This window comes from Martelella sp. FLE1502, assembly GCF_053484255.1.
Genome location: NZ_JBAKFQ010000003.1, coordinates 172,836 through 284,096 on the forward strand (window position 1 = coordinate 172,836; position 111,261 = coordinate 284,096).

Consider the following 111,261-nt stretch of genomic DNA (forward strand, 5'->3'; position numbering starts at 1 on the left):
ACGGAGCCGTGTGCGAACACCCGTGCCGGCGCAGCGGAGATGGTCTTGCCGCTTCTGTTCTCGGGCGAGGACGCAGCGCAGACGGCAGGCCCGGTCGAACGATTTCTTCTCTGGCTGGAAGGCGCGCCCGCCGTGTCGCTCGCGGATATGGCCTATACGCTTGCCACAGGTCGCCCGGCGCGCCGGCATCGGCTGGCGATCATGGCGTCGACGCCCTCCGAGGCCGCGACCCGCTGCCGGGCATGGCTCGCATCCGACCGCGCGGAGAGCGTCGTCGGCGATCCGCCTGGCGACACCTTGCGCGACTGGCTCGCCGGCGGTGCTCCGGACTGGAAGCGGCGCCTTGCCGGATCGCGGGCCGGCATACCGCTCACCGTCTGGCGGCGCAGGCAGTATCCGCTGCCGCCCCTGAAAGGCGTCGGGCCCGGCGCAGGTTCGGCCTGACCGGGCGCGGCCGACTCTGTCGGTCGGCCTCAGACATGGGTCGCCCTCTGGCTTTCGATCTCCGCGGCCATGCTCTCGATGGTCGGGTGGCGGATAAACCAGCGCGGGGTTATCGCGACGCCGAACAGACGGTTGAGTTGCGAGGAAAGCTTGACGGCCATGATCGAATCCACCCCCATGCTTGCAAATCTCGCCGTCCGGTCGACCTCGTCTGAACGCAGCATGGACGCAATCTCGGCGGTCAGAATGTCGGCGACGGTTTCCGGCTGCGATCGAGCGTTCGGGCCGGCGTCAACCGCGCCGTCCTGCGCCATGAACGCCGCGAGTTCCGCAACGGACTGATGGCGCAGCAGTTCCTTCGGGGTCAGCCGCCGCCCGAGTGCCTTGTCGACCAGAACGATCAGCCGGACCGCCATCACGGAATCAAGACCGATCGCAGAGAAGCGGGTCTGTGGGTCGAGATCATCGATCTTCAGAAGGTCGCCGATGATGGCGGTCAGTGTGGTTTCCAGCGGGGCGGATCGTTCCGAAACCGAAATTACCGGACGCGCGCGAGGCGCATCGCCGGTATCCGGCTGTGCCGGTCTCTCGGCTTCTGCCGCAGGTCTCGTGGTCTCGGTTTCGGGCATGCTTGCCGGTGCGATGGCGGGGCCCCGGAGGAGCGCGTTTTCGCGGTCGAGCGCAGTCCAGATCTCGTTGCTCCGGCCGAAGAGCATGATCGTTTCCGGCGTGTCCTCAGCCATTGCAGACCGGAACGCCTGGAGGCCCACGTCAAGGTCGAGGAAGGCAAAGCCCAGTGAGGCAAACCATGTGTCGAATTCCGGAGTGACGTATTTGTCCCACTTCCAGCGCGACCAGCAGATTGCCTTGCTCAGGCCGCAACGGCGACCCGCCGCGACTTCGCCGGCGCGCCAGGCGGCGAAACTGTTCTGGAACGCGCAGCCATAGGCATAGTCCGATCCTCCGGCAAGTCCGAGCGAAGCCAGCGAGGAGAAGGCCACGAAGAAATCGAGATCGAGCGCCGCCGTCGCTTGGTCGAGATTGATCGTACCCTGAACCTTCGCGGCCGAAACCTCGGCGAAAGTGTCCCAGTCCTTGCGGAAAATATAGGCGTCGTCATGGGCGGTGACCAGATTGACGATTCCGTCGATCTTTCCATGTTCTTTCAGGATCTGCCCGATGAGCTCGTCCGTCCGGGCGCTGTCGGTGATGTCGCACTGCCGGTAGAGCGCGCGACCGCGTATCGCGGAGGAAAGGGGTGCGATCGCGGTGTTCTGGTCGGCTTCGGCCGGCGATCGGCCGCAGGCGATGAAGGTCGCGTCGATATCCTGGCCGAGCCTTGCTATGAGACGGCGTCCAAGCTCGCCGGCCCCGCCGGGCACAAGATAGATCCCGCCATCGCGGAACCAGATCGGGGCCGGTGTCCCTTCCGTTTCGCCCTCGCCGAGAACGCGGGTCGTCCGGTCCGGATTGAAGCGCAGACAGGCCGGTGCTGCAGGCGGTCGGGATGTGATCTCGGCAAGGGTCAGCGACTGCCAGTCGGACGCCGCCTCCGGCCCGAAGCATAGGGTATGAAACCGCAGATGCGCATTCTCGAGAAAGGCGGATTTCGCAAAGGCGGTGATCGCGTCTATGGCGGGCTGTCGCGCAAAGTCTTCGACGGCTACATGGAATATATCGATCTCGCGGCTGAACGCGGCTTCCATCAGCGTGCTGGCGAGGCGGAAGGCCAGTTCCGGCTCGGTGCGAAGCGTGTCCGCCGCGTCCGAGGCCGGAAGCACGATTACCGCCTCCGGTTCGGCGCCCGAGCATTGCCAGACATCGAGCGAAGGCCGGAAGCAATGTTCCTCTTCCGAGAAGACCGACGAGATGACCGTCGCCGTTCCAGCCAATGCTCTTTCGAAGGCGGGCATATGGGCGGCAATCTGTTCCTCGCTCCGGCCGACTACCCACAGGCATTTGCTGCTCCAGATGCGCGGCTCCGCCTGGGCGGGCCTCGCGCGCCAGCCGGGTTGCAGGCTGATGAGTTCGGGTTCGGAATCGCTGGCGACCTCTTCGAGGCGTGGCTCGAACCAGCAGCTTCGGCTCGGCCATGGCACGATTGGCAGGGAAACGCGGCGTGCCTGGTCGATCGCCGGCCAGCTTGCATGCCCGCCCTCAAGCCAGACGGCGACGTGGTCGGGAAGCGACAATCTTCGAGCGGTCGCCGCGTCGGCTATGATGGCGTCGTCTGCCGCGCCGCCCGATATGATGGCGTTGAGCCGTTCGATAAGGGTCTCGGTATCGGCAACCTTGATGACCACGCGCACCGGCCGGCTTTCTCCGCGCTGCTGCAGCGTGAAGGCGATGTCCTTCAGAAGGTGCGTCGGGCCGGTTTGCACCTTCAGTGCAGGAATGGCTTCGGCGATGGCTCCCGCATGGTTTAGAAGATCGGTCTCGGTGGAGGCCGTCAGCGGAATGAACACGGGATCGACGCTCGCCGGTGAACGGCCGGACGGCAGGTGTTGCGCCAGCGCGACCGATGCATTGGCGCCGCCGAAGCCGAACGAGTTCACGAGCGCGGCAAGCGGAGCATCGGGCGCCTGCCACGGCCCGGTCTCGGCCTGAAGGCTGAGCCCGTCCTCGAAAACGATATGGGGGTTGAGCGATTTGAAGTTAGAGAGGCCCGGCAGCCTGCGATCCCGCATCGCCATCGCCACGTTGATGACGCCCGCGACGCCCGCCGCCGGCTCCAGATGGCCGATATTGGTCTTGACCGATCCGACGGTGCAGGGGGAGGGCGGCAGATGCCGGTCCGCGCGAACCTGCCGGAAGGCGCTCTTGACCGCCTCGATCTCGATCGGGTCGCCGAGTTCCGTGCCGGTTCCGTGCATTTCGACGTAGGAAATATCGTTCGGCGTCAGCCCCGCATCTTCCATCGCGCTGATCATCAGTCTCGCCTGCGCGCGGCTGTTGGGCGCGGTGAGCGACGCAGCCTTGCCGCCGTGGTTGACGGCGCTGCCCTTGATCACGGCGTAGACGTGGTCTTGGTCGCGCTCAGCATCGGCGAGCGTCTTGAGCAGCAGCACGCCGACGCCTTCTCCCCGCACATAGCCGTCGGCCGCGGCATCGAAGGTGCGGCATTGGCCCGTTGGCGACAGGACGCCCAGCTGTCGGCCCATGATGAACATGTCGGGAGACAGCAGCAGGTTGACCCCGCCGGCCAGAGCCATGGTGCATTCGCCGCGGCGTATGGCCTGCACGGCGCTGTGAATGGCGACCAGGCTGCTGGAGCAGGCCGTGTCGATGGCCGCGCTCGGGCCATGGACGTCCAGCAAAAACGAGACGCGATTGGCAATCATGGCATGGGCATTGCCGGTGCAGGCCTGTGCGCTGGTCAGGCCGCGCTGATCGATAAGCCTCTGGTAATCCTGAAACTGGACGCCGGCGAAGACGCCGACCGATTGCCCGGCGAGCGCACGGGGATCGTGGCCGGCATCCCATATTGCTTCCCAGGCCCCGGTCAGAAACAGGCGGTGCTGGGGATCCATGAATTCCGCCTCGTATTGCGAAATTCCGAAGAAATCAGGCGCGAACTGGTCTTCGACCTCGATGAACGCCCCCCATTTGACATCCGTGCGACCGCTCTCGCTGAAAGGGTCGCCATCGATGCTCTTCCAGTTCCAGCGCCGACGCGGAATTTCCGTGATGGCGTTCCGTGCTGCGATCTGGTTTTGCCAGAACTGTTCCTTTGAGCGCGCGCCGGGCAAACGGCATGAAATCCCGACAATGGCAATATCGTCGCCTTCGTGGATGCCGTGATGCCGCGGGTCTTTTTCAGCAGGCGGGGTGGCCGACGGGCTATCGTTCGCCGCCCGGTGCTCGTCGAGATGTTCGGCAAGCTCGTTCAGGGTCGGGAAGGTAAACAGCGTTATGGTATCGACGGGGTGGCCGAAACTGTCGGAGAGCCGGGCGGCGAAGAGCTTGAGCGATGCCGAATCGAAGCCCAGATTGCCCATGGTCTCATCGGCATCGATTCCGGTTTCGCTGATTTCGAGGATTGAGGCGGCGAGACCCTTGAGGGTTGTGACGGTCGGGGTCGCGGAGCTCATGAGGGCTCTCCTGTTCCAGGTTGCACACCGTCGGATGGCACGGCTATCCCGTGCTGTGGTTCGGCTTCGCGGGCCATCCGCGCTTCGGGTGTCTCGAACCAGACGGGCTTGCGGGAAAACGGATAGACGGGCGCCGAAACGCGCCGGGCGCGGCTTTCGCCATAAAGCGCGGCGAAGTCGGGTTTTCCGTCCGTGATCCATTGTCTTGCGAAGGCGACCGCCAGCTCGGTCAGTTCATGGCCCGGTCTCGGCAAGGCCGCGTCCGCGCCCGATGAAAGGATGCGGGCGTCGCTGCGGCCTTCGAGCCAGTTGTCGAGGGTTTCCTTAAGCGAGGGCCAGCTCTCTGCAAGGAAGGCGATCCGTTGTGGCAGGCAGACGCGTCCGCACTGGAATGTGTAGAGGAAGTCCGAAAGTGCCGGGGCATCGCCGCTGCCGGCGAAGCCGGCGAGGGCGCGAACATAACGCTTAAGCCCCGATTGGGATCTGGCCGAGACCGGAAGGATGGGAAGCACGTGGTCGATTCCGATGCGGGCGAATGCCGCGCTCACCGGCGGCGGTTCCTCCAGTACGACATGGCCCAGGGCCCCGCCGAAGCCGAAGGCGCTGACGCCGGCGCGGCGCGGCAATAGCGCGCCGGAGTCATCCGTTGGCCTCGTCCAGGCTTGCGTCTGTCTTGCGAGGCGCAGCCGCGTACCGGCCGTCTTGCACATCGTGTTCGGGTTGATGAGTGTCGGGTGTCCGGGAATTTGGCCGTGGCGCATGGCCAGCAGTACCTTGATGACGCCGGCCAGCCCGGAAACCGCTTCGAGGTGGCCGATATTGGGCTTCAGCGAACCGACAAGGCAGGGCGGACCGCCTTCGCTCCCTCCGGCTTCCGCCGCCATCGCCTCGTCCGCCTTGCGCAAGGCATTGAATTCGATCGGATCACCGAGCGGCGTTCCCGTTCCGTGGGCCTCGATATAGGTTATCGACCGGGGGGCGATTTGGGCGCGTCGCCAGGCCTTGATGATCAGGTCCTTCTGCGCCGCAGGGTTCGGCGCGGTCAGCCAGTTGGCGCGGCCACCGTGACAGATTGCCGAACCAAGCATGAGGCCGTGGATGTGATCGCCATCGGCCTCTGCGCGCCGAAGCGGCTTCAACAGCAGGAAGGCCGCGCCTTCGCCGCGGGCATAGCCGTTTGCGGCGGAATCGAAGCTTCGGGTACATCCGTCCGGGCTGAGTGCGCCTTCTTCGGCCAGCCCCTCGGAAAGGGTCGAACTCAAGATGACATTGACTGCGCCGACCAGCGCTGCCTCGCAGTCGCCGGCGCGGATGGCCTGGGCGGCAAGGTGCAGTGCGGTCAGCCCACCGGAGCAAGCAGTATCGACCGCGATGCTGGGGCCCGTAAGGCCAAGGCTGAACGAGATCCGGTTGGCGACGAGCGCACTGGCGACGCCGGTCGGCAGATGGCCTGTGGGTGCCAGCTCGGCCTTCTGCATACACTCCTCATAGTCGGATTTTCCGGTAGCGACGAAGACGCCGGTCTCAAGTTTCGCAAGGTCAGCAGGCCGCCAGCCGGCTTCCTCGACGCAGTGCCAGGCCGATTCCAGCGCCAGCCGCTGGATCGGATCCATCAGGCGGGCTTCGTCTTCCGAGATCGCAAAGAAGTCGGCGTCGAAGCCTGAAACGTCCTCAAGATAGCCGGCGGGTCGCAGGCTGGACGGTTCCGGCCGGGTATCGGGCGGCGGGCCGACGCTCTCCTTACAGGCGGCCAGATTTTGCCAGAAATGCGCGAGGCTCTCTGCGCCTGGAACCCGCGCGTCGAGGCCGATGATCGCGATCGGCTCCGCGCGGCCTGCGCCAAAGCGGGACTGTCTGTCTTCGGTTGCGTCCGTCATGGCCATCAGCTCTGGCTTTCGCGGCTGTTCGCGCCGAGCGCGGCCTTTAGGTTCGCGATCATGTCCTGGCGCGATGTGCCGGCGGGCTGCGGTTGCGGCGGGGGCTCGGCGGCTGCTGCCAGATGGGTGGCGAGCCGGGCAGGGGTCGGATGTTCCCAGATGACGGTCGGATCGAGCGAGAGCGAAAACCTCCGGTTCAGCGCCGCGACGAACTGCGCCGCCAGAACCGAATCCAGGCCGATCGCGCCGAAACTGTCTTCAGCGCGCCGCGCCTTTTCTCCGACCAGCTTTTGCAACTCCTCCATCAGGCTTTGCTGGAGTTCACCCGCCTGCAGGTTGACGGGGCTTTCTGTCCGGGAGCGGCGCTGCGTCTCCAGCGGCTTGATATCGCCGGCCAGATAAAGGTCGCGGGTCAGGCGGCGCTGAACCTTTCCGCTTGTGGTCTTGGGAAGAGAGGCGGGCGGGATGAACACAACGTCCGCCAGGGTGATATCATGCTCCTGATAGACCGCTTCGCGAACGGTGCTTTCGAGTTCGGCGAAATCTGTCGAGTGGCGGGCGGTGCGCTCGACCTCGTGCACCACCACAACTGCATCGCCGTTTTCGGTGTCGATCGCGAAGGCCGCGCCGTTCACCGTGCGGAAGGCCGGGTGGCAATCCTTGGTGGTCAGTTCGATATCCTGCGGATAGATGTTGCGTCCCCGCAGGATGATGACATCCTTCAGCCGTCCGGCAATGAACAGCTCGCGGGCGTGCAGCACGCCGAGGTCGCCGGTGCGCAGGAAGCCGGAGCGGTTCGTACCGCTCGGGCTCTGGCCGAATGTCTTGCCGCTTTCTCCTGGCGCCTGCCAGTAGCCTGATGTGATGCTGCCGCCGCGAACCCAGACCTCGCCGATCTCGCCGTCGGCGCATGGTGAAAGGGTCTCGGGGTCGACGATCGCGATTTCCATGTCGTCGGCCGGGCGGCCCGAGCTCACCAGTTCGACGGCGTCGCCGCCTTGCTGCGCCCTGGCAAACCGGCCGGCAGCAAGGGCGCGCCTGTCGACGGACACGATGACGGGCGCCTCGCCGACCCGCGACGTGGTGCTGAGCAGTGTCGCTTCCGCCAGTCCATAGGCCGGGAAGAAGGCATCCGCGGCAAAGCCGTAGGGACCGAAGCGTTCCTGGAAGCTGCGCAACGTCGAGGCGTGGATCGGTTCGGCAGCATTGAGCGCATTGCGCCACGCCCGCAGATCAACGCCGTCCATCTGGTCGTCGCGGATCGCCTTGACGCAGAGCCTGTACCCGAAATCAGAGGACATGCTGGTTGTGGCGCGATAGCGGCTGATGGCCTGAAGCCAGAGCGCCGGATTGCCGCTGAATGAGGCCGGGCTCATCATATAGCAGGTGGCGCCGACAAAAAGGGTCTGGATGACGATACCGATCAGGCCGAGATCGTGAAACAGCGGCAGCCAACTCACGATCACGGTGTCTTCGTCATGGCCCATATGCCGGGCTGTGAGGTCTGCATTGTGCATCAGGTTGCCGTGGCTGACCATGACCCCCTTCGGGTTGCTGGTCGAACCGGAGGTATATTGCAGGAAGGCGATGTCGGTGGATTTCGGCAAGGCGGCGTTCCAGGCTTCCGCCGCGCCCTCCTCGATCAGGTCTTCGATGCAGAGGAATTCCAGCGCGCTGATCGAAGGGTATGGGCGGGACCAAGTCATGATCTTGTCGAAGAGCGCGCGACAGGTGAGGATCAGTTGCGGCCGGCAATCCGCCACGATCGCCTCGAATGTCATCCAACTGCGCTTGTTCGGCTTCGGCGTGTGCGCCGGAACGGCGATCGCGCCGCCGAACAGGGTCCCGAGAAAACCGATGACGAATTCGCTGCCCTGCGGGAACAGCAGCAGCACACGCTCGCCGCCGGCTTGCCGCCGCTGGAGCGCGCCGCCGATGCGCCTGCAGGCATCGTCAAGATGAGCGTAGCTGATGTGGCCTTGCTCTTCCGTCCCGTTCCGGAGGTTCACATAGGCGGTCTTCTCCCCCAGCCGTTGCGCGTTGTCTCGAACCACGTGAACGACGGATTCGGGTAGGGTGGCGGGCATGCGATCTCCTCCTGCGGCGCTTGCCGGTATCCCTCCTCCGGGCCGGCGGCCTCGCGACCATGCGCTCAGCAAATAACACTAATATAATAGTATTATTCTCGATGTTGTAAATGCGTAGCTTTCCACCAACAGGTGTCGCACCCATGATTCTGGTAGGTGACGGACGCGCGGCGCCGCGCGGGTGTACCTTTCACGCCGACAGGGCGGGGCCGCTCGGGGCGGGGATGGCTGGAAGGCCGTAGAAACGGACTGCATTGCCGCCAAAAATTCCTGGGTCGCGGGCGAGATGTGCGGGCAGGGCCGTCATGGTGGCGGCCAGCACGTCGGCGTAGTTTCCCGCCGGACGGCAGACAGGCCAGTCGCTGCCGAAGATGAGGCGTTGCGGGCCGAAAACGTCGAGCGCGTGATCGATGGCGGGACTGAGGTCGTCCACGTTCCACGCCCTGGGGTCGGCTTCGGTGATCAGTCCGGAAAGCTTGCAGAAGAGCGTGTCGTATTCCGCAAGACGGGCAAGGCCGTCCTTCCAGAAGCCGAGGTCACCGGAAGCGATCGGCGGCTTGGCCAAATGGTCGATTACCGCGCGCAGGCCCGGCACCAGGCGAAGAGCCTCCGCCACATGCGGAAGGTGGCGCGCGAGGACGAGGAAATCGAACGTAAGGTCCTTCTCCGCCAACTCATCCAGCGCGTTGAGGACGCGCGGGCGGACGATCCAGGCATCATCGGCGATATCCTGAAGCATCGGCCGCAGGCCCAGGAGTTTTGGACGTTTGGCGTATCTGGAAAGCGCGCTCGCAAACTGCGCGTCCTCCATATCAAGCCATCCGACAACCCCGGCCACGAAATCGGTCTTCTCGGCGATATCCAGCAGGTAGTCGGTCTCCGCCTGCGTCGGCGCCGCCTGGACCAGAACCGTGCGACGGATGCCGAACCGCGAAAGAAGCGGGGCGAGGTCGGAGACGAGGTAATCCCGTTGCAGGACTTCCGGAGCGTTGGACATCCAGGGATAGTCGCCGCGCGCACGGTTCCAGAGATGATGATGAGCATCGACAAGCATGATGTGTCCGCAAGGTTCGAAACGGGGCGTCCGGTCGCAAGGCTTATACGCCGGTCGCGCGCCTCAGGGCGTAAGACGTTGATCGGCGAGGGCGTCGTTGAGGTCGAAGGACTGAACGTCGATCAGCATTTCCGTCTCCATGCGCTGGAACTTGCCATGGAGATAGATCTTGTTCGGACGCGATGAGGCCGAATTGACCTCGTGGGATTTGCCGTGCGGGATATGGATCGAGCTTGCGTCCCGGCTGAGCTTGAACTCGACGCCCGACAGGTAAAGGGCGAGGGCGAAATCCAGATCCTCGGCGCCCCAGGTCGCGTAGTTCTCGTCATACAGGAACCGTTCGCCCAGCGTTTCGCGACGAACCGAAAGGTTGCAGCCCCATGAAATCGCCCAAGGCGCGGGCAGGTCCATCAGGTTTTCGCCGAATTTGCGATAGGTCCGTTCGCGCATGTCGGCGAACCGGTCTTCGGCCCGGAATAGCTCCAGCGTGGCTTCGACATTGTCGAGATCCAGAGTCTCCAATGCCCGACCGAGCGCTTCGTCGTCATTGCCGGTATTGCTGAAGCCAAAAACATAGCCGATGACGAGGGCGGACGGTGACGAATGCGCCTCGACATGCGCGCGCACGCAGCCTTGCGAAACGACCACCCCGCAGTCGAGAAGGATGCAGACCTCGCCTTCCGCCAGTTCGAGGCCGAGGTTGCGCGCCCGCGCCAGGCGATAGCCCTTGTCTTTTTGGTAGATATAGCGGATCTGGCAATCTGCGGTGTCAATGAAGGTGCGCACCAGTTCATAGGTGGCGTCCGACGAGCCGTCATCGACAATGATGATCTCAAACGCGTCTGCCGGCATGTCGCTAGCCACAAGGGACTGAAGGGTCTTGGCGAGCATCTTCTCCCGGTTGTAGGTCGGAACAATGACTGTCGCCTTGAACCTAGTGTTGTTGCGCATGACTTGTGCCCCTCCCCGAGCGGTATTCTATATCAAGACGACGCGTTGACCTTACTCAAGACAATCTTAAAAATCCTAATATATTAATGTAATGTAAGCTGTCAACGGCGGCTCTGCACCTCGGGCAGCTTGAGCATGGCCGGATTTTCAGTAGGCATTCCCTGCCACAATCCTGCGGCAACCATCGCGGAGACGCTGACCTCGGTTCTGGATCAGATCTTCTGCGACCTTCAAGCCATCGTCGTTGAGTGGTTTGCCAGACGCTGCCGGCGCATCCCGCGTCGTGCGGCAGGCGAATGGAGGCCCGAGCGCTGCCCGCAACCGCGCGGCCTTCGATCACGCCCAGGGCGAACCGCTCGCCTTCCTCGATGCCAATGACATCTGGTCCGCCGACCGGCCCGGCATTCTCGACCGCCGGTTTGCCCACCCCGCTCGAAATTCTACAGCCATCTGTCAGATCGGTACGGCTTACTTCAACATCCTCCAATCAGTCCGACCGAAAGCGAAGCGCGCTCGTTTTAGAACAGCCAGATCCTGACCCCGTTCTCGTGATCCACCAGAGCCAAGCTCATGGCCGTATGATTGAATTTCTACGAACATAAGCGGGTAGACTGTCATAAAGGCGGGGACGAGGTTCAAATCCCATCAAGCCCTTTGATTCTGTCTGGTCATTGTCAACGAGCAGAGGGCCGGCAGCACCTTTCGCTTTACGTCCGGCAAGCGAGGCCAAACGGTCAGGTCCAGCAAAAGGGCGGGCGCGTTACCCTGTATCACGCGCCCGCCCTCCGGGAGGATTTTGTTGGCCGGCGGCGACCCTTGGCGCCGACATCATGTCACTGTCGTCAGAACGTGACGCGCCAGTTGGCGGCGAGCCACGCATTCGACGATTCGCCGAGCGTGGTAACATTGCCCATTACCGACAATGTCGAGCCCGAAATGTCGACCTCGAAGCCGGCGCCGGCGCGCAGCCAGTCCTGCTGATAGGACGGGCCGGCGAAGTTGAAGCCGCTGAGCCCGATGACCTGCCCGGTCACGTTGGAGCCGTGGCTTTCAAAGCGGTGGACGCCTTCAAGCGTGCCGATCAGGCTGAATTTCTCATTGATAGGAACAGTGGTGTCGAAGCCGTAGCGCAGCTCCGTTGTATCGTCGCAGAGCTTGTCGAACGCGGCCGGGAAGGCGCCGCCGGTTTCGGTATAGGCGTTGAGGCAGGTATTGGCGAAGGCGACTTCGCCGTAGGGCGAGATGTAGGGCAGGGCGTTTTCCCACTCCAGACGTCCCCGGATGCCATAGCCTTCGGTGCCGGTATTGCCGGCGGAACTGTCGATGACCCCGCCATTGATAACGTAGTTCCGGGTGATATCCGCCTCGCCCCACAGACCCACGCCGGTGACGACGCCCCAGAGGCCGCTGATTTCGTCGCCGGCCAAAAGCCCCATGGCCTCGAGTTTCACATAGCCTGCGTTGACATCGGTGCCGCCGCCGAACATCGTGTTCTGGTTGAGGCCGGTATAGCCGACAATGCCGTTCAGCTGCACGGGTCCGAAATTATGGCCGAAGCCGAATTCGCCGAGCCCGAGCGTGCCGTCGCGGTTGCCGTGGTCGTCGCTGCCCCAGTCGCCGCTTGCCCAGGTGATCGACTTGCCGGCGGGTGCGCGCCGGTCGAGCGGGCGGGAACCGGCGCCGTTGACGATGATGCCGAGATTGTTGAGTGCTGCCGTTGCGACCGTGGCCGTGGTGCCAAGGCTTGCGGCGAGCGAGGTAACGGTGATGAGACCGACTCCCCCGCCTGTGCCGCCGCCGCCCGTGCTGCCGCCGGCCGTGCTGCCGCCAGAGCCGCCGCCGGCGCTACCGCCGCCCGTATTGCCACCTGAACCGCCACCGGTATTTCCGCCTGTGCCGCCGCCGGTATTGCCACCCGTGCCGCCGCCGGTATTACCACCTGTGCCGCCGCCGGTATTGCCGCTTGTCGGGCCGGTTCCCTCGCCGCGCGCGATGTAGGCTTCGTCGTCTTTCGTCACGCCGACCACAACCGAGCCGTCTTCATTGGTCGCTTCGGCTGTTTCGGTGATCGCACTCTTGGGCATATCGGCGCCGCTTGCCGTAAGCCAGTCTTCAACGGTCAACATGCCGCCGTCTTCCGTCCAGCGGAAACCGCTGTTGGGGGAGTAGAGCGTTCCGACCGCGACAGCCCCATTACCGGAAACGCCAAGGGCCGAAGACAGGGATACCTCTTCGCCATTGAGACCGCCGAGCGATTGAATTTCGCCATCAACCCAGCGAACGGCCTGATCATAATAACCCTTCCGGGATTTGCCTACGATAATGCTGCCGTCCCAGGAAATATCGTTGGCCTCGGTGAGTTTGTCGTCGAGCGTGGGCAGAGCCTGCATCCCGCTCTGTTCCGTCCAGCGGAAGGCGTTCCTTTTGTAGTCGCCGGTCATTGCGATGCCGACAACCACCGAGCCGTCATAATTGGTTGCGGTCGGCTGGTCGGTCTTTATGGTCTCTCCGCCCGGCAGAAAGCCGAGGCTCTGCATGCCGCCCGCCTCGGTCCAGCGGAAGCTTTCCCCGCTGAAAAAACCGTCGAAACCGACGACGACATTGCCATCTCCGGACACGGCCGTTGCGTTGGAGGAGATGCCGTCAGGAAGCGTGCCAAGCGACTGGAAGCCGCCCGCCTCGGTCCAGCGGTAGGCGCCGGCCAGACCGAAGACAGCGCCCGCAGCCTTGCCGACGATAACGCTGCCATCGGCGGAAATATCGGAAGACGTGTAGGATTCGGCCTGGATGAGCGGCGAACTGGCGGGCCGGTCGCCCACCGGTTGCACGCCGCCCGCCGCGGTCCAGATAAACCCGCTCTGGATACTCTGCGCATAGCTGCGATAAACCGAGCCCACAAATGTGCTGCCGTCAGCGGTAATGCCGCCGATCTCAGGCCTGTCGGTCAGGGCCGACGAGTAGTTCGGATCCTCGGGATCGCCGTAGTAGGAACGGATTTCCTGCGCGGCGTTGATGGTCAAAATGCCGGCGGTTTCCTGCGCGTGGCCGGGGTTTACTGCAAGAAGCGATAGCGAGGCCAACGCAGTCGACTGGAAAAACCTCTTGTATATCTTCGCCGTCATTGAAAAATTGCCCTTACGTTAGTCTATGTTGTCTAACGCAGAAGTAGCGGAGAGCAGGCTGGAGCGGCATCACCTGAACAGGTGAGGGGGAAGCTGTCTGGCAATGGTATAGAGATAAGTAAACCGGCCCCCGCGGAGAAGCCTCACTTGCTCAAGAACCCGACGCCATTTACCTTTCTCGTTCTTGCCGCGCTTTGCGGGCTCGTCATGGCCGCGGTCACGCTTCTGGCGGCGATTGACCGACCGTGGCTCGGCGTGACCTTTTCCGCCGAAGACTGGTCCGCCGTTGTCCGCATTGATTCGACGATATCCAGCGGGCCCGCCCGCATGCTGCCGCCAGGTGCGGCGGTGGCCACAATCGGCGACATGATGCCCGAACCGGGCGACCTGGTCGAGGAGCCGGACGTGGCCGAGAGCTACAAGGCGCTTTCCCGCTTCTTCGAAAGACAGTCGCTTTTGAACCGGATTATCGGCCGCGAGCTCGTCGCCATAACCACGGCGGAACCCGAGGCCTCGCAGGTTCTGGTGGAGCCCGCCGCGCATCGCCCGCTCACGAGCCTGCCCGGGGTCTTCTGGGTTCAACTCGTCACCGGACTGGCCACGCTTGTGATCGGCGCCTGGGTCTGGAGCCTGCGTCGTCACGATGCCGCTGCATGGCTGCTGGCGGTGGCAGGCCTGTCTATCCCCGTCTCAGCTTTTCCCGCAGCCATCTATTCCTCGCGCGAACTGGCCTTGCCGGGCGGTCTTTTCCGCGCGCTGACCGCCATCAACCATTTCGGAACCCTGCTTTTCGGCGTTGCCATGCTGGCGCTGTTCCTGATCTATCCGCGCCGGCTGGTTTCGAACCGCGTTCTCTGGTTGCTGCCGATCGTTGTCGGGGGCGTGTGGATACTGGACACCCTGCAGGTCGTTTTTCGCGGTCCGGTGGAGGCCTTGCATGTGCCGGTCGTCATTTTGATGGCCGCCATCATCATCAGTGCCGTGGCGCAGTATTTCTTCAGTCGCCGCGACCCCGCCGCGCGCGCCGCGATCCGCTGGTTTGCCCTGTCTGTCGGGCTTTGCGCGGGCACATTCGTTTCGGTCATTATTCTGCCAAATCTGTTCGGCGTGCGTCCCTCGATCTCGCAGGGTTACGCCTTCGTGCTGTTTGGCCTACTGTTCGTCGGCGTCGCCGTGGGCGTGGCCCGCCATCGGCTGTTCGAGCTGGAAGGCTGGGCCTTTTCGATCCTCTCCTATTTCGGGGCGTTTGTTCTGCTGCTGCTGCTTGATGCAGCCCTGATCTCGTTCATGGCGATGGACCGATCCGGCGCGTTTGCCGTTTCGCTGCTGGTGGTGGCGTTGGTCTATCTGCCGTTCCGCAACTGGATGGCAAGGCGACTGATGCCGCGCGGCGAACTCGATCGCGAGACGCTTTTCGGCCGCATCGTCGACGTGGCCCTGGCAAAGGATGCGGTGCAGGAAGAGCGCTGGCGGCAGATCCTGAGTGAGGCGTTCCAGCCGCTGCATCTGTCGGATGGTATTGCGGGCGAGGCCGACGAGCCGGCTATCGAGGAGGATGGACTGGCGCTTGCCATTCCCCGCATTGTCGGGCTCGCGCCGGTGAGGCTGTCCTATGCTTATCGCGGCCGGCGTCTGTTCAGTCCGCGCGACCGGCGCTTTGCCGCCGATATCTGCGCCATGCTCGCGCATGCGATCGCCAGCCGTGATGCCCGGGAGAAGGGCGCGCGGGAAGAGCGCATGCGGATTGCCCGGGACATGCACGACAATATGGGCGCGCAGCTTCTGTCGGCGCTTCACAGCGAGACCAATGAGCGCAAGAACACGCTGATCCGTGAAACGATCGCTGACCTGCGCGACATCGTCAACAATGCCGCGCGCGGCGGCAAGACGCTGGAAGAGGTTCTGGCCGATCTCCGGATCGAGGCGCTGGAGCGGCTGGCGGCGGCCGATATCGCGCTCGACTGGCGCGACAGCAACAAGGACGGCGACACAATGCTGGCGCCGAACATCGCCTATGCGCTGCGTTCCATTCTTCGCGAGATCGTCAGCAACGCCATTCGCCATTCCGGGGCAAGCAGCATAAGGCTGCGGTTTTCAACCGAGAACGGCATCGCCCTGCTCGATGTGAGTGACAATGGCAGCGGTCTTTCTCCCGGCTGCGAAACCAACGGCAACGGGCTTGCCAATCTTGAAGCGCGTGTCACCGCCCTTCATGGCACGCTGGTCATGGGCGATGCCAGGCCCGGCCTGGTCGTACGCGCCCGTTTTCCCCTTTCTGAAAGCAGGGCGACATGACCCGGATACTGATTGTCGAGGACCTGGCCGAGGCCAGAGCATGGCTGAGCGGCATTGCGAAGGCGGCCTTTGCGGCCCCGCATGAGATCGAGGCGGTGGCGACCATGAAGGCCGGCCTCACCGCTGCGGTGGCACGTGATTATGACGTGGCGCTGATCGATCTCAGCCTGCCGGACGGCACGGGCATCGAGGTCTTGCGTGCCCTGCGCGCCCGAAGCGCGGATACGCTCTGCGTCATCACCACCGCCATGGGGGATGACGCCCATATCGTGGCCGCGCTTTCAGCCGGGGCCAATGGCTATCTCCTGAAGGAACAGCCATCGGAACTGATCATACGGCAGCTCGGCCAGCTCGCCGAGGGGATCCCGGCTCTGTCACCGGCGATCGCGCGGCGCATCATGGAGCATTTCCAGTTGACCGGCCCGGCAGGCGCGCCGGAGGGCAGCCTGACCGAGCGTGAACGGGAAGTCCTTGCGCTTATCAGCCGCGGCCTGCGCAATGTCGATGTTTCCGAACAGCTCGGCCTCTCCGGCAATACTGTGGCGACCCATATCAAGTCGATCTATCGCAAGCTCGGCATCTCCTCGCGCGCCGAGGCGTCCTGGTACGCCGCCATGTTGGGCCTGTCGCCGGGCAAGGCGGAGTAGGCGTCTCCGTTGCAAAAATCATGTCTGACTGACCATGCGTCGCTAAGCCGGTGGCATAGGCGTTGACCGAGCTCATTTGATAATGCTGGCCCCTTCTGACATATGCGCCAGGGCGGCGCACGGTGGCCGGATCATTCTGTTCTCAACGGGACTTGTCGCTCCAATTGCAGATATTCGCGACCAAGCCAGTATCGGTCAGAACCTGTAGGTAAGACCCACAACCAGCCCGCTCAACTTCATATCATAGACATGGCCGTCTTTTTCGTAATCGGTGTCGACGATCTTATAGCCTGCGGAAAATGACAGGTACTCGGTGAAGGTATAGTTCGCCGTCGACAGGAGAAAGACCACGTCAGATCGGAATTGACGTCAAAGCCGCCGATATCGGCCTGGGCCTGAACCGATAACCGGTCCGTCAGGTTGAAAAACACGCGGGCGCCGACAACGGGATCAGCCCAGCCGAAGCTCTCGTCATAGCCGATTGATCTTGTGCCGGAAACCTGTATGTGTCCTCCTCGCTGGTATCCGTATACATCATGTCCGCGCCGGATGGTCTTCCAATGGCCCTGGCGGTCGCAATGTCCGGTCCCGCGTGCCGATTCCTGCAAGCGGCGTTCCCATAGCCTCCGGAAAAGTATGATGTTTTTGTCTTGACGTCATACTCTCCCGTACTAAACTGCTTACGCATTGAACCGGGGGCGTTTCATGACATTTTTCAGGGCGGGGGTGTTGATCGTGTCGGGCGTGCTCGCCGCAGCGGTCCCCGCCGCCGCCAAATCCGAGCTGATCCTCGCCATCGGCGGCGAGCCGGATACCGGCTATGATCCGCTGTTGGGCTGGGGGCGCTATGGCCATCCGCTGTTTCAGTCGACCCTGCTGAAGCGCGATGCGGCGCTTGAAACCGTTCCCGACCTCGCCAGCGCGTGGTCGCTTTCCGATGAGAGGCTGGTCTGGACCATCACGTTGCGACCGGGCGTGACCTTCAGCGATGGCACGCCGCTTTCGGCCGAGGACGTCGCCTTCACCTACAATGCGGCGGCCAAAGCAGGCGGCGCGCTCGATCTGACGGTGATGGACAGCGCCAGGGCTGTTGACGATCTCACGGTGGAAATCCGCCTTAAACGACCCTGGGTGACATTTTCCGAAAACTTCTATTCGCTGGGCATCGTGCCATCGGACGGCTATGGGCCCGGCTATGCCCGCAACCCGGTCGGCTCCGGCCCTTTCAAAATGGTCTCCTGGACGGAAGGGGAGCAGCTCATCGTCGAAGCCAATCCGGATTATTATGGCCGGAAGCCGGAATTCGAACGTCTGACCTTCGTGTTCTCGGGCGAGGACACCAGTCTCGCCGCCGCCCGCACCGGTCAGGTCGATATGGTCTCCGTGCCGGCGCTGCTGGCGGATGACGACATCGAAGGGTTCCACAAGGTCATCGTGCCCTCCGTCGACAATCGCGGTCTTTCCTTTCCCATGACCGCGCCCGGCGCGGTGAATGGCGAGACGGAGGGCAACGCCGTGACGTCCGATCTCGCCATCCGCCGCGCCGTCAATCTCGGCGTCGATCGGGAGCAGCTTGTCGAGGTGGCGCTGAACGGCTATGGTCGCCCGGCATATGGGCCGGCGGACGGTTTGCCTTGGTCCAATCCCGAGGCCGCCGTCGTCTATGATCCGGATGGCGCGCGCGCTTTGCTGGACGCGGCGGGGTGGACTGTCGGCGATGACGGCATCCGCGTTCGCGACGGCGTGAAGGCTGCGTTCGACATCTATTATCCGGCCTCCGATTCCGTGCGTCAGGCGCTTGCCGTCGTCACCGCCGCGCAGTTGAAATCGCTCGGGATCGCGGCCCGGCCGCTGGGCGCGACCTGGGAGCAGATCGGCCGCGTCGACCATCGAGAGCCGGTGATGTTCGGCTGGGGCAGCCACAGCCCGCTCGAGGTCTACAGCCTCTATAATTCCGCCTGGGGCGGCATTGAATTCTACAATCCCGGCTATTTTTCCGACGAAACCGTCGACGCCCATTTCGCCGATGCCCAGCAATCGGCAAGCCTTGAGGCGTCCTATCCCGACTGGCAGGCGGCGGAATGGGACGGCGAGACCGGATTCTCCGCCAAGGGCCTTGCCGGCTGGGCCTGGCTCGTCAATCTCGATCACGTCTATTTCGTCAATGAATGCCTCGAACTCGGCGAGACCCAGATCGAGCCGCACGGCCATGGATGGCCGATCACCGCGATGATCGAACAATGGACATGGACGTGTGAGTAGACTTGGCTCGAGCTCCGTCCCCAGGTTGTTGGCCACGCGTGTCGCGCGGCTCGCGGCCGTGCTTCTTGTCGTGGCCGTGGTCGCCTTCGCGCTCGCCAAAATCTCCCCGGTCGATCCGATCAATGCCTATCTTAGCATCGATATCGCCCGCGTCGGTCCGGAGCAGCGCGCCCTGATCGCGGCGCGCTGGGGGCTCGACCAGCCGCCTCTGGCACAGTTCACGCTGTGGGTGCGCAACCTGTTGCATGGCGATCTCGGTTACTCGATGATCTACAATGCGCCGGTTTCCGAGGTGATTGCCGCGCGGTTCTGGACCTCGCTTCCGCTTATCGGGCTGGCATGGCTGTTTTCCGGCCTGTTCGGTTTTGCGCTCGGCGTCGTCGCGGGCGCGCATTCGGGTTCCTGGGCCGATCGGGTGATCCGGCTTTACGCCTATTTCCTTTCCTCCGCGCCGACCTTCTGGATCGCGATCCTGCTCCTGATCGTATTCTCCGTCCAACTGGGCTGGGCGCCGGTCTGTTGCGCCGGGCCGCTCGGCGTCGTGCCCGCCGATGTCACCTTCGCCGAGCGGCTGCAGCATCTCGCCCTGCCGCTCGCGGCGCTCACCTTGCTCGGCGTGGCGCAGGTCGCGCTGCACACGCGCGCCAAGATCGCGGAGATCCTGCAGCTTGACGCCGCCCTTTACGCCCGCGCCCAGGGGGCCGGTAAATGGGACGTCGTGCTCCGCCACGGGGTGCGTAATGCGGCGCTGCCGGCGATCACCATCCTGTTCGCCTCGCTTGGGGAACTGTTTGGCGGTTCGATCCTTGCCGAGCAGGTCTTCGCCTATCCGGGTCTCGGGCAGGCCGCCGTGGCCGCAGGCGTGCGCGGCGACGTGCCGCTGCTGCTCGCCATTACCCTGTTCCTCACCTTGTTCGTCTCTATCGGCAACATGATCGCCGATATGCTCTATCACCGCGTCGATCCGAGGATACGGGAAGCGGAATTCACGGCGGGAGGCGCGCATGGCTGAAACCCTCCACGCGCCGGCGCCGGAACCGATGATCCTGCCGCGCATGGGCAACAGGGTCTGGACGCTGTCGGTCGCCGCGCTCGGGCTGGCCCTGATCCTGTTCGTTCCCCTTGCCGTGCAGATGGCGGGACCGGCGGGCGTTACCCCCGATTTCGCCGCCCGGCTGTCGCCGCCGGACTGGCGGCACTGGTTCGGAACCGACCAGATGGGCCACGACATGTTGGCGCGCACGTTGAAGGGCCTCAACACCAGCCTCTGGGTCGGGCTTGTGGCCTCGGCCTGTTCGGTGCTGATCGCCACGGTTCTGGCGATCGTCTCCATCGTCGGCGGCAAGTGGGCCGACGGGCTGGTATCGCTTCTGGTGGACGCCGCCATCGGCCTGCCGCATCTGGTGCTGCTGATCCTGATCTGCTTTGCGCTCGGCGGCGGTCCGGTTGCCGTGACGCTCGCGGTCGCGCTGACCCACTGGCCGCGCCTGACGCGGATCTTGCGGGCCGAAGTGCTGCAGATCCGGCAGGCGCCCTATGTCGTCGCGGCCCGCCATTTCGGCTGGTCCTGGGCGTCGATTGCCTTCGGCCACATCCTGCCGCATCTGTTGCCGCAGATGCTGGTCGGCCTGGTGCTGATGTTTCCGCACGCGATCCTGCACGAGGCGAGCCTGACCTTCCTCGGGTTCGGCCTTGATCCGACGCGACCGGCAATCGGCGTGATGCTGGCGGATTCGATGCGCTACCTGACCGCCGGAAAATGGTGGCTGGGCCTGTTTCCCGGGCTTTGCCTGCTGGCGCTGGTGCTCTGCTTCGATGCCGTGGGCAACGGCCTTCGTCTGATTCTCGATCCAAGGACGGCAGAGACATGACGCTTCTTTCCTTCCACGATTTCGGCATCGGCTTTCGCCGCTACAGCGGCCTGCTTTCGATGCGGGAGGTGCCGGTCGTCAGCGGCATCGGCTTTTCCGTGCGGCGCGGCGAGGTGGTTGCCCTGATCGGCGCTTCCGGCGGCGGCAAGAGCCTGATCGCCCATGCGCTGTTCGGCGTGCTGCCACCCAATGCCTGCACTTCGGGCGCGATCCGCTTCGAAGGCCGGGTGGTCGACGAGGGGAGCCGGCCGGCCCTGCTGGGACGGCGCATGGCGCTGATGCCGCAATCGGTGAGCCATCTCGATCCGATGGCGCGCTGCATCAGCCAGCTTCGCTGGGCGGCGCGGCGGTCGGGTGCCGCGGCGGATGATGCCCGCCTTGCCGCGACCCTCGCGCAGTTCGGGCTCGGCCGGGAGGCGGGTAACGCCTTTCCGCATCAGCTTTCCGGGGGTATGGCGCGGCGCATGCTGATGGCGATCGCGACCATCGGCGATCCGGACCTGATTGTCGCGGACGAGCCCACCAGCGGCCTCGACGACGACAATGCCGATATCGTGCTGGCGCGGCTTCGCAAGCTCGCCGGCGATGGCAAGGGCGTTCTGCTGGTCACCCATTCGCTCGCCTCGGCGCTTGCCTATGCCGATCGGGTCTGCCTTATCCGCGATGGCCGGCTTGAGGGCGAGGAAGACGCCGCCGGTTTTTCGGGCGGCGGCGGCGGGCTGCACACAGCCTATGCCCGCACCTTGTGGCAGGCCCTGCCGCAGAATGCGTTTCGAGGCGGCGACCATGCTTGAGGCGAGACGCGTTCGCTTCGGCTACGGCGTCAGTGCGCCGGTGGTTGACGGGGTCGACATTGCCATCCGACCGGGCGAGATCGTCGGCCTTACCGGCCGGTCGGGGGCGGGCAAGTCGACGCTGGGGCGGCTTCTTGCCGGCTACCACAGGCCGGCCTCCGGCGAGGTGCTGGTCGATGGCAAGGCCCATGCGAAGGGCTACAACGCGGTGCAATATCTCCACCAGTCGCCGATCTTCGCCGTCGACCCGCGCTGGACGGTGGGCCGGATCATCGCGGAGGGTTGGACGCCCGACGAGGAGACCCGGCAGGCGCTCGGCGTTTCGAAGAGCTGGTACGACCGCTTTCCGCACGAAATCTCGGGCGGGGAACTGCAGCGCGTCGCGGTGCTGCGCGCGCTTGGCCCCCGCACAAGATACCTCGTGGCCGACGAGATATCGGCGCCGCTCGATCCGCTGACCCAGGCCCAGATATGGGACGCCCTCATCGGCGCGGTGCGCAAACGCAATCTCGGCATGCTGGTCATCAGCCACGACCGCCACCTGCTCTCCCGCCTGTCCGGCCGCCTCGTCACGCTTTGATTCTCTCTGCCCGTTTGGCCGATGGGGCGGTTGGCGAAATATGAGAAGGCGGCTATCAAGGCGTGGCGGAGCAACGAAGGAAACCGAGCCATGCAGCGCGTCACCGTAACCCTCGACGACAATCTGATGGACGAGCTGGACAAGGTCGTTCGCGAGCGCGGCTATCAGAACCGCTCGGAGGCGATCCGCGACCTGACGCGCGCCGGCATGCAGCAGACCCTCGTCGACAGCGGCGCGGTCGAAGAATGCATCGGCGTGTTGAGCTATGTCTATGACCACGAGGCGCGCGATCTGGCGCGCCGGCTGACGAACACCTTCCACCACGATCACGACCTCTCGATCGTCAGCACCCATGTTCATCTCGACCATGATCGTTGTCTGGAGGTCTCGATCCTCAGGGGCGAGCCGCGCATGGTGAAGCACCTCGCCGACCACGTGATCACGGAGCGTCATGTGCTCCACGGCAAGCTGGTGTTGATCCCGGTGGAGGACAATGAGACGGGCGGCGAGGGCGCCTGAGCCTTTCCGCCGGACGGTTCAGGGTTTTCTGGCGTTTACCAGCAGCGGCAATATCAGTGCGGCAAGCGCGATCCCGCCGATGGTCAGCAGCACGCGGTTCGCCGTGATCGCGAGAACGCTGCCATCCGCCTGCAGATTGAAGGCCAGGGCGATCGCAGTCAGGCAGAAGGACCACGGCGCGTATTTCTTGGCGCCGATCATCAGCATGGCGAAGACGAGCCCGCCGACAAGCGCAGCATGGAGCCACGGGATGGGAGACAGGCCGAGGATCAGCCCGCCGGCTGCCGCGCCGAGCGTGGTGCCGAGGCCTCGTGCCTTCATTCGGTAGAGCGTCTGCTGCCGCGTCGGCTTCATTACCCTGAGGCCGGCCGCCGGAAGCCAGCACGGATGGGTGCCGGGCAGGACGCTGGCGATGCCGCTTCCCGCGAGCGCAACGCCGACCATGCCGGCGGCAAACCGCCGCTGGCCGGGATCCGCCGCAAGGGCGAGCCGGCCGGTTTCGGGCGGTGAGACGGCCAAGGGAATGACGAGACTGACGAAAATGCCGGCCCAGAGCGTTCCGGCGAGAAAGCTCAGCCCATAGGCGGGAACCCCTCCGGCGGGCACCTGACCGACCGAGAGAAAATAGGCGAGCGCGCCAAGGGCGATCGGCAGGCGGAAATAGCCGCCCTTCAATTCGCCGAGGCATTGCGCCAGCGCCGCGATCACCGCGCCGGCGAAAAACAGGCCGGATCCCAGCGAAACGGAAGCGCCCAGCGTTGCGAACAGACTGATGGCGACGGCCGAGCCGAGCAACAGCGGAACGCGGCCGGAAGGCGGAAGGCGGGGAAACGACACGCCAAGCAGATAGGCCCCGAAGGATGCCACCATGCCGTGCGCGGTTTCGCCCGCGGCAATGCCCGCGACCCAGGGCGCGATAATGGCCAGCGCCATCACGGCTGCGCTTCGACCTCTTCCGCCAAAATCAATGAAGTGCATTGCCGAACCTGGACTGCTTCGCAGCGTGCAACAGGGCCGTATTCAATGAGGCAGCCCGCAGGCTGCCGGAAAGGCCGAGTATCGTATTGGTCACTCAAATCTCCCAGTCGTACGATCTGTCAAAACGCGATTGCGGGTAGAGTATCGCACCGCCGTGTCGATTTGTCTCGGTCACCGGGTCGTTGGCGCCGGTACGGCAGCACGGCCTTCGCCACGCAGGCCGCGGGCTCGCCGTGCCTGGCCACATAGCGGGCGACTTCGCCGCCGCCGGTGGAGTGACCGATATGGATGGCATTCCTGGGGTCGAGCGCCTCGGCGACGGCGAAGGCATCGGCCGCATAATGATCAATGTCGTGTCCGCTATCCACCTGTTCGGACCGTCCGTGACCACAACGGTCATGGGCGACCATCCGGTAGCAATCGTCTCCCGATCCCGAAGTCGCGCTCTTGGACTTCCTTCAGACGACGTACGAGGCCGCTGCCGCTCTGGGCGGCTGGGATCGGGACGGGCTCGAATGCCAGCCCGGGCAAAAAGGCCAGCCCCGTCCGCACGAGGCAGCTCGCACCGTTTCGACCGCCGCCGCGGCAAGGTGGAGCGGCAGGATGCAGGATCGAAAGGGCGTTACGTGATCGTCATCGGCGGCATCGAGGCCGAAATGACCTACAGTCGGGTGAACGGGCGAGGCGGGCCGATATCTTGCGGTTATCACGCTCCAACGAACATTCATTATCATTTCATGAACAGCTCGGTCATATTCCTGCGGGAAGGAGCATCCATGAGAACCATTTTCGTCCTGTTTGACAGTCTGAACCGTGCCGCGCTCGGCGCTTACGGCGGAACCGAGGTAAAGACGCCTAACTTTGATCGATTCGCCGCGCGCGCGGTGACGTTCGACAGTCACTATGTCGGCTCGCTGCCCTGCATGCCCGCTCGCCGCGATATGCATTCGGGGCGCCTCAATTTCCCCCACCGCTCATGGGGGCCTCTGGAGCCATTCGACAATTCCTTTGCCGAGATCATGAAGGGGAGCGGCGTCTATACCCATCTGATCACGGACCATCTGCATTATTTCGAAGATGGCGGACATGGGTTTCACACGCGTTTTTCGAGCTACGATTTCATTCGCGGGCAGGAATACGATCCCTGGGTCGCCATGGTCGATCCACCGCTTGATCGGATCCGGGAAAAGTTCGATGCCCGCCATTACAATACGGAAAAGCCTGACAAGCGGCTGCAGCACGCGATCAATCGCGAGATAATCGTGGCGGAGGAGGACTTTCCGGGTCCGCGCTGCTTCGCCTCCGCCTTCGCGTTTCTAGACCGCAACCGCGCGGCCGATGACTGGTTCCTGATGCTGGAGTGCTTCGATCCCCATGAACCGTTTCACGCTCCGGATCGCTTCAAGGCGGCCTGCGAGACGGGCTACAATGGCGGCGTGCTTGACTGGCCGCATTATGACCGGGTGACCGAAAGCCCCGAGGAAATCGCGGAGATTCGCGCGAGCTACGCGGCGCTCGTCGCCATGTGCGACGCGTATTTCGGCAAGTTGATCGACTATATGGACGAACACGATATGTGGAAGGACACATGCGTCGTGCTCACCACAGACCACGGGTTCCTGCTTTCCGAGCATGACTGGTGGGGCAAGTGCCGCATGCCCTACTACGAGGAGGTCTCTCACATTCCGCTGATGATCCATCATCCGGGTTATGGACATCTTGCCGGGACGCGCCGCAAACAACTGACGCAGACGACCGATCTGATGCCGACCTTCATGGATATCCACGGGTTGGACACGCCGCCGGAGGTGACCGCACAAAGCATCATGCCGCTCCTGGCGCGCGAGGAAGCCATTCGCGATGCAGCCGTCTTCGGGGTTTTCTCGGGCCCGATCGGCGTGACCGACGGCGAGCACGTGCTCTATCATTATCCGCCGGACCTTTCCCGCGAGGGGCTCAGTGAGTACACGCTCGTTGCGAACCACATGACGGCGCCGTTTACGATCGAGGAGCTGCGCACCGCCCAGCTTCATCCAGGTTTCGATTTCACAAAGGGCGTACCGGTGCTCAAGATCGACGCGCGTCGGGATGCCAAGCGCGTGCCACATAATGACGGCAAGGGCTTCGCCGACCCCGGCACCCGACTTTACGATCTTAAGGCAGATCCGCAGCAGCGGTCGCCGATTGAGGACGTCTCCATAGCCGAAAGCCTGTACCGGCTGATGATCGCTGAACTCAAGGTCCACGATACGCCGGCGGAGGTCTACCGCTGGTATCAACTCGAAGCCGGTTGAGGAAGAGGAATCCGCGTTGCGGCAGGCAAGCGTTGCGGTGGGTGCCTCGCCATGTTGCTGCAAGAACCCTTCAAGTTGAAGCGGATGCGGTTCGGTTTGTTCAAACCGATACCTGCGATATCCTCTGGTTATCTTTGCCGCCCCAATCTATCTTCGCGGCAAGAGAAGGAGTGAGGAGCGGTAATGCACGACATCTGGCGGTTTCAGCATTTTCTCGGCGTGGTGGATGCCGGCAGTTTTCATGGCGCCGCGCGGGCAATGAACATTAGCCAGCCGGCGCTGACGAAATCGATCCGGCTTCTGGAGGAGGCGTTCGGGACGGAACTGTTCCTGCGCCTGCCGCGCGGCGTCCGGCTTACGGAAGCAGGGGAAATGATGCACATCCGCGCGCGCGAGGTCGAGGCCGCATGGAACGCTGCGATCGTCGAGGTCGGCGCGCAGTCCAAGGGCCTTGGCGGGACGATGCGCATCGGCGGCGGGCCCGTCTATTCTTCCGTTCACTTCCCCAACATGCTCGCCGATCTCCGCCGGCGTTTCCCGCATCTGAAGGTGCAGGTATCAACTGGTGTCGGCAGCGAATTGCTGCCGTTGCTGAAAACGGGCGATATCCGCGTTTACGCGGGCGGCCTTCCGCGCACGGAGGGCGGCACGCTCAATCTCGGCGCCGAGTTTAAGACCATCGAACTCTACCAGCAGCAGAATGCGATCTTCGCCTCCAGCCAGCATCCGCTGTTCCTCAAGGATCGCGTCGAGCCGGCTGACACGCTCGACTATCCATGGCTTTGCCTTTTCAGCGGCCAGCAGGCAAACATCCAGATCCGTAACTATTTCGAAGCCCGCGGCCTGCCCGAGCCTCGCGTTGCGCTGGAATCCCATTCCTTGCAGATCGCCTTCAAGATGATTGCGGAGCATCAGTTCATCGGCTGCATGCCGGTGCCTCTCAGCGCAACCTCTGAAGGGAGCGACCTGAAGGAAGTCGCGCTTGACGGCTTCCGCTGGAGCATCCCGACCGGCATCACCTTTCACCGGAGTTCCGCAGAGTTCGCGCCGATCGCGCAGATGATCCGGTCTCTGAATGCGGGGACGGAACCGCTGCGTGAGGGAGAGGAATTGCCCGCTTCAGTGGCCCGCGCAAAGCCCTGAAATCATCAAAAGCCTCATTGCCGGAATAGTCCCGTTCCTCCGACGGAGACAGTGGTTGCGCGCGCCTGCGATATCTCAGGGTTATCGCTATTCGCTCCGAATGTATTTTTCAAGAATTGGCAAATGTCTAGTATCGCGGCAGGGAGACCATACATGAAGCTTGTTTTTGTCCTGTTCGACACGCTGAACCGGCGCGCGCTGGGTGCCTATGGCGGTCGCGAGGTCGCGACGCCGAATTTCGATCGCTTCGCGGCGCGCGCGATGACCTTCGACAACCATTATGTCGGCAGTCTCCCCTGCATGCCGGCCCGCCGGGACATGCACACCGGCAGGCTCAATTTCATGCATCGCTCGTGGGGGCCGCTCGAACCCTTCGACAATTCGCTTCCCGCGATCCTGAACAAGGCGAATGTCTACACGCATCTCGTCACCGACCACTTTCACTATTTCGAGGATGGCGGCGCAACCTACCACAACCGCTACCGCACCTGGGACCTGGTGCGCGGCCAGGAATTCGACCCGTGGAAAGCGGTGGTCGAGCCGCCGCTCGAACGCTTCGCCCGGGACTATTCCGATCTCCACTACAACAAGCCGGGCGAACGGAACCGGCTGCAGCACCAGATCAACCGCTCCTTTATCCGCGACGAGGCGGATTTCCCGGGCCCGCAATGCATTACGAAGGGCCTGGAGTTCCTTGATAGCAATCGCGATGCCGACAACTGGATGCTGCAGATCGAGTGCTTCGATCCGCACGAGCCGTTTCACGTCCCGGAGAAATACCGCAAGGCGCTGCCGACCGATTACGACGGCCCAATCCTGGATTGGCCGCGCTACGGGCCTTGCACCAACACGCCTGAAGAGATCGCCGAGATCAGGGCGAACTACAGCGCCCTCGTTGCCATGTGCGACCATCATTTCGGCCGGCTGCTCGACTATTTCGACGAACACGATCTCTGGAAGGACACCTGCCTGGTTCTGTCGACGGATCACGGATTCCTGCTGTCCGAGCATGAATGGTGGGGCAAGAACATTCCGCCCTATTTCGACGAGATTTCGCACATCCCACTGATCATGCACCATCCGGACCATGCCGAGCGTGCCGGAACCCGCATCGATGCCCTGACGCAGACGCCGGACCTGATGCCGACCATGCTCGACATTTTTGGCCTTGAGGCGCCGAAGGAGACGCGCGGCCGCCCGATCCTTGATCGTCTGGACGAGGATGACGAGGAGCGTATCATTGCCTTTGGCATGCATGGCGGTCCGGTTGGCGTGACCGACGGGCGGCACACCTATTTCCGCTATCCGCCGGATCGCGACGGCCCGGCGCCCGCAGAATACACGCTGATGCCGACCCATCTGAAATCGCTGTTCTCGGTGGAGGAACTCGCGGAGGCGACCCTTCATCCGCCGCTCGATTTCACCAAGGGCGTCCCCGTGCTGCGCGTTCCGGGCCTCGTGCCCGAAAAACGCGGGCCGGGCCTTTACAGGGATCCTTACAGCCGGTTCGGGACATCGCTTTATGACCTGACCAACGATCCGGGGCAGTCGACGCCTGTCGATGATCCGGCTGTCGTGGCGCGTCTCGAGGATGGCTTGAGGGGCATATTGAAAGAACACGACGCCACCGATGATTTCTACGCGTGGCTGGGGCTTGAGGCGCCGGCGCGTTCGTTCGCAACTAAAACGGGAGGAGAATGACAATGGATACAGTTCAACGCATACGCAAACGCATGCTGACGCTTTCGGCAACGGCTGCAATGACGCTCACAATGGCGGCAACCGCCCACGCGCAGGAGGGAACGACGCTGCGGGTGCTGATCAACCAGTCGCCCTGGCTCGATGGTTTCATTGCCATGGTGGATGCCTATGAAGAGGAGACCGGCACGCAATTCGACCTCGACGTTACGCCGTTCGGGGGTATGCTGGAGAAGACCCGCAACTCGTTGCGCGCCGGCGAGGGCGATTATGACATCCTCAACCTGAATGCCAGCGGCATGGCCGAGATCTACGCCGGCGGCTTTCTGAAGCCGCTCAAGGAGATCGACCCGGACTTCAGCCTGCCCGAAAGCGTGCTGACCTTCGGCAACTCGACCTACTGGAATGCCGAAACCCACAGCTTCGATCCGGATGGAACGCTGCTGTCCGTCCCGACCAACGGCAATGTCCAGATATTCTACTATCGCAAGGACCTCTATGAGGAGGCCGGCCTCAAGGTGCCCGAGACCTGGGACGATCTTCTGGCCAATGCCAAGGCCCTGAACGATCCGCCGAACATCTATGGCTTCGTGCCGCGCGCCGCGCGCGATTCGATCCTCTACAACTTCACGCCCTACCTGTTCAGCTACGGGGCGACGTTCTTCGCCGATGCGGCCAAGGGCGATTTCACGCCGACCATTGCAAGCGAAGAGGGCCTCGCAGCGCTTGAGGAATACATTGCCCTCGGCAACGAAGCGGGGCCGCCCAATCCGGGCGCGATCGCACAGGCCGAACTGATCCAGCTGATGGCAACCGGCAAGGCGGCGCAGGCGATCGCGGTGGTGGCCGCCTATTCCTCGCTCACCGACCCCAACAGCTCGATCGTCGCCGACAAGATCGCAACCGCCCTCATTCCGGCGGGCCCCGGCGGCATTCATTCGTCGGCCGCCGGTCAGTGGGTCGGCGGGATCGCCAAGAATGTACCGGAAAGCCAGCAGAAGGCGGCCCTGGACTTCTTCAAATGGTTCCTGGAGAAGGAAAACCAGGTCAACTACGTGCTCGACGGCGGCGTTCCGGTTCGTGACGATCTTGGCGACGCCGAACAAGCGAGCGACCCGGCCTTCGCCTTCATTCCGGCCTTCTCCGAAAATGCGGCCAATGCTCAGATGAACATGCCGCTGGTCGAGGGCACGCAGATCAAGGATGCGATCTCCGTCCATCTCAACCGTGCCGTCATCGGCGAGATCACGCCGACCGAGGCGCTTAACGCTTCGGCCGATGACATGTACAAGATCCTGACGGACGCCGGTTACGACGTCAAAGAGCCCAACCATCTGTAATTGAGCTGCTCCGGCCTGTGCTCCTTGGCGCAGGCCGGACCTTCGGGGCATTGTCATGCAGAAACGCACGTCTGAAATCGGCCGCGCCGGAAAGGCCAACCGCATCTGGAAGGTGTCATCGCTCGCGCCGGCGGTGGTCCTGCTGGTCGTGCTCACGATCTATCCGGTGTTCAACCTCGCCGGCCTCAGCCTGTCGAGCGTTGACTGGAGCGGCGGCCAGCCGGACATCAGCTTCATCGGCCTGAAGAATTTCCGCGAGCTCTTCACCGGCGAACCCGTCTACTGGGCGGGCGTGAAGAACACGATCATCTTCGCGGTTTTCGCGGTCGGGATCCAGATGATCATCGGGTTCTCCATGGCGCTTGCCGTCAGGCGATCCTCGGGCGTCGGCCGCGGGCTGCTGACCGCAATTTTCCTGTTGCCCATCGTCATTCCGCCGATCGTGATCGGCGCCATGTGGCGGCTGATGCTCGGTCGCGACTTCGGCATCGTCAATGCGGTTCTCGGCATCTTCGGCCTGGGTCCGGTCGATTTTCTTGGCGACCAACGTTTCGCGCTCGCCTCGGTCATCGGGGTCGACATCTGGCACTGGACGCCCTTCGTCTTTCTGTTGTTGCTGACCGGGCTCGAAACCCTCGACGACGAGATTCTCGAGGCCGCGCGGCTGGACGTGAAATCGAAGTGGCAGGAACTCGTCCACATCATCATCCCGATGATGATGCCGACCATCCTGATCACGCTCGGGCTCAGACTGGTTCTGTCATTCAAGGTTTTCGACGAGATCTTTCTGCTGACCGGCGGCGGGCCGGGCACCTCGACCGAAGTCATCAACTTCTCGATCTATCGCACCTTCTTCGGTCAGGACCGGGTCGGCATGGGGTCGGCGATGTCTCTGCTCACCCTGTTGGCCGTCGCGGTGCTGACGGTTGTGGTCAACCTCGTCATCCGCAGCCGCCGCATGCGCAGGAGCAAGACATGAAAACGAGAACCAGAAGGTTTACCGGCGGCGACATGGTCGCCTGGGGATATGCGCTGCTGATCGTGGCGCCGATGGTGTGGATCCTGTCGAACTCGTTCAAACGACCGATCGACATCCTGATGGGCAAGATGGTCGCACCGGTGACCGACGCCAACTACGTCTCGATCCTGTTCTCGCGGCAGTCGGACTTCCTCGCCAACCTGCTCAACAGCGCGATCGTCGCCGTTTCCGCGACGGCGCTCACCCTGCTGATCGCCACGGTCGCGGCCTTCACGATCGTCAGGCTTAACCCGCCGCGCTGGGTCACGTTCCTGGTGCTCGGCTGGGCGCTGGTCTTCCACATGCTGCCGACGCTGACATTCGTGGGGTCGTGGTATGTCATGGCCACCCAGGCCGGTCTGCACGGCAGCTACCTGGCGCTGGTGCTAACCCACACGGTGCATATGCTGCCGCAGACGATGTTCCTGATGATCGGCTTCATGCTGGCGATCCCGCGCGAACTCGTGGAAGCCGCCCGGCTTGACGGCTGCAACTACGGCCAGATCTTCCGGCGCATCATCCTGCCGCTTTCCTTCGGCGGAATGGCGGCTGCGGGCGCGCTCGCCTTCATTCAGTCCTGGAGCGATTTCGCGATTTCGCTCAACCTCTCCGACCAGAATACGATGACGGCGCCGGTGGCGATCGCCACCTTCGCGCAGGAGCATCAGATTCGCTACGGCGAAATGGCGGCGGCTTCGGTCATCTCGATGCTGCCGGCGCTTGTCCTCATCATGTTCGGTCAACGTTTCGTCGTGCGCGGTCTTCTGGCCGGCGCGGTCAAGTAGGTGAATTATGGCACAAGTCGAACTTCAGAACGTCCGCAAGAGCTACGGCAACCTTACCGTCATCCCCGATCTCGACCTCACCATTCCCTCCGGCGAGTTTGTCTGCCTCGTCGGCCCGTCGGGCAGCGGAAAGTCGACGCTGTTGCGGATGATCGCCGGCCTTGAGGATATCACTGGCGGCACAATCAAGGTCGATGGCGAGGACATCACCAATACCGACCCCTCCGACCGCGATATGGCGATGGTGTTCCAGACCTATGCGCTCTATCCGCATATGACGGTGGAGCAGAACATGTCCTTCGCGCTGCGCATGCGGGGCGAGGACCGGGCGCTGATCGACCGTCGCGTGGGCGAAGCCGTGAGCATGCTCGGCCTTGAGGGCCTGGAAAAGCGCAAGCCCGGACAGCTTTCCGGCGGCCAGCGCCAGCGCGTCGCGATGGGGCGCTGCATCGTGCGCAATCCCAAGCTTTTCCTCTTCGATGAGCCGCTGTCGAACCTCGATGCCAAGCTGCGCGCACAGACGCGGCTGGAAATCCGCCGCCTCCACGGCAAGCTCGGCGCGACCTCGATTTTCGTGACCCACGATCAGGTCGAGGCGATGACGATGGCCGATCGCATCGCGCTGCTGGACCATGGCAGAATCCAGCAGGTCGGCTCGCCGAAGGACCTCTACCTCAATCCCGCAAACCGCTTCGTGGCCGGCTTTCTCGGCACCCCGGAAATGAGCATTTTCCGAGGGACGGTTTCGGTTGTGGACGGAAAGGTGGCGTTCGACGGTCCGCAGGCGATGACGCTGCCGGCCTCGCCTGAACGCATCGCTCTGCTGGCCGAGCGGATCGGCGCCGGACAGACTGTCGATCTTGGCATCCGTCCCGAGCATTTCCAGATCGTCCCGGCAGGCGGCGACATCGGCAGCAATATCGTCGTCGACGTGATCGAGTGGCTGGGCCACGAAATTTTCGTGTTCGGCGAGCTTGGCGGAACCGGGATTGCAGTGCGCGCGGCCGAAGGCGATGCCGGCGGCCAGCGCCTGCCGCAGCAGGGCGAGACCATTGCCATTCTGCCCGCCCGCGATGCCTGGCATCTCTTCGACGCCGAAGATGGACGCAACCTGCTGAACTGAGGCGAGCATGAAACTCTACGGCAGGAACTGGAAGCGCGAGGAGCTCGCCGCGTTGATCCCGGACATCGCCAAGGTGGCGGGCATCAGGCAGTTTGCGGAAACCGATGGCCCGGCGAGCGGCGCCCGCCTGATCCAGATCGACAGCGGCGGCGGCCTGCGTGTGGAACTCCTGCCCGACCGGTGCTGCGGTATCGGCCAGGTCTGGTGCAATGACGTGCCCTTCGGCTGGACCGGGCCGATCGGCATGAGCGGAACCCACTCCGTCGGCGAGAACACGACGCTCTCCGGTCTGATGTCGACCTGCGGCTTCGACCACATCCGCCAGCCCGATACGGATGAGGGGCGCTCCTATCCTCTGCATGGCCGGATGGCGCGCATGCCCGCGAAGATCGTCTCTTGCGTCTCCGACTGGGATGGCGATGATTGCAATTTCCGTGTGGCGGCGGAGGCGACCCAGTTCGTGCTCGGGCAGGCGACCGTCAGGCTGGAGCGTGAGATCGTTGTTCCCCTCGGCGGCCGGACACTCACGCTCACCGACCGCGTGACAGTGCTTGCGGGATCGCTGCCGCTGATGGCAATGTACCACATCAATTTCGGCTTTCCGCTGGCGGGCCCCGGTTCGCGCCTGACGCTTGCCGGCAAGGATGTCCCCGATGCGTTGTCGCCCGATGGCATCCGCACCCGACCCTCCGGTTCGGGGCCAGTCCAGGTCGTTCTTTCAGGCGATGGCGAGGCGCCGCCGCGCTACACACTTGAATATGACGGCGATGCGCTTCCCTGTCTCCAGACGCTGCGCAACGCGACGGACGGCACAAATCTCTTCTGCATCGAGCCGGCGACCCACGAGAAGCAGCCGCGCGCCGCCCTGCGCGAGGCCGGCCTCCTGGAACCCTCCAGCCGCAGCGCGACGCGTGTCTTCAGCCTGCACATGTCCTTCGATCCCGGCGGACACACGGCGGGCTACGCGTGAAACCGCCTCGATCCGAAAAGATGGTTGGTCCTCAGCGCTCCTAAGGCCGTGCCGGAAGATGACGGAACGCGAAGTGTTTTTCTCTTTCCCACATAAAGGCAATCCCGGGCGGCTTTCACCACGTCGCCCGGCATCGGACCCCACGAACAATGTCGAGTGAAACCATGGCCCGCCCCAACATCATCTTCATCATGTCCGACGATCATGCCTCGCGGGCCATTTCGGCCTATGGCGCGGGCATCAACAACACGCCGAACCTCGACCGGCTGGCCGATGAAGGCGTGCGGAGCGATGCGACCTATGTGACCAACTCGATCTGCACGCCGTCGCGCGCGGCAATCCTGACGGGAACGCATAACCATGCGAACGGGGTGACGACGCTTTCGACCCATATCGACAACCGCCTGCCGAATGTCGCCAAGGCCTTGAAGGCCGGTGGCTATGGGACCGCGATCTTCGGCTGTTCGACCGAAGCGAATGCGCTGCATGGCGGGCCTCTCTTTTTCTATGACAAGAAATCATAAGACAAGCCCTTCAGGCTCAAGTCGCGCACGGTGGTATCACACGATCCCGCCGTCGGCGCGGATGGTTCTGCCGGTTACCCATCGGGCGTCCTCGGATACCAGCATGGCGATCACGCGGGCGATGTCCTCGGGCTGGCCGACGCGGCCGAGCGGGGTCTGGGCGGCGACCGCGTGGCCCCGTTCGGCAATCGCCTGCCGTGTCATGTCGGTCTCGGTCAGGCCGGGGGCGACCGAGTTGACGCGGATGCCGCGCCCGCCCAGTTCCTTGGCGAACCCTTCGGTCAACGCGATCACCGCCGCCTTCGAGGCCGCATAGAGCGCGACGCCCGGCTGAACATTCTGCGCGAACCGCGACGAGAGCGTGACGATCGAACCGCCGTCAGTCATCCTGGCGGCGGCGGCGCGGATCGCCTGCAAGGTCCCGCCGACATTGACGTCCATCACCGCCGTCACGTCCTCGCCGCTGATGCCCTCGAGCTTCGACCAGTGGTTGACCCCGGCGGCCGTCACCAGAATGTCGAGCCTGCCGAAATTGTCGATCGCCGCGCTGACGGCCGCATCCGCGGTCTCGCTCTTGCGGACATCGCCGCCCGATATCACGGCCCGCCCGCCCGCGCGCGTGATTGCATCGGCCACGGCCTCGGCTTCGTCGCGCGCATTGCCGTAGCCGACGACCACCGAAGCGCCCCGTCGGGCGAGGAGCTTCGCCGTTTCGGCACCTATTCCGCGCGAGCCGCCGGTGACCCATGCGACCTTGCCTTCTAGCGTTTCCATCGTCATTGCCTCCTACCTGTTGGCGGTAATTGCGCTGTCGGGCACACGCGACAGCGGATCGGTGATGCCTTGTCCGCGATCGACCGGCCGCGCCGCGGCTTCGAGCAGGCGGTCGGCGAATGCTTCGAGATAGGCGGCGCGTTGGTCGGCATCGACGCGGGGCGCGCCGTAGGCGACGAAGGGCCGCTCGAGCGTGTAGCCCATATATTCAAGAACCAGATGCTGGAGCTGCCAGAGAACCTGGTCCTCGAGCTCGCCATAGGCCGCGCCGCGCCCGAAACGCTGCGGCAGGCCGCCGGTGGTCATCGACACCATGGCCCGGCGTCCGCGAAAGACGCCTTTCTCGTAGCGCAGCCCGTCCGCATAGGCGAAACCATAGGCCAGAACGCGCTCGATCCAGCCTTTCACCACCGCCGGTACGCCTCCCCACCAGAGCGGAAACTGGAACACCAGCAGGTCGGCCTCCATTACCCGCGCCTGTTCGCGGGCGATCTCGTCGCAAAACCCTCCGGTGCGCACCGCATGGGCCTGTTCGCGCTGGTAGTGGAAGCGCGTCGCATCCGCCGCGCCGGTAAAATCGTGCCGCTCGGCGCGGGGATCGAAATCCTGCGCGACGAGATCGGAGATCGTCACCGCGTGACCCGCGTCGCGAAGGGCCGCGGCGCCATGGGCGGCAAGCGCCGCGTTGAACGAGGTTGGTTCTGGATGTGCGAGGATGATCAGGACCTTCATGGGATCAAAACGCCACCCGGTCGGCGCCCTTCAGTTCCAGGATTTCACGCGCCTCATCCGGCGTCGCAACCTCCATTCCAAGCGACTCCACCATCTGCCGGGCGAGGGCGACCTGCTCGGCGTTGGACTTGGCCAGGCGCCCTGGGCCGATCCACAGCGAATCCTCAAGCCCCACCCGCAGGTTGCCGCCCATCAGCACCGAGTGCATGGCTATCGGCATCTGGTTGCGGCCCGCCCCCAGCACGGACCACTGATAGTCATCTCCGAACAGGCGATCGGCGGTTCGCTTCATGTGGATGACATCTTCGGGATGCCCGCCGATACCGCCCAGGATGCCGAAGACGCTCTGGATGAACACCGGCGGCTTGATCAGCCCGCGCTCGACGAAATGGGCGCAGGTATAGAGGTGTCCGATATCGTAGCACTCCACCTCGAAGCGGGTCCCGTGCTCGGCGCAGGTGGTCAGGATATTCTCGATGTCGCTGAACGTGTTGCGGAAGATGCGGTCGCGCGAGCCTTCGAGATAGTCGCGTTCCCAATCGTGCTGGAACTCGGTGAAGCGCTCCAGCATCGGGTAGAGCCCGAAATTCATCGAGCCCATGTTCAGGGAGGCGATCTCCGGCTTGAATTGGGCGACCGGACGCAGACGTTCCTCGACCGACATGGTGGGCGCCCCGCCCGTGGTGATGTTGATGACGCAATCGGTGCGTTGCTTTATCACCTGCAGAAACTCGGAATAGCGTTCGGGCGACTGATCGGGCGCGCCGGTTTTCGGGTCGCGTGCATGTAGATGGACGACGGAGGCGCCGGCTTCCGCCGCCCCGATTGCGGCATCGGCGATTTCCTGCGGCGTGACCGGAAGATGCGGCGACATCGAGGGCGTGTGGATCGACCCGGTGACCGCGCAGGTCACGATTACTTTGCGGCGCTTTGCCATGGTGGCTTAACTTCCTTCTCGTGGACTGGCTTCTAATGGACTGGGATGAGCGCGTTCGGCAGCGAAAGCGTCAGGGCCGGGATGAAGGCGACCAGCATCAGCACGACCAGGCAGATCGCGATGAGCGGCAGCGCCTCGCGGATGATCCGCGGCAATGGTTCTCCCGAAACCCCCGCGACGATGAACAACTGGATCCCGACCGGTGGCGTGGCCATGCCGATGACAACATTGAGGACAACCATCGCGCCGAACTGAACCGGCTCCATGCCGACCAGACCGCTCATTTTCAACAGGATGGGCATTGTCAGGATCAGGATGGAAATCGGTTCGAGGAACATGCCGAGCAGCAGCAGGAACAGGTTCAACAGAAGCAGGATCGCGATCTTGTTGTCGGTGATCGCAAGAATGGATTCGGTGATCCGCGTCGGCACCTGTTCCAGCGTGAAGACGAAGGCGACGATCGAGGCCATCGAAGTGATGAACAGGATCGAGGCGGAGATGATCGCAGTCGACACCAGCGCGTTCCAGATCCGTGAAGGCGTGAGATCGCGATAGGCGAGGCCGACCACCAGCGCATAGGCGACCGCAACGGCGGCGGCTTCCGTCGGGGTGAAGATGCCGGCCTTGATGCCGACGATGATGATCAGAGGCAGGAACAGCGCGGGCAGGGCGCGGAAGACGGCGACGCCGCGTTCGGCCATCGGCACGCGGTCGGAAACCGGGAAATCGTCCCGCGCGGCGCGCCATGTCGCATAGGCCAGGAAGCCGCAGATCAGCAACACGCCCGGCACCACGCCGGCCATGAAAAGCTGTCCGATCGACGTTCCCGACAAGACGCCGTAGATGATCATGGTGATCGAGGGTGGGATGATCGGCCCGACGATCGAGCACACCCCGACCAGCGCCGCGGCATAGGCCGCCGGGATGCCCTGCTTCTTCATCGTCGGGATGAGGATCGACCCAAGCGCGGCCGCCTCGGCGTTGGCGCTGCCGGAAATCCCGGCGAAGAAACCTGCCGAAAGCACCGTGACATTCGACATGCCGCCCCGGCGGTGGCCAACGCAAACCTTGGCGAATGTCACGATGCGGTCGGTAATGCCGCCGACATTCATCAAAGCGCCGGCCAGCAGGAACAGCGGGATGGTCAGCAACACGAACTGATCGACCCCGGCCATCATCCGCTGCGGCAGCGACAGCATCATCGCGCCATTGCCGGACAGCCAGAGAAAGGCCATGCCGCCGATCCCGAGCGCCAGCGCGATCGGCACGCCCGTCACCAGAAGCAGGGCGAATATTCCAAAAAATCCGGTCATTTAAAGCTGTTCCCCCATGTCGACGGCGGGCGGCGGGTCATCGATGCCCCGGCGATGGCGAAGAGTCGACACCACAAGATCGGCGACGACGTGCAAGGCAAGAAGCGCCGCCCCGATCGGCACGCAGATATAGACCCATTTCACCGAAACCCCGGCGTTTGCGCCGGTGAGCGACGACCAGATGAAATCGAGCGCCGGAATCTTCTGACGCTCGAAGCGCGAGGCGTAATCGAACCCCTCCACGACGATCACGGCGAGAAATATCAGCACCGGGATGGCCGTCGCACATTTGAGGACAAGCCTTGCCCGCGAACTCAGCATGTAGGGCAGGAGGTCCAGCATCACGAATTCGCCGCGCTGGTAGGCGACGCCGAGCAGGAGAAAGGTCTGCCACAACAGGAGATAGCGACAGGCCTCCTCCGCCCAGATGATGGAGCCGGAGAAAAGGTAGCGCGCAGCCACCTGAACGATCATGATAACGAGGATAATGGCCATGCTGACCCCCGCGACGCCCTCGATGGTGCGGGTATATATCCCGAACCATCGAAACCAGCGCGGGAGGTCCGAAGGACCAGCGGTTGACTGCGCTTGCATTTTCCCTCCCCTTCTCGCAACGGCCTAGGACGGCTGCTGCGCGACGCTCACGAAGTCGGCGATCAGAGGCGATTTCCCGCTCCATTGCTCGACGATCGGAGCAACCTTGGACTTCATCTGATCGAGCCCCTCCAGCTGGAGGATCTCCACGCCCTTGGCCTCCAGCTCCGCGCGGCCATCCAGGTCCTGCTTGGCGGTGTATTCGAGGGTCGGTATCACCGAGTCCCGACCGGCCGTGCGGACCGCCTCCTGCAGTTCGGGCGACAGGCTTTCGAAGAAGGCGGCGTTCACGCAGGTGACATTGTGCCAGGGGTAGTGCCCCGTCAGCGTGAAATGCTTGGCCACTTCCCAGAGGTTTTCGCCCAGCATCGACGACACATTGATTTCGCAGGCGTCGATGGTGCCGGTCTCGAGCGCGCCGTAGACTTCCCCGTAAGGCAGGCCGACGGGATTGACGCCAACGGTTTCCCAAATGACCTTGTGCAATTCGAGCGGAACGATGCGGGTTTTCAGCCCTGCGAAATCGGCGAGCGTTCTGACCGGCTTACTCACGGTCGCAAAGTGGCGCTGACCGATATCGGCGGTCTGCAGACCGAGTATGCCCCCCACCATCAGGCTCTCGTTGATCGCCTCGCCTTCCGGGCTGAGCGCCATGCGCGCGAAGTGGTCGTAATCCCTGATCAGGAACGGCAGCTGGTAGGCGTCCAGCGCCACCTGGCCGGTAACGATCGAGATCGTCGAACCGCTGCCGCCGCAAAATTCCAGCGTGCCGGCAACACAGCTTTCGACGTTCTGCCGGTCGTCGCCCAATTGCCGGTTGGGAAAGATCTGCAGGTCGAAGGCGCCGGGGACAAGGGTGTCCAGCGACTTCTTGAATTCGAGCGAGGCAATGTGCCCGGGGTGAATTTCATTGGCGGCATGGCCAAGGCGCACCGTCATAGGCTGCGCCCGCGCCAGGTTCGGGGCCGCCAGCGTCGCCGCAACGGCGGCGCCGGTCTTCATCAGTGTACGTCGTGTAATCATGTCTTCCTCCCAGTGGTTGATTGCCTGCGCCTCCCACAGGCGTCAGGTCAGGTTCAACAGTTTCGCGGCGTTGTGTCCGATCAGTGTGCGGATGTCGTCGTGCGAAAACTGCAGGTCCAGCAGCATCCGGACTATGGTGCGGTACCCCTCGATGGGACGCGGCGAGCCGCGCAGGCCGAGATCGGAAGACAGCACGGTGTGATCCACACCGGCCACCGCGATGTAATGGGCCAACTCCTCCGGCCCGAAAATCTTGCCCGACCCCTCGCTCCACATCGCGATCGAATGTTCCATGTAGGCGCCGAGCTCCACCATGGCGCGCATGTCGTCATCGGTCGCGCCGACGATATAGGTCGGGTGGTTGACCAGCATCTTGGTGACGCCGCGCTTGCCCGCCTCCTCGAAGATCATGATCAGTTCGCTGGCAGGCAGATGCCCGCCGGCCAGGATGATGTCGCCCTCCGCGATCAGGTCCAGCACCTGCTTGACGGAATCGAGCAGTTGCCCCGATCCATCCAGTGCCGAAAGCCCTTCGGGCGGCAGCATCCGCTTCGCCGTCTTGGGAAAGGTCTTGCCCTGTCCTTCCTGCTGGTCGAGGTGGTTTTGCGCCGACAGCGTCGGCAGCCAGACGATCTTCGCGCCGATATTGATGGCGTGGTTGACCGCATGCGGGTTGATGCCGCCGCTGGCATTGTTGAGCGCGATGCCGGAATAGAGCTTCACATCGGTCGGGACAAGTTTCTCCAGCATCGCGCAGTGGGAGACGCCGAGATAGAAATGGTCCTTGTAGAGCAGGGCGCGGAAGCCGGCTTCAGCGGCATCCAGCAGGGCCTCGTGATGGTCGAGGATGCGCGGCATCGCCGCGGGTCCCGAGTGGCAGTGCAGGTCAATGGCGCCTTTCAGCAATTCGGCGATTTCGGCGTCGCGGTTGTCTTGAATTTCGTCTTGCATGGTATTCCTCCCTACGCGCCCTCAGGCATCGGATAGTCCTCGGCGTTCAGCACCCAGCCCGGCTTTTCGGAAAAGTCCGTGCGGGGCGGGCAGAAGATGTCCACGAGCTGGTTGCGCCCGGCCTCCATCGCGCGGGTGGTGTGAATGACCGGAGGCGGGATAACGTAGGCCGAGGGCGATTGGACGTGATCGGCCCGGTCTTCGCGCCAGTCGTCCATGTCGATGGTCCAGGTCCAGCGCAGATAGTGGATGAAGGACCCCGATATCGCCAGCGAACACTGTTCGAAGTCGTCGTGGTGATGCGGCGACAGGTTGTGCGGATCGCGCGGCCCGTCATTCGGCTCCAAATAGTTCACCATGAAGGTGGTGCAGCGGAAAATCCGCCCGAAACGGCCCTCCTGCTTCGGCACGTCGAGCGAGTAGTGCCGCACCTTCCAGCCCGCCGGCGGCTCCGGCCAAGGCTTGAATTCCGGAATATGGGTGCGCGGGCGCGCATAAGCGTCGCGATTGGTGCAAAGAGGAACGAGATCCCGGGAATTGATCGAGAGCAGCCGGCAGAGTTTTCCGCCTTCGGGCAGTTCCACCCGGCTGTCGCCGTGCGGCACGAAGGCAATCGAGAAGCCCGGAACATCGACTGTCTCTCCGTTCCAGGTGATCCTTGCTCCGGCTTCGGGCAGCAGAACCACATATTCGTCCGGCTGGTTCTTGCGTTCGAAGACGGCACCCGCCTCGGCTTCGCTCCAGGACAGCACGAAGTTGTGCCCGCGCGTGTACCAGCTCTTGCTGTCCGGGCCCGTTTCGGCGGGTTTTTCCTGGTAAAAGAGACCCAGCTGAGGCTCGGCGACCAGGCCCTTGGGCGCCGGCCCGGCTCCCGATTTCTGCGCCAGCGCTGAGCGCGGATCATTCTTGTCGTACATTGTGTTACTCTCCCGAAAATCAGTTCAGAACGCCGGCAAAACGGGCCAGCGTTTCCCTGGCGCCCTGGCGCAGGAAGCCCTGGTCGGATGCCATGATGAAACCGGTCGCGCCCCGGTCCGAAAGCGCTCTGGCGTCGTCGGGATCGCTGGACATCACGAAAACCTTGCGCCCCGCGCGCGTTGCCGCGGCGGTGATCGCCTCCACCGCCCCGACCACGTCGGCGGCGGCCTGGCTCTCGGCCTCGAAGGCAACCGTCAGGTCGCCGCGGCCGATGAAGAATGCATCGACGCCTTCCACCGTAGCGATCGCGTCAAGCCGGCCGATGGCCGCGCGGTCTTCGATCATCGCGATCACCGCAACGCCGTTATCCTGGGCCGCGATATGATCGCCCATTGCGACCGAACCGTAGCGGCCGGCCCGCGTGGTATTGGAGAAGCCCCGCGCGCCGCCCCGGTAACGCGCGGCGGCGACGACCGCCTTCGCCCGCTCGGCGCTGTCGACATGCGGCACGAGAACGCCGTCGGCGCCGCTGTCGAGAACCCGGAGAATGTCTGCGATCCGCGAGACGCGCACCACACCCGCGATGCCGGCGTGGCGGCAGGCCATCAGAATGCGATCCGTTGTTTCCGGATTGAAGGGCGCGTGCTCCTCATCGATGACGACGAAGTCGTAGCCCTCCTGCGCGAGTATTTCGGCGGCGTGGGTCGTCGGCGTCTTCAGGAAGGTGCCGAACAGCTTGCCTCCGCCCAATACGCGATTGCGAAATCCCCTGGCCAAGTCCTGAGCCACCTCCACCTCCCATTTTTTTCTTGCGTATCACTGACCGCAACAGTATATTGCTTACCGAAACACGGTTACTGCGCTCAACCCCGCTTGTCAAGCGGGCGAGTTTGAGGCGCCTCGAAGGATGAATTTGCACGATGCCCAAGATCAGCGGTGAAGGAAGCGACGGGATTCAGGGCGTGGTGCTCACTTTGCGAACGCTGGAAGCGCTTGCGCGCGCAAAGGGGCCGATCGGCGTTACCGAACTGGCCGAAAAGCTCGGCACCACGAAAACGCGTGCTCACCGCCATCTTCGCACCCTCGTGCAGGAGGGCTATGCAAGCCAGCACGACGAAACCGGACGATACCGGGCGGGCGGGCGCCTGATATCGCTCGGACGCCTTATGACCGAAGCGTCCAATCTGGTCGATCTTGCGCAAAACGACCTGCGACAGTTGCGCGACACGTTGGGCCAATCCTGTGTGCTATCCCAGTTCGAACACAGCGGCGCGCGGATCGTGATGGCGCTTTCTGGCCGTTCGCCGATCGAAATCGGCGTCAAGCCGGGCTCGCTTCTCCAGTTCCACAACTCCGCCCAGGGGCGGGTCATGCTAGCCCATGCCGACCCCGAGTTTCGGGAGGCGATACTGGCCCGTCCGATGTCTGCGCCGACCGCGGAGACGATCACCACGGTCGCAGGCGTCAACGCCGAACTCGAAAAGATCCGCAGACAGGGTTGGGCGACGGCTGCAAACCAGACCGCGATCGGGCTGAATACCCTGGCGGCCCCGCTGTTCGACGCCACGGGCGGCGTTGTGGGCGCCGTCGGCATCGTGGATCTCATCCAGTTCCTGCCGCCTGAACCCGACCAGACAAAAATCGACGCCGTCATGCGCGCCGCCCGCCAGATTTCCAGGAAGCTCGGTTATGAGGGCGACTGCGAAGAAACCGACGCTTCGGACGCTTCCCCGTCATCCACGCTCTGACAATGCACACTGCAGAAGCTTTGGTTTCATAATGTTCGGCGGGACCGAAAAGATGCATGTGGCTGTCGATCGCGTCCGCCGGAAGCCCGAGCGACGGTGCGTGTGGACTATGCAAAGGCGGCGACGTTCTGGACTTTACTTCAGTATTTTCCTGGCTGTAGTTGAGAACCGCCTCGGACGAGCTGTCCGGCAGCGGAACTCATTCGAATTTGACATCCTCGCAGTCCTTAACACGCCTCTTGATCTTTTGTATGAACAGGTGTTTATATGTTCATATATAGTGAGTGCTTGCGGGAAGGTCGCTCCCTCCCGCGGCGAAGCAGATTCTCTACACGGAGAGCAGGAATGGCAGAAGGCGACAAGAGTGGCGGGCATCATCGCGCCCATGATGAAGGCCATCAGCACCACAGCCACGGCGGTCACGACCACGCGCATGGCCACGGCGATGGACACCACAGCCATGCGCCTTCCGTGTCGCGCAACAATGAGCGCGTGGTGCTGATCGGCCTGTGCCTGACGGCCGGTTTCATGGTGGCGGAATTTGTCGGCGGCTGGCTGTCGGGGTCGCTGGCGCTGATCGCCGATGCCGGGCATATGCTGACGGATACGGCGGCGCTGGGGCTTGCCTGGGCCTCGTTCCGCTTCGGTCGCCGGGGCGGCGATGAGAAGCGCACCTTCGGCTATATGCGCTCCGAGGTGCTGGCCGGGTTCGTCAATGCGCTGGCGCTGTTCCTGCTCACCATCTGGATCGCCTATGAGGCGGTCGAACGCCTGATCACGCCGGAGCCGGTGCTGGCGGGGCCGATGCTCGTCGTCGCCATTCTGGGGCTGTTCGTCAATATCGGCGTGTTCCTGCTGCTGATGCGGGGCGACCGCGACCATGTCACCATCAAGGGCGCGTTGCTACACGTTCTCGGCGATCTCCTGGGGTCCGTCGGCGCGATCACCGCGGCGGTGATCATCTATTACACCAACTGGACGCCGGCCGATCCGATCCTGTCGGTGCTGATGTCGGTCCTCATCCTCCGGGCCGCCTGGGCTTTGCTGCGCAGCGCGGCGCAGATCCTGATGGAGGGAACGCCGAGCAATATCGAGATCGAGGAACTCCGCCGCTACGTGCTGAATGAAGTCGCCGGCGTCAGCGATGTCGCCCATGTCCATGTCTGGTCGATCACCTCGGGCCGGCCGGCGGCAACCATGGAAATCAGCCTTGCGGAAAATGGCAATGCCGCCACCGCCGTTGATCGCGTGAAGGCGGTGCTGGCAAGGCGCTACGATATCCGCCACGCCACGATCGAGATCAACTGGGGCCAGCACCCGGCGGATTGCCCGCTGGAGGCCCCGGCATGAGCGTCTGTCCGGACGATGATCCGGTGCATTTCGAGGAGGCGCTCGCCGACAGGCAGGCGCAGATTGCGGTCGTCGCCGAGACTTTCAAGCTGCTCGGTGACCCCACCCGTCTCAAGATCCTGATCGCCTGCCTGAGCGAGCCGGTGGCCGTCGGCGATATCGCGAGCAAGGTGGAGGCCTCGCCCTCGCTCGTCAGCCACCATTTGCGCCTGTTGCGGGGCGCCCGGCTGGTGCGGCGCACCCGAAAGGCGCGGCAGATGTATTACGAGGCCGCCGATCACCACATCGAACACATCGTCTCCGACATGATCGCCCATGCCGGAGAGCACGATGTGATGGACGATCCCGACCCGTAAAGGCATTGCGCCCGGGTCAGGCCAGCGCCGGCCGGGTTTCGGCCATCAGCGCCACGGCATCCGCGCCGGCCGGTATGCGCATCGGCGTCGAGGGGTCGGTCGCCGCGCGATAGACGGCCTCGGCGACATCCTGTGGATGCGTTACGAGATCCGCCGGGGCTTCGGCCCATTGTTTGAAGACGCCGTCGGCAATCTCCTTGTAGGCTTCGGGAATGCTCATGCCATCGGGCGCAAGCGAAGCCGCGTTCTTGCCGAAATCCGTGGCGGGTGCACGTCCGGGAAGAACGAGGCGGACACCGATATTGAAGGGCTGAAGCTCCAGCGCCAGGCATTCGCTGAATGCGTTGATCGCCGCCTTGCTGGCGGTATAGACCGACAGGAGATGAAGTGGGCTGACCGTAACCGTCGAGGTGACATTGACGATCATGCCGGCGCGGCGGGCGCGAAACTGCGGAAGGAAGGCCTGGGTCAGCGCCATCACGCCGATCGTGTTGGTCTCGAAAACCTTGCGGATGACGTCGACCGGCGAGCCTTCCAGTGCGTTCAGCCAGCCGACGCCGGCATTGTTGACGAGAATGTCGACCGGGCCGGCGGCCTCCACGACGCGGGCGATGCTGTCGGAATCGGTGACGTCGAGCGGCAGCAGTTCGAGGGTGTCGGAGGCGGGAAACAGGCTGGCGTCCGGTTTGCGCATCGTGGCGATGACCCTGAAGCCGCGATCGAGAAAGGTTTTCGCGGTTTCAAGGCCGAATCCGGACGAGCAGCCGGTGATGAGAACGGTTTTCATGGGAACTCCTTCGCGCGGCACGAGGGGCGCGGATGCGCCCGCTGCCGGCTGAACTGAACGGGTGAAAACGACAGGCGCGAAACGCCGTGCCGACAATGCCAATATAGACAGCCGCATCCGGACGCACCATAATGGAGCATCGCGTTCACATCATTGAAAGTCCGGTTTTGACAGATCCGCTCGCTGATATCGTCTCATTCCTGCAGCCGCGCGCACCCTATTCCAAATGGGTCACTGGCGCCGGTCCGTGGCGCATTCGCCGGGACCAGACCGGCCAGGTGTTCTATGCGCTCGTGCTGGAGGGTGCGATCCGGTTTCAGGCGGACGGACGGGACGAGGTGGAGCTCGCCCAGGGCGATTTCGTGCTGGTGCCGTCCTCATTCGGCTTCACCACCACCAGCGCCACCGAGAGGCCGGAAGCCGGGATCGTGACGACGCCGGTTCATCTTGGCAATGGCGCGCTCAGGGTCGGGCGCGCGGAGGGGCCGGCCGACTGCCAGTATCTCGTCGGCCATTGCGTCTTCGGATCGCCGGATGCGGCACTGCTGGTTGCGCTGCTGCCGGAAACCGTGGTCGCGCGCCGCGACGAACGGCTCGCCGCGCTCGCCAGGCTGGTGCGCGACGAAACGCTGTCGAGACGCGCGGCGCGCGATGTCGTGCTCGAACGCTTGCTGGAAGTGCTGTTCATCGAGGCGTTGAGGTCAACGGCGGCGTCCGATTCCGCGCCCGGCCTTTTGCGCGGTCTTGCCGACCAGAGGCTCGCCGAGCCGATCCGGGCGATGCATCGCGAACCCGCCCGCGCCTGGACGGTGGACGCGCTTGCCGCTCTCGCCGCCCTGTCGCGCTCGTCCTTCTTCGCCCGCTTCAGCCGCACCATCGGCGTGCCGCCGATGGAATATCTCTACCGCTGGCGGATGATCCTCGCAAAGGACATGCTCAAGCGCGGCCAGTTGCCGGTGGCCGCCATCGCGGAACGGGTGGGCTATGGCTCGTCCAGCGCCTTCAGCCTCGCCTTCACCCGCCATACCGGCCTCGCCCCCGCCCATTTCGCGCGGGCGGAGATCAAGGCGGCGGCGGAGTGAAACCGCCTCAGCCCTGCGCCGTCGGCCGGATGACGATATCGCCGATATCGACATCGGACGGCTGGGCGATCGCGAACAGGATCGACCGGGCGATGGCTTCCGGCGAAATTGCCATATCCATGCCGCTTGCGACCTGTTCTCTCAGCTTCTCGTCGGGAATGGCATCGCCGAATTCGGTGCGGACATAGCCGGGCGAGATGCCGGTGACGCGCAAATTGGGTCCCGCCTCCTGCCGCAGGCCTTCATGCAGGGTGCGTACGGCATTCTTTGTGGCGGCGTAGACCGCCATTCCGGGCACCACCCGCAGGCCGGCAACGGATATCACGCTGATGAAGTGCCCGGCCGACTGGCGCCGGAAGACGGGAAGCGTTGCCGCGATGCCATAAAGCGCGCCCTTGAAATTGACGTCCACCATCGCCTCCCAGTCGGCGACGCGCAGATCGTCGAGGCCGGAGATCGGCCCGACGCCGGCATTGCCGATGAACACGTCGAGCCGGCCGAAGGTCTCCGTCGCGCGATCAACGAGACGCTGCACGGAGGCGCGGTCGGTCACGTCGGTTTCGTGCGCAATGGCGGTTCCGCCGGCGGCCTCGATTTCGGCGGCAAGCGTCTCCAGTCGCTCGGCGCGGCGGGCGCCGAGAACCAGACGGGCGCCGGCTTCCGCCAGCATTAGGGCCGTGGCACGGCCGATGCCGCTGCTGGCGCCGGTGATCGCAATGACCTTGTCCTTCACATTTTCCATGGGTGATCTCCTTTTTCTGCTGAAGGAGATATCGCGCGGCATCTGTTCGTTCTATAGTGTTTCGTCCATATTGTTGTAGCAAACGTTCAGCCCATGACCGATACCCTCACGACACTCTTCAACCTGCTCGACCTGCGCAGCGCCCGCTGCACCCGCTTTGAGGCGGGCGGCGAATGGTCGCTGCGATTTCCTGAAAAGAGCGCGATCAAGTTTGCTGCCGTTCTCAAGGGCACCTGCTTCATGCTGCATGGCGACAGGCCGCCGATACGCCTGCGCGCCGGCGATGTGTTCCTGCTGTCGCAGTATCCGTCCTACGTGCTTGCAAGCGATCCGGCCCTTGCGCCGGAGGATGGCGCGCGCGTTATCGACTGGGCACAGTCCGATACCGGCCGATATGGCGGTGACGAGGTGGTGATGATCGGCGGCGCCTATCGCGCCAGCCCCCTGCACGCGCATCTGCTGGGCGACGCCCTGCCGCCGCTGATGCTGATCCCGGCGGAAGCGCCGTCCGCCGCCCAGATCAGCCGGACGCTGCAGAGCCTGGAGAGCGAATTCACCCGCACCGATATCGGCGCGGAGATGATGCGGCGGCATCTGACCGACATGTTGCTGGTGCAGATGCTGCGGGCGATCTCCGCCCGCGAGGGCGAGACCGCCGCGGCCCCTGGCCAGAGCAACTGGATCGGCGCGCTGGCAGACAGGCGTCTTGGCGCGGCGCTGGACGCGATCCACGCGAACCCCGAGCGGAACTGGACGGTCGCCGCGCTGGCGGGCATCGCCGGCATGTCGCGCACGGCGTTTTCGCAAGGGTTTCGCAAGGCGATCGGCCGCGCCCCGATCGATTATGTCCTGCGCTGGCGCATGCAGATTGCCGAAGACCTCATCCACCGCGGCAGAAGCGTCTCGGAGGTAGCTGGTCTCCTGGGCTACGGCTCGCAAAGCGCCTTCGGCGTCGCCTTCAAGCGCATCAAGGGCCGCTCGCCGCGCGCAACGCTGCGTGCGCAGGCTGAGCAGCGCGCATAAGAAAAGGCCGACACACTCAGCGTCGGCCTTTTATAGGTTTAAAGCCAGATCCTATTCAGCCGCATCCGGCGTTCCCGGCGTCGAGATCGCGTTGGCCTCATAGCCGTGGGCTTCCTTCAGCGCGGCGCGAACGCCCGCTTCGTAGTCCGGGTGGACCTGCTTGAACAGGGCGAGCTGGCGCTCGATGATCTCGCCCGGCACGCCGCCCATGGCGGCCGCCACATTGTCGAACAGGCGGGACTTCTGGCCATCGTCGAAGAGTTCGAACAGGGCGCGCGGCTGCGCGAAGTCGTCATTACCCTCGCGGTGATTGTAGCGCGCCATCGCCCCTTCGATCGCGAGCGGCGGCTCCATCGCCGACTTGTCCTCGACAGCGCCGCCCATGCTGTTGGGCTCATAATAGGCGTCCGTCGCCCCGGTCTTCTGGCCGAAGAAGTTCATCTGGCCATCCTTGTGGTAGTGATGGACCGGACATTTCGGCGCGTTGACCGGCAGCGCCTCGTAATGCGTGCCGAGACGGTAGCGATGGGCATCGGCATAGGAGAAGATGCGGGCCTGCAGCATCTTGTCCGGCGAATGCGAGATGCCGGGCACGATGTTCGAGGGCGAGAACGCCGCCTGCTCGATCTCGGCGAAGTAATTGTCGGCATTGCGGTTCAGCTCCATCACGCCGATATCGATCGGCGGATAGTCGCCATGCGGCCAGACCTTGGTAAGGTCGAAGGGGTTGTATGGCGTCTTGCCGGTATCGCTCTCCGGCATGATCTGCACCTGAACCTTCCAGCGCGGATAATTGCCGGTCTCGACCTTGTCGAACAACGCCTCCTGATAGGTCTCGCGGCTCTTGCCGATCAGCGTTTCGGCCTCGTCATTGGTATAGTGCTTGTGGCCCTGCTCGGTCTTGAAGTGGAACTTGACCCAGAAGCGTTCGCCGGCATCGTTCCAGAGCGAATAGGTGTGCGAGCCGTAGCCGTTCATGAAGGTCGGATCGACCGGGATGCCGCGGTCGGACATCAGGATCGTGACCTGGTGCAGGCTTTCCGGCGACAGCGACCAGAAGTCCCACATCGCCTTCGGCGAGCGCAGATTGGTGCGCGGATGGCGCTTCTGGGTGTGGATGAAATCCGGGAACTTGTAGGGGTCGCGGACGAAGAACACCGGCGTGTTGTTGCCGACCAGGTCCCAGTTGCCGTCCTCGGTGTAGAATTTCAGCGCGAAGCCGCGCACGTCGCGCTCGGCGTCGGCAGCGCCCAGTTCGCCGGCAACGGTCGAAAACCGGGCGAGCATCGGCGTTTCCGCGCCCGGCTGGAGACACTTGGCCTTGGTGTATTTCGAAATGTCGCCGGTGATTTTCAGCGTGCCGAACGCGCCCCAGCCCTTGGCGTGGACCACGCGCTCGGGGATACGCTCGCGGTTCTGATGCGCCAGCTTTTCAATGAGCTGGTAGTCCTGAATCATCACCCCGCCGCGCGGGCCGGCGGTGATCGAGTTCTGGTTGTCCGGGACGGCGGCGCCGGCGGTTGTTGTGAGGGTCGGTTTATCTGCCATGGTTTCCTCCATTGTATCTGGCAGTCATGGTCTCATGAACAAGTGATAGTTTCCAATTGCGATTTCCTGCAAATACGATAGGTTTTTCCTATCATGATAACACTCAAACAATTGCGCTATTTCGAGGCGCTGGCGCGCGAGCGCCATTTCGGCCGGGCGGCGGAGGCGGTGCATGTCAGCCAGCCGGCGCTTTCGGCCCAGATCATGGATATGGAGGCGACGCTTGGCGTGCGCCTCGTCGAGCGCACCCGCAAACAGGTGCTGCTGACGCGCGAGGGTGAGCGGGTGCTGGCCCATGCGGCACGCGTGCTGTCCGCCATGGCCGCGCTGGAACACGCCGCCCGACCGGCCGCGGGGCCGCTATCGGGGCCGGTGGCGATCGGCCTCATACCCACTGTGGCGCCCTACCTTATCCCGAAACTCGTCCCCTATCTGAAGCGTCACTATCCCGAAGCGGAAGTCGCCCTGAAGGAAGCCGTCACCGACCAGCTTCTCGACCATCTGGAGGAGGGGACGCTCGATGCGGTGGTGGCGGCGCTGCCGATCGAGCGCGACGGCATTCAGACGACGGACCTTTTCGCCGACCGGTTCTTCATGGCGGTCGCCCGCAATGACGAAACCGTGCTCGCCTCGCCGCTGACCGAGGCCGATCTGGAGGCCGATCGCCTGCTGCTGCTGGAGGAGGGCCATTGCCTGCGCGACCAGGCGCTTGCGCTATGCGAGCAGAAGCCGAAGCGCAATGTCGTCAATGTCGGTGCGACGTCCATGACAACGCTGCTGCAGATGGTAGCCAACGACATGGGCATGACGCTGATCCCGGAAATGGCGGTGGCGGCGGAGACCGCGCGTACGCCGCTGACCATCCTGCCCTTCGCCGAGCCTCAGCCGGCACGACGGATCGGGCTCTGTTGGCGGCGTTCGGACAGGCGGCGTGACAGCATGGAGGCACTGGCAGCAGCGGTGCTCGGCTGCCGCGCGGGTTGAGACCAGTTTTGGCCTTTACGAAAGCCCTTACACGCGGGATAGTATCGGCAGCGAAGAATACCGGCTGACGGGCGAGAGGGGCTTTGGTCATGAACGGAATAGCACGCATTCTGGCGACGGCATTCGCGGTTCTGGCGCTTGGCAGCGCTGCGGCCATGGCGGACGACGACAAGATCATGGTCTTCGGCGGCGACACCTATGCCAGCGGCACGACCACCGTGCTCAACCAGGACAGCCCGCGCAGCGCCTTCGTCTCCGGTCTCACCGCGCGGCTTGATGGCGCGGTCGGGCGCGACGCGCTTCTGGCGGGCGCCAGGGTCCGTTCCAACGCTTCCGTCAACGGCGACCTTTATGCGGCCGGCTTTTCCGTGCGGATTGACGGCACGGTTGCCGGCGATCTTTCGGCCGCCGGCGCGGATATCGAGGTCGGCCCAAATGCGGCCGTCAGCGGCAATGCGCGGCTGGCCGGCGGCTCGGTGGCGATCAACGCGCCGATCGCGGGCAGTCTCCTGGTTGGCAGCGGCGACCTGACGCTGAACGCGGCGGTTTCCGGCGATGTCAGGATCATGGGCGATGATATTGCCTTCGGCCCGGACGCCACGATCGGCGGCACGCTGACCTATTATGCGCCGGATGAAGTCGACATACCGGAATCGGTGATTGCCGCCGACAAGGTGACGTTCCACGAGCTGACGCACGAGGCAGCCCCGGAGGAAGAACCCGAGCCGGACGTGGTCTCCGACACGACCGTGGTCGCGAGCTTCATTTCCATGCTGGTCTTCATGCTGGCGCTGGCGACGGTGTTCCTGGTGCTGGCCCCGCAGCGGACGGAAACGGCGCGGGCGCGGCTGATCACCCGGCCTTTCGCCTCGCTCGGCTATGGCTTCGTTGCGCTTTCCACGCTGTTCGGCGCGGTGCCGCTGGCGCTGATGACGATCATCGCCATTCCGCTGATCCCGTTCATCATTCTGGCGACGGTGGTCCTGTGGACCTTCGCCTATCTGCTCGCGGTCTACGCCCTGTCCTGGTGGGTGGTCACCAGCATCAAGCCGCTCAAGCCCAGCCTCGTCAACCGGCTGCTGGCGATCGCGGCCGGGCTGGTGCTGATGTCGCTGCTGCACTATCTGCCGTTCTTCGGCTGGATTGCGAACATCGTCGTCGTGCTTCTGGGCTTCGGCGCGATGGCCGCGCTTTGCGGCCACGGCATGATGGCGCGGCGCGAGCGCCGGAAGGCCGATGTGATCGAAACTCCGCCGCCGCACCCGCCCGCAGCCGCGACGCCAGATCCGACCGACCCGCCGGACGAGCCGCCGCGGGCCTAGGCGATCTCAGAACCGGAAGCCGATGCCGACATTGACGGCGTTGGTGAGAATTCCGGTCTTCATCCGGTCGCCGCTGTCGATCTTGACGTCGATCCAGGAATAGTTGGCCTTGTATTCGACGAAGGCATCCCAGTTCTTGGCGAAGCTGTAGGAAACGCCGGCCTGGGCCTGCACGGTCGGGCCGCCGAACTGGTAGCCATAGGTGCGGCCCGACGGCCGGGTGACCTCGACATGGGGCACGTTGATGCCGGCCCCAAGGCCGACATAGGGCGTCCACTTGCTGTCTTTTATCGGGAAGCGGTAGAGCGCGTTCAGCGTCAGCAGATTGAGCCCGTCGGTGAACTCGAAATGGCTCCAGCCCGATTTTGCGAGCGTCGCGTCATCGGCATAGACCTTGGCATGGCTGAAATCGAGCGCGATGCCGAGATTGGGCTGCTTGTAGCGGTCGAGCCAGTAGGTTGCGCGCGCGCCCCAATAGGCCGGCCAGCTGAATGATCGGCCCTCCCAACCCGCGGTGAAAGCGTCAGCGCCATTGATCTCGACCGACGAATGCGGCGCGGTCTGATAGCCGCCATAGACGGAGAAGGCGGTTTCGGCGGAAGCGCTATCGGCGGAAGCGACAAATGACGCGGCAAGCAGGAGCAGGCCCGCTGAGGCGGTGAGGCGAAGCATGGAGACTCTCTGGTGCGGCCTAATATTAACTTTAAATAAAGTATAAATTGGTTAAGGCTTCGTGAATCGTCACGCCCGCGACAGCGGCGTTTCATGTTGGCCCGAGCGCTCGGCCCTTGCCGTATCGTCGAAATCATGTTTCCTTTTTGTTCCATTGAGAATCAGGAGGCACATGTGAGCGAAACGGCGGGGTTGATAACGGGTGACGACGGCAAGGTCCGCTGTTTCTGGCATGGCAATCTGCCGGATTATCTCAGATATCACGATGAGGAATGGGGGCGGCCGGTCACCGACGATTTCCGTCTGTTCGAGAAACTTTGCCTGGAAGGGTTCCAGTCGGGGCTTTCATGGCTGACGATCCTGCGCAAGCGCGAGAATTTCCGCGCCGGCTTCGACGGTTTCGATTTTCACAAGGTTGCGCATTTCGATCAAACGGATGTCGCGCGGCTGCTGGCCGATGCCGGCATCATCCGCCATCGCGGCAAGATCGAGGCGGCGATCAACAATGCCGCCCGCGCCATCGAGATGGAGGCCGAATTCGGTTCGCTGGCCGCGTATTTCTGGGCGCACGAGCCGGGACCGGAGGACCGGCCGGCGGTTGTCGATCTTGAGACGCTGAGGGCAAACCCCACCACGCCGGTTTCGATCAAAATTTCCAAAGACCTGAAGAAGCGCGGCTGGAAGTTCGTCGGCCCCACCACCGTCTATGCCTTCATGCAGGCGATGGGGCTGGTCAACGACCACTTGGAAGGCTGCTGCTGCCGCGATGAGGTGGAGCGGCTGAGGGCCGCGCTGAAACGGCCCGTGGCATCCTGATCAGCCGATCTGCAGCGCGAAGATCAGCGCCAGCGCAATCGCCGTCAGCGCCGCGATCGAAAGCACGGCGGTGGCGACCACCCGGCCGCCGGCGCGGCAAAGCGAGCGGATGTCGACCGAAAGGCCGAGCGCGGCCATCGCCAGCACGGTGAGCGCGTTGGAGGTGTGGGCGAGCGGCTCGATGAATTCTTCGGGAAAGGCGCCGGCCGAGCGCAGCGCCATCATCAGCGCGAAGCCGATGATGAACCAGGGGGCGATATGCTTGAGCTTGACCTGCGCGCCGCCTGAGCCGCTGCGAGCCGCCATGCCGAGTGCGAACAGCACCGGGCCGAGCATCATCACCCGGATCAGCTTCACCAGCGTGCCGGTCTGCACCGCGATCATGCCACCGGGCTGGGCGGCGGCCAGAACCTGGGGAACGGCATAGACGGTGAGGCCGGAAAGCACGCCATATTGCGCGCCGCTCATGCCGAGGCCGACAAGCGCCAGCGGCAGCGCCAGCACCATGATGACGCCGAGCACGGCGGTGAACGCGATCGCCGAGGCGATGTCGCGCGGTTCGGCATCGATCACCGGAGCGGCGGCGGCAATCGCGGAATTGCCGCAGATCGAGTTGCCGCAGGCCACCAGCGTGGCGAGTTTTTTGTTGAGCCCGAGCGCGCGACCAATGCCATAGGAAACCGCGATCGCCACCACCACCGTGCCGATAATGCCGAGCACCAGCGCTGGCCCCGCCGCCTTCAGCGCCTGAACGCTGATCGACGCGCCGAGCAGAACGATCGCCACTTCGAGGATGAATTTCTCGCAGAAGCGGATGCCGGGCTTGAACACCTCCGACAGCGACACGAGCGAGCGGATCAGCGTGCCGATGAGGATTGCCAGCACCAGATTTTCGATGAAGCGATGGCCGGAAAGCCGCACTTCCACCGCCTCCAGCCCGAATGCGGCAAGCGCCACCAGACAGGACAGGATGATGCCCGGCGCAAGCGACATGATCGGCGCGGTCCAGGAGCGGTCGGGATTGTGGGTAACGGCAATGCGCATGCGGGTCTTTCCTCGTTTGCGCAATACATGGTCTTCTTGAATGTCGCGTTCCATCGAATAATAATTGACGTTTCATTCGATTTTGGAGAATGTTTTTCCATGATGACCGTGGAACAACTCGTCGTGTTCGTGGCCGTGGCCGAGCGCGAACACCTGACCCGGGCGGCCGAGGCGCTGCGCCTGACGCCGTCGGCGGTGTCGAGCGCGCTGCGTAAGCTCGAGGACTTCTATCAGGTGGCGCTGTTCGACCGCGTCGGCCGGGGGCTGGTGCTGACGGCGGAGGGAAGAGTGTTCCTGGAAGAGGCGCGCGCGGCCCTTGCCCGCATCCGTTCCGCCGAGCAGGTGCTGGGCGAACTCGGCGGGCTGGAGCGCGGCCAGCTTTCCGTCTATGCCAGCCAGACGATTGCCAGCTACTGGCTACCGGAAGTGCTGATGCGGTTTCACGCGCGCTATCCCGGCATCGAGCTGAGGCTTGCCATCGGCAACACCACCACGGTGGCGGATGCGGTGGCCAAGGGCGAGGCGGAGCTCGGCTATATCGAAGGCACGCTCGACAATCCGCGGCTGAGAAAACGGCACCTGACCGACGATGCGCTGATGGTGGTGGTCGGCCCCGGCCATAAGCTCGCCGATGGCCGGACGGTGACGGCGGAGGAGCTGGTCGCATCGACCGGCTTCGTGCTGCGCGAGGAAGGTTCCGGCACGCGCTTCGAGTTCGAGCATGCAATGGCCGGCTTCGGCATAGCGGCTTCCGACCTCGACGTGGTGATGGTGCTGCCCTCCAACGAGGCGGTGCTTTCGGCGGTGCGCTCGGGCCGCGCGGCAACGGCGGTTTCCGGCGCGGTCGCTGCGCCATGGCTGGCGTCGGGCGGGTTGAAGCGGGTCGCATTCGATCTGCCCTCGCGCGCGTTCCAGTTGCTCAGCCACAAGGAGCGGCATCTGAGCAAGGCGGCGGCCGCGCTGGTGGCCTTCAGCATCGAGGCTCAGCCCGATGCGCTGCCGCCAAGGGCCAGCGGTTCCGGCGCGATCTCCAGATAAAGCTCGTGCGGCGTATCGGGCAGGCCACGCCGGTAGCCGAAATCGAGTTTCAGGGCGCCGGCCGTCATGCCCGCCGCTTCGGCATGAGCGTGCAGGCGCGCGAAACCCCCGGCGATATCCGCAAGCGGTCCGTCATGGCGAAGGCGAAGATAGCGCCCGGGCGCAACCACGTGGCGTTCCAGGCCGTCCGGTATCTCGGTTTTGCCGGCGGCCAGAAAGCCGAGAAACTCGGCATAGGTCCCATCCCCCTGCCTGCGGGAAACCTCCAGAAAGTTCTCGGCCTCCGGGGCGGCGGCGAACAGCCGCTCCCAGCCCGCGGGAACCGCTTTCGGCAATTCCTGCCATGTTCCGTTGACGGTCAGACCGATGCAGACGAGTTCAGGCAGGGATGTGGTTGCGATCATGATCGGTCCTCCTTTTCGCCGCCGCGTTCCGCCGCGCCGCGCCGGTTGCGGCCTTGGCGCTTGCCGGACTTCCGGCGATCCGTTAATCAGGGCCGGAAAATGAAGCTGTGTTCCGGATAGGTCAACCATGAGCGAGAAGAAGAAGAAACCGCAGAAGCTGAAGGCCCGCCTGCCGCGCGGCTTTGGCGACCGCTCCGCCGCCGATATCCGCGCGACCGAGGAAATGGTGGCGAAGATCAAGGCGGTCTACGAGAATTACGGCTTCGACCCGGTGGAAACGCCGATGTTCGAATATACCGATGCGCTGGGCAAATTCCTGCCGGATAGCGACCGCCCGAACGAGGGCGTATTCTCGCTGCAGGATGATGACGACCAGTGGCTGAGCCTGCGCTACGACCTGACCGCGCCGCTCGCCCGCCATGTCGCCGAAAACTTCAACGAGATCCAGCTTCCCTACCGTACCTATCGCGCCGGCTACGTGTTCCGCAACGAAAAGCCCGGCCCCGGCCGCTTCCGCCAGTTCATGCAGTTCGACGCCGACGTCGTCGGCGCCCCCGGCGTCCAGACCGATGCTGAAATGTGCATGATGATGGCCGACACGATGGAAGCGCTCGGCCTGAAGGGTGAGTATGTTATTCGCGTGAATAACCGCAAGGTGCTGGATGGGGTTCTGGAGGCGATTGGCCTCGGCGGTGAGGAGAATGCGGCGCAGCGGCTGACGGTGCTGAGGGCGTTGGATAAGTTCGACAAGTTTGGTCTTACGGGAGTATTCCAGCTTCTCACAAAAGGAAGACAAGACGAAAGTGGTGACTTTACGAAAGGAGCTGGCCTCGAACGCGAGTCATCTGAGCTGCTCTGCGATGTCCTAGAGGCCGCATCCGACTCGTTTGATGTTGAGCAGTTTCGTGAGCGCCTTCCAAGCAGTATTGTGGAGAGCCAAGTTTGTATTCTTGGACTGGATGAACTGCAGTTAATTGAGGATTTGTGTCGCGCGGCAGGCTACACAAGGGACCGCATCAAGATCGACCCTTCAGTCGTCCGTGGCCTCGAATATTACACCGGCCCGGTCTACGAAGCCGAGCTCACCTTCGACGTCACCAATGAAAAAGGTGAAAAGGTCGTGTTCGGCTCGGTCGGCGGCGGCGGGCGGTATGATGGGCTGGTGTCGCGCTTCATGGGCCAGCCGGTGCCGGCGACGGGCTTTTCGATCGGCGTGTCGCGGCTGATGACGGCGCTGAAGAACCTCGGCAAGCTCGGCGCATCCGAGATCATCGAGCCGGTGCTGGTCACCGTCATGGATGGCGATGCCGAGGCGATGGGGCGCTACCAGAAGATGACGCAGGAATTGCGCAAGGCCGGCATCCGCGCCGAGATGTATCAGGGCAACTGGAAGAAATTCGGCAACCAGCTCAAATATGCCGACCGCAGAGGTTGTCCGATCGCGATCATCCAGGGTGGCGACGAGCGCGCGGCGGGCACCGTCCAGATCAAGGACCTGATCGAGGGCAAGCGGCTCTCCGGCGAGATCGAGGACAATGCCGAATGGCGCGAGGCCCGCGTCGCCCAGAAGACCGTGCCGGAAGACGCCTTGGTCGAAGAGGTTCGCGCCATGCTGGCCGCGCAGGCGGAAGATCGGAAGCGCGGGGGCTGAGGGGCAAGTCTCTCAGTTTCTCTCGGCCTTTGTGATGGGCATAAGCCCCGCAGCCCATAATCTCCCCCCTTGAGGGGGAGATGTCGCGAAAGCGACAGAGAGGGGTAAAGGGCGCAAGCCCTAAAGGCCGCATACTCCGTGCTCTCGGAGAGGTTTCACCCCTTGTAACCTCTGCCCTGCAACACCTGGGATATTTGCGGTTGCGGCGCAGGCCGAGGAACGGACGGGCGGGGGCTGAAAGGTCCTCGGTCTGCAACGTCTGCTCAGGCCACAGGCCAACTACCGCCCGCTCTATCACCCCGGCGTATAAAGCTTCTCCAGCGGATAATCCCGCAGATCCTCAATCAGCTCGATAAAGCCCGCCGCCTGATGCCGGGCGATGGCCTTGCCTTTTTCGGCGGTGCCGGCCGCCGCATTGCCGACGGCGCCCTTGGGGTTGAGGTCGTGGGCGATCCAGGCGAGCGAATTGGGCGGGATCGGCTGCAGGTGGCGGGTGTTTTCTTTCTGCCATTTGGCGAGCGACGCGAAGTTTTCCGCATGCTCCATCTTTACGAGTTCCGGGCGGAAATGCAGCATCAGCGAGGTTTCGACCTCGCCGGCATGGATGCCATAGGTGCGCTCCTCGTCGCTGATCATGCCTTCGGGATGGCCGAACCGGCCCCATTGGGTGGAAACCACCGCCATGTTGAAGCGCACCCGCATTTCGCGTGCGACGATGTGCATGATGTCGAGATTGCCGCCATGGCTGTTGACGATGATCATCTTGCGAAGACCGGCCTCCGCGACCTTCTCGCCGATCGCGGTCCATGCCGGGATCAGGATATCGGCCCCGAAGGAGAGCGTGCCGGGGCCGTAGACATGTTCGTTGGCCTTGCCGATTTCCTGCACCGGCAGCACCAGAACGTCGAGATCGTCGGGAAGCATGGCCTGAACCGTGTCCAGCATGCCGCGCGCGATTGCGACATCGGTCGCGACCGGCAGATGAGGGCCGTGCTGCTCGGTGGAGGCGATCGGCAGGATCGCGATCGTCTTTTCGGCGTCAAGCGCGGCAAAATCCGGGCTCGTCAGTTCATTCCAGTAAAAGCGCTTGGCCATGTCTCACCTGTCTGATGTTCCCCGCCGCTTTTTTGCTGCGGCGTCTCAGACAGGTTTAGGCAAAGGACGTGATCGGCAAAAGCATCGTTTTGCGTCCCGTCCGCTCTCTTTTTGCGCGCAGTCTCAGGCCGGCTTCGGTTTGCCCCACTGGGCAAGCGCGATCCCGCCGACCACGAGCACAAGGGCGATCGCGTGGAATCCCGCAAGCTGTTCGTTCAGCACCAGCACGGCGATGATCGTGCCGAACACCGGGATCAGGTTGATGAAGATGCCGGCGCGGTTGGGGCCGATCACATCGACGCCGCGGATGAAGAAGACCTGGGAAATGAGCGATGGAAAAAGACCCGCATAGAGCACCACGCCGAAACCGATGGCGTCATGCGGGAAGATCGCGGAACCTACGGCGATTTCGGCCGCCACCAGCGGTATCGAGGCGATCACCGCGCCACAGCAGAACGATACCACCATCACCCGCCAGTCGAGCGGCGGCTTCCAGCGCAGCGCCACGGTGTAGCCGGAATAGCTGAGCGCTGCGGCAAGCGCGAGCAGGTCGCCGAGATTGAGGTCGAGGTGCAGCAGCTTGCGCATCTCGCCCTGCGATACGACGGTTGCGACCCCCGCAAGCGTCAGCATGAAGCCGGTCATCTGCACCACGGTCGAGCGGGTGCGAAACAGCGCGAAATTGATGGCGAGGATGCAAAACGGCAGGCTTGCCTGGATCATCGACACGTTGATCGCCGAGGTGAGCTGGAGCCCGGAATAGAGAAAGGCGTTATAGGCGGTGTAGCCGACCGCGCCGAAGGCAAGGACTGCCGGCCAGTTGCGTCTGACCACCGGCCACTCGCTGCGCAGCTGCGGCAGTGAAAACAGCCCGAGAACGATGGCGGCCAGGGTCCAGCGCAGGGAATTGAGAACCATGGGGGAAACGTGCCCCACGGCCAGCTTGCCCGCGGTCATGTTTCCGCCCCAAAGAAATGCCGTGATGGTGAGAAGCAGATAGGCCTGCCATTCGCTGGCGTTTGCGCCTGATTTCATGTCATTCGCCGATCCATTCGAGGGTAAGGACGCAATAGTCCGTCTGCCATGGGGCTGTCACGAGAAAATTTTGCGCTTGCGAGCGTGGGGGATCGCAATATGACAGCGAGATGGTTATAGATGCTGCGGCTTAACCGTGACTTAGGACTTCCAGGTAGGTGATATGACAAATGTTGTAGTGGTCGGCTCGCAATGGGGCGACGAGGGCAAGGGCAAGATCGTTGACTGGCTTTCCGAGCGCGCCGATATCGTGGTGCGCTATCAGGGCGGTCACAATGCCGGCCACACGCTGGTGATCGACGGCGTGAGCTACAAACTGTCGCTGCTGCCCTCCGGCGTCGTGCGCGAAGGCAAGCTTGCCGTCATCGGCAACGGCGTCGTCGTCGACCCGCATGCGCTGATCGCCGAGATCGGCCGGCTGGAAGCGCAAGGGGTGAAGATCAGCCCCGAAAATCTCCGTATCGCGGACAATGCGACGCTGATCCTGTCGCTCCACCGCGAGCTGGACGGCATGCGCGAGGATGCGGCCTCCAATTCCGGCACCAAGATCGGCACCACGCGCCGCGGCATCGGCCCGGCCTATGAGGACAAGGTCGGCCGCCGCGCGATCCGGCTGATGGACCTTGCCAATCTGGAAACCCTGCCGGCCAAGGTCGACCGGTTGCTGACCCATCACAATGCGCTGCGCCGCGGTTTCGGCGCGCCCGAGATTTCCCATGATGCCATCATGGAGGAACTCACCTCTGTCGCCGATCAGATCCTGCCTTACCGCGAAACCGTCTGGCTGCTGCTCGACAAGAAGCGCCGCGCCGGCCAGCGCATCCTGTTCGAGGGCGCGCAGGGCACGCTGCTCGATATCGATCACGGCACCTATCCCTTCGTCACCTCGTCGAACACGGTGGCGGGGCAGGCGGCGGCCGGCTCCGGCATGGGCCCGGGCTCGCTCGGTTATATTCTCGGCATCACCAAGGCCTATACCACCCGTGTCGGCGAAGGCCCTTTCCCGACCGAGCTCAATGACGAGGTCGGCAATTTCCTTGGCGAGCGCGGCCATGAATTCGGCACGGTCACCGGGCGCAAGCGCCGCTGCGGCTGGTTCGACGCCGTGCTGGTGCGTCAGGCCGTCGCCACCAACGGCATCACCGGCATCGCGCTGACCAAGCTCGATGTGCTGGACGGGCTGGACGAGCTGAAGATCTGCGTCGCCTATGAGCTGGATGGCGAGCGCATCGAGGCGCTGCCGGCAAGCCAGGGCGCGCAGGCGCGCGTCAAGCCGGTCTATGTCACGCTGGAAGGCTGGAAGGAATCGACCGTCGGCGCGCGCAAATGGGCGGACCTGCCGGCCCAGGCGATCAAGTATGTACGCCAGGTTGAGGAGCTGATCGGGGCTCCCGTTGCGCTTCTATCCACAAGTCCTGAGCGCGATGATACCATTCTCGTGACCGATCCATTTGAAGATTAAGAAAAAATCGTAGTATTGTCGCGGCACTGTCCCGCACAATAGGGGTGATTCATGGCGGATTTCACAGCAGTCATTCGGCGCGCGGTCGAAGGCCTTCCGGAACAATCTCCGGAATTGCGCGCCCGCGTCTATGAAAAGGCGCGCTCTGCTGTCATCCGGCAGATGGAAAACATGAACCCCCCGCCGCCGGAAGCGATGATCAAGCGGCAGATCGACAAGATCGATGCCGCGATCGCCGAGGTCGAAAGCGATTTCGCCGTGGCCCTGCCGCCCGATGAGGAGATTGTCGAGGACGGGTTTGCCGATGAAGCCCCGGTCGAGGAGGACATTGCCCCGGAACCGCCGGTGGAAGAGCCTTATCGCGACGAAGAACCTCATCGCGACGAAGAGCCGTATGAAGAGCCGCTGGAAGACGAGGTTGCGCCGGAACCGGAGCATCATTTCGAGCCCGAACCCGAACCCGAGCCGGAACCTGAACCCGAGCCTGCGCAGCCACGCCAAGCCACAGGCTTCCTGCAAGGCGCCACCTTCGAGGCGGTCAACCGGCCCGACAGGGTCGTCTATGAGCGCGCGCCCGATCCCGAGGAGTCCTATTCCTTCGACACACCGGAGGACGAAGAGGAAAGCGATGCCGGATCGGTGGTGGTCGAACCGGATGAGGATGAGCGCCGTGCCGCTGACGATTGGCGCTACGAGGCGGCGCCCGCCGCCGTGCCAACCGAACCGGCCGCGCCTGCGGGCGGACGGCCTGTTTCGGAAAAAGACTGGGCCCATGTGGACAGTCTTCTGGGGCTTGAGCCGGAAGAGCCGGGTTACGATGATGACGAGCGGTCTTCGGGTTACGGTCGCGATGACACCGAGCGTGGAGGACGCGGCGCGGCGAAACGTATTGTGATTGCGGTTGCCGCCGTCGTCATTCTGGCGGCGGTCGCGGTCGGCGGCTATTTCGCCTGGCAGAGCCGCGACACGGTGACCGCGCTGGTCGATCCGGGACAGGAGCAGGCTGCCGAAACGCCGTCAGAGACTGCGACAACGCCGGCGACAGAACCGGAGGCTGAAACCGCTCAGGCGCCGGCCGATGACGCTGCGGACGAGGGCGAGGCGGCAGGCGAAAAGCAGTTCACCCAGCGGCTGCTGCCGGATGGCACCGAAGTCGAGGAAGGCCTGCCCGCCGCCGGCGCCAGTGCCGGACCGGCGCGCACCGTCGCCAACCAGACATCCGGCGCGCCGGCGACTTCCGGCTCCACGCAGGAAGCGGCCGAGCCCGCGCCGCCGGTCGGCTCCGCGCAGAAGATGTTCCTTTACGAGGAGCAGCTTGGCCAGTCGGTGCCGTCGGCCTATCAGGGCACGGTGACCTGGGAGCTGAAACAGGAGAACACCGGCACGGCGGTGTCCGAACCGGTGATCGAGGGCGTTATGAACGTGCCCGATGCCGGGCTTTCCGGCGTGATCACCTTCCGCCGCAACGACGATTCCTCGCTGCCGGCGAGCCATCTCATCGACATTTCGTTCACGCTCGGCGATAATTTCCAGGGCGGCGCGGTTGACAATGTCCAGCGGATATCGCTGAAGAACACCGAAGCTGCCAGGGGCGATCCGCTGATCGCGGTCTCCGCCAAGATCACCGACGATCTCTATATGCTGGCGCTCAATGATTTCGATCAGGCGCGCGGACAGAACCTGGCCCTGCTCGCCGAGCGCAACTGGATCGATATCCCGATCACCTACCGCAACGGCCGCCGGGCGCTGCTGACGCTGGAAAAGGGCACGACCGGCATGGCAATCTTCGACCGCGCCGTCCAGGAATGGCAGGCGCTGGGCGATATCGGCGACAATTGAAGGCTTTCCGATAATGCCTGCACGCTTGCCGAGGTGAAGCGAGGCTGGACAGATGGATATAACGCTTGCTCAGGCGCTCAGCCGGCGTCGCTCTGTCCGCGCATTCGCAAAGCATGCGATACCGCTTCGCTCGCTGGAAAAAATCCTGTGGGCGGGCCAGGGCAAGTCGGGAGAGGATGACGGAAAGACCGTTCCTTCAGCCCACGCGCTCTACCCACTCCGGCTGTTTGTCATGGCAAGCAGGGTCGAAGGCCTTGAGAGCGGATTGTATGCCGCTGAACCGGGCGGGCTTGACCTGAGGAGCATCAATCATGCCGATTTGCGGCCGGCTCTGTGCGAGGCGGCGATTGGTCATCCGGAGTGGATTGCGAATGCGGCGTGCATTATTGCCATATGCGCTGACATGCTGACGCCGGTGCGGGCATTCGTTGAACAGCACCCCTATGGCGCGCGCGGCGAGCGCTACATCTTTCTGGAGGCGGGCGCGGCGGCGCAAAATATCCAGCTCATGGCGGTGGCGGAGGGGCTCGGAAGCGTTCTGGTTGGTGGTTTCAATGATGAAGCCACGGCCAGTGTTCTCGCGCTGGCGCCACCCCTCGTGCCTCTCGCGCTGATGTGCCTCGGGGCTCCGGTCCCGGAGCGCTGAGGAAGCACGTCGACATCGCCGTCACGCAACGAGAACGCCCTCACGCGATGATGCATGAGGGCGTTCTCGTTTGCATATGGCTTGTTCCCAGGCGGATTGACCGCTCAGGAACGCGGCGGTGCCGCTATTGCGAATCGTCTGTGCCTTCGCGCACGGCGCGGACCGCCTTGGCGTTGGCGGTGACCTGTTTCTGCACGGCGTCCTGCACCTTTTCGAAGGCGCGGACCTCGATCTGGCGGACGCGTTCGCGCGAGATGTTGAATTCGCCGGACAGCGATTCCAGCGTTTCCGGGTCTTCGGACAGGCGACGGGCCACGAAGATGCGCTTTTCGCGGTCGTTCAACACATCCATTGCGGAAGACAGCATGTCGCGGCGGTTTTCGAGCTCGTCCTGGTTGACGAGCATCTCTTCCTGGCTGTCATGCTCGTCGACGAGCCAGTCCTGCCACTGCCCGGATTCGCCTTCCGTTGCGCGGATCGGCGCGTTCAGTGAGGCATCGCCGGAAAGCCTCCGGTTCATCGAAATCACTTCTTCCTCGCTGACATTCAGCTTGGTCGCGATTTCGGTGACCTGTTCGGGTTTCAGGTCGCCATCCTCGATCGCCTGGATCTTGCCCTTGAGGCGGCGCAGATTGAAGAACAGCCGCTTCTGGTTGGCGGTGGTGCCCATTTTGACGAGCGACCACGAGCGCAGGATATATTCCTGGATCGAGGCCTTGATCCACCACATCGCATAGGTCGCCAGACGGAAACCCCGTTCGGGATCGAATTTCTTGACGGCCTGCATCAGGCCGACATTGCCTTCGGACACGACTTCGCCGATCGGAAGCCCGTAACCGCGATAGCCCATCGCGATCTTGGCGACAAGACGCAGATGGCTGGTGACGAGCTGATGGGCCGCGTTGCGGTCGTCATGCTCCTGATACCGCTTGGCGAGCATGTATTCCTGCTGCGGCTCGAGCATGGGGAATTTGCGGATTTCTTCGAGATAACGGTTGAGACCGTTTTCTCCGGCACGGATGCTGGGAAGCGTATTGGCCATGCTTTCACCCCCTTGGTGTTGCAATCCTCATCAGGTCAACGGCGACTACCGGGACAAAGCCCGCAATCCGACCATCGATTTTCTGGAGGGAAAACCCGATTTAAGTATGGCAGGCAAGGCTTTCAAGGGAATGAGGCCAAAAACTTTCCATTGACTGGAATGTTGTTGAGCGTGACCGAGCTCAGCCCTCGAAGGCTTCGCAAAGCGCGACCATATCGGCGGGCAGGGGCGCTTCGAAACGCATCTCCTCGCCGGTCGTCGGGTGCTCGATTACAAGCAGGGCCGCATGGAGCGCCTGACGGGGGAAGCCGCGCACCAGCGAGGCGGCGGGCTCCTCCAGCAAATTGACCTTGGTCTTGAAGCCCCCGCCATACATGTTGTCGCCGATCAGCGGGTGGCCGATATGGGCCATGTGGACGCGGATCTGGTGGGTCCGGCCCGTCTCCAGCCGGCATTCCACGAGGCTTGCCAGCGCGCTGCCATCCGGCTTTTCGCCGAAGCGGCGTTCGACCGTGTAGTGGGTGATGGCGAAATCGGCATCGGCGCTGTCGGCCCGTTTAACGGCGCGGCGAATGCGGTCCGGCGCGCGCCCGAGCGGTGCGTCGATCGTGCCGTGCAGCATTTTCGGCCGGCCCCAGATCAGCGCCTTGTAGGCGCGCTGCAGCGGCCCGGTGCGGCCGTGATCGGCGAATTGCGCGGCGAGCGACTGGTGGGCGGCGTCGTTCTTGGCCACCACCATCACGCCGGTCGTATCCTTGTCGAGGCGGTGGACAATGCCGGGGCGCTTTACCCCGCCAATGCCCGAAAGCGTGTCGCCGCAATGGAAGATCAGCGCATTGACCAGCGTTCCCGTCCAATTGCCCGCGCCCGGATGCACCACAAGGCCCGCCTGCTTGTTGATGACGATGATGTCGTCGTCCTCATGCAGGATCTCGAGCGGGATATCCTCGCCTTCGGGTTCGGCATCCTCCGCCTCGGGCATGATCAGGCTGATCGCCTCGCCCGGCTTCACCTTGCGGCTCGGCTCGGTCACCGGCTTGCCGTCGATCGATACCGCGCCGGTATTGATCAGCGACTTGACGCGGGTGCGCGACACGCCGTCGCCCATCGCGCGCGCAATGAAAGCGTCCAGACGCTCTTTCGTGCCCTCGGGGACGAGAAAGTCTTTTCTATCGGCCTGGGTTTGTTTAAACGGGTCGTCTGTCATCTGAACTTTGCAAGTGCGGTTCGCGCTTGTTAAGCGAAACCGGCCCCCGGAGCAATGGACAATGTCGCAACACCGCATTGAAGACGAAGAAGAGGAAAAGCCGCTCGACCCCGCAGTCGAGCTGGTTCGGCGGCGGATGCTGCGCCTGCAGGTCGTTTCCGCGCTGATCATGATTGTCTCCCTGATGGCGGTGTTCGGCGCGATCCTCTACAAGGTGATGAGCCGTTCGGATGAGACGCCGGTCGCCGAGCGGGGCGGCGCGATCGTGCCTGCGGATGCGCCAAGGGCGCTGACGGCCACCCTGCCGCGCGGCTTCGAGATTGCCGATATCAGCTATGGCGACGGTCAGGCGCTGATCTACGGCACCAAGGAAAACGGCGAGCAGACGCTCTATCTCTTCGATATCAATACCGGCCGCATGGCCGCCGATGTCGAAATCCGCTTCGACTGATATGGCCGCACCGGCAATCGCGATCACCGATCCCGACGATCCGCGGGTCGCGCCATTCCGCGCGATCCGGGAAAAGGATCTGGTCGGGCGGCAGGGCCTGTTCATCGCCGAGGGCACGGTGGTGCTCAGGGTGCTGGCCGAGGCGGATGCCGCACTGTTCGAGGCCGACCGCATCCTCGTGCTGGAAAACCGTCTGGCGGGCATCGCGGGCGTGCTGGAGGCATATCCGCCCAGCGTGCCAGTCTTCACCTGCAACGCCGCGGTGATGAACGCGATTGCCGGGTTCGACATGCATCGCGGGGTTCTGGCGCTGGGGCGTATCGCCAGCCGGCCAACGGCGGAGGAACTGGTCGCGACGCTGCCTGACGACGCGCTGGTGGTCGTCTGCATCGGTCTCTCCAATCATGACAATGCCGGCGCGATTTTCCGCAACGCGACCGCGCTCGGCGCCGATGCGGTGCTGCTTGATGAAACCTGTTGCGATCCGCTTTACCGCAAGGCGCTGCGCGTTTCGGTGGGCTCCGTGCTGAAGATGCCGTGGATCCGAAACGGCAAGGGACCGGCGATCCTGTCCGCGCTGGCGCGGGCCGGCTTCGACGTCGTCGCGCTCTCGCCCGCTGGCGGTGAGGCCCTGCAACATCTTTCGCCGGGACGACGCGTCGCGCTCGTGCTGGGAACGGAAGGCGAAGGACTGCCGGCCGAGATCATGAAGGCCTTCCGCACCGTGCGGATCCCGCAGGCCCCCGGGCTCGACAGCCTCAATGTCGGCAATGCGGCGGCGGTCGCGCTCTATCAGCTTGCGCTTGCCAAGGGGCGGATCGGATAAATGCGCCCTTTTACTTGTTGTCGGCAAGCAGGGCGCGGGCGCGCTCGGCAAGGCTGATCCGGTGGGCGCTGCGGGCCTGATCGCGCGAAAGCGCGGCTTCCAGCGCATCGCGCGCGCCCTCATTGCCCTCATGGTAGCGGTAGGCGATCATCATCGCGGCCAACTCGGCAAGAGCCGCGCGCAGGGCCTCGTCCTCGCGATCCGAGCCGGCGGCTTCGTCCACCTGGCTGCAGATCGCGGCATAGCGCGCTTCGATGTCGGCTTTGAGGTCGCCCAATCTAGCGCTCCGCTCAGAAGGGGTTCCAGGTCGGCCGCTCGGTCAGCTTCAGATAGCCGACATTGACGCCGAGACGCGCGCCGATGCCGGAGCGCACCGGAACCAGAATGATATTGCGGTATTTGTAGACCTGCATCGAGAAGCCGGCGACGATATAGGCCGAGCCCGAAACACCGCCATAGCGATGGTAGAGTTCGGGCACCGAAGGCAGGTTGTAGACCAGCATCATCACCCGGGAGCCGTCGCCGCCATAATCGATGCCGAGCGAGGGGCCTTGCCAGAACACCTTGTGGGAGCCGACATTCTTGGTGTTGAGGGTGCCTTCGCCATAGGTCAGGCCGGCGATGAAGGCGCCGGAGCCTTCCGCGCCGAGAATATAGCCGTTGGGCAGGCCGTATTTGGAAAACGCGTTCTGCAGGGTCTGGGCAAGGCCAGAACTTGCCTCGCCGAAGAAATTGTTGCCGGCGTCGACAATCTCATCGGGCGAGAATGTACCGGATTGCTGCGCTTGCTGCTGGGTCTGCTGTTGCGCGCCGGCCGGCACGATGGCGAAAGCCACCATCCAGAGGGCGAAGACAAATGCCTTGATGAACCTTACGGCGTTTCTGGCAAACATGGCGGTTCCATTCCTGTTGCTTTTTGGTCTGGTCCGCAAGCGCCGCCGGTTTGGTTGGCGGCAATCCGGCGGACGGCGGACTTTTGCCGGACATTGTGGGCCATACCCCTTAACAATGGATTTACCAAATGGGAGGATTTTGCCGGAAGCCGATTATCGCTTGCCATGGCGCGGCGATACCAGCAAAAGACAGGGGCGGCCGCTGGCCGCCTGATCCGAAGGATGGTGGACGCGATGAAGAACCCGAACCTGACCCTGAGCGGCGCAGATCTTGCGGCCCTGCTTGCAAGCCGCATCTGCCACGATGTCGTCAATCCGATCGGGGCCGCCGGAAACGGGCTGGAATTGCTGGACGAGGGCGGCATGGACGAGGACGCGCTGCAGCTTATCCGCCAGAGCACGCTTTCGGCCACCATCCACCTGAAATTCGCCCGCATCGCCTTCGGCGCTTCCGGCACGCTGGACACGCCGCTTGATACCGGCGAGGCGGAGACGGCGGCGCGCGACCTGGTCGGGCTTGGCAAACGGGTGACGCTCAACTGGAACGGCCCGCGCATCAACGCGCCGAAAAACCGGGTCAAGCTGCTTTTGAACCTGTTCCTTGTTGCCCTCACCACGATCCCGCGCGGCGGCACCATCGATGTCGGTCTTGATGCCGCGGGCGACATCTTCGCCTTCATCATCCGCACCCGCGGCAACTACGTTCAGATGCCGGCCGATTTCGCCCGCATCTATGGCGGGGTCATGGACGACCCGATCACCTCGCATAACGTTCAGCCCTATTACACCGCGCTGCTGGCGGAGGAGTCCGGCATGGCCATCGAGTTCGTGGTCAATGAGGGCGAGGTCGTGTTCGAGGCCAAGCCCGCGACCTGAGCGCCGACGCCCGCTTTCTTTTGCGGTGCAGCAGACGCTATCCCATTTTTGCCAAGCTTTGCGGATAATATTCCGGCATTGAATCGCTCGCAGCACGTCTTACGGGAAACAATTTCCCGCCCGAGCCGTTTCTGCGAAGCCTGAACTTGCAATTTTCCCGTCAGTTTCTGAGGGAGAGCCCAGCCGTGAGATATCCGCAATTTCGCCCGGCCCTGCCGGCGGTCTTGAGCGTATTTGTGCCCAAACCCGACCGGTCCCCGGTCGCCATCCCGTCGTCGAACGAACCGATTGTTCGCAGTTGCACAAGGCGTAATGCCCGCACCGACGGCATGCCCTCCGGCCTCCAGCCGCATGATGCCGACCGTGTCTGATCGAAACGTGCGAAACAGAGGCGCCGCCAGGCTGGGCATGGGCGCGCTTGCGGGCGTCGGGCTCGCGCTTGCCGGCTGCGCCTCCCAGCAGCTGCAGCAGACCACCCAGCAGATCGACCTGATGGAGCAGGAACTCGGCGCGCAGCCGCCCGAGCCTCCGGCCGATGGAACGGTACTGGGCCCCACTGAGCTTCTGGCGAGCGCGGAAGGCGGCGGCAAGGATTTCATGCGCGCCCGCATCAGCCGCGCGCGGGCGATGCTCGAGCTCGACAAGGTCAAATCCGCGCGCTTGCCGCGCATCAGCGCCGAGGCGCGCCAGATCGCGACCTATACCGGCGATGATCTTGGCGATGTCACAGGAACCTCGAATATCGTGCTCGGCGTCAACTGGGACATCTCGAAGGCACTGCTCCGCCTCGATCAGCCCTCGGTCGATGTCGCAGGCCGGCTGATCCCGGTGCAATACCAGATCGCCCAGCGCACCGCGACGTCCAACCTGCTCAACACCTACAATGAATATACGACCCTCGATTTCAGGCATAAAAACGCCGTGTTGAAGGAAAAGGGGCTTGCCTGCCGGGCCGGCGATGTCGAGGCGGAGGTCGAAAACGAAGAGGCCACGCAACGAGAGTTGAAGGCGCTCAAGGCGCAGGTCGCCGCCGCCCGCCACGAAGCCGACGCCGTGTCGCGATTGCTTAACTCGAAACGCGACGAATTGCTGGGCCTGGCAGGCCTTGCCGAGGGCGGCTATCGCGTGGCGCCGGAGCGTTCCGTGCTGTCCTCGCTTTCCGGCTTCGAGGCCGTGAAGCTCAACGATGCCGAGGCCTGTTTCGCAAGCTCCGGCAAGAAGCGCCTGGAGGATCTGCTCGTCGAAGCCTCGGCCGCGCAGCTCGATCTCGCCCGGCAGTCGCGTTTCACCAAGCTGAAAACCTCGATCCCCAGTTTCATGACCCAGACCGGCGGCCTGAACCTCCAGTTCCTGGTGTCCTATGTCCTGCCGCTGATCGATGAAGGCGATGCGCTGCGCATGACGCAGAATGCCCGGCTAACGCTCATGGAGACGATCCTGAGCGCGCGCGACAACCGCCGCGACTTCATGAACGACTTCAACGCCCTGAAACTCGGCATCGCCGCCGCCGAAAGCGACCTCGCCGCGGCAAACGCTTCGCTGGTGCGCGCGGAAAACCAGTTGCAGAATGCCGATGAAGCGGCCCGGTGCGGAGAAACTGTCGATGTCGAGAAGGCGAAAACCGCCGTCGCGGCCGCGAAATTCAAGATCGACATGCTTAAGAGCCGCCTATTGCTGCTCTGCGCCCCGCTGGGCGAGAAGACAACAGATGAGACGGGCGCGGCACAGCTTGCCGGGATGCGAAGCGGGAAATGAGATTCTGCGGGCCTGCTCTGCCCGAACGGATGGCTGGGGAGCCCACCCAAACGAAAAGCGGCGCCGGGGCGCCGCGCTTTCTTAGAGCCTTGTGAACCGCATCAGGCGCGCTTCATTTCCTGCTGGTCCTGCTCGCGCAGCACATAGCCGCGACCCCAGACCGTTTCGATGAAATTGGTGCCGCCGGCCGCGTTGGCGAGCTTCTTCCTGAGCTTGCAGATGAAGACGTCGATGATCTTCAGTTCCGGCTCGTCCATGCCGCCATAGAGATGGTTGAGGAACATTTCCTTGGTGAGCGTCGTGCCCTTGCGCAGCGAGAGCAGCTCGAGCATCTGATATTCCTTGCCGGTCAGATGAACGCGCTGGCCGCCGACTTCGACGGTCTTGGCGTCGACATTGACGGCGAGATCGCCGGTCGAGATGATCGACTGCGCATGGCCCTTGGAGCGGCGCACGATGGCGTGGATGCGGGCGACCAACTCTTCCTTGTGGAAGGGCTTCGTCAGGTAGTCGTCGGCGCCGGAGCCGAAGCCGCGCACCTTGTCGTCCGTGCCGGACATGCCCGAGAGAATGAGGATTGGCGTTGCGATCTTCGAAACCCGAAGCGCCTTGAGCACTTCATAACCGGACATATCCGGCAGGTTGAGATCGAGAAGGATGATGTCGTAATCGTAGATCTTGCCGAGGTCGACGCCTTCCTCGCCCAGATCCGTGGTGTACACGTTGAAGTTTTCGCTCTTCAGCATCAGCTCGATGCTTTGTGCTGTGGCGCCGTCGTCTTCGATTAAAAGAACCCGCATGTCTTTCCCCTTGAACCGCCGCTGTGAAAGGTCTGTTGTCGCCCCCGACGCGATACGGACTCAGTGATGACCTGATTTGGAAGCTGCCATCTAATGGTTAACAAATTCTGATTCTTTTTGGCAAGACAGCCAGAAGATATTAATGAACATTAGAATGGCATTGATTTCATTGAATTTTTTTCATCTCAAAAGCCGATAAAAAAGATTAACCAAAACTGCTAAGTGACTCATCTGACTCGCTAGTTTTTGTTTGAATCCGCGATCGCGGTTTACCGACCCTTAAGCCCTGACGGCTATGATCGGACATGACTGTAAACGAAAGGTTACCGCGATTTCGATTTCGTTAATCATTTTTGGCGCGAATCAGAAACCGAGGGGGGACCGATCCGCTATGCGTTCGTCAGCCGGGGAGTTTTGCGTATGAAGGCACGAAACAGTCTGTTGCGTCTGAAGGCGTTTCAGGTGAAGGAAAAGAAGCGGCAGTTGCAGCAGTTGCAACTCATGATGGATGAGTTCGCCCGCATGTCCAGCGAACTGATGCAACAGATCGCCGCCGAGGAAAAGAAATCCGGGATCACCGACCCCGGTCATTTTGCATATTCGACATTCGCCAAATCGGCGCGCCAGCGGGCCGAAAATCTGGCTGTCTCGGTTGCCGATTTGCGCGAGCAGCGCGACAAGGCCGAGGCCGAACTGGCGGAGATGGAACTGGACTATGAGCGCGCCGCAGCCCTTGAGGAGCGCGACGCAGCCGGCCGCAAGCGCGCCTGACGGCTGCGCCAAGGGGAAGTGCTAAAACCAAAGGCCGCATCGCGATGATGCGGCCTTTGGTCTTTGGGGGGGCAAGGACGGGCGTGATTGATATCGTGGCGTTTCGGAAGGTTTGCGCTTGAAATCGCGAGGAACCGAAAAGCGGGGCGCTACCGTCGTCTTCTTTGGAGAATCAGCTTAGCGAAAGACCGATCTCCGCTCTTTCGATCGAGGCTTGGGCTATTTCGGAAAAAGCCGGCATTGATGCGGCGGCGCTCTGCCCTGCCGCGTCAAAATGCCTGCGTGATGAGACGGGCCGCAACGAAACATGTGGGTCGTTCGGTGTCAGCCTGGAGCCGCCAGACGGCGCGATGTCGCGCCGGTCAGTTGCGGTATTGCTGGATCCGCGTGGTGCGCAGGCCCGCAAGGCCGTGATCGTCGATCGAGGCCTGCCAGGAGAGGAATTCCTCCACCGTCAGGCAGTATCGCTCGCACGCCTCTTCCAGGCTCAGCAGGCCGCCGCGCACGGCCGCCACGACTTCCGCCTTGCGCCGGATCACCCAGCGCCGCGTATTGGAAGGGGGCAGGTCGGCAACGGTCAGCGGACTGCCGTCGGGACCTATGACATATTTTGCGCGAACGCGGGCTAGCTCGGTCATCGTACTCTCTACAAAACTCACAACCTACGCTCACAACCTAGCGCCACACTTTTAAAATTTGCCTAAGGCAAGTGTAACGCTCTGGTAACCAGCTTTTCCGGCTTCCATGCGTGCGATGTTGGAAAGGAGAATTTGCAAGGACGAGGGTGCGCGGATGCACCTATCGCGAGAGGCGGTGACGATATCCGGACGGAGCCAGGGCCGATAACGGACGACGAGCCAGACCAGCCGCCAGCCGGCGCGCTGATGTCGAAAATGGCGCGACAAAGCGGCTTTTCAACAGCCGAAAAGACCCGCGTCGGAGTTTTTAAGCTATTGATTTTCTTGGGAAAACTGGAGCGGGCGAAGGGATTCGAACCCTCGACCCCAACCTTGGCAAGGTTGTGCTCTACCCCTGAGCTACACCCGCTCATAAAACCCGGCCGGGGGTAGGTCTGAGGCCGGATATGTCGTCTCGCCGACGACGAAGGCGTATATGGCCCAAGCGGATTTCAAATGCAACAGAGAAATTACGGGAATGGCGCATTTTTTTGGATGAAGCGGAAAGGTTCTGTTTTTCAGTATTTTAGCTGAATTGCGGCGTGCCTGCCGTCATTGGCGGCGAGCTGTGGCCCGAATTGCGCCCGGCCGCGGCGGCGAAGCGGGCGGGCATGCCGGACTGCCTGACCCGCAGCCATTGCCGAGTCAACCGGCGCGACAGAGTTGCATTGGCCGGCGATTGGTGTTGAAACAGGCGTCAATTCGAAACCGGAACGGCCCTGATGACCAAGACCTCCGACGACGTGTTCGCCTTTCTCGACGAACTCGGCATCTCCTATCAGAATCACGAGCATCGGCCGGTGTTCACCGTGGCCGAAGGCGATGATCTGCGCGAGAAGATCCCCGGCGGCCACACCAAGAACCTTTTCGTGAAGGACAAGAAAAGCCGCTATTTCCTGCTGACGGTGGAGGAATATGCTACCGTAGATCTGAAGACGGTGCACACGCTGATCGGGGCGTCGGGGCGGGTCTCTTTCGGCAAGCCGGAGGCCTTGATGGATTATCTCGGCGTCGAGCCCGGCTCGGTGACGGCGCTGGGCGCCATCAATGACGATGAAGGCCAGGTCACTTTCATCCTCGATGAAAGCCTTATGGAAAACGAGATCATCAACTGCCACCCCTTGCGCAACACCGCCACGACCTCGATCGGGCGCGATGATCTGTTAAGCTTCATCAGGGCCACCGGGCATGAGCCGGTTGTCTTGAAAGTGACGGCGTGACACACGATCTTAAATCCAACAGAGACGGGGCCTATAGGCCATACGGAGAGAGTGATGAGCGGATTTGACAACCCCTATGGCGGTTCCTTCGGCGGCCAGATGAATGTTTCGGCCGATGGCGCCGTTAACGGTGCCACGCCGCCCGGCGGGCTGATCAAGGATACGACTACCGCCGAATTCGGCAAGGACGTTATCGAGGAATCGAAAGCCCAGCCGGTGCTCGTGGATTTCTGGGCGCCCTGGTGCGGCCCGTGCAAGCAGCTTGGACCTGTGCTGGAAAAGGCGGTGAACGCCGCCGGCGGCAAGGTGAAGCTGGTGAAGATGAATATCGACGAGCATCCGTCGATTGCCGGTCAGCTCGGCATCCAGTCGATCCCCGCCGTCATCGCCTTTTCCGCCGGCCAGCCGGTGGATGGCTTCATGGGCGCGGTGCCTGAAAGCCAGGTCAACGAGTTCATCGCCAAGCTTTCCCAGAACAGCCCGTCGGAAAAGGACCGCAAGGCCGAGATTGCCGAGGCGCTGGACCAGGCCGAACAGATGCTCGCCGACGGAAAGCTGCAGGAGGCCGGCCAGCTTTTCGCCGCCGTGATGCAGGCCGATCCGGAAAACCCCAAGGCGCTTGCCGGCATCGGGCGCTGCATGGTGGCCGCCGGCCAGCTCGACCGCGCCCGCCAGGTGCTGGAGCAGGTGCCGGAGGAACTGCGCGAGGATGACGCCATCAAGGCGCTCGCCACCAAGATCGAGCAGATCGAGGAGGCGCGCAAATTCGGCGATCCGGCAGCCCTTGAACATGCCCTTGCCCAGAACCCGGACGATCATGAAGCGCGCATGAAGCTCGCCAAGGTGCTGAATGCCGAGGGCAAGCGCGAGGAGGCTGCCGAACAGCTTCTGATCATCATGCGCCGGGACCGCGAATTTGACGATGACGGCGCGCGCCGGCAGCTGATTTCGTTTTTCGAGGCCTGGGGGCCGAAGGATCCGGCGACGATCGCCGCGCGCCGCAGGCTTTCGACCATTCTTTTCTCGTAAGGGACCAGACCGCCATGCAGGTTGGCAATGCCCGTTATCTGACCGCGAAGGATCTGCCGGAGAGCGCTCCGGTGTTTCCGCTGACGGGTGGGCTTTTGCTGCCGCACGGGCAATTGCCGCTCAATATTTTTGAGCCGCGCTACCTCGCCATGGTCGATCATGCGATCGCGGGCAATAGGCTGATCGTGATGGCCCAGCCCGCCCGCCACGACGAGACGCTTTCGGTCACCGACGATACGCCGGTTTCCAACATCGGATGTCTCGGCCGGATCACCTCGTTTGCCGAGACTGGCGACGGGCGCTACCTGGTGGCGCTCGCCGGCATCTGCCGGGTGCGGCTGATCGACGAGGTGAAGACGACGCACCCGTTCCGCAGCTTCTCCATTGCGCCGTTCCTCGGTGATCTCAAGACCGAGGGTCAGGATGAAGGCGTGGACCGGGCGGGTCTTATCCGGGCTTTTCGTGCCTATCTCGATTCCGAAGGGCTTGATACCGAGTGGGATCACATCGAGCAGGCCAGCAATCTCACCCTCGTCAATTCGCTGTCGATGATGGCGCCCTTCGGCCCGGCGGAAAAACAGGCCTTGCTGGAAGCGCCCGATCTCAGGGCGCGGGCGGCGCTGTTCATCGCGATCATTGAGTTCGCGCTTGCCGGCGATCCCGGCGACCGGCTGCAATAGGGACGGACGATGATTGCCAGGGAAGCCGGGATCGATCCCAGAATGCTCGAACTTCTGGTCTGCCCGCTGACCAAGGGCCGGCTTTCCTATGATGACGAGCGCCAGGAGCTTGTTTCGCAGAAGGCGAAGCTCGCCTATCCCATCCGCGATGGCGTGCCGATCATGCTGGCCTCCGAGGCCCGTCCGCTTGAGGATTGACGCCGGCTTTTTGTCCGCACTTGCTGGCGGCAAATCACTGTTCTAGTCTCCGCTTTATTAGCTGAATTTGCACGGTAAACCGGAAATGGTTTCATTCCGTAAAGGTTTGCGGATTAGAGCCCTTCAGGCTTAAATGGAATTCGTTCTGTTTGCCCAAACCGGTCATTCCACGCGAAGAAGCCCGCGCGTCATAGCCATAGCTATGGCGAAGGGCTTCGACAAAGTGGATGGCCGGTTTCGGCAAACCCGAAGGGCGGCATGAATTTGCGCCATTACCGGCGGTCTTCGGCTTGGACATAGCGACGGCTATGCCCTGCGCCAAAGCCCTTGGTCCTGGCGCAAATTCCTTGCCGCAGAACGCTTCCATTTAAGCCTGAAGGGCTCTAACGTGCATCAAAGACGCGGGCCGGCGCAGGCCTTGCGCGGGAACAGACAAGGAGCATGGCCGGGGTCCCGGACGATGCTTCGGAAGCATCGGGTTGCCCCCGTGGCGCGGCCGGGCGGGCGGTTCAGGACGGAGAACGGATGTCGCGTGTCATCATGCAATCGCCTGCCGGAGACGAATTTTATCCGGTCCGGGTGGAGCGAGCCTATTTCAAGCGCGGCGATGCCATCGTGGAGGGCGATCCGCTCTATGATCTGGCGACCGCCAATGGGCGGCAGTTGCGTATTCGCGCAACCCATGGCGGCCGCGCGGTTTCGCCGCCCTTCGAGGCCGGCGATTTCCTGAACGCGCCCGAAAGCCTTCTCGAGATCGAAACCGGCCTGCATCAGCGCGCGCGACCAGACCCGCAGCCGGTCAAGGCGCCCGCGGTCCCTGCGTGGGATGATGATGTCGACGATGAGGTGTGGGATGCCTCGGCAGCGCCTCAAAGGCCGAAGCGGGATCCGCGCAAGGTTCTGCTGTGGCTCAGCGGTGGCGTCATCGCCGTTCTGCTTGTCTGCGTGGCGGGCTGGTTCACGCTGTCCTATATGCCGCTTGCCACAGACAGCGCGGAGACCGGCGGCTATTACGGCGCGCGCGTCGGCCTTGAGCCGCTTGGCGGCAAGCGCCGGCTTTTCGTATCCGATGAACAGCAGGAAAGGTTCGAGCTATGGCTCGGTTCTTGACGTCGCTTCTCCTGGGATGGCTCGCGCTGTCTCTGTCGGCCGCTGTGGGCGCTGACGGCAACAGGCTGGTAGAGGCGCGGGGGCAGGCCTATAGCGCCAGCTTCACCCCGCCCGGTTTGCCGGCGGACGAGGCGTCATCAAGCGCGCTTCTGTGGGATGCCGACCTGCAGATGGCGCTGGAGGATGACGCGCCGGTGCTGACCGCGGGCTTTCGCTATGAAATCGAAGACTGGCGCTATCTGCTGCCGACATTCGGGCCGGGTGATGTGCAGGTCTGGTCGCCATCAGGTGAGGCCGGGGCGCGATTGCCCGAGGAGGCGCCGCGCATCCGGCCTTCGGATGTCGAGATGATGTTCCGGTTTTATGCGCCCGCGCAGAACTCCTATGTCGGCCTATCGCAGAAGATCGCGAGCCCCGGCGTGCCCGGCGAATGGGTCGAGAGCGCGCCGTCGCGGCCCGGCTGGGACCGGACTTTCATCTGGCTGAGCGGCATCAACAAGGATGCGTGGCTGTCGCCGGAAACGGCGCGCTCGGTCTGGGACGGCGAGCTTCGCCCCGAAGGGGTGGAGATCGTGCAAGCGGCATGGGCGGCGGACGAGCTGACGGCGTTTCTTGCGGAAAACAACATGCGCAACCGCGCCGTGGCCGCCGCAGAAGCCGTCAATCGGCTGCTTGACGGGGTCAAGCGCAGTTTCGGCTATGAGGTGGCGGCAATGCGCGAGGACCCGCAACGCTATCTGGAACCGGCCTTTCGTCGCGGCGTGCCGATCGCGCTTCTGCGCAAGCTCGAGCGGCTGCAAAACCTGCCGAACGGACTGAAGTACGGCGATGCCGCCGCCTATGAACAGGCCCGCCGGGAGGCCGGTGCGATCATGGCCGCCATGGAAAGGGCAACCGATGCGGGAGAGAGGCGGGGTGCAGAGCCGGGCGGAAACGGACAGCCGACCGGGGAGGGCGCCGATGAGTAGGCGGACATTGCGGCAACGCGGATTTCTGGTCCTGAACGCGCTTCTGGCAGCCTGTCTCCTTTCGTCTGCAGCCGCCGCCGCCACTCATGTCGAAGCGGTGGATGGCAGCGAGGGGCGGGACCGCAGCCTGGCGGCCATCGTCAGCGGTATAGATCAGGTGGTCTGTTCGGGCACGGTCATTGGTCCGCGCCATGTTCTGACGGCGGCGGCCTGTGTGATCGATCCCGAAACCGGCGCGCCGTTCGAGAACCGCCAGATCATGCCGCAGCTCGATCTTGATGACGGGTATATTCCCGCCGGGCGGCGCTTCGTTCAGCGCGTCTATCTGCCGTCCGCCGATGCGCCCTTCGGTCCGGGCGCTTCACTGAACGACCAGCTTGCCATCGTCGAAGTGAGGGAGGCGGACGGGCAGCCGGCCCTTTCCGAGGTCACCACTGAGGCGGGCTTTCACTATGGCCATGCCGGCAATGATGAGGGGCTGGGCGTGCAGTTTTATGACGCCGCGACCGGCGGCCAGATGACGAGCGCCGGCTGCGCGGCGCTTGCCATCAGGGCCGGCGACCTCATGCCGCTCTCCTGCGCCTTGCCGGACGGGGCTCAAGGCGCGGCCATCCGTTCAGCCTCGGGCATTGTCGGGGTCTATCTCGGCCCCGGGCGCGGCCGCTATATCGGCAAGGCGGAGCAGGAGGGGATCGGCCGGATCATGACGGGGCTTCAACCCGGCCAGTTTCGGGCGGCGGAGGCCGGCTACGCGCCGTTCATCTCGTTCGTGCTGGCGAATGGCTGCGATCAGCCGGTCAGCTATATCGCCCGGTATCGCCCGATCGCGGCCGGCAAGGACCAGCCATTCTCCACGGTTTCCGGAGAGATTGACGGGGGGCGAAGCGCGATCCTGCCGCTCAAAACCGAAAACGGCGTGATCTATCTGCGCGGAACGGCCGATGGCGGCAGGCTGGTCTGGGGCGGTGATCACCGGTTTGGCGGAGAAGGGTATTTCAAGGTGGCGATCGCCGCCTGGGGCGACCATTTCCACACGCTGAGCTGCGGCGAATAGGCGCCTTAGGCGTCGGGTTTGTCTTTGCTCGTGAAATAGTGCCGATCGGGCGAGAAGAAAAAGACATAGGCCATGTAGGCCGCGGCCGCGCCGAACGGGATCGCCCAGAAGGGCGAGCCGATGAACAGCTCGGCCACAGCCCAGCCGGCGGAGAGCGCCACGGCCAGGATGCGCACCCAGAGCGGTTTCAGCGAAGGGTGTTTGAGATCGAAACTCTTGCGCCAGTCCATACCCGCCATGATCGCCTTTCTCCTGCGGATGCCTTCCCCGCACAAGGGGGCACCGCTTTGTTTGTCTGTCTCGCGCATGTCGCGGCGATTTCACCCCGCTACATGCGGGTCCACAATGGATAGCCCTGATTGCGGCACGCATTCAAGCCGTTCGCCGAAATCAGGTCAGAACCGCGATCACCTCGGTGGCGCCATATCCCAGATTGTAGGTCGCAGCTCCGGTGAAGGAAAGCTGCGCATCGTCGCCGGCCGCAAAATAGGCAATGGCGGTGGTTGAGAGCGTGACTTCGTCTCCCCCCGTCGCGCCGCCGCGCACGATCACCACGTTTTCCGAGCCGTTCTTTTGCAGAGTGACCGTAAACGGGCCGCTCGCGGTTGCCGAGATGTTGAGGCTAACGCCGTAAAAGCCGCTGACCGGGAAGGCCAGCGTTTCGCCGCCGCCGGCAACCGCCGTGCCGAGAGAGAACCCGCCCTCGCCGGTGTAAAGCGTATCGAAGCCGAGCGCGGTTGGCGTGTCGATCAGCGTGGCGCCGGAGGCAAGCGCGGCACGCGCGAGCGGGCGTTCCGGCGTGACGACCGCGCCGGAGGGGGAAACGCGCAGGGCCTCGAACCAGCTTGCGCCGTCCGGGCTGACCTTGATGGCAAAGCCATCGGTGCCGGCGAGACCCATTTCGGCGCGGCCGGACCAGCCGGTCTGGAACAGCAGCGAGGCGGTATCGCCGGGCGTTGCCTTGTTGATCTTGAGCTGGTGGCCGGCGCCGGCATTGTTCAGCAGCGTTGCCGGAGAGGAGACAGAAAGGCGGTTGGTGGCATCCGCTGCGGCATTGATGCCGACCGTCGCGAAAGTCGCTTCATCCGGAACCGGCGGCGTGGCCCAGTCCGCGCCGTCGAAGACGCGCCATGTGGCATCAATGTCGAACCAGGCGGTCCAGCCGGCGGCGGGTGCGACGAACTGCCAGAGACCATCTTGATAGATCGCGATCTCCCCGGCATGGCCGGAGAACAGGCCGGTCGGGCTTTCGCCGACCAGATGGCAGTCGCCGTCCTCGGGCGTTTCCGGCGGCGCGTCGTCTTCGCCCGCCAGCGCGAGATGAACGACCGCGTCGAGACGCTGCAGCGCCTCGTTATGGGTAACGTGTTTTTGCGCCTGGGCGGGCAGGATAAAGGGAAGGCCCAGCTTCGATGTTGCGTCCGACATGAAAATCTCCTTCGCGGGCTGCGTTGCCACAAGCCTAGTCCCGTGCGGGAGGCCGGGGAAAATGGTTGGCGCAGAGGCGGGGTAGGGAGAATGCTTCTTGAGCCGGGAGCCGGGAGCCGGGAGCCGGGAGCCGAAAGGTAGCGTTTCGGTCTCGTCGCGCCACGAGCGATGCCGCTGCGGCCGCCGCCGGGCGGTGGCGTATCAGGCCGCCGCGCCGGTCCGCTCCGCCGTTGCGACTCGATAGGCGATGGCCTCGCCGATATGCATGCGGCCAACCTGGGCCTTGCCGTCGAGGTCGGCGATCGTGCGGGCGACCTTGAGGACGCGGTGATAGCCGCGGGCGGAAAACCGCATTTTCTCGGCCGCCTCGCGCAACAGCGCAAGCCCCGCGGCATCGGGTTCCGCGAGTTTCTCGATCAGGTTTGCCGCGCAGCGGGCGTTGACCGTGACCGCCTTCTCATCGAGCCTGGCAAAGCGTTCGCGCTGGGCATTGCGGGCGCGTTCCACCCTGCGCGCCACCGCGCTGCTGGCTTCGCCGGTCGATTTTGCACCGATCAGGTCGATCGCGCTGACGGCGGGCACATCGATGCGGATATCGATCCGGTCCATCAGCGGGCCGGAAATGCGGGCCTGATAATCGGCGGCGCAGCGCGGGCCGCGCGCGCAGGAATGGCCGGGCTCGCCCGCCATGCCGCAGCGGCAGGGGTTCATCGCGGCGACGAGCTGGAAGGCGGCGGGGTAGGAGACGCGGTGGTTGGCGCGGGCGATCACGCATTCGCCGGTCTCGAGCGGCTGGCGCAGCGCATCAAGCACCTGTGGTGTGAATTCCGGGAATTCGTCGAGGAACAGAACACCGTGATGGGCAAGCGAGGCTTCGCCCGGTCGCGCCTTGATGCCGCCGCCCACCAGCGAGGCCATGCTGGCCGAGTGATGCGGCGCGCGGAAGGGCCGGCGGTCCGACAAGCGGCCGCCGGCAAGCTTGCCCGCGATCGAGTGGACCATCGACATGTCGAGCAGTTCCTGCGGCAGAAGCGGCGGCAGGATGGAGGGAAGGCGCGCGGCAAGCATGGATTTCCCCGCTCCCGGAGGGCCGACCATCAGCAGGTTGTGCCCGCCGGCGGCCGCCACTTCGAGCGCGCGCTTGGCGCTTTCCTGTCCCTTGATATCCGCAAGGTCCGGCAGATCATGCGGCGCCGCGCGCACGGCTGGGTGCGGGCGGGATAGCACCTGCGTGCCCTTGAAATGATTGGCGATGCCGATCAGGCTCTTGGGCGCGAGAATGTCGATATCAGCACTGGCCCAGGCGGCTTCCGGGCCGCAATCGGCCGGGCAGATCAGGCCCTTGTCGAGCGCGTTGGCGGCGATGGCGGCCGGCAGTGCGCCGGCAACCGCCGCGATCGTGCCGTCAAGATTCAGTTCGCCGATCACCATGTAGCCGGAGAGCCCATCGGCTGGCACCGCCCCGAGCGCCGCCATCAGCCCGAGCGCGATCGCAAGGTCGAAATGCGAGCCCTCTTTCGGCAGGTCGGCCGGCGCGAGGTTGACCGTCACCCGCTTCGGCGGAAGTGCCAAGCCCGTGGCATGCAGCGCGGCCTGCACCCGTTCCCGGCTTTCCGCCACCGCCTTGTCCGGCAGGCCGACGATCTGCATGCCGATTTTGCCGGGCGCGACCATGACCTGTACATCGACCGGAACGCCCTCGATCCCCTGAAACGCAACCGTGTGAACGCGTGAAACCATGGCCATCCCGCCCGCTTTCCTGTGTCTTCAGGTTGCAAGGATTCCATAACTCGCCCTTACATTCAAGAACAAAAAGAGAACTTTTATTTCTCCTTCGTGTTCAACGGGATAGACAGATCGCCAGCGCCGCAGTAAACCTCGGGTCGAAAGCAGAGAGGGTGCCATGGGACTGACGACCGAAGAGCGGATATTGATCGAGCAGCACGTGACCAACAGCGCCAAATCGCCGGCGGCTGCCTATCTGCTGTGGTTTTTCCTGGGCTGGGCCGGCATCCACCGGTTTTATCTCGGCCGCATGGGGTCGGGCCTTGCCATGCTTCTGCTCAACGTCATCGGCGGCCTGACCGTCGTCTTCATCGTCGGCTTTTTTCTGCTTGGCATCTGGGCGCTATGGTGGATCGTCGATCTGTTCCTGATCTCGGGCATGATCGACGCCCAGAAGAACGAAATCCGCGCCCGCCTCACGCAGGAAGCGCTGGTCGCGCAGCGCTCATAGGCGCTTCTTCTCGATCGCATCCCACATCAGGCTGGCGATATCCGCGCCGCCGAATTTCTTGACCTCGCGGATGCCGGTGGGGGAGGTGACGTTGATTTCGGTCATATAGTCGCCGATCACGTCGATGCCGACCAGAATGAACCCGCGTTCCCTGAGTGCAGGGCCGATGCGGGCGCAGATTTCCTTCTCGCGTTCGGTCAACCCCGCCGCCTCGGCGCGGCCGCCGACATGCATGTTGGAGCGGCTGTCGGTTTCGGCCGGCACGCGGTTGATCGCCCCGGCGAATTCGCCATCGACGAGGATGATGCGCTTGTCGCCCTTGCGCACGGCCGGCAGATAGGCCTGGGCGATATAGGGTTCGCGGAACATCTGCGCGAACATTTCCAGCAGCGAGGTGAAATTGCGGTCGTCGCGGGTGGAATGGAACACGCCCGCGCCGCCATTGCCGTAAAGCGGCTTCAGGATGATGTCGCCCATTTCCTCGCGGAAGCGCTTGATTTCGTTTTCGTCCTTTGTGATCAGCGTCGGTGGCATCAGGTCGGCGAACTCGGTGACGAAGATCTTCTCCGGCGAATTGCGCACCCAGGCCGGATCATTGACCACCAGCGTCTTCGGATGGATGCGCTCCAGCAGGTGCGTGGAGGTGATATAGGCCATATCGAATGGCGGGTCCTGCCTGAGCAGCACCACATCCATGGTCGAGAGGTCGATCCGCTCCGCGGCACCCAGCGTGTAGTGATCGCCTTCCTTGTCGCGCAGCGTCATCGGCTCGACGGTCGCAAACACCTTGCCGTCGCGCAGGCTGAGGCGATCGGGCGTATAGTGGAACAGATTGTAGCCCCGGTTCTGTGCCTCGAGGCTCATGGCAAAGGTCGAATCGCCGCCGATCTTGACGGTGGAGATATGGTCCATCTGGACGGCGACGTTCTTGATTGCGGCCATGAAATGCGTGTCCCGGTTGGTTTGCGGCGACACGATATTTAGTCATCGCGCCGCCCCTTGGCAATCGCGGGCGTCGCTCAGGCGTGCGAAAGCCGTTTCCCGGTGGCGTGGTCGTAGAAATGCAGCTTTTCCGGCAGCACCGCGAAGGTGAGTTCGTCGGCAAGCGGTATTTCGGGGGAGAGGGCGGCCGTCAGCCGCTCGCCGCCGGTCAGGCAATGGGCAAGCCGTGTCGCGCCGAGTTCCTCGACATAGTCAAGCCGCGCCTTCAGTCCTGCGCCGGTGGTCGGCTGCAGGTCCTCCGGGCGGATGCCGACTGTAACCGGGCCATCGGCGGGCGGCGCGCTTGAAAATTGCATGCTGTTGTCGCCAATCGTGAGCTGGCCTTGCGTCAGCTTTCCCTCGACAAGGTTCATCGCCGGCGAGCCGATGAAATTGGCGACGAAGGTGGAGGCCGGCTTGTGGTAGACGTCGAGCGGCGTGCCGATCTGCTCGATCCTGCCGCCGTTCAGCACCACCAGCCGGTCGGCGAGCGTCATCGCCTCAAGCTGGTCGTGGGTCACGTAGATCGAGGTGGTGCCGAGCCGTTTCTGCAAATGCTTGATCTCGCCGCGCATCGAGACGCGCAGCTTGGCGTCGAGGTTCGACAGCGGCTCGTCAAAGAGGAAGGCGGCGGGCTTGCGCACGATCGCCCGGCCCATGGCCACGCGCTGGCGCTGGCCGCCGGAAAGCGCACGCGGCTTGCGTTCCAGATAGGGCTCAAGCTCCAGCATGCGCGCGGCCTCGGCAACCCGCTCGGCGATCTCGGCCTTGGGCGTGCCGCGGTTCTTCAGGCCGTAGGCGAGGTTGTTGTAGACCGTCATATGCGGATAGAGCGCGTAGTTCTGGAACACCATGGCGATATCGCGCTCGGCCGGGTCCATGTTGTTGACCACCTTGCCGGCGATCTTCACCTCACCCTCGGTGATGGTCTCGAGCCCCGCCACCATGCGCAGAAGCGTGGACTTGCCGCAGCCGGAGGGGCCGACCAGCACGATGAACTCGCCATCGGCAATCGCGATGTCGACGCTGTCGACCGCGCGCTGATCGCCGGAATAGATCTTGGAAACCTTCGAGATTTCGATTGCGGACATCGTTCTTGTTCCTATTTGTCGCTTTCGGTCAGGCCCTTGATGAACCAGCTCTGGAAAATCACCACCATCAGCACGGGCGGCAGCATGGCGAGCACGGCAAGGGCGAAGGCCTGATTGTATTCGGGGATCTGGGAGCCGACCCAGACGAGCAGGATCTGCTTGATGCCGCGCACCAGCGTGTAGAAGCTCTCGTCATTGGTCATGATCATCGGCCACAGATACTGGTTCCAGCCATAGACGAACATGATGATGAAGATCGCGGCGATCATCGTTTTCGACAGCGGCACCAGAATATCGATGAAGAACTTGAAAGGCCCGGCGCCGTCAATGCGGGCGGCCTCCAGCAGTTCGTCGGGCACCGACTTGAAGAACTGGCGGAAGAAGAACGTGCCGGTGGCCGATGCCAGAAGCGGCACGATCAGCCCGGTATAGGTGTTGATCAGCCCGAGCTTGGTCATCACGTCGTAGGAGGGCAGGATGCGCACTTCCAGCGGCAGAAGCAGCGTGGTGAAGATCATCCAGAAGAACAGCGTCGAAAACCGCGAACGGAAATAGACCAGCCCATAGGCGGCCAGCATCGACAGCACGATCTTGCCGACGGCGAAGCCGACGCCGAGAATGAAGGAATTCATCACCATGCGCGCACCGGTTACCTCGCCGGTGAAGCCGCCCTTGCGGGTGAGCAACTCCTCGTAGGTCGCGACGAAGTCGCCGCCCCAGCTCACCTGCAGGCCGTTGATATGGACATCGACCGCCGTGTGGGTGGAAGTCATGAACGCCACGAAGACCGGGCCGATCATGATGAACACGCCGATGAGCAGGATGATGTGATCGATCAGTTTTGTTCTGTGCATGGCGCTTTCCTCAATTGTAGTGGACGCGCCGCTCGATGAAGCGGAACTGGAAGAAGGTGAGCGCGAGCACGATGATCATCAGGATTACCGATTGCGCGGCCGAGCCGCCGATGTCATTGCCGCGGAACCCGTCCATATAGACCTTGTAGACCAGCGTGATCGGGTTGTTGGCGGCCTTGTCCTTCACGATCACGTCGATGATGCCGAACGTGTCGAACAGCGAATAGGTCATGTTGATGATCAGCAGGAAGAACGCCGTCGGGGCCAGAAGCGGCAGCGTCACGGTCCAGAACCGGCCGAGGCGCGAGCGATTGTCGATCGCCGCCGCCTCGCGCACGGAGACCGGGATCGATTGCAGCCCGGACAGGAAGAAGATGAAATTGTAGGGGATCTGCTTCCACACCGCGACGGTGATCATCGCAAAGGCGGTGTCGAAATAATTGATCCCGACCTTCATGTCCCAGCCAAGCCAGGACGCCATTTTGACGAACGGGCCGATATGCTGGTCGAAGAACATCATGCCGAGCAGGCCCGCGACCGGCGGTGCGATTGCGTAGACCGAGATCAGCAGCGTCTTGTAGCTGCTCGACCCGCGGATTACGTCATCGGCCTTGGAGGCGAGCAGCAGCCCGAGGGTGAGCGACAGGAAGGTGACGATAATGGTGAAGATCACCGTGAACTGGGCGACCTGCAGATAGTAGGAGGATGTCAACGCATCGACGTAATTGTCGAAGCCGACGAAGGTCTCGCCGAAGCCGAACGGGTCCTCCAGAAAGAAGGACGAGCGGATCGCCTGTGCCGATGGCCAGTAGAAGAAGATCACGATGATCGCCATCTGCGGCAGCACGAAGAGATACGGCAGCAGGGACGAATTGAACTGGACGCGCTTCATTTTCTGTTTCCTGTTGCGGTCGGGGCTGCGGCACACCTCCCCACCGGCGTCATCCTCGGGCTTGTCCCGAGGATCTAAGCACGCAACCCCGCGACAGGCGTGTGCGGGGTGAGCATGGCGCGCGAGGCAACGCTTTCCAACTCGCTAACTCCGCTCGCGACGGAGGTGGTTAGATGCTCGGGACAGGCCCGAGCATGACGAGTTGATAGACTGTCGCTCGTGTGAAGCCTTGAAGTCTGGCGCAGGTTCATGCGCGAAAATCGCGGGCTTCGTGCGGCTGCCCTTGCAAGCTTTCCGGATGCGCCAAAATCCGGGGGTGTTGACCCCCGGATCGGCAATTCTCGAACGCAGTGCCTTAGTTGCCGGCGGTCTTGGCGAAGCGGGCGAGGAGGGCGTTGCCTTCCTGCTCGATCGTCGCCATCGCGTCCTGAACCGAGGTCTCGCCCGCGAAGATCTTGTTGTATTCGCGTTCCATTACTTCGCGGATCTGCGGGTAGAAGCCCATGCGGTAACCCTTGGACCATTCGCCGCCCGGCAGCGAAAGCTGCTGGATGCCGACTTCGGCAACCGGCTGCTCTTCATACCAGCCATCTTCCTTGGCCAGTTCGTAGGCCGCGGTGGTGACCGGAACGTAGCCGGTGGATTTGTGATAGAAGTACTGGATTTCCGGCGAGGTCAGGAACTGGAAGAAGTCGGCCGTGCACTTGTTCTCGTCGTCGGACTTGCCGGAAAGCGCGAAGAGCGCCGCGCCGCCGATGAAGGAGTTGGTACCGGCACCGTCGATTTCGTCCCAATAGGGCAGGAAGGTCGCGGAGAAGGGCATCTGGGCCGTGCTCTGCAGGCCGCCGAACGAACCGGAAGAACCGATCCACAGCGCAACCTTGTTTTCCTCGAAAGGCTTCTGGTTATCGGACCAGCCGGCGCCGTAATAGCCGAAATAGCCGTTGTCGTACCAGTCCTTGAGCTTCTCATACATCATGACGTGCTCGGGCGTGTTGACGAGAATCTCGGTGCCTTCGACGCTGTCATAGCCGTTGTTGTTGGTCGCGAACTGGAGATTGTTGCGCGAGAAGAAGTTCTCGGTCATTTCCCAGGTGAGCTGCGACTGGACCAGCGGAACGTAACCGGCGTCCTTCAGGGCAGGCGCGATCTGCTCGAACTCTTCCCAGGTCTTCGGCGGCTCGACGCCGGCCTTTTCGAAGGCCTCGGTGTTGATGTACATGATCGGCGCCGACGAGTTGAACGGCATGCCGACGAACTTGCCTTCGCTGTCGGCGTAGAAGTAACGCACGCCCTCGATGAAGTCTTCGCGGTTGAAGGTGTAGCCGGCGTCGTTGATCAGGTCTTCGGCCGGAACGGCAGCGCCCTTGGCGTTGATGATGGTAGCGGCGCCCGCGTCGAACACCTGGAGAATGTTCGGCTGCTCGCCCGAACGGAAGGCGGCGATGCCGGCGGCGAGCGCTTCTTCATAAGTGCCCTTGGAAACCGGCGTCAGCGTGCAGGCGTCCTGCGAGGCGTTGAACTTCTCGGCGATCTGGTTGATGACTTCCTGGTTCTTGCCGCCCATGCCGTGCCACCAGGTGATGTCGGTGGCGGCGAAAGCGGTCGACGTGGAAAGGCCGGCGGCGAGCGCGGCCAGAACGAATTTCTTCATGGTCAAAGTCCCCGGTTCTGAAAATCATCGACTGCGATGATTACCGGGGAGGTAGCCTTGCTGCATGACGGGCAGACGACGGTTTTGTTGCAGAATTGTAAAAGCGCAAGCCTGGAGGTCAGAACGCGTCGGGAAAATGGCGCGGAAGGCGGAACGGCAGGCAGGCGACGATGTCGTAGCGCTGGGAGAGGCGGTGAAAATCGGGCTGGCGCGAAAGCCAGACATCCGAGGCCGCGCGGATGCGGCGCATGGCCGACGGCGTCACGGCGTCGATCGCGACCTGCGTTTCCCGGCGCGCCTTGACCTCGACGAAGATGGCGAGATTGCCCTTGCGGGCGATGATATCGATCTCGCCGGCATGGGTCTTGTAGCGGGTGGCGACGACGCGATAGCCCTTGAGGCGCAGAAAGAGCACGGCCAGCCATTCGGCGCGATGTCCGCGGCGTTCAGCCTTGCGGCGGGCCTTTGGCGCGTCAGCCATCCTTTAACGCCAGAAGCTGCTGATAGAGGTCCTTGCGGGGCAGGCCGGTCTCCTTCGCCGCCTGGGCCGCGGCCTTCGCCGCCGGCATTTCGGCCGCGAGCTTTCTCAGGAGCGCGGTCACATCGCCTGCATCCGGGGCGGGCTCCGCAAGTGGCGGGCCGATCAGCAGCACGATTTCGCCCTTGACCGTCTCGTCACGATATAGGTCAGCCAGTTCGGCAAGCGTGCCGCGGCGGAAGGTTTCGTGGGTCTTGGTCAGTTCACGGCAGACGGCGGCCGTTCGGTCGCCGCCGAGCACATCGGCAGCGGCCTCCAGCGTGGCGGCGATGCGATGCGGGGATTCGAAGAAGGCGAGGGTTGCCGGCACCTCCGCCAGTTCCGCCAGCCGGTCGCGCCGCCCCTTGTCCTTGGCTGGCAGGAAGCCGGCGAACAGAAAGGCATCGCTCGGCAGGCCGGCGCCGACGAGGGCCGCGAGCGGCGCGGACGCGCCGGGAATCGGCACGACATTGATATCGGCGGCAATCGCCTGCTGCGCCAGCCTGTAGCCGGGATCGGAGACCAGCGGCGTGCCGGCGTCGGAGACCAGCGCCACCGTCTTGCCTTCGGAAAGCGCCTCCATCAGCTTCTCACCCGCCTTTTCGGCATTGTGCTCGTGATAGGCATAGGGGCGTTTGCGGATCGCGAAACGATCGAGCAGCTTGCGGGTCACGCGGGTGTCCTCGCAGGCGAGAATATCGCAGCCGGCAATTGTCTCGAGCGCGCGGATGGTGATGTCGCCGAGATTGCCGATCGGCGTCGCCACCAGGTAAAGGCCCGGCGAAAGCGGCCGCGCCTCTATCGGATGGCCCGCGATTTCAAACCGATTGCTGTTGTCTTCCATCACCATTGTCCCGGTATTTTCATTGTCCGTTTGACCACGGCGTGGGAGCGCTCGCAAGGGGCGCGGGGGCGCAGCCTGTGATCATTGGGGAAGGAAGGAGCGAGGGCCCTTGCAATCGGGCTGGATTTGCTGTCATTTTGTCACCCCGCCTGCGGCGCATGCCCGTCGCCGTCCGCGCAATGTAAGAGTGAAAGCGAAAGTCATGCGTATCACGCTTGAGAGATCAAACCTGCTGAAGTCCCTGAACCATGTCCATCGCGTGGTCGAGCGGCGCAACACCATTCCGATTCTCTCCAATGTGCTGTTGAAGGCCGAAGGGAACGATCTCGAGATGAAGGCGACCGACCTCGATCTCGAAATCACCGAGAAGACGGCGTCGATGGTCGAGCAGGCGGGCGCGACCACGGTGCCGGCGCATCTGCTTTATGAAATCGTACGCAAGCTTGCCGATGGCGCGGAAGTGTCGCTGGCGACCGCCACCGACGGCCAGACCATTTCGGTTGCCTCGGGCAAATCCAAGTTCTCGCTGCAGTGCCTGCCGCAGGAAGACTTTCCCGATCTGACCGCAGGTTCCTTCAGCCACGCCTTCAAGCTGAAGGCGAGCGATCTGAAGATGCTGATCGACCGCACCCAGTTCGCGATTTCCACCGAGGAAACCCGTTATTACCTGAACGGCATCTATTTCCACGCCATGGCCGAGGGCAAGGCGTTGAAGTTGCGCGCGGTTGCCACCGATGGCCACCGCCTGGCGCGCGCCGAAATCGATGCGCCGTCCGGCTGCGAGAACATGCCGGGCGTCATCATTCCGCGCAAGACGGTCGGGGAGCTGCAGAAGCTGCTCGATGATCCGGAGATCGTCGTCGCCGTCGAGGTGTCGGACGCCAAGATCCGCTTCACCATCGGCTCGGTGGTGATCACCTCCAAGCTTATCGACGGCACCTTCCCGGATTACCAGCGCGTCATTCCCGCCAATAATGACCGCGAGATGCGGATCGATTGCGCCGATTTCACCAAGGCCGTCGATCGCGTGTCCACGGTCTCGTCGGAGCGCGGCCGCGCTGTCAAGCTGTCGCTTGCCGAAGGCCAGCTCACGCTCACCGTCAACAACCCCGATTCGGGCAGCGCCACGGACGAGCTTGCCGTCGGCTATGACAGCGAGCCGATGGATATCGGCTTCAACGCCAAATATCTGCTCGATATCACCGGCCAGCTCACCGGCGACGAGGCGATCTTCCTGTTCGCCGATGCCGGCTCGCCGACGCTGGTGCGTGACACCGACAGCGAAAACGCGCTCTATGTGCTGATGCCGATGCGGGTGTAACGGGGGCTCGGGTCCAGTAACGGGGCTTTTTCGCTTTTCGCGCGGGCGTTTTTATGCGAACTGCAACGCGGTGAAACGAGATGAAGGAGCCGATGACATGTCTGCACGCGACCGCCTGATTGTGGGTCTGGACGTTCCGACCGTGGCCGAAGCGGAAGCCATGGTCGAAACCCTCGGCGATACCGTTTCCTTCTACAAGATCGGCTATCAGCTCGTCTTCGCCGGCGGGCTTTCTCTTGCCCGCGAACTGGCGGAAGATGGCAAGCAGGTCTTCCTCGACATGAAGCTGCTCGATATCGACAACACGGTCGCCAAGGGCGTCGAAAACATCGCCAAGATGGGCGTGACCATGCTGACGCTGCATGCCTATCCGAAGGCGATGCGCGCGGCGGTCGCCGCGGCAACCGGCTCGCCGCTCTGCCTGCTCGGCGTCAGCGTGCTGACCTCGATGGATGATGCCGACCTGATCGAAGCCGGTTACGACGCAACCGCCGCTGAACTCGTGGAAAAGCGCGCCCGTCAGGCGGCCGAGGCCGGCATGGGCGGGGTCGTGTGTTCGGCGGCCGAGGCGCGGGTCGTGCGCGGGCTGATTGGCGCCGACATGGCGGTGGTGACGCCGGGCATTCGTCCGGCCGGCTCCGTCGCCGACGACCAGAAGCGGGTGATGACGCCGCGCGACGCCATTGCCGCCGGCGCCAGCCACCTCGTGGTCGGTCGTCCGATCGTCAAGGCCGACGACCCGAAAGCCGCCGCCCGGCGGATTGTCGATGACATCGAGGCGGAGATGCTTGGGGCCGTGAACGGCTGAGACGCCCGCGCGCCGCGTCCTGTGTCGCCGCTGCCACGCCGGTCCGCCGAGGCTGTGCGATATTAACCGCCGCGACCTCTTGTCCCTTCACCTTCGCGATGGATTGGGCTAAGGGGGAGCTATCATCCAAACGAGAGGCTTGTCATGACGCTATCGAACATTCCCCCGCTGGTTACGGTCTTCGGCGGTTCCGGTTTTGTCGGTCGCTATGTCGTTAGGGCTCTGGCCAAACGGGGATATCGCATCCGCGTCGCCGTTCGCCGTCCGGATCTCGCTCTGTTTCTGCAGCCGCTCGGCAATGTCGGTCAGATCACCTTCATGCAGGCCAATCTGCGTTATGAGGAATCGGTGCGCCGCGCCATCCACGGCGCCGACCATGTCGTCAATTGCGTCGGCATTCTGTTTGAAAGCGGCAAGAACGGCTTCGATGCGGTGCAGACCGAAGGCGCGCGGCTGGTGGCCGAAGTCACCCAGTCCGAAGGCGCAAAGCTCACCCATGTCTCGGCCATCGGGGCCGATGCCGACAGCCCGTCGCACTACGCCCGCTCCAAGGGCGTGGCCGAAGCCTCGATCCGGGAGATCTGTCCCGACGCCGTGATCGTGCGGCCCTCGATCATCTTCGGGCCGGAGGACGATTTCTTCAACAAGTTCGGCAAGATGTCGCTGCTCTCGCCGTTCCTGCCGCTGATCGGCGGCGGCGAGACCAAGTTCCAGCCGGTCTATGTCGGCGACGTCGCCGAGGTGATCGCGCGTTCCGTCGAAGGCAAGCTCGAGGGCGGCAAGGTCTACGAACTCGGCGGTCGCGACGTGCTGACTTTCCGCGAATGTCTCGAACTGCTGCTCTCGGTGACCGGCCGCAAGCGCGCGCTCCTCTCCATGCCGTTCGGCCTCGCCTCGCTGTTCGGCGGCATTGCCAGCCTCATTCCGTTCATCGCGCCGCCGTTGACCTCCGACCAGGTCAAGCTGTTGAAAACGGACAATGTTGTCTCCGAAGAAGCGCGGTCAGAGGGGCGTACGCTTGATGGCCTCGGCATCCGTCCGGCACAGCTTGAGGTAGTGTTGCGCACTTACCTCGTTCAGTACCGACAGCACGGCCAGTTCGGAAAAACCGCTTGACGGAATAAGGGGGCGGGTGCATATCCTGCCCACAATTTCGCAAAAATTTTGCCACATTCTGGAACCTGTCACAGTAGTTGCGCCTTTACTGTTTATTGGAAAGTCATCGCTAAGATGATCAAGCGGGTTCGTATCAAAAGGGTTTCTGGAACGATGGGTAAGTCTATCGCTGTTTTGTTCGCAGGCGCAGCATTGATGATCATGGCGGCCTCTCTGGCCGCTCCCGGCAGCATTGCTGCGGGCAAGCCCGGGTGTGCGCCCGCTTATGGGGTCGACCCCTGCGCGCTCGCCGCCGTCAACTGATTCCATTCGTTGAGCAATTTCCGTTCGGCCCGGCTCAAGCTTTCGTGAGGGCCTTGGTGACGGGCTGACGCTAATTTAATCTTGACAATCAGCCTCGCCTTTTGCAAAACAGCTCTCATCAGAGACTTATGTCAATGGTGGAAGCATGCTGGTTTGCAGTTGCAATTTCATTACCCAAAAGGAAATTGAACAGACCATCGTCGAATTGCTCGACGAGGACTGTTGGCAGCTTATTGTTCCCGCCAAGGTTTATCACCGCATGGCCAAGCGTGGCCGCTGCTGTGGTTGCTTCCCGAATGTCGCCGATATCATTGTTCGCACGACCGAGGCCTATCATAAAAATAGTGACTCGACCGAAGCTGAGATATGTGATTTTTTGAGCCGCCTCAAAGAGTTCCACCAAAAGAACAGGAGAGCGGACATTGAAAGGCGACAAAAAGGTTATCGAACGGCTGAACGAAGCTCTGTTTCTTGAGCTCGGCGCCGTCAATCAGTACTGGCTGCATTACCGTCTTACCAAGGACTGGGGTCTGACGAAGCTCGCCGAGAAAGAGCGGGCCGAATCGATCGAGGAAATGCATCACGCCGACAAGCTGATCGACCGCATCATTTTCCTCGAAGGCCATCCCAACCTTCAGACCGTGGCTCCGCTGCGCATCGGCCAGACCGTCAAGGAAGTGCTTGAATCCGATCTGGCCGGCGAATACGAAGCGCGCAATTCCTACAAGGAATCCCGTGACATCTGTCACGAGGCTGGCGATTACGTCAGCATGAAGCTCTTCGAAGAGCTGATGATCGACGAGGAAGGCCATATCGACTTTCTCGAAACCCAGCTCGAACTGCTGGATTCGATCGGCGAGCAGAAATATGCTCAGCTCAACGCCGCATCAAGCGAAAGTGCCGAATAACCGCTCCCTGGCATTTTCGTTGGTTTTTGAAGGCCCGGATTTTCCGGGCCTTTTTTTGTTGTTCAGACGCTCCAGAGCGCACCTCGGCCGGGCGGAGCATTCGTCTGCCGCGCCAGATGCCGGAACTCGTCGACGACCCTTTCATACACCGCGCGCTTGAAGGTGACGATCAGCCCGGGAAGGGTTTCGATATCGGCCCATTGCCAGGCGTCGAATTCGCGCTCGTGGCCGTCCGGCGGCGGATCGATCGCGATTTCGCTGTCGTCGCCGAGGAAGCGGAAGGCGAACCATTTCTGGGTCTGGCCGCGAAACCTGCCGCGCAGGCCGATACCGATCAGGTGGTCGGGCAGGTCGTAATTGATCCAGCCGGGGGTTTCGCCGATCAGTTCCACCGATCTTATCCCGGTTTCCTCGTAAAGCTCGCGGGTGGCGGCCTCGAGCGGCGTTTCGCCGGGATCGATGCCGCCTTGCGGCATCTGCCACAGCTGCGGCGAGCCGTCGGATTCCGAATTGTTTTCAGAAAGCCTTCGTCCCAGCCAGATCTTGCCTTCAGGGTTCAGGATCATCACGCCGACATTCGGTCTGTAGGGCAGTTCATGGGCTTTGCGCATGGTGAGCTCTCGATGCAGTTTTCGCTGGCGTATGCGTAAAGCAATTGGCGGCAAAGGTGAAACTCTTGCTGTTGCTTGATACCGGAATTGGTCCCACCTGTTGCTTGCCCGAAGCGCCAAAGCCTGCCATGGGTGGCTTGAGCATCCAACAGGGGGATAATCAGGATGATGGCTTTACCGTTTTTCATCGGCGCTGCGGCGCTTTACCTCGCCGCGCGCGACAGGCAGGGCGCGGCCGTCGCCGTGACCATTCTCGGCGTGGTCACTGTGCTGGTGCTGTACCGGTTCCATGCTACCGATACCCTTGATATCGGGCTGTGAGGAACGACATGAGCGAACGTCTTGCCTATCTCCTGAATACGCTGGCGCTCTTTGCGATCGCGGCCGTTCTGCTGTTTGCCTTCTACGCCCAGTTCGCTGAAGGGGAGCTTCCCTGCCCGCTATGCCTGCTGCAGCGGGCGGGCTTCGTGCTGGTCGGCGTCGGCCTGGCGCTGAACGTGATCCTCGGCGTCAAGCCGCGCCATTACGGGCTGATGATCCTCGGCGCGGTCGCGGGCGCTGTGGCGGCGCTCAGGCAGGTGGCGCTGCATGTGGTGCCGGGCACCGGCGCTTACGGCGATCCCTTCCTCGGAATGCATTTCTACACCTGGGCGTTCGTGCTGTTTTCGGTGGTCGTGCTCGGCTCGGGCGTGATGCTGCTTCTTGGCGGGTTCGCAACGGCGCCGCGGCGCAAGCTCTCCGGGCTTGGCCTCGCGGCAGTGGTGTTCTTCGCCGCGATGACGCTTGGCAACGGCGTCTCGACGCTGGCCGAATGCGGGCTCGGGCTCTGCCCGGACAATCCGACGAGCTACGAGGCGCTGGATTCGCTACTCGGGCGGTGAGGGTTTCGGGCGACCGCGGCACCGCTCTCGTACCAGCCCTTGCTGCGATTGACGATGTAAACCACCGACAGCATCACCGGCACCTCGATCAGCACGCCGACGACGGTGGCGAGCGCCGCTCCGGACTGAAACCCGAACAGGCTGATGGCGGCGGCGACGGCGAGTTCGAAGAAGTTCGACGCCCCGATCAGCGCCGAGGGTCCGGCGACGCAATGCTGCTCGCCCGCCGCTCGGTTGAGCAGATAGGCAAGGCCGGAATTGAAATAGACCTGGATCAGGATCGGCACGGCCAGCAGCGCGATGATCATCGGCTGGGCGATGATTTGTTCGCCCTGAAAGCCGAACAGCAGCACCAGAGTGGCCAGCAGCGCGACCAGCGAGGCCGGCTGTAGGCGCGCAAGAAGAGAATCCAGACGCGCCGTGGAACCGCCCGCCAGCAGCGAGCGGCGGATAAGCTGCGAAATGATCACCGGGATCACGATGTAGAGCGCGACCGACAGCACCAGCGTGTCCCACGGAACGGTAATCGCCGACAGGCCGAGGAGCAGCGCCACGATCGGCGCGAAGGCGACGATCATGATCGCGTCGTTGAGGGCGACCTGCGACAGCGTGAAATGCGGCTCGCCCCTCGTCAGGTTCGACCAGACGAACACCATGGCGGTGCAGGGCGCGGCCGCGAGAATGATCAGCCCGGCGATATAGGAGTCGATCTGGTCGGCGGGCAGATAGGGCCGGAACAGCCAGCCGATGAACAGCCAGCCGAGCAGTGCCATGGAGAACGGCTTCACCGCCCAGTTGACGAACAGCGTGACGGAGATGCCGCGCCAGTGGCGGCCGACTTGCGCCAGCGCGGCGAAATCGATCCGCAGCAGCATCGGTATGATCATCAGCCAGATCAGCACGGCGACGGGAAGGTTGACCCGCGCGATCTCGATGGCAGCAACGGCATGGAACGCCGCCGGGAAGAAATGGCCAAGCGCAACGCCCGCCACGATGCACAGAGCCACCCAGACGGTCAGGTAGCGTTCAAAGGTGGACATGTCAGATGGCCTTCGTGCTTTTTGCGGTTGCGCCGTCCATGGCGCCGATCTGCTTCATATGCGTGTCGATCCCGTGGGAATCGATGGTTTCCCGGGCCAGATCGAGGAAGGCCATGATCCGGCTTTTCAGGAATGTCGCGGTCTGGGCGAAGGCGCGCAGCTTCTGTTCTTCCGTGCCGGAAACGCCTGCCGGGTCTTCCACGCCCCAATGGGCGCGCCTGCCGCTGCCACGCATGATCGGGCAGCTCTCGCCGGCGGCGTTGTCGCAGACGGTGATGATGAAGTCGATCTCGGGGGCATCGGGGCCGGAAAATTCGTCCCAGCTTTTGGAGCGGAAGCCTTCCGTAGGGTAGCCCATGGTCTCAAGCGTCTTCAGGGCCAGCGGGTGAACCGCGCCCTTCGGCCGGCTGCCGGCGGAAAAGGCATGGAATCGACCGGCGCCTTCCGTGTTCAGGATCGCCTCCGCCATGATGGAACGGGCGGAATTTCCGGTGCAGAGAAACAGAACATTAATGGTTCGGTCGGTCATTGCGGGTGTCCTCGTGGGTGTGTTCGGCATTGGCGCAACACGGCTGAAGCCCTTCGATCAGCGGCGCGCAGAGATCCGCATTGCCGCCGCAGCAATCCTGCAGGAGATAGAGCATGACGGCGCGGAAGCCTTCCAGATCGGCCCGGTAGATGATCGAGCGCCCTTGCCGTTCGTTGCCGATGATGCCCGCGCGCGCCAGCGTCGAAAGATGCGCAGACATCGTATTCTGCGGAACGTCGAGCCTGCGGGCGAGTTCGCCGGCAGCAATGCCATCCGGTTCGCTTTCCACAAGCAGCCGGAAGGTCTGAAGCCGTGTCGGCTGCGCCAGTGCGGCCAGTGCCGCGATCGTCTGATTCTCATCCATATATCCAGAATAATGGATATATTATCTTTGTCAAGCGCCGACCTTGGCCTCCGCGATCGGGAAAGGTATGACGGGCCGGAAGTTTGCGGAGTGAGCGACATGACCAAGTGCCTGATGCTGGATGTCGACGGCGTCATCATCAGCGGTCCGGACGGCCAGTCCTGGGCCCGCGATATAAAGCGTGATCTCGGCATCGATCCGGACATGCTCGAAACCCATTTCTTCATTCCGCACTGGCCGGAAATCGTTGCTGGCAAAAAGGCGCTGCGCGACGTGCTGGAGGAATGCCTGCCGGTGCTGGCATCGCCGGTTACGCCGGACGATTTCATGGCCTACTGGTTCGAGCGCGATTCGGCGATCGACCACGATGTGCTTGCGGCCTGCGACCGGCTGCGCGCGCGGGGAACCCGAATCTTTCTCGCCACCAATCAGGAGCATCTGCGCGCCGAATACCTGATGGCGCAGCTCAAGCTTTCCGATTGCGTCGACGGGATCGTCTATTCGGCGGCGGTGGGTGTGAAGAAGCCGGCCCCGGCGTTTTTCGAAGCCGCAGAGGCGAAGAGCGGCTTTGCTAGGGCGGATCATATTCTGGTGGACGACCAGCTCAAGAATGTCGAGGCGGCAAGGGCATTCGGCTGGAGCGGGTTCCAGTGGACAGGCGGTGAAGACCTGGTTCAACTGGTGGAGTCCGCCGACCGGCAAAACAGGTAGGGACGCAGCGGCGAGGCCGGTTACAGGCTCGTCCGCGCCCGGAGCGCCGCAACCAGCGTGCCTTCATCGAGGTAGTCGAGTTCGCCGCCAACCGGCACCCCATGGGCAAGCCGGGTGACCTTGATGTCGAGGCCTTCGAGCTGATCGGTGATGTAGTGGGCGGTCGCCTGACCTTCGACGGTGGCGTTGACGGCGATGATCAGTTCGCGCAACTCGCCGGCCTTCACCCTATCGACAAGGGCGGCGATGGTGAGGTCGTCCGGCCCGATGCCATCGAGTGGCGACAGCGTGCCGCCGAGCACGTGATAGGCGGCGTTGAGGGCTGCCGCCCGCTCCAGCGCCCATAGGTCGCCGACATCCTCCACGACGATGACGAGGCCCTGATCGCGGGTCGGATCGGTGCAGATCGTGCAGGGATCGGCGGTGTCGACATTGCCGCAGGTGGAGCAGATCTTCACCTTGTCATAGGCATCCTGCATCGCGCCCGAAAGCGGCCCCATCAACTGGTCGCGCTTCTTGATAAGATGCAGCGCCGCCCGCCTTGCCGACCGCGGCCCCAGCCCCGGCACCTTCGCCAGAAGCTGGATCAGTTTTTCGATTTCGGGACCGGTGACTCGTTTTGCCATGGCTCTCCCTAGAGTAGGAGATCAAAAATTGAAAGATCGAAGTTACTCTTTCCGGAGGGCAGGAGCTGTCCGACGAGAACATGGTGCGACAGTTGTATGCTATAGTTGCCCTGATCGAACTTTGGCAGCTATGTCGGCTTTTACGTCTCTCCAGACCAAGAAAAGTTCGGGCGCACCGGCAAGAAGCCGTTGTTTGAGATAGGGTTTGTTCCAGTAAAGGTTGTGTGAAAAGGCCAATACTAGCAACTTAGTGTGCAAGAAACTTATCGGCCCAGGAGCCGACAACACGATTAACAGGATGCTGGCTGACTGGAAGGATGGCGCCTGGGAATCAGCACCGATAACATTCCAGTGCTCAAGCGACGGCAACACAAGGATATAAGCCACAATGCAGCCTTGAAGTGCGCAAGCAATCAGGCATATACGCCTCGTTATAAATCCGCGTTTCAGCGCATCTGACGTGCGCCGAAAAAGCTCTCTGCCGGGCCAAAGCTCAAATTCATCCATAAATTCAAGCTAGCCGGTATCGTCGGCATCGTCCAGTAATATGGCTCTCGTTTCAGTTGTAACTTGCAAGAGCCTCACCGCGTCGCGATCGCCACGGCTGCGCCGCCGATCATGCCGGCGCTGAGGCGGTTGGCGATCTTCATGGCGCGAGGGCTTTTCAGAAGCAGGCGGGCTCTGGCGGCCAGGAACACCCATGAGAGATCGACGACGGCGAGCACCATCAGCAGGGTGACGGTGAGTTCCAGCCAGCCGACGAGGGTGACGCTGGCAAGATCGAGGATCGTCGGCAGCAGCGCCACATAGAACATCATGATCTTCGGATTGCCGATGGTGACGCTCAATCCGGTGAGGAACATCTTCCAGCCCGAGGTCGCCGCCGGCAGGTCCTCGCTGTCCGTTTCCGTTCTGGCAAACCACACCTTCCAGGCGAGCCAGAGAAGATAGGCGACGCCCGCCCATTTGATCGCGACGAACACGCCGTGGAAAGCGGTGGCGACGGCCACCAGCCCGAAGACTGTCAGCGCGAGCCACAATGCTTCGCCGAACCACATGCCCGCCAGAAACGGCAAGACATCGCGATGCCCGCGCGACAAAACGCGGGCGACAAGCGCTGCCACGCTCGGCCCCGGAGAGCCGGCGGCGACGAACAGCGTGATGGCGAACAGGGCGAGCGCGCCGAGCGTCATAGGCCGGTCCTCAGAACGGCAGCTTCATGCCGGGTGGGATCGGCAGGCCGGCGGTCAGTTCCTTGGTCATTTCCTCCGCCTTCTCGCTGGCGCGGTCCTTGGCGTCGCGGTGAGCGGCGACGATCAGGTCTTCAAGCATCTCGGCCTCGTCGCCGGCAAGCAGGCTCGGATCGATCTTGATCGACAGCATGTCGCCCTTGCCGGTCATCTCGATCGTCACCATGCCGCCGCCGGAAACGCCTTCCACCCGGGCGGCCGCGATCTCTTCCTGCAACTGCTCCATCTTGGCCTGCATTTCCTTGACCTTGCCCATCATGCCCATCAGATCGCGCATGTCATCTCCTTGAATGTTGTTTCTATTCGTCGATATCGTCTTCCGGCAGCACGTCGCCGTCTTCGTTCATGGCGGCGTCGGGCGCGTCGCTCTCGGTCGTGTCGGCCGCTTCCGTTTCGGCGCGCACCCGCACGTCGCGAATTTCAGCGCCGGGGAAGAATTTCAGGATCGCGGCGATCTCAGGGTCCTCGCGGGCATCGCGGAAGCGCTGCTCGCGCTCGGCCTCCTCGACCTCCAGCAGCGTCGGCGCGCCGGCCTCCTTGCTGAGGCTGACGAACCAGCTCTCGCCGGTCCATTCGCGAAGCTTCGCGCCGAGATCGTTGAGGAACGTGGCCGACGTGCCGGGCAGAAGGTTGACCTCCAGCCGGCCGGGCTCAAGCCGCACCAGCCGCACGAAATTGCGGATTTCCGAGCGCATCTTGATCGCGCGGTTCTTCGAGCAGAGATCGGTGATGTCCTGCAGCGATTTGATCGCCGAGGTCTTCTGCGGTTCCGGCGCTGGCTCCGGCTCGGGTTCCACGGTCTCCGGCTGCGGCGCGATCTCCGGCTGGCGGGCCTCGGCGCTTTGCGGATGCAGCATGGTGACGGTGGCCGATTGCCGGGGCGCTTCGCCGGTCTGGCGGGCGGAAACGGCGTTCGTGCTGCCGGAGCCGCCAGCCTGGGGGCGACCGGCCGGCGGTGCGGATGCTGGGGCAGGGCCATCGGCAGCGCCACCTTCCTCCAGCGCCAGCAGCCTGCGCGCGGCATCTTCCGGCGAGGGCAGGCTTGCGGCGTGGGCAAGGCGGATCAGCACCATTTCGGCCGCGCCCAGCGGGCGGGCGGCGTTTTCGGTCTCGGGAATGCCCTTCAGCAGCATCTGCCAGATGCGCGACAGCGCGGAGACCGCAACCTTTTCGGCAAAGGCTGTGCCCTGGCTGCGTTCGATCTCGCTCAGCGAAACGTCTTCAGCGCCCTCCGGCACATATTTCAGCCGCGTCACAAGATGGGTGAAATCCGCCAGATCATTGAGCACGACCACCGGATTGGCCCCGGCCACATACTGCGACTGGAATTCGGCAAGGGCGGCGGCGACATCGCCGGTGACGATGTGTCCGAACAGATCGACGATCCGGGCGCGGTCGGCCAGGCCCAGCATGGCGCGCACGGCGGACGCTTCGACATGGCCGCTGCCATGCGAGATCGCCTGATCGAGCAGCGACAGCCCGTCGCGGGCCGAGCCTTCTGCGGCGCGGGCAATCATCTGCACCGCCTCGTCCTCGATCTCGACGCCTTCCTTGGCGGCGATCGTGGAAAACAGCCGCACCAGATCGGCGGCCGGGATCCGGCGCAGGTCAAAGCGCTGGCAGCGCGACAGCACCGTGATCGGAACCTTGCGGATTTCGGTGGTGGCGAAGATGAATTTCACATGCTCGGGCGGCTCTTCCAGCGTCTTCAGCAGGCCGTTGAAGGCCTGGTTGGAGAGCATGTGAACCTCGTCGATGATATAGACCTTATAGCGCGCGGTCGAAGGCCGGTAGCGCACCTGGTCGATGATCTCGCGGATATCGTCGATGCCGGTATGGGAGGCGGCGTCCATCTCGATCACGTCGACATGGCGGCCTTCCATGATCGCCTGGCAGTGCTCGCCGATCTCCTTCAGGTCGATGGTTGGCTTGTCGACGGTGTCGGTCTTGTAATTGAGGCCACGGGCGAGGATCCGGGCGGTGGTGGTCTTGCCGACCCCGCGCACCCCGGTCAGCATATAGGCCTGCGCGATCCGGCCGGTCTCGAAGGCGTTGGTCAGCGTGCGCACCATCGCCTCCTGACCCACCATCAGGTCGGAGAAGTCCTTGGGGCGGTATTTGCGCGCCAGAACGCGGTATCCGGCGTCTTTTTCGCGCTGCTGTTCGTTCTCGGCCATTGCCACCTTTCCTGTCCGGTTTGCGACCGGGTTTTCAACAATAGCCCATGCCGTGCGGCTCTGTCACAGAGTGCGGCTCAGTCTGGCAGAGCTTTCGGCGAAATGCACAGAATTTCTGAAGCCGATGTCAGGTCGCGGGCGCGGCGCAGACATCGACCCATTGGGCGCCGGTGATTTCGGCAAGCCTGTCTGGCGCAATCCGGATCGCGGCATTGCGCGCGCCTGCCGCCGGCACCACCTCGTCGAACGCCTTCAGGCTCTCGTCGCAGTAAACCCGGATCGGGCTTGCAAGGCCGAAGGGGCAGACGCCGCCGACCGGATGGCCGGTAATCGTCTCGACGTCTTCGAGCGGCAGCATTTTCACCTTGCCGCCAAAGGTCGCCTTGGCCTTCTTGTTGTCGATCCGCGCATCGCCGCGCGCGACCAGCAGAAACACGTCATCCTTCACGCTGAAGGACAGCGTCTTGGCAATCTGGGCGGGGGCGACGTTGTGGGCGTTTGCTGCCTCTTCGACCGTGGCGCTGGAGGCTTCGGTCTCGATGATGTCGATGTCGGGGGCTGCCGTGTCGAGATGGGCGCGCACGCTTTCGAGGCTCATGGCGTCTCCGGAACGATCCGTCGATAGGGTGGGAGGCCGGCACGATGACCCGTACACAACTCGTTGGGGCTGCTTCCTTCCGGACCTGACCCGGTTGGCGAGTGGCACGTCCACCACCAGCCTCCCGCCCGGACATATCGTCAATTCCGCCTGTGAATGCAAGCTTGGCGGCGAAAAAATCTGGCTGGGCAGATGCCGGATGCCGCCGGGCGGAGGATTCCCATTTGCCGTCGCCTTGCCATTTGATAGAAATGGAAGAAGTAATAGCGAAGGAACGACATGCAGGAATTTCAGATCGATCCGCGTCTTGAGCGCGACAGCATGGCGATCGCCGATCTGGGGCTTTGCCAGTTGCGGCTGATGCGCGACGCGCGCTGGCCCTGGCTGCTGGCGGTGCCGCAGCGCGCGGGGGCAGAGGAAATGTTCGATCTGGCGCCGCTCGACCAGACCATGCTGACCTTCGAGGTCAACGAGGCCGCCAAGGCGCTGAAAACCGTCACCGGCGCGACCAAGATCAATATCGCGGCGATCGGCAACATGGTGCGCCAGCTCCATGTCCATGTCGTCGCCCGGTTCGAGGGCGATGCCAACTGGCCGGGCCCGATCTGGGGCTATGGCACGCCGGAGCCGCGCTCCGAAGAGGACTGCGCGGCCCTGGCGCGCAAGATTGCAGAGGCAATGGCATGACATCACTGTTCTTCAAGGCCGGCCCGCACGAGGACCCGAGCGCGCTGACCGCCTTTGCCGGCTGCAAGATCATCCGCGACAGCGAGCACCGCGACGAGGAAACGCTGGAAAAGGCCGCCGCCGAACCCAATGCCCGCTTCTTCGGCTTTGCCGGCGGCAAGGGGATCGTCAAGCATGAACGTCAGGTGCTCGATCCCTATTTCGCCCGCTACGAGCTGGCAGAGTATTCTCCCGATCCCGAAAGCGCGATCCTGCTCGGCCGCGAGCCTTCCGGCGCACCGCTGATCTCGATCAGGCTCGGCCTCGATCCCGAAGCCCTGCCCGGTCATCTGAAGGCGCTCACCACACGGGCCGCCTACAGCGAAAGCATGCTCGACCGGGCCACGCTGGGCGCCTTCGCGCTCGCCGTCAGCCTCAACGCCTGGATCGACAATCATGCCTTTTGCGGTCGCTGCGGTTCGCCGTCGAAGTCGGCCGCCGGCGGCTTCCGCCGCGAATGCACGGCCTGCGGCAACATGATGTTCCCGCGCACCGATCCGGTGGTGATCATGCTGATCGTGGATGAGGCGGGCGATCGGGTTCTGCTCGGCCGCAGCCCGCATTTTCCCGCCGGCCGCTACTCCTGCCTCGCCGGCTTTCTGGAGCCTGGCGAAACCATCGAGGATGCGGTGCGGCGCGAGACGCTGGAGGAATCCGGCATCCGCGTCGGCGCGGTGCGCTATCACGCCTCGCAGCCCTGGCCGATGCCGCATTCGCTGATGCTCGGCTGCTATGGCAAGGCCGAAAGCTTCGATATCACGCCCGATGACGCCGAGCTTGAGGATTGTCGCTGGTTTTCGCGCGACGAGCTTGCCGCAATCGTTGACGGTACCCATCCCGATGGCATCAATGCGCCGCCGGAAGGCGCGATCGCCTATCGGCTGGTGCGCGATTTCCTCGACTGGAAATAGCGGTGGCCGGTTCGCGTTCGGAGCGGCTGCTGGCATTGCTGCAGGTTCTGCGCGGTCATCGCTATCCGGTTTCAGGCGGGCGTCTTGCCGGTGAACTCGGCATCAGCCTTCGAACGCTCTATCGCGATATCGCGAGCCTCAGGGCGCAGGGCGCTGCGATCGAGGGCGAGGCCGGTGTCGGCTATGTGCTGCGTCCGGGTTTCCTGTTGCCGCCGATGATGTTCTCGCAGGAGGAGATCGAGGCGCTGGTGCTCGGCAGCCGCTGGGTGGCGCGATCGACCGATGCCAAGCTTTCCGCCGCCGCGGAGGCGGCGCTAGCCAAGATCGCGGCCGTGCTGCCGCCCGATCTTTCCGACGCGGTGGATGAAACGGCGCTGATCATCGGCCCGCGCGCGATCGCAGAGGAGAAGGCCGATATCGCGGCGCTTCGAAGCGCGATCCGCCGCGAAAGGAAACTCGACATCGGCTACAGCGACGAGGCCGGCGCGGTCACCCGAAGGATCATCTGGCCGTTCGGCCTCGCCTATTTCGAGCGGGTGCGCGTCGTCGTTGGCTGGTGCGAGCTCAGGCAGGATTTCCGCCATTTCCGCACCGACCGGATCGCAAGCCTCACGGAGACCGGCGAACGCTATCCGAAGCGCCGCGCCGTGCTGCTCGCCGACTGGCGGCGGCAGATGAACTATCTCTGACGACTGCTGACGGAAGCTGTCACCGGCACGCCTTAAGGATCTCCTCGGTTTTGCAAACGAAGGAGAGACCCAATGACCGCACTGCCTCTCAACCTTGTCGTTCTCTATGTCGAAGACCCGAAGGCGAGCGCTCAGTTCTACGCCGATTTTCTCGGATTGACGCCGATGGCGCTTTCCGACGGCTTTTCATCGCTGACCACCGATACCGGGCTGACGCTTGGCCTGTGGCGCAAGGCGACGGCGCATCCGCCGGCGGAAGGCGGACCCGGCTCGGCCGAAATCGGCATCATGGCGGCCGGCGAGGGCGGCGTCGAAGCGCTCTACAGCCGCGTCAAGCAGGATGGCATGACGATCCTCCAGCCGCTGGTCACGGCGGCTTTCGGCCCGACCTTCGTGATCGCCGATCCAGACGGCCACCGCATCCGCGTTTGCCAGCCGGACGATTGAGGCCGAGACCCCGGGCGGCGAACCGCCCGGGGTTGTGCAATTACGCCATGTCGTCCAGCGACTGCAGGTGGCGGCGCATCGGGTGGCCTTCATAGACGCCGAGGATGCGCACCTTCTCGGTGAAGAATTCGAGTTCCTCCAGTGCCCGCGCCACCGCCGGGTCATCGGGATGCCCCTCGATATCGGCATAGAACTGGGTGGCGATGAACTTGCCGCCGATCTGGTAGCTTTCCAGCTTGGTCATGTTGATGCCGTTGGTGGCGAAGCCGCCAAGCGCCTTGTAGAGTGCTGCCGGAATATTGCGGACATTGAAGATGAAGGTGGTCACGATGGTGCGGTCTTCGCCGCCCGGCTCCGCCCGCTTCGCCTTGTCGGAAAGGATCACGAATCGCGTGATGTTGCTTTCGCTGTCCTCGACGTTCTCGGCGAGGATATCGAGACCGTAGAGCGAGGCGGCAAGGCGGGGGGCGAGCGCCGCCATGGTGCGGTCGCCCTTTTCCTGAACCAGCATGGCGGCGCCGGCGGTATCGCCGGCGATCACGGCGTTCCACTTGTTGCGGCGGATGATCTTGCGGCATTGGCCGAGTGCGTGGATGTGGCTGTGCACGGTCTTGATGTCGTCAAGCTTCACGCCCGGCAGCGCCATCAGCTGGAAGCGGATCGGCATGAAATATTCGCCGATGATCGACAGGTGCGAATCGGGAAGCTGGTAATGGATATCGGCGACGCGGCCGGCGAGCGTGTTCTCGATCGGGATCATCGCCAGATCGGCATCGCCGTTTTCCACCGCCAGAAACGCATCCTCGAAGGTCTTGCAGGGCAGCGGCTCCATGTCCGGATACATGTCGCGGCATGCCATGTCGGAATTGGCGCCGTATTCGCCCTGGAACGAGATGCGGTTGGTTTTCATGATCATGAGGTGACACCTTCCAGAATGCGGCGCGCCTTTGCGAGGTCTTCGGCGGTATCGACGCCGAGCGGCACGGTCTTGACGATCTCGGCATCGATGCGCATGCCGGCTTCAAGGGCGCGCAGCTGCTCGAGCTTCTCGCGCCCTTCGAGCGGAGAGACGGGCAGCGCGACGAAGCGTTCGAGAGCGGCGCGCCGATAGGTATAAAGTCCTATGTGGTGGTAGAGAGGCCCTTCGCCCCAGGGGGCGGTCGCGCGGGTGAAGTAAAGCGCGCGCAGCCTTGTCGGCCCGACCGGCGAGCCAACGAGCTTCACCACTTGTGAGGCGGTCTTTTCCGCCTCGTCGGTGATCTCGACGGTCAGCGTCGCGATATCGACGGCGGGATCGGAAAGCGGGGCCAGCGACGCCTGGATCAGCGCCGGATCAAGGGTCGGCAGGTCGCCCTGGACATTGACGACCAGCTGGGCGCGGCCGTCGGGATCGACCTTGCCGAGCGCCTCGTGGATACGGTCGGAGCCGGACTGGTGCTCCATGCCGGTCATCACCGCCTCGAAGCCTGCGGTCTCGACCGCCTTCAACACGGCTTCGTCATCAACGGCCACGACGACGCGGCCCATGCCTGATTCGCGCGCGCGCTCGGCGACATGGACGATCATCGGCCGGCCGGCGATATCGGCCAGCGGCTTGCCGGAAAGGCGGCTGGAGGCCATCCGGGCGGGAATAAGAATGATCGTTTCATCGGATTTGTCGATCGCCACTTGCAAGCTCTCCGTTAATTTGCCACTGACAGTCTGACGGGCCGGTGTGCATGCCGATGCGGCGTTGCATCGCGGCATCAAAAGACATAGGTTCTGCAAGAATGCAAGGTGTCCGGTAGAGAGGCTGGACGGAAGGGGAGCGGCAACGCAATGAAATTCAATCTCAATATGGTCCTCGCGGCCCTGTTGGGGACGGTCTTCGTCCTGATGACGGTTTCTTTCATCTCTGAAGCGATCTTCGACCCGCACCATCCCGAAAAGGAAGGTTTCGTGATCGAGGTTGCCGAGAGCCCGGGCGGCGGGGCTCCGGCCGTCGAGGAAGAAACGCCGATCGCCGTTCTGCTCGCCGATGCCAATGCCGAAGCCGGCGAGCGCGTTTTCAAGCGCTGTCAGGCCTGTCACACCGACACCGAAGGCGGGCCCAACAAGGTTGGCCCGAACCTTTGGGACGTCGTTGACCGCCCGATCGCCAGCCATGAGGGTTTCTCCTATTCCGCCGCCATGCAGGACTTTTCCGAGGGTGGCAGCAAACACTGGACCTATGAGAACCTGAACGAATTCATTAAGGCCCCGAAGAAGGATGTTCCGGGCACGGCCATGGGCTTTGCCGGCCTTTCCTCCGACAAGGACCGTGCAGACCTGATCGCCTATCTCAGCACGATGTCGAACGATCCGGTGCCGTTCCCCGAGCCGCCGGCCGAAGACGACGCTGCTGCGGCCGAAGATGGCGCGGCGACCGATGACGGTGCCGCAACCGGCGACGGATCAGCCGACGTGACCGAAGGCAACGAAGCGCCGCCGTCACAGGGTCACGAACCGGCCCCTGCGGCAACGGACGAGGCGGCGGGCGATGCCGATGCAGGCCCTGCCAATCCGCAGACCGAGACGGCCGAGCCCACCGACACCCCCGAGGCCACCCCGCCCGGCGCGGCTGAAGTCGAGCAGTCTCAGTAGAGAATAAACGAAACGGGGCTTCGGGCCCCGTTTTCAGTTTGGGGACAAACCTATCCTAATTCACCGGCGTCATCCTCGGGCTTGTCCCGAGGATCTAATCACGGTTCCGCACGAGCGGAGCTAGCGTTCCCCGAAGGGTTTTGTTTCAATGAATTTCTCCCCGATACGCTGATCGTTTTGATGCGTGCTTAGATGCTCGGGACAGGCCCGAGCATAACGGAGGAGAGGTGGGGCGCTTTGTCATCAGCCTGTCGAGCTTTGTCCCGCTTTCATCAAGGCAAATCAATACCCCAGCAGCAGCACCCAGAGGCTGACGGTCACCACGCCGAGGAGCGTGGTCAGCGTTATCGTGGAGGCTGCGATGTTGCGGCCGGCGCCGAACTGGTCGGCAAGCAGGAAGGCATTGACGCCGGCCGGGCAGGATGCGCCCAGCACCAGTCCCGCCATGATCGGCTGCGGCAGGCCGGCAGCGTGTGACAGGGCGAAAACGAGAGCCGGAAGCAGGGCGAGCTTGATGACGGTGATCGCGGAGAAAAGACCGGCATTGCCCGCCACCTTGTATTGCGCCAGCGTCATGCCGATCGAGACCAGGGCCACGGGCGCGGCGATGCCGGCGAGCATCGAGATGACGGTGGCAAGCGGTCCCGCCGGTTGCAGACCGCTGAGGTTCATTACCGCGCCGATGATGAGCCCGATCACCAGGGGGTTGGTCGCGAGGTTGTAGCCGACCGTGGCGGCGAGGCGGGCCGGGTCGCTGGTCGCGCCGCCCTCGCGGGCCTTGGCGCGTTCGGCCAGCACCGTGGCGGTCACCATCAGCACCGGCATGTGGATTGCCAGAACGATCGACAGCGCCACCAGCGCGGTTTCGCCCGCCACATGGCTGACAAGCGGGATGCCGAGCAGCGCCAGATTGGAAAACGTGCCCGACAGCCCGATGATCACGGCCGACACGCGGTCCCGGTCGAAGACGAAACGCGACACCATGGCGGCCGCGATCCAGGCGATCGCCACGCTGGCGAAATAAACGCCCCAGATCCGCAAGGGATCGGCGCCGGTGAAATCGGCGTTGGCGATCGTGCGCATCAGCAGCACCGGCAGGCCGATCCGGTAGACGAAGCCCGAAAGAACGCCGGCGCTTGCGGCAGGCAGATAGCGGACTTTGACGGCGACCCACCCGATCAGGATCAGGGCGAAGATCGGGATGACGCTGTTGAATATTTCTTGCATGGCGGGCTTTCAGGCGGGCGGCGCGGCTTGTGCCGCGTTTTCCGAAACTGTTCCCCGCCGCGACCGGTGTCAAGGCCGCCGGCCCGCCGGACGGCCCTCATTCGTTCCCGCGCGTCAGCTTTTGAGAGCCGCTGCCGGCGACTGGCGATAGGCAATCAGCGCGGGCAGCGCGGCAAGCACGGCCGCGACTGCCACCAGCACGGCGGCTGAACCGAGATCGGCACGCGTGAATTCGACCGGAAGCGATACGCCGCGCTCGGCCGTGATCGATCGCGCGATCGCGAGCGCCGCCGCAAGCCCGGCCGCGTAGCCAAGCGCGATGCCGAGTGCCACCAGCAGGAACAGCTCGCTCCAGACGATCGTGAACACCGCGCCGCGCGGCGCGCCGAAAGCGCGCAACGCCCCGATCTCGCGCCGGCGCTGGGACACATGAATGACGGTGACCAGCATCAGCGCCGCGGCCACCAGCACCTGCGCGCCCGCGGCGATCGCCGTCAGCACCTGTTTGGCGTCGCCGAGCGTGGCGTAGAGCTTCGTCAGCACCTCGGCCGGGAAGACGGCAAGCGTGTGGTCGCTCCGGTAGTCCTGCCGCAGCTTATAGGCGTCGGCGATCGATTTTGGCTTCACCAGGATCGCCGGCAGCCCGGGCGTTTCGCCTTCATGCCAGTGCTCGTCAACAGGTGCGGCGGGGTCGATATGATGATGGTCCTCGTCGTGCTCGTCTTCGTCATGATCATCATGGGCGGCATGTTCGTCATGGTCCGCTTCCGCGTGTTCAGCTTCATGGTCATGATCGTGAGCATCCGCTTCATACTCGTGTTCCTCTGCCTCATGCGCTTCCATGCCGTGGATTTTCCAGACGGCCTCGATCGGCACGAAGATGGCGCGGTCCCAGGGCGTGCCGGTCGGCTCGGCCCTGCCGGTAACGGTATAGGCGAGTTCGTCATGGGTGTGGCCGCCGGTCTCGACCGTGCCGTGCAGCGGTTTGA

The 111,261-nt window shown here is 63.4% G+C and carries 110 protein-coding genes, 1 tRNA gene, 1 other RNA gene and 3 pseudogenes (2 of these 115 running past the window's edge); 58 read left to right on the top strand and 57 right to left on the bottom strand.

From position 1 onward, the window contains the following. Positions 1-444, top strand: the final stretch of a protein-coding gene (locus tag V6767_RS04045; RefSeq protein WP_448472262.1) for a beta-ketoacyl synthase N-terminal-like domain-containing protein. It extends 1,236 nt beyond the left edge of the window; the window shows 444 of its 1,680 coding nt (coding positions 1,237-1,680); its start codon lies off the left edge, out of view; the stop codon is at positions 442-444. Positions 445-473: 29 nt separating this feature from the next. Here the strand turns inward: V6767_RS04045 and V6767_RS04050 are convergent, their stop codons facing one another. The 6 genes from V6767_RS04050 to V6767_RS04075 all read right to left on the bottom strand — a co-directional run bounded on the left by V6767_RS04050 (position 474) and on the right by V6767_RS04075 (position 13,626). Continuing rightward, positions 474-4,535, bottom strand: a complete 4,062-nt coding sequence (locus V6767_RS04050) for an SDR family NAD(P)-dependent oxidoreductase (RefSeq protein WP_448472263.1) — start codon at positions 4,533-4,535, stop codon at positions 474-476. After that, positions 4,532-6,412, bottom strand: coding sequence for a beta-ketoacyl synthase N-terminal-like domain-containing protein (locus V6767_RS04055; protein ID WP_448472264.1), 1,881 nt, complete (start codon positions 6,410-6,412; stop codon positions 4,532-4,534). Before V6767_RS04055 ends, V6767_RS04050 begins: the two co-directional genes overlap by 4 nt. Before the next feature lie 5 nt (positions 6,413-6,417). Beyond that, a complete protein-coding gene (locus tag V6767_RS04060; protein WP_448472265.1) occupies positions 6,418-8,499 on the bottom strand; it encodes an AMP-binding protein in 2,082 nt (693 codons plus the stop codon). A 190-nt stretch (positions 8,500-8,689) separates the two neighbouring features. Continuing rightward, positions 8,690-9,553, bottom strand: coding sequence for an amidohydrolase family protein (locus tag V6767_RS04065; protein ID WP_448472266.1), 864 nt, complete (start codon positions 9,551-9,553; stop codon positions 8,690-8,692). Between the two features lie 63 nt (positions 9,554-9,616). Continuing rightward, positions 9,617-10,504 carry a glycosyltransferase gene (locus tag V6767_RS04070; protein ID WP_448472267.1) on the bottom strand — a complete coding sequence of 296 codons (888 nt, stop codon included), beginning with the start codon at positions 10,502-10,504 and terminating at the stop codon, positions 9,617-9,619. A gap of 842 nt (positions 10,505-11,346) precedes the next feature. Continuing rightward, a complete protein-coding gene (locus tag V6767_RS04075) occupies positions 11,347-13,626 on the bottom strand; it encodes an autotransporter domain-containing protein (protein WP_448472268.1) in 2,280 nt (759 codons plus the stop codon). Positions 13,627-13,773: 147 nt separating this feature from the next. Here V6767_RS04075 and V6767_RS04080 point away from each other — a divergent pair, with 147 nt between their 5' ends. After that, on the top strand, positions 13,774-15,921 hold the full coding sequence (locus V6767_RS04080; protein WP_448472269.1) for an ATP-binding protein: 2,148 nt from the start codon (positions 13,774-13,776) through the stop codon (positions 15,919-15,921). Beyond that, entirely contained in the window at positions 15,918-16,568 is a 651-nt protein-coding gene (locus tag V6767_RS04085; protein WP_448472270.1) for a response regulator, read from the top strand. The genes V6767_RS04080 and V6767_RS04085 overlap by 4 nt, the downstream gene beginning before the upstream one ends. Before the next feature lie 195 nt (positions 16,569-16,763). On the opposite strand, the pseudogene V6767_RS04090 reads toward V6767_RS04085, so the two are convergent. Next, positions 16,764-17,044: pseudogene (locus V6767_RS04090) on the bottom strand (hypothetical protein); the annotation flags it as partial. Positions 17,045-17,273: 229 nt separating this feature from the next. Here V6767_RS04090 and V6767_RS04095 point away from each other — a divergent pair. From V6767_RS04095 to nikR, 6 genes are all read left to right on the top strand, one after another. Then, positions 17,274-18,830, top strand: a complete 1,557-nt coding sequence (locus V6767_RS04095) for an ABC transporter substrate-binding protein (RefSeq protein WP_448472271.1) — start codon at positions 17,274-17,276, stop codon at positions 18,828-18,830. Between the two features lie 28 nt (positions 18,831-18,858). Further along, the gene (locus V6767_RS04100) at positions 18,859-19,842 is read left to right on the top strand and encodes an ABC transporter permease (protein ID WP_448472272.1); all 984 of its coding nucleotides are present in this window, start codon (positions 18,859-18,861) and stop codon (positions 19,840-19,842) included. Continuing rightward, on the top strand, positions 19,835-20,701 hold the full coding sequence (locus tag V6767_RS04105) for an ABC transporter permease (protein WP_448472273.1): 867 nt from the start codon (positions 19,835-19,837) through the stop codon (positions 20,699-20,701). Before V6767_RS04100 ends, V6767_RS04105 begins: the two co-directional genes overlap by 8 nt. Then, complete coding sequence (locus V6767_RS04110) at positions 20,698-21,495, top strand: ATP-binding cassette domain-containing protein (RefSeq protein WP_448472274.1); 798 nt, start codon at positions 20,698-20,700, stop codon at positions 21,493-21,495. The genes V6767_RS04105 and V6767_RS04110 overlap by 4 nt, the downstream gene beginning before the upstream one ends. Beyond that, the gene (locus V6767_RS04115) at positions 21,488-22,075 is read left to right on the top strand and encodes an ABC transporter ATP-binding protein (RefSeq protein WP_448472275.1); all 588 of its coding nucleotides are present in this window, start codon (positions 21,488-21,490) and stop codon (positions 22,073-22,075) included. Before V6767_RS04110 ends, V6767_RS04115 begins: the two co-directional genes overlap by 8 nt. A 90-nt stretch (positions 22,076-22,165) precedes the next feature. Continuing rightward, positions 22,166-22,594 (top strand): nickel-responsive transcriptional regulator NikR, encoded by a 429-nt coding sequence (gene nikR / locus V6767_RS04120; protein WP_448472276.1) that lies wholly within the window; start codon positions 22,166-22,168, stop codon positions 22,592-22,594. An 18-nt stretch (positions 22,595-22,612) separates the two neighbouring features. Here the strand turns inward: nikR and V6767_RS04125 are convergent, their stop codons facing one another. Both V6767_RS04125 and V6767_RS04130 read right to left on the bottom strand, forming a co-directional pair. After that, positions 22,613-23,527, bottom strand: coding sequence for an FUSC family protein (locus tag V6767_RS04125; RefSeq protein WP_448472277.1), 915 nt, complete (start codon positions 23,525-23,527; stop codon positions 22,613-22,615). A gap of 242 nt (positions 23,528-23,769) precedes the next feature. Further along, positions 23,770-23,988, bottom strand: a pseudogene (locus V6767_RS04130) (alpha/beta fold hydrolase); the annotation flags it as partial. A gap of 31 nt (positions 23,989-24,019) precedes the next feature. On the opposite strand from V6767_RS04130, the gene V6767_RS04135 reads away from it, so the two are divergent. From V6767_RS04135 to V6767_RS04180, 10 genes and pseudogenes are all read left to right on the top strand, one after another. Then, a complete protein-coding gene (locus V6767_RS04135; protein WP_448472278.1) occupies positions 24,020-24,202 on the top strand; it encodes a hypothetical protein in 183 nt (60 codons plus the stop codon). Between the two features lie 146 nt (positions 24,203-24,348). Next, on the top strand, positions 24,349-25,866 hold the full coding sequence (locus V6767_RS04140; RefSeq protein ID WP_448472279.1) for a sulfatase: 1,518 nt from the start codon (positions 24,349-24,351) through the stop codon (positions 25,864-25,866). A 183-nt stretch (positions 25,867-26,049) separates the two neighbouring features. Continuing rightward, the gene (locus V6767_RS04145) at positions 26,050-27,009 is read left to right on the top strand and encodes a LysR family transcriptional regulator (protein WP_448472280.1); all 960 of its coding nucleotides are present in this window, start codon (positions 26,050-26,052) and stop codon (positions 27,007-27,009) included. A gap of 153 nt (positions 27,010-27,162) precedes the next feature. Continuing rightward, on the top strand, positions 27,163-28,710 hold the full coding sequence (locus V6767_RS04150) for a sulfatase (RefSeq protein WP_448472281.1): 1,548 nt from the start codon (positions 27,163-27,165) through the stop codon (positions 28,708-28,710). Positions 28,711-28,712: 2 nt separating this feature from the next. Beyond that, the gene (locus V6767_RS04155) at positions 28,713-30,047 is read left to right on the top strand and encodes an ABC transporter substrate-binding protein (RefSeq protein ID WP_448472282.1); all 1,335 of its coding nucleotides are present in this window, start codon (positions 28,713-28,715) and stop codon (positions 30,045-30,047) included. Between the two features lie 55 nt (positions 30,048-30,102). Further along, on the top strand, positions 30,103-31,026 hold the full coding sequence (locus V6767_RS04160; protein ID WP_448472283.1) for a carbohydrate ABC transporter permease: 924 nt from the start codon (positions 30,103-30,105) through the stop codon (positions 31,024-31,026). Next, positions 31,023-31,850, top strand: a complete 828-nt coding sequence (locus tag V6767_RS04165; protein WP_448472284.1) for a carbohydrate ABC transporter permease — start codon at positions 31,023-31,025, stop codon at positions 31,848-31,850. The genes V6767_RS04160 and V6767_RS04165 overlap by 4 nt, the downstream gene beginning before the upstream one ends. A gap of 7 nt (positions 31,851-31,857) precedes the next feature. Next, positions 31,858-32,973: an ABC transporter ATP-binding protein gene (locus tag V6767_RS04170; protein WP_448472285.1), complete on the top strand. Its 1,116-nt coding sequence runs from the start codon at positions 31,858-31,860 to the stop codon at positions 32,971-32,973. A 7-nt stretch (positions 32,974-32,980) separates the two neighbouring features. Then, entirely contained in the window at positions 32,981-33,943 is a 963-nt protein-coding gene (locus V6767_RS04175) for a DUF4432 family protein (RefSeq protein WP_448472286.1), read from the top strand. Between the two features lie 164 nt (positions 33,944-34,107). Further along, positions 34,108-34,404: pseudogene (locus V6767_RS04180) on the top strand (sulfatase-like hydrolase/transferase); the annotation flags it as partial. A gap of 99 nt (positions 34,405-34,503) precedes the next feature. Here the strand turns inward: V6767_RS04180 and V6767_RS04185 are convergent. The 9 genes from V6767_RS04185 to V6767_RS04225 are packed head-to-tail and all read right to left on the bottom strand — an operon-like array spanning position 34,504 to position 42,498. Further along, entirely contained in the window at positions 34,504-35,241 is a 738-nt protein-coding gene (locus V6767_RS04185; protein ID WP_448472287.1) for an SDR family NAD(P)-dependent oxidoreductase, read from the bottom strand. Between the two features lie 12 nt (positions 35,242-35,253). After that, positions 35,254-35,973, bottom strand: a complete 720-nt coding sequence (locus V6767_RS04190) for an NAD(P)H-dependent oxidoreductase (protein ID WP_448472288.1) — start codon at positions 35,971-35,973, stop codon at positions 35,254-35,256. A gap of 4 nt (positions 35,974-35,977) precedes the next feature. Beyond that, complete coding sequence (locus V6767_RS04195; RefSeq protein WP_448472289.1) at positions 35,978-36,910, bottom strand: 3-keto-5-aminohexanoate cleavage protein; 933 nt, start codon at positions 36,908-36,910, stop codon at positions 35,978-35,980. Between the two features lie 32 nt (positions 36,911-36,942). Beyond that, a complete protein-coding gene (locus tag V6767_RS04200) occupies positions 36,943-38,223 on the bottom strand; it encodes a TRAP transporter large permease (RefSeq protein WP_448472290.1) in 1,281 nt (426 codons plus the stop codon). Next, positions 38,224-38,817, bottom strand: a complete 594-nt coding sequence (locus V6767_RS04205) for a TRAP transporter small permease (RefSeq protein WP_448472291.1) — start codon at positions 38,815-38,817, stop codon at positions 38,224-38,226. 24 nt (positions 38,818-38,841) lie between these two features. Beyond that, positions 38,842-39,840: a TRAP transporter substrate-binding protein gene (locus V6767_RS04210; RefSeq protein WP_448472292.1), complete on the bottom strand. Its 999-nt coding sequence runs from the start codon at positions 39,838-39,840 to the stop codon at positions 38,842-38,844. Positions 39,841-39,882: 42 nt separating this feature from the next. Then, entirely contained in the window at positions 39,883-40,791 is a 909-nt protein-coding gene (locus V6767_RS04215) for a DUF6282 family protein (RefSeq protein ID WP_448472293.1), read from the bottom strand. Positions 40,792-40,802: 11 nt separating this feature from the next. Further along, entirely contained in the window at positions 40,803-41,708 is a 906-nt protein-coding gene (locus tag V6767_RS04220) for a hypothetical protein (protein WP_448472294.1), read from the bottom strand. Between the two features lie 19 nt (positions 41,709-41,727). Then, positions 41,728-42,498, bottom strand: a complete 771-nt coding sequence (locus V6767_RS04225) for an HpcH/HpaI aldolase family protein (protein WP_448472295.1) — start codon at positions 42,496-42,498, stop codon at positions 41,728-41,730. A gap of 131 nt (positions 42,499-42,629) precedes the next feature. On the opposite strand from V6767_RS04225, the gene V6767_RS04230 reads away from it, so the two are divergent. The 3 genes from V6767_RS04230 (at position 42,630) to V6767_RS04240 (ending at position 45,163) form a co-directional block, all read left to right on the top strand. Then, on the top strand, positions 42,630-43,457 hold the full coding sequence (locus V6767_RS04230; protein WP_448472296.1) for an IclR family transcriptional regulator: 828 nt from the start codon (positions 42,630-42,632) through the stop codon (positions 43,455-43,457). Between the two features lie 345 nt (positions 43,458-43,802). Continuing rightward, positions 43,803-44,807 (top strand): cation diffusion facilitator family transporter, encoded by a 1,005-nt coding sequence (locus V6767_RS04235; protein ID WP_448472297.1) that lies wholly within the window; start codon positions 43,803-43,805, stop codon positions 44,805-44,807. Beyond that, a complete protein-coding gene (locus tag V6767_RS04240; protein WP_448472298.1) occupies positions 44,804-45,163 on the top strand; it encodes an ArsR/SmtB family transcription factor in 360 nt (119 codons plus the stop codon). Before V6767_RS04235 ends, V6767_RS04240 begins: the two co-directional genes overlap by 4 nt. 16 nt (positions 45,164-45,179) lie before the next feature. Here the strand turns inward: V6767_RS04240 and V6767_RS04245 are convergent, their stop codons facing one another. Continuing rightward, complete coding sequence (locus V6767_RS04245; RefSeq protein WP_448472299.1) at positions 45,180-45,950, bottom strand: SDR family oxidoreductase; 771 nt, start codon at positions 45,948-45,950, stop codon at positions 45,180-45,182. Positions 45,951-46,117: 167 nt separating this feature from the next. Here V6767_RS04245 and V6767_RS04250 point away from each other — a divergent pair, with 167 nt between their 5' ends. Next, the gene (locus V6767_RS04250; RefSeq protein ID WP_448472300.1) at positions 46,118-47,032 is read left to right on the top strand and encodes an AraC family transcriptional regulator; all 915 of its coding nucleotides are present in this window, start codon (positions 46,118-46,120) and stop codon (positions 47,030-47,032) included. 7 nt (positions 47,033-47,039) lie between these two features. Here V6767_RS04250 and V6767_RS04255 read toward each other — a convergent pair whose 3' ends face one another. Then, positions 47,040-47,774 carry an SDR family oxidoreductase gene (locus V6767_RS04255; protein WP_448472301.1) on the bottom strand — a complete coding sequence of 245 codons (735 nt, stop codon included), beginning with the start codon at positions 47,772-47,774 and terminating at the stop codon, positions 47,040-47,042. Between the two features lie 93 nt (positions 47,775-47,867). Here V6767_RS04255 and V6767_RS04260 point away from each other — a divergent pair, with 93 nt between their 5' ends. Beyond that, positions 47,868-48,797: an AraC family transcriptional regulator gene (locus V6767_RS04260; RefSeq protein ID WP_448472302.1), complete on the top strand. Its 930-nt coding sequence runs from the start codon at positions 47,868-47,870 to the stop codon at positions 48,795-48,797. 51 nt (positions 48,798-48,848) lie between these two features. On the opposite strand, the gene katA is transcribed toward V6767_RS04260, so the two are convergent. Further along, on the bottom strand, positions 48,849-50,345 hold the full coding sequence (gene katA, locus V6767_RS04265) for a catalase KatA (protein ID WP_448472303.1): 1,497 nt from the start codon (positions 50,343-50,345) through the stop codon (positions 48,849-48,851). 93 nt (positions 50,346-50,438) lie between these two features. Here katA and V6767_RS04270 point away from each other — a divergent pair, with 93 nt between their 5' ends. Both V6767_RS04270 and V6767_RS04275 read left to right on the top strand, forming a co-directional pair. After that, positions 50,439-51,329, top strand: coding sequence for a LysR substrate-binding domain-containing protein (locus tag V6767_RS04270; protein ID WP_448472304.1), 891 nt, complete (start codon positions 50,439-50,441; stop codon positions 51,327-51,329). 89 nt (positions 51,330-51,418) lie between these two features. Beyond that, positions 51,419-52,651, top strand: a complete 1,233-nt coding sequence (locus tag V6767_RS04275; protein ID WP_448472305.1) for a bactofilin family protein — start codon at positions 51,419-51,421, stop codon at positions 52,649-52,651. A gap of 6 nt (positions 52,652-52,657) precedes the next feature. Here the strand turns inward: V6767_RS04275 and V6767_RS04280 are convergent, their stop codons facing one another. Beyond that, entirely contained in the window at positions 52,658-53,323 is a 666-nt protein-coding gene (locus V6767_RS04280; RefSeq protein WP_448472306.1) for an outer membrane protein, read from the bottom strand. 174 nt (positions 53,324-53,497) lie between these two features. Here V6767_RS04280 and V6767_RS04285 point away from each other — a divergent pair, with 174 nt between their 5' ends. Next, positions 53,498-54,139: a DNA-3-methyladenine glycosylase I gene (locus V6767_RS04285; protein ID WP_448472307.1), complete on the top strand. Its 642-nt coding sequence runs from the start codon at positions 53,498-53,500 to the stop codon at positions 54,137-54,139. Here the strand turns inward: V6767_RS04285 and V6767_RS04290 are convergent, their stop codons facing one another. Continuing rightward, positions 54,140-55,183, bottom strand: a complete 1,044-nt coding sequence (locus tag V6767_RS04290; protein WP_448472308.1) for a YeiH family protein — start codon at positions 55,181-55,183, stop codon at positions 54,140-54,142. It abuts the gene before it with no gap. Between the two features lie 102 nt (positions 55,184-55,285). Between V6767_RS04290 and V6767_RS04295 the strand changes: the two genes are divergently transcribed. Continuing rightward, positions 55,286-56,221 (top strand): LysR family transcriptional regulator, encoded by a 936-nt coding sequence (locus tag V6767_RS04295; protein ID WP_448472375.1) that lies wholly within the window; start codon positions 55,286-55,288, stop codon positions 56,219-56,221. Here V6767_RS04295 and V6767_RS04300 read toward each other — a convergent pair. Beyond that, entirely contained in the window at positions 56,167-56,625 is a 459-nt protein-coding gene (locus tag V6767_RS04300; RefSeq protein WP_448472309.1) for a hypothetical protein, read from the bottom strand. The genes V6767_RS04295 and V6767_RS04300 overlap by 55 nt on opposite strands. Before the next feature lie 127 nt (positions 56,626-56,752). On the opposite strand from V6767_RS04300, the gene hisS reads away from it, so the two are divergent. After that, positions 56,753-58,276, top strand: coding sequence for a histidine--tRNA ligase (gene hisS / locus V6767_RS04305; RefSeq protein WP_448472310.1), 1,524 nt, complete (start codon positions 56,753-56,755; stop codon positions 58,274-58,276). Positions 58,277-58,570: 294 nt separating this feature from the next. Here hisS and V6767_RS04310 read toward each other — a convergent pair whose 3' ends face one another. Next, a complete protein-coding gene (locus tag V6767_RS04310; protein WP_448472311.1) occupies positions 58,571-59,371 on the bottom strand; it encodes a creatininase family protein in 801 nt (266 codons plus the stop codon). Positions 59,372-59,494: 123 nt separating this feature from the next. Continuing rightward, positions 59,495-60,406 (bottom strand): DMT family transporter, encoded by a 912-nt coding sequence (locus tag V6767_RS04315; RefSeq protein ID WP_448472312.1) that lies wholly within the window; start codon positions 60,404-60,406, stop codon positions 59,495-59,497. A 163-nt stretch (positions 60,407-60,569) separates the two neighbouring features. On the opposite strand from V6767_RS04315, the gene V6767_RS04320 reads away from it, so the two are divergent. The 3 genes from V6767_RS04320 to V6767_RS04330 are packed head-to-tail and all read left to right on the top strand — an operon-like array spanning position 60,570 to position 64,353. Further along, the gene (locus V6767_RS04320) at positions 60,570-61,868 is read left to right on the top strand and encodes an adenylosuccinate synthase (protein ID WP_448468532.1); all 1,299 of its coding nucleotides are present in this window, start codon (positions 60,570-60,572) and stop codon (positions 61,866-61,868) included. 51 nt (positions 61,869-61,919) lie between these two features. Next, positions 61,920-63,707 (top strand): hypothetical protein, encoded by a 1,788-nt coding sequence (locus V6767_RS04325; RefSeq protein WP_448472313.1) that lies wholly within the window; start codon positions 61,920-61,922, stop codon positions 63,705-63,707. 52 nt (positions 63,708-63,759) lie between these two features. Then, positions 63,760-64,353 carry a SagB/ThcOx family dehydrogenase gene (locus V6767_RS04330; protein ID WP_448472314.1) on the top strand — a complete coding sequence of 198 codons (594 nt, stop codon included), beginning with the start codon at positions 63,760-63,762 and terminating at the stop codon, positions 64,351-64,353. 124 nt (positions 64,354-64,477) lie between these two features. On the opposite strand, the gene rpoH is transcribed toward V6767_RS04330, so the two are convergent. After that, positions 64,478-65,395, bottom strand: coding sequence for an RNA polymerase sigma factor RpoH (gene rpoH, locus V6767_RS04335; RefSeq protein ID WP_448472315.1), 918 nt, complete (start codon positions 65,393-65,395; stop codon positions 64,478-64,480). A 181-nt stretch (positions 65,396-65,576) separates the two neighbouring features. Continuing rightward, positions 65,577-66,602: an RluA family pseudouridine synthase gene (locus V6767_RS04340; RefSeq protein WP_448472316.1), complete on the bottom strand. Its 1,026-nt coding sequence runs from the start codon at positions 66,600-66,602 to the stop codon at positions 65,577-65,579. Positions 66,603-66,663: 61 nt separating this feature from the next. Between V6767_RS04340 and V6767_RS04345 the strand changes: the two genes are divergently transcribed. Both V6767_RS04345 and V6767_RS04350 read left to right on the top strand, forming a co-directional pair. After that, a complete protein-coding gene (locus V6767_RS04345; protein ID WP_448472317.1) occupies positions 66,664-67,053 on the top strand; it encodes a hypothetical protein in 390 nt (129 codons plus the stop codon). Next, positions 67,031-67,879, top strand: a complete 849-nt coding sequence (locus V6767_RS04350; protein ID WP_448472318.1) for a TrmH family RNA methyltransferase — start codon at positions 67,031-67,033, stop codon at positions 67,877-67,879. The genes V6767_RS04345 and V6767_RS04350 overlap by 23 nt, the downstream gene beginning before the upstream one ends. A 10-nt stretch (positions 67,880-67,889) precedes the next feature. Here V6767_RS04350 and V6767_RS04355 read toward each other — a convergent pair whose 3' ends face one another. Together V6767_RS04355 and V6767_RS04360 are read right to left on the bottom strand one after the other, a co-directional pair. Then, positions 67,890-68,156: a hypothetical protein gene (locus V6767_RS04355; protein ID WP_448472319.1), complete on the bottom strand. Its 267-nt coding sequence runs from the start codon at positions 68,154-68,156 to the stop codon at positions 67,890-67,892. Between the two features lie 13 nt (positions 68,157-68,169). Continuing rightward, the gene (locus tag V6767_RS04360; protein ID WP_448472320.1) at positions 68,170-68,772 is read right to left on the bottom strand and encodes a DUF1134 domain-containing protein; all 603 of its coding nucleotides are present in this window, start codon (positions 68,770-68,772) and stop codon (positions 68,170-68,172) included. A gap of 234 nt (positions 68,773-69,006) precedes the next feature. On the opposite strand from V6767_RS04360, the gene chpT reads away from it, so the two are divergent. Both chpT and V6767_RS04370 read left to right on the top strand, forming a co-directional pair. Then, positions 69,007-69,648 (top strand): histidine phosphotransferase ChpT, encoded by a 642-nt coding sequence (gene chpT, locus V6767_RS04365; RefSeq protein ID WP_448472321.1) that lies wholly within the window; start codon positions 69,007-69,009, stop codon positions 69,646-69,648. Positions 69,649-70,011: 363 nt separating this feature from the next. Then, a complete protein-coding gene (locus tag V6767_RS04370; protein ID WP_448472322.1) occupies positions 70,012-71,403 on the top strand; it encodes a hypothetical protein in 1,392 nt (463 codons plus the stop codon). A gap of 101 nt (positions 71,404-71,504) precedes the next feature. On the opposite strand, the gene ctrA is transcribed toward V6767_RS04370, so the two are convergent. Continuing rightward, on the bottom strand, positions 71,505-72,203 hold the full coding sequence (gene ctrA / locus V6767_RS04375) for a response regulator transcription factor CtrA (protein WP_018065059.1): 699 nt from the start codon (positions 72,201-72,203) through the stop codon (positions 71,505-71,507). 420 nt (positions 72,204-72,623) lie between these two features. Here ctrA and V6767_RS04380 point away from each other — a divergent pair, with 420 nt between their 5' ends. Continuing rightward, complete coding sequence (locus tag V6767_RS04380) at positions 72,624-72,974, top strand: flagellar export protein FliJ (protein WP_448472323.1); 351 nt, start codon at positions 72,624-72,626, stop codon at positions 72,972-72,974. Positions 72,975-73,336: 362 nt separating this feature from the next. Here the strand turns inward: V6767_RS04380 and sciP are convergent, their stop codons facing one another. Both sciP and V6767_RS04390 read right to left on the bottom strand, forming a co-directional pair. Beyond that, positions 73,337-73,612, bottom strand: a complete 276-nt coding sequence (gene sciP, locus V6767_RS04385) for a CtrA inhibitor SciP (RefSeq protein ID WP_018065061.1) — start codon at positions 73,610-73,612, stop codon at positions 73,337-73,339. A gap of 334 nt (positions 73,613-73,946) precedes the next feature. Next, positions 73,947-74,021 (bottom strand) — tRNA-Gly (locus tag V6767_RS04390). Between the two features lie 352 nt (positions 74,022-74,373). On the opposite strand from V6767_RS04390, the gene V6767_RS04395 reads away from it, so the two are divergent. The 7 genes from V6767_RS04395 to V6767_RS04425 all read left to right on the top strand — a co-directional run bounded on the left by V6767_RS04395 (position 74,374) and on the right by V6767_RS04425 (position 79,910). Next, positions 74,374-74,871: a prolyl-tRNA synthetase associated domain-containing protein gene (locus tag V6767_RS04395; RefSeq protein ID WP_448472324.1), complete on the top strand. Its 498-nt coding sequence runs from the start codon at positions 74,374-74,376 to the stop codon at positions 74,869-74,871. Positions 74,872-74,925: 54 nt separating this feature from the next. Next, complete coding sequence (gene trxA, locus V6767_RS04400) at positions 74,926-75,900, top strand: thioredoxin (RefSeq protein ID WP_448472325.1); 975 nt, start codon at positions 74,926-74,928, stop codon at positions 75,898-75,900. 14 nt (positions 75,901-75,914) lie between these two features. Further along, positions 75,915-76,580 carry an LON peptidase substrate-binding domain-containing protein gene (locus V6767_RS04405; RefSeq protein WP_448472326.1) on the top strand — a complete coding sequence of 222 codons (666 nt, stop codon included), beginning with the start codon at positions 75,915-75,917 and terminating at the stop codon, positions 76,578-76,580. Positions 76,581-76,589: 9 nt separating this feature from the next. Beyond that, positions 76,590-76,778, top strand: a complete 189-nt coding sequence (locus V6767_RS04410; RefSeq protein WP_448472327.1) for a Trm112 family protein — start codon at positions 76,590-76,592, stop codon at positions 76,776-76,778. Positions 76,779-77,303: 525 nt separating this feature from the next. After that, on the top strand, positions 77,304-77,888 hold the full coding sequence (locus tag V6767_RS04415) for a hypothetical protein (RefSeq protein WP_448472328.1): 585 nt from the start codon (positions 77,304-77,306) through the stop codon (positions 77,886-77,888). Continuing rightward, positions 77,873-78,856: a hypothetical protein gene (locus V6767_RS04420; RefSeq protein ID WP_448472329.1), complete on the top strand. Its 984-nt coding sequence runs from the start codon at positions 77,873-77,875 to the stop codon at positions 78,854-78,856. Before V6767_RS04415 ends, V6767_RS04420 begins: the two co-directional genes overlap by 16 nt. Continuing rightward, positions 78,849-79,910 (top strand): hypothetical protein, encoded by a 1,062-nt coding sequence (locus V6767_RS04425; RefSeq protein ID WP_448472330.1) that lies wholly within the window; start codon positions 78,849-78,851, stop codon positions 79,908-79,910. The genes V6767_RS04420 and V6767_RS04425 overlap by 8 nt, the downstream gene beginning before the upstream one ends. Positions 79,911-79,915: 5 nt before the next feature. Here the strand turns inward: V6767_RS04425 and V6767_RS04430 are convergent, their stop codons facing one another. The 3 genes from V6767_RS04430 to V6767_RS04440 form a co-directional block, all read right to left on the bottom strand. Continuing rightward, a complete protein-coding gene (locus V6767_RS04430) occupies positions 79,916-80,218 on the bottom strand; it encodes a hypothetical protein (RefSeq protein ID WP_448472331.1) in 303 nt (100 codons plus the stop codon). An 82-nt stretch (positions 80,219-80,300) separates the two neighbouring features. Then, positions 80,301-81,338: a DUF2793 domain-containing protein gene (locus tag V6767_RS04435; RefSeq protein WP_448472332.1), complete on the bottom strand. Its 1,038-nt coding sequence runs from the start codon at positions 81,336-81,338 to the stop codon at positions 80,301-80,303. Positions 81,339-81,539: 201 nt separating this feature from the next. Then, complete coding sequence (locus V6767_RS04440) at positions 81,540-83,078, bottom strand: YifB family Mg chelatase-like AAA ATPase (protein ID WP_448472376.1); 1,539 nt, start codon at positions 83,076-83,078, stop codon at positions 81,540-81,542. 163 nt (positions 83,079-83,241) lie between these two features. On the opposite strand from V6767_RS04440, the gene V6767_RS04445 reads away from it, so the two are divergent. Beyond that, the gene (locus V6767_RS04445) at positions 83,242-83,574 is read left to right on the top strand and encodes a TM2 domain-containing protein (RefSeq protein ID WP_448431926.1); all 333 of its coding nucleotides are present in this window, start codon (positions 83,242-83,244) and stop codon (positions 83,572-83,574) included. Here the strand turns inward: V6767_RS04445 and gshB are convergent. The 7 genes from gshB to rsmI form a co-directional block, all read right to left on the bottom strand. Beyond that, positions 83,569-84,516 (bottom strand): glutathione synthase, encoded by a 948-nt coding sequence (gene gshB, locus V6767_RS04450; protein ID WP_448472333.1) that lies wholly within the window; start codon positions 84,514-84,516, stop codon positions 83,569-83,571. The two genes, V6767_RS04445 and gshB, sit on opposite strands and share 6 nt — an antisense overlap. Positions 84,517-84,593: 77 nt before the next feature. Continuing rightward, positions 84,594-85,646 carry a sn-glycerol-3-phosphate import ATP-binding protein UgpC gene (locus V6767_RS04455; RefSeq protein ID WP_448472334.1) on the bottom strand — a complete coding sequence of 351 codons (1,053 nt, stop codon included), beginning with the start codon at positions 85,644-85,646 and terminating at the stop codon, positions 84,594-84,596. Positions 85,647-85,657: 11 nt separating this feature from the next. Continuing rightward, positions 85,658-86,500 carry an ABC transporter permease subunit gene (locus V6767_RS04460; RefSeq protein WP_448472335.1) on the bottom strand — a complete coding sequence of 281 codons (843 nt, stop codon included), beginning with the start codon at positions 86,498-86,500 and terminating at the stop codon, positions 85,658-85,660. Between the two features lie 10 nt (positions 86,501-86,510). Next, entirely contained in the window at positions 86,511-87,392 is an 882-nt protein-coding gene (locus tag V6767_RS04465) for an ABC transporter permease subunit (protein ID WP_448472336.1), read from the bottom strand. A gap of 355 nt (positions 87,393-87,747) precedes the next feature. Next, positions 87,748-89,046 (bottom strand): extracellular solute-binding protein, encoded by a 1,299-nt coding sequence (locus V6767_RS04470; protein ID WP_448472337.1) that lies wholly within the window; start codon positions 89,044-89,046, stop codon positions 87,748-87,750. 118 nt (positions 89,047-89,164) lie between these two features. Beyond that, entirely contained in the window at positions 89,165-89,527 is a 363-nt protein-coding gene (locus V6767_RS04475) for a YraN family protein (protein WP_448472338.1), read from the bottom strand. Continuing rightward, entirely contained in the window at positions 89,520-90,413 is an 894-nt protein-coding gene (rsmI, locus tag V6767_RS04480; protein ID WP_448472339.1) for a 16S rRNA (cytidine(1402)-2'-O)-methyltransferase, read from the bottom strand. The genes V6767_RS04475 and rsmI overlap by 8 nt, the downstream gene beginning before the upstream one ends. 196 nt (positions 90,414-90,609) lie before the next feature. Between rsmI and dnaN the strand changes: the two genes are divergently transcribed. The 5 genes from dnaN (at position 90,610) to bfr (ending at position 94,863) form a co-directional block, all read left to right on the top strand. Next, positions 90,610-91,728 (top strand): DNA polymerase III subunit beta, encoded by a 1,119-nt coding sequence (gene dnaN, locus V6767_RS04485; protein WP_448472340.1) that lies wholly within the window; start codon positions 90,610-90,612, stop codon positions 91,726-91,728. 97 nt (positions 91,729-91,825) lie between these two features. Then, entirely contained in the window at positions 91,826-92,536 is a 711-nt protein-coding gene (gene pyrF, locus V6767_RS04490; RefSeq protein WP_448472341.1) for an orotidine-5'-phosphate decarboxylase, read from the top strand. Positions 92,537-92,680: 144 nt separating this feature from the next. Further along, complete coding sequence (locus tag V6767_RS04495; RefSeq protein ID WP_448472342.1) at positions 92,681-93,652, top strand: complex I NDUFA9 subunit family protein; 972 nt, start codon at positions 92,681-92,683, stop codon at positions 93,650-93,652. 448 nt (positions 93,653-94,100) lie between these two features. Continuing rightward, entirely contained in the window at positions 94,101-94,430 is a 330-nt protein-coding gene (locus V6767_RS04500; protein ID WP_448472343.1) for a (2Fe-2S)-binding protein, read from the top strand. After that, on the top strand, positions 94,378-94,863 hold the full coding sequence (bfr, locus tag V6767_RS04505; RefSeq protein ID WP_230721575.1) for a bacterioferritin: 486 nt from the start codon (positions 94,378-94,380) through the stop codon (positions 94,861-94,863). Before V6767_RS04500 ends, bfr begins: the two co-directional genes overlap by 53 nt. A 62-nt stretch (positions 94,864-94,925) precedes the next feature. Here the strand turns inward: bfr and V6767_RS04510 are convergent, their stop codons facing one another. Further along, complete coding sequence (locus V6767_RS04510) at positions 94,926-95,474, bottom strand: RNA pyrophosphohydrolase (protein WP_448472344.1); 549 nt, start codon at positions 95,472-95,474, stop codon at positions 94,926-94,928. A 165-nt stretch (positions 95,475-95,639) separates the two neighbouring features. Here V6767_RS04510 and V6767_RS04515 point away from each other — a divergent pair, with 165 nt between their 5' ends. Together V6767_RS04515 and V6767_RS04520 are read left to right on the top strand one after the other, a co-directional pair. Further along, the gene (locus V6767_RS04515) at positions 95,640-95,795 is read left to right on the top strand and encodes a DUF5993 family protein (RefSeq protein ID WP_448472345.1); all 156 of its coding nucleotides are present in this window, start codon (positions 95,640-95,642) and stop codon (positions 95,793-95,795) included. Positions 95,796-95,803: 8 nt separating this feature from the next. Further along, a complete protein-coding gene (locus V6767_RS04520; RefSeq protein WP_448472346.1) occupies positions 95,804-96,355 on the top strand; it encodes a disulfide bond formation protein B in 552 nt (183 codons plus the stop codon). On the opposite strand, the gene arsB is transcribed toward V6767_RS04520, so the two are convergent. Genes arsB through V6767_RS04535 form a run of 3 tightly spaced genes read right to left on the bottom strand, consistent with a single transcriptional unit; the run spans position 96,322 to position 98,288 of the window. Further along, the gene (gene arsB, locus V6767_RS04525; RefSeq protein WP_448472347.1) at positions 96,322-97,395 is read right to left on the bottom strand and encodes an ACR3 family arsenite efflux transporter; all 1,074 of its coding nucleotides are present in this window, start codon (positions 97,393-97,395) and stop codon (positions 96,322-96,324) included. The two genes, V6767_RS04520 and arsB, sit on opposite strands and share 34 nt — an antisense overlap. 1 nt (position 97,396) lies before the next feature. Continuing rightward, positions 97,397-97,924, bottom strand: coding sequence for an arsenate reductase ArsC (locus V6767_RS04530; protein WP_448472348.1), 528 nt, complete (start codon positions 97,922-97,924; stop codon positions 97,397-97,399). Further along, positions 97,905-98,288 (bottom strand): ArsR/SmtB family transcription factor, encoded by a 384-nt coding sequence (locus tag V6767_RS04535; RefSeq protein ID WP_448472349.1) that lies wholly within the window; start codon positions 98,286-98,288, stop codon positions 97,905-97,907. The genes V6767_RS04530 and V6767_RS04535 overlap by 20 nt, the downstream gene beginning before the upstream one ends. Positions 98,289-98,387: 99 nt before the next feature. Here V6767_RS04535 and V6767_RS04540 point away from each other — a divergent pair, with 99 nt between their 5' ends. Further along, entirely contained in the window at positions 98,388-98,999 is a 612-nt protein-coding gene (locus V6767_RS04540) for an HAD-IA family hydrolase (RefSeq protein ID WP_448472377.1), read from the top strand. A gap of 20 nt (positions 99,000-99,019) precedes the next feature. Here the strand turns inward: V6767_RS04540 and recR are convergent, their stop codons facing one another. The 6 genes from recR to ffs all read right to left on the bottom strand — a co-directional run bounded on the left by recR (position 99,020) and on the right by ffs (position 103,775). Further along, positions 99,020-99,625 (bottom strand): recombination mediator RecR, encoded by a 606-nt coding sequence (recR, locus tag V6767_RS04545; RefSeq protein WP_448472350.1) that lies wholly within the window; start codon positions 99,623-99,625, stop codon positions 99,020-99,022. Positions 99,626-100,206: 581 nt separating this feature from the next. Next, positions 100,207-100,818 (bottom strand): LysE family translocator, encoded by a 612-nt coding sequence (locus tag V6767_RS04550; RefSeq protein ID WP_448472351.1) that lies wholly within the window; start codon positions 100,816-100,818, stop codon positions 100,207-100,209. 10 nt (positions 100,819-100,828) lie between these two features. Further along, positions 100,829-101,152: a YbaB/EbfC family nucleoid-associated protein gene (locus V6767_RS04555; RefSeq protein WP_448431971.1), complete on the bottom strand. Its 324-nt coding sequence runs from the start codon at positions 101,150-101,152 to the stop codon at positions 100,829-100,831. 22 nt (positions 101,153-101,174) lie between these two features. After that, positions 101,175-103,052 (bottom strand): DNA polymerase III subunit gamma/tau, encoded by a 1,878-nt coding sequence (locus tag V6767_RS04560; protein ID WP_448472352.1) that lies wholly within the window; start codon positions 103,050-103,052, stop codon positions 101,175-101,177. A 127-nt stretch (positions 103,053-103,179) separates the two neighbouring features. Next, positions 103,180-103,650: a YbaK/EbsC family protein gene (locus V6767_RS04565; RefSeq protein WP_448472353.1), complete on the bottom strand. Its 471-nt coding sequence runs from the start codon at positions 103,648-103,650 to the stop codon at positions 103,180-103,182. A 28-nt stretch (positions 103,651-103,678) separates the two neighbouring features. Beyond that, positions 103,679-103,775: signal recognition particle sRNA small type (gene ffs / locus V6767_RS04570), an RNA gene on the bottom strand. A 154-nt stretch (positions 103,776-103,929) separates the two neighbouring features. On the opposite strand from ffs, the gene V6767_RS04575 reads away from it, so the two are divergent. From V6767_RS04575 to V6767_RS04590, 4 genes are all read left to right on the top strand, one after another. Continuing rightward, positions 103,930-104,337, top strand: coding sequence for an HIT family protein (locus V6767_RS04575; RefSeq protein WP_448472354.1), 408 nt, complete (start codon positions 103,930-103,932; stop codon positions 104,335-104,337). Then, entirely contained in the window at positions 104,334-105,287 is a 954-nt protein-coding gene (nudC, locus tag V6767_RS04580) for an NAD(+) diphosphatase (RefSeq protein WP_448472355.1), read from the top strand. Before V6767_RS04575 ends, nudC begins: the two co-directional genes overlap by 4 nt. A gap of 2 nt (positions 105,288-105,289) precedes the next feature. Beyond that, positions 105,290-105,976, top strand: a complete 687-nt coding sequence (locus V6767_RS04585; RefSeq protein ID WP_448472356.1) for a helix-turn-helix transcriptional regulator — start codon at positions 105,290-105,292, stop codon at positions 105,974-105,976. A 72-nt stretch (positions 105,977-106,048) separates the two neighbouring features. Further along, the gene (locus tag V6767_RS04590; protein ID WP_448472357.1) at positions 106,049-106,423 is read left to right on the top strand and encodes a VOC family protein; all 375 of its coding nucleotides are present in this window, start codon (positions 106,049-106,051) and stop codon (positions 106,421-106,423) included. Positions 106,424-106,463: 40 nt separating this feature from the next. Here V6767_RS04590 and V6767_RS04595 read toward each other — a convergent pair whose 3' ends face one another. Continuing rightward, positions 106,464-107,339 carry a prephenate dehydratase gene (locus V6767_RS04595; protein ID WP_448472358.1) on the bottom strand — a complete coding sequence of 292 codons (876 nt, stop codon included), beginning with the start codon at positions 107,337-107,339 and terminating at the stop codon, positions 106,464-106,466. Continuing rightward, complete coding sequence (locus V6767_RS04600; RefSeq protein ID WP_448472359.1) at positions 107,336-108,091, bottom strand: 3-deoxy-manno-octulosonate cytidylyltransferase; 756 nt, start codon at positions 108,089-108,091, stop codon at positions 107,336-107,338. The genes V6767_RS04595 and V6767_RS04600 overlap by 4 nt, the downstream gene beginning before the upstream one ends. Positions 108,092-108,241: 150 nt before the next feature. On the opposite strand from V6767_RS04600, the gene V6767_RS04605 reads away from it, so the two are divergent. Next, a complete protein-coding gene (locus V6767_RS04605) occupies positions 108,242-109,045 on the top strand; it encodes a c-type cytochrome (protein ID WP_448472360.1) in 804 nt (267 codons plus the stop codon). 282 nt (positions 109,046-109,327) lie between these two features. Here the strand turns inward: V6767_RS04605 and V6767_RS04610 are convergent, their stop codons facing one another. Together V6767_RS04610 and V6767_RS04615 are read right to left on the bottom strand one after the other, a co-directional pair. Further along, positions 109,328-110,272 (bottom strand): AEC family transporter, encoded by a 945-nt coding sequence (locus V6767_RS04610; RefSeq protein WP_448472361.1) that lies wholly within the window; start codon positions 110,270-110,272, stop codon positions 109,328-109,330. Between the two features lie 114 nt (positions 110,273-110,386). Beyond that, on the bottom strand, positions 110,387-111,261 hold the 3' portion of the coding sequence (locus V6767_RS04615; protein WP_448472362.1) for an FtsX-like permease family protein. The gene runs 451 nt beyond the window's last position; the window shows 875 of its 1,326 coding nt (coding positions 452-1,326); the start codon falls outside the window, past its right edge — the gene reads right to left on this strand; the stop codon is at positions 110,387-110,389.

What these genes read in the sequence shown, in the direction of transcription:
- V6767_RS04050 (WP_448472263.1), bottom strand. Translation starts at nt 4,535, where the DNA reads ATGAGCTCCGCGACCCCGACCGTCACAACCCTCAAGGGTCTCGCCGCC.
- V6767_RS04055 (WP_448472264.1), bottom strand. Translation starts at nt 6,412, where the DNA reads ATGACGGACGCAACCGAAGACAGACAGTCCCGCTTTGGCGCAGGCCGC.
- V6767_RS04060 (WP_448472265.1), bottom strand. Translation starts at nt 8,499, where the DNA reads ATGCCCGCCACCCTACCCGAATCCGTCGTTCACGTGGTTCGAGACAAC.
- V6767_RS04065 (WP_448472266.1), bottom strand. Translation starts at nt 9,553, where the DNA reads ATGCTTGTCGATGCTCATCATCATCTCTGGAACCGTGCGCGCGGCGAC.
- V6767_RS04070 (WP_448472267.1), bottom strand. Translation starts at nt 10,504, where the DNA reads ATGCGCAACAACACTAGGTTCAAGGCGACAGTCATTGTTCCGACCTAC.
- V6767_RS04075 (WP_448472268.1), bottom strand. Translation starts at nt 13,626, where the DNA reads ATGACGGCGAAGATATACAAGAGGTTTTTCCAGTCGACTGCGTTGGCC.
- V6767_RS04085 (WP_448472270.1), top strand. Translation starts at nt 15,918, where the DNA reads ATGACCCGGATACTGATTGTCGAGGACCTGGCCGAGGCCAGAGCATGG.
- V6767_RS04095 (WP_448472271.1), top strand. Translation starts at nt 17,274, where the DNA reads ATGACATTTTTCAGGGCGGGGGTGTTGATCGTGTCGGGCGTGCTCGCC.
- V6767_RS04105 (WP_448472273.1), top strand. Translation starts at nt 19,835, where the DNA reads ATGGCTGAAACCCTCCACGCGCCGGCGCCGGAACCGATGATCCTGCCG.
- V6767_RS04110 (WP_448472274.1), top strand. Translation starts at nt 20,698, where the DNA reads ATGACGCTTCTTTCCTTCCACGATTTCGGCATCGGCTTTCGCCGCTAC.
- V6767_RS04115 (WP_448472275.1), top strand. Translation starts at nt 21,488, where the DNA reads ATGCTTGAGGCGAGACGCGTTCGCTTCGGCTACGGCGTCAGTGCGCCG.
- nikR (WP_448472276.1), top strand. Translation starts at nt 22,166, where the DNA reads ATGCAGCGCGTCACCGTAACCCTCGACGACAATCTGATGGACGAGCTG.
- V6767_RS04125 (WP_448472277.1), bottom strand. Translation starts at nt 23,527, where the DNA reads ATGGCGCTGGCCATTATCGCGCCCTGGGTCGCGGGCATTGCCGCGGGC.
- V6767_RS04140 (WP_448472279.1), top strand. Translation starts at nt 24,349, where the DNA reads ATGAGAACCATTTTCGTCCTGTTTGACAGTCTGAACCGTGCCGCGCTC.
- V6767_RS04145 (WP_448472280.1), top strand. Translation starts at nt 26,050, where the DNA reads ATGCACGACATCTGGCGGTTTCAGCATTTTCTCGGCGTGGTGGATGCC.
- V6767_RS04150 (WP_448472281.1), top strand. Translation starts at nt 27,163, where the DNA reads ATGAAGCTTGTTTTTGTCCTGTTCGACACGCTGAACCGGCGCGCGCTG.
- V6767_RS04155 (WP_448472282.1), top strand. Translation starts at nt 28,713, where the DNA reads ATGGATACAGTTCAACGCATACGCAAACGCATGCTGACGCTTTCGGCA.
- V6767_RS04160 (WP_448472283.1), top strand. Translation starts at nt 30,103, where the DNA reads ATGCAGAAACGCACGTCTGAAATCGGCCGCGCCGGAAAGGCCAACCGC.
- V6767_RS04165 (WP_448472284.1), top strand. Translation starts at nt 31,023, where the DNA reads ATGAAAACGAGAACCAGAAGGTTTACCGGCGGCGACATGGTCGCCTGG.
- V6767_RS04170 (WP_448472285.1), top strand. Translation starts at nt 31,858, where the DNA reads ATGGCACAAGTCGAACTTCAGAACGTCCGCAAGAGCTACGGCAACCTT.
- V6767_RS04175 (WP_448472286.1), top strand. Translation starts at nt 32,981, where the DNA reads ATGAAACTCTACGGCAGGAACTGGAAGCGCGAGGAGCTCGCCGCGTTG.
- V6767_RS04185 (WP_448472287.1), bottom strand. Translation starts at nt 35,241, where the DNA reads ATGGAAACGCTAGAAGGCAAGGTCGCATGGGTCACCGGCGGCTCGCGC.
- V6767_RS04190 (WP_448472288.1), bottom strand. Translation starts at nt 35,973, where the DNA reads ATGAAGGTCCTGATCATCCTCGCACATCCAGAACCAACCTCGTTCAAC.
- V6767_RS04195 (WP_448472289.1), bottom strand. Translation starts at nt 36,910, where the DNA reads ATGGCAAAGCGCCGCAAAGTAATCGTGACCTGCGCGGTCACCGGGTCG.
- V6767_RS04200 (WP_448472290.1), bottom strand. Translation starts at nt 38,223, where the DNA reads ATGACCGGATTTTTTGGAATATTCGCCCTGCTTCTGGTGACGGGCGTG.
- V6767_RS04205 (WP_448472291.1), bottom strand. Translation starts at nt 38,817, where the DNA reads ATGCAAGCGCAGTCAACCGCTGGTCCTTCGGACCTCCCGCGCTGGTTT.
- V6767_RS04210 (WP_448472292.1), bottom strand. Translation starts at nt 39,840, where the DNA reads ATGATTACACGACGTACACTGATGAAGACCGGCGCCGCCGTTGCGGCG.
- V6767_RS04215 (WP_448472293.1), bottom strand. Translation starts at nt 40,791, where the DNA reads ATGCAAGACGAAATTCAAGACAACCGCGACGCCGAAATCGCCGAATTG.
- V6767_RS04220 (WP_448472294.1), bottom strand. Translation starts at nt 41,708, where the DNA reads ATGTACGACAAGAATGATCCGCGCTCAGCGCTGGCGCAGAAATCGGGA.
- V6767_RS04230 (WP_448472296.1), top strand. Translation starts at nt 42,630, where the DNA reads ATGCCCAAGATCAGCGGTGAAGGAAGCGACGGGATTCAGGGCGTGGTG.
- V6767_RS04235 (WP_448472297.1), top strand. Translation starts at nt 43,803, where the DNA reads ATGGCAGAAGGCGACAAGAGTGGCGGGCATCATCGCGCCCATGATGAA.
- V6767_RS04240 (WP_448472298.1), top strand. Translation starts at nt 44,804, where the DNA reads ATGAGCGTCTGTCCGGACGATGATCCGGTGCATTTCGAGGAGGCGCTC.
- V6767_RS04245 (WP_448472299.1), bottom strand. Translation starts at nt 45,950, where the DNA reads ATGAAAACCGTTCTCATCACCGGCTGCTCGTCCGGATTCGGCCTTGAA.
- V6767_RS04255 (WP_448472301.1), bottom strand. Translation starts at nt 47,774, where the DNA reads ATGGAAAATGTGAAGGACAAGGTCATTGCGATCACCGGCGCCAGCAGC.
- V6767_RS04260 (WP_448472302.1), top strand. Translation starts at nt 47,868, where the DNA reads ATGACCGATACCCTCACGACACTCTTCAACCTGCTCGACCTGCGCAGC.
- katA (WP_448472303.1), bottom strand. Translation starts at nt 50,345, where the DNA reads ATGGCAGATAAACCGACCCTCACAACAACCGCCGGCGCCGCCGTCCCG.
- V6767_RS04270 (WP_448472304.1), top strand. Translation starts at nt 50,439, where the DNA reads ATGATAACACTCAAACAATTGCGCTATTTCGAGGCGCTGGCGCGCGAG.
- V6767_RS04275 (WP_448472305.1), top strand. Translation starts at nt 51,419, where the DNA reads ATGAACGGAATAGCACGCATTCTGGCGACGGCATTCGCGGTTCTGGCG.
- V6767_RS04280 (WP_448472306.1), bottom strand. Translation starts at nt 53,323, where the DNA reads ATGCTTCGCCTCACCGCCTCAGCGGGCCTGCTCCTGCTTGCCGCGTCA.
- V6767_RS04290 (WP_448472308.1), bottom strand. Translation starts at nt 55,183, where the DNA reads ATGCGCATTGCCGTTACCCACAATCCCGACCGCTCCTGGACCGCGCCG.
- V6767_RS04295 (WP_448472375.1), top strand. Translation starts at nt 55,286, where the DNA reads ATGACCGTGGAACAACTCGTCGTGTTCGTGGCCGTGGCCGAGCGCGAA.
- V6767_RS04300 (WP_448472309.1), bottom strand. Translation starts at nt 56,625, where the DNA reads ATGATCGCAACCACATCCCTGCCTGAACTCGTCTGCATCGGTCTGACC.
- hisS (WP_448472310.1), top strand. Translation starts at nt 56,753, where the DNA reads ATGAGCGAGAAGAAGAAGAAACCGCAGAAGCTGAAGGCCCGCCTGCCG.
- V6767_RS04310 (WP_448472311.1), bottom strand. Translation starts at nt 59,371, where the DNA reads ATGGCCAAGCGCTTTTACTGGAATGAACTGACGAGCCCGGATTTTGCC.
- V6767_RS04315 (WP_448472312.1), bottom strand. Translation starts at nt 60,406, where the DNA reads ATGAAATCAGGCGCAAACGCCAGCGAATGGCAGGCCTATCTGCTTCTC.
- V6767_RS04320 (WP_448468532.1), top strand. Translation starts at nt 60,570, where the DNA reads ATGACAAATGTTGTAGTGGTCGGCTCGCAATGGGGCGACGAGGGCAAG.
- V6767_RS04325 (WP_448472313.1), top strand. Translation starts at nt 61,920, where the DNA reads ATGGCGGATTTCACAGCAGTCATTCGGCGCGCGGTCGAAGGCCTTCCG.
- V6767_RS04330 (WP_448472314.1), top strand. Translation starts at nt 63,760, where the DNA reads ATGGATATAACGCTTGCTCAGGCGCTCAGCCGGCGTCGCTCTGTCCGC.
- rpoH (WP_448472315.1), bottom strand. Translation starts at nt 65,395, where the DNA reads ATGGCCAATACGCTTCCCAGCATCCGTGCCGGAGAAAACGGTCTCAAC.
- V6767_RS04340 (WP_448472316.1), bottom strand. Translation starts at nt 66,602, where the DNA reads ATGACAGACGACCCGTTTAAACAAACCCAGGCCGATAGAAAAGACTTT.
- V6767_RS04345 (WP_448472317.1), top strand. Translation starts at nt 66,664, where the DNA reads ATGTCGCAACACCGCATTGAAGACGAAGAAGAGGAAAAGCCGCTCGAC.
- V6767_RS04350 (WP_448472318.1), top strand. Translation starts at nt 67,031, where the DNA reads ATGTCGAAATCCGCTTCGACTGATATGGCCGCACCGGCAATCGCGATC.
- V6767_RS04360 (WP_448472320.1), bottom strand. Translation starts at nt 68,772, where the DNA reads ATGTTTGCCAGAAACGCCGTAAGGTTCATCAAGGCATTTGTCTTCGCC.
- chpT (WP_448472321.1), top strand. Translation starts at nt 69,007, where the DNA reads ATGAAGAACCCGAACCTGACCCTGAGCGGCGCAGATCTTGCGGCCCTG.
- ctrA (WP_018065059.1), bottom strand. Translation starts at nt 72,203, where the DNA reads ATGCGGGTTCTTTTAATCGAAGACGACGGCGCCACAGCACAAAGCATC.
- V6767_RS04380 (WP_448472323.1), top strand. Translation starts at nt 72,624, where the DNA reads ATGAAGGCACGAAACAGTCTGTTGCGTCTGAAGGCGTTTCAGGTGAAG.
- sciP (WP_018065061.1), bottom strand. Translation starts at nt 73,612, where the DNA reads ATGACCGAGCTAGCCCGCGTTCGCGCAAAATATGTCATAGGTCCCGAC.
- V6767_RS04395 (WP_448472324.1), top strand. Translation starts at nt 74,374, where the DNA reads ATGACCAAGACCTCCGACGACGTGTTCGCCTTTCTCGACGAACTCGGC.
- trxA (WP_448472325.1), top strand. Translation starts at nt 74,926, where the DNA reads ATGAGCGGATTTGACAACCCCTATGGCGGTTCCTTCGGCGGCCAGATG.
- V6767_RS04405 (WP_448472326.1), top strand. Translation starts at nt 75,915, where the DNA reads ATGCAGGTTGGCAATGCCCGTTATCTGACCGCGAAGGATCTGCCGGAG.
- V6767_RS04410 (WP_448472327.1), top strand. Translation starts at nt 76,590, where the DNA reads ATGATTGCCAGGGAAGCCGGGATCGATCCCAGAATGCTCGAACTTCTG.
- V6767_RS04415 (WP_448472328.1), top strand. Translation starts at nt 77,304, where the DNA reads ATGTCGCGTGTCATCATGCAATCGCCTGCCGGAGACGAATTTTATCCG.
- V6767_RS04420 (WP_448472329.1), top strand. Translation starts at nt 77,873, where the DNA reads ATGGCTCGGTTCTTGACGTCGCTTCTCCTGGGATGGCTCGCGCTGTCT.
- V6767_RS04425 (WP_448472330.1), top strand. Translation starts at nt 78,849, where the DNA reads ATGAGTAGGCGGACATTGCGGCAACGCGGATTTCTGGTCCTGAACGCG.
- V6767_RS04430 (WP_448472331.1), bottom strand. Translation starts at nt 80,218, where the DNA reads ATGCGCGAGACAGACAAACAAAGCGGTGCCCCCTTGTGCGGGGAAGGC.
- V6767_RS04435 (WP_448472332.1), bottom strand. Translation starts at nt 81,338, where the DNA reads ATGTCGGACGCAACATCGAAGCTGGGCCTTCCCTTTATCCTGCCCGCC.
- V6767_RS04440 (WP_448472376.1), bottom strand. Translation starts at nt 83,078, where the DNA reads ATGGTTTCACGCGTTCACACGGTTGCGTTTCAGGGGATCGAGGGCGTT.
- V6767_RS04445 (WP_448431926.1), top strand. Translation starts at nt 83,242, where the DNA reads ATGGGACTGACGACCGAAGAGCGGATATTGATCGAGCAGCACGTGACC.
- gshB (WP_448472333.1), bottom strand. Translation starts at nt 84,516, where the DNA reads ATGGCCGCAATCAAGAACGTCGCCGTCCAGATGGACCATATCTCCACC.
- V6767_RS04455 (WP_448472334.1), bottom strand. Translation starts at nt 85,646, where the DNA reads ATGTCCGCAATCGAAATCTCGAAGGTTTCCAAGATCTATTCCGGCGAT.
- V6767_RS04460 (WP_448472335.1), bottom strand. Translation starts at nt 86,500, where the DNA reads ATGCACAGAACAAAACTGATCGATCACATCATCCTGCTCATCGGCGTG.
- V6767_RS04465 (WP_448472336.1), bottom strand. Translation starts at nt 87,392, where the DNA reads ATGAAGCGCGTCCAGTTCAATTCGTCCCTGCTGCCGTATCTCTTCGTG.
- V6767_RS04470 (WP_448472337.1), bottom strand. Translation starts at nt 89,046, where the DNA reads ATGAAGAAATTCGTTCTGGCCGCGCTCGCCGCCGGCCTTTCCACGTCG.
- V6767_RS04475 (WP_448472338.1), bottom strand. Translation starts at nt 89,527, where the DNA reads ATGGCTGACGCGCCAAAGGCCCGCCGCAAGGCTGAACGCCGCGGACAT.
- rsmI (WP_448472339.1), bottom strand. Translation starts at nt 90,413, where the DNA reads ATGGTGATGGAAGACAACAGCAATCGGTTTGAAATCGCGGGCCATCCG.
- dnaN (WP_448472340.1), top strand. Translation starts at nt 90,610, where the DNA reads ATGCGTATCACGCTTGAGAGATCAAACCTGCTGAAGTCCCTGAACCAT.
- pyrF (WP_448472341.1), top strand. Translation starts at nt 91,826, where the DNA reads ATGTCTGCACGCGACCGCCTGATTGTGGGTCTGGACGTTCCGACCGTG.
- V6767_RS04495 (WP_448472342.1), top strand. Translation starts at nt 92,681, where the DNA reads ATGACGCTATCGAACATTCCCCCGCTGGTTACGGTCTTCGGCGGTTCC.
- V6767_RS04500 (WP_448472343.1), top strand. Translation starts at nt 94,101, where the DNA reads ATGCTGGTTTGCAGTTGCAATTTCATTACCCAAAAGGAAATTGAACAG.
- V6767_RS04510 (WP_448472344.1), bottom strand. Translation starts at nt 95,474, where the DNA reads ATGCGCAAAGCCCATGAACTGCCCTACAGACCGAATGTCGGCGTGATG.
- V6767_RS04515 (WP_448472345.1), top strand. Translation starts at nt 95,640, where the DNA reads ATGATGGCTTTACCGTTTTTCATCGGCGCTGCGGCGCTTTACCTCGCC.
- V6767_RS04520 (WP_448472346.1), top strand. Translation starts at nt 95,804, where the DNA reads ATGAGCGAACGTCTTGCCTATCTCCTGAATACGCTGGCGCTCTTTGCG.
- arsB (WP_448472347.1), bottom strand. Translation starts at nt 97,395, where the DNA reads ATGTCCACCTTTGAACGCTACCTGACCGTCTGGGTGGCTCTGTGCATC.
- V6767_RS04530 (WP_448472348.1), bottom strand. Translation starts at nt 97,924, where the DNA reads ATGACCGACCGAACCATTAATGTTCTGTTTCTCTGCACCGGAAATTCC.
- V6767_RS04535 (WP_448472349.1), bottom strand. Translation starts at nt 98,288, where the DNA reads ATGGATGAGAATCAGACGATCGCGGCACTGGCCGCACTGGCGCAGCCG.
- V6767_RS04540 (WP_448472377.1), top strand. Translation starts at nt 98,388, where the DNA reads ATGACCAAGTGCCTGATGCTGGATGTCGACGGCGTCATCATCAGCGGT.
- recR (WP_448472350.1), bottom strand. Translation starts at nt 99,625, where the DNA reads ATGGCAAAACGAGTCACCGGTCCCGAAATCGAAAAACTGATCCAGCTT.
- V6767_RS04550 (WP_448472351.1), bottom strand. Translation starts at nt 100,818, where the DNA reads ATGACGCTCGGCGCGCTCGCCCTGTTCGCCATCACGCTGTTCGTCGCC.
- V6767_RS04555 (WP_448431971.1), bottom strand. Translation starts at nt 101,152, where the DNA reads ATGCGCGATCTGATGGGCATGATGGGCAAGGTCAAGGAAATGCAGGCC.
- V6767_RS04560 (WP_448472352.1), bottom strand. Translation starts at nt 103,052, where the DNA reads ATGGCCGAGAACGAACAGCAGCGCGAAAAAGACGCCGGATACCGCGTT.
- V6767_RS04565 (WP_448472353.1), bottom strand. Translation starts at nt 103,650, where the DNA reads ATGAGCCTCGAAAGCGTGCGCGCCCATCTCGACACGGCAGCCCCCGAC.
- V6767_RS04575 (WP_448472354.1), top strand. Translation starts at nt 103,930, where the DNA reads ATGCAGGAATTTCAGATCGATCCGCGTCTTGAGCGCGACAGCATGGCG.
- nudC (WP_448472355.1), top strand. Translation starts at nt 104,334, where the DNA reads ATGACATCACTGTTCTTCAAGGCCGGCCCGCACGAGGACCCGAGCGCG.
- V6767_RS04590 (WP_448472357.1), top strand. Translation starts at nt 106,049, where the DNA reads ATGACCGCACTGCCTCTCAACCTTGTCGTTCTCTATGTCGAAGACCCG.
- V6767_RS04595 (WP_448472358.1), bottom strand. Translation starts at nt 107,339, where the DNA reads ATGATCATGAAAACCAACCGCATCTCGTTCCAGGGCGAATACGGCGCC.
- V6767_RS04605 (WP_448472360.1), top strand. Translation starts at nt 108,242, where the DNA reads ATGAAATTCAATCTCAATATGGTCCTCGCGGCCCTGTTGGGGACGGTC.
- V6767_RS04610 (WP_448472361.1), bottom strand. Translation starts at nt 110,272, where the DNA reads ATGCAAGAAATATTCAACAGCGTCATCCCGATCTTCGCCCTGATCCTG.